Genomic DNA, 110331 nt, shown 5'->3' on the forward strand with positions numbered 1-110331 from the left:
CATTACCAATGATTTGATTCGTCGTGTCTATGAGCACAAAAATAAGCTAGTTGCTGGATTCACCAAAAAATACAACGTGGATCGATTGGTATACTATGAAGCGTGTGGGAGTATCATTGTAGCCATTGAACGAGAAAAACAAATCAAGGGTTGGTCACGAAAAAAGAAGCATGATTTGATTAATGCATTGAACCCAGAGTGGAATGATTTGTATCAATCGATTCTTTAAAAATTGTTCCACCTGACAGGAGATCCCTCACCCTCGCTGCGCTCGGGTTCGGGATGACGTGGGGAGTTACAAAATCTCATTTTGTATAAAGTATAAATTAAAAATAACTTTAAAAATGAAAGACATTGCGAGAAAAGAAGACTTTAGAACCTTTTTACTTGTTATTGGAAGCAACTATTCGATAGAATCAGAATACATTGATTACTGGTCATTTTTTTAATGATAGAATTTACTTTGATCCAAAAAATATGTATTTGGGCCATTCCCATTTTACTTGCCATTACCTTACATGAAGCAGCTCATGCGTACGTGGCGTATCGATGCGGCGATACTACAGCAAAAATGTTTGGTCGATTAAGCTTAAACCCTCTTCGACATATTGACCCCATAGGTACTGTTCTCATCCCCTTACTGGTTGGTATTTTAACTCAATTTAATTTTGTCATTGGATACGCAAAACCTGTACCTATTAACTGGAACCAGTTTCGTCATCCTCGACGCGATATGATTCTGGTAACCCTTGCCGGACCATTTGCGAATATTCTTATGGCATTTTTATGGGCTGCTTGTGATAAAATCGCGCTCATCTTAAATCCTAATACCTCGATGGCAGTGCTTTTTCTTTACGCTACTGCTCAAGCAGGCGTATTTATTAATTTGATTTTGGCTGCATTAAATTTACTCCCAATTCCACCTCTGGATGGAAGTCGAGTTGTCAGCAGCCTTTTACCTCCGAAACAAGCTATGGCTTACGAAAAAATAGAGCCTTATGGATTTTTTATTCTAATTCTTTTAGTGTTTACAGGTGTTTTGGGCATGATACTGACCCCGTTAATCAATCTAGGGCTTATCGCACTAAGCGCCATTTTCAAGATATAAATGGTGACGATTTGAGCGATCAATACAAAAATTTTAGACGAGACATTCTTTTGATTTGGGATAAGTACTCACTATGAATATTCTTGCTGATGCTTCACTTCCAGGGTTGAAGCAGGCTTTTCCCAAGCCTTTTCACTTAACCGAATATCATCATCCCGATGAAATAGCTCAGTTACTTCCTGGACAAGATATTCTACTTTGTCGTTCTACGCTAAAAGTAAATCAATCTTTATTAAAAAATCATTGTTTGCAGTATGTTGCTACTGCAAGCAGTGGTACCGATCATCTAGATCACCTCTGGTTAGGCTCTCAGAATATTCAGGTAATTGATGCAAAGGGCTCCAATGCTCAAGCAGTTGCTGATTATGTGGTTGCATGTCTTGCTTTTTTGGAACAACAGCACCTTATCCATGGGAATAAAGCAGGCATCATTGGTCTTGGAAAAGTGGGAACCAAGGTCGCTGCACGTTTGCAAGCAGCCGATTTTGAAATAGTCACTTATGATCCTCTCAAAGCAACACGTGAACCTGCAGCTTTTCAAAGTTGCAGCTTGGAGGAGTTGTATCAAGTTGATCTACTCTGTATCCATGCTGAATTACATAGTAATCATCCCTATCCAACTACCAATTTAATTAATCAGAATGTTCTCGATCGATTAAAACCCGGTTGCATTATTATCAATGCAGCACGAGGTGGAATTGTTAATGAAGTAGAGCTGCTCTATTCTTCAAAATCACTAATCTATTGCACCGATGTATATCTTGATGAACCAGATATTAACGCACGAGTCATCGATAAATCCACTATCTGTACACCTCATATTGCCGGTCATAGTCTTGAAGCGAAATATGCTGCTGTTGCTGTAGTGAGCTCCGCTTTGCACCAAATTGCAGGGCTTGCTCCGCCACAATTTGCAGCCCCTTTGGTACCTCAATTTTTAAGCTATGAAAACGATAAATTATGGTACGAAACTATTTTAAAAATTTATAACCCTCTTGAAGAAACATTATTATTAAAACAAGCTACAGACAAAAAAGCTGCGTTCTTAAGTTTGCGTAAAAATCATCAAACACGTCATGATTTTTCGCAGTACTTTGTGGACTCAACTTTGAACTATAAAACTAAATTATTACTGGGTTTATAAAAATAAGAACAATTAACGCTCAAATTGATACCTTGGTGCTCATTATTAAATCCAAACATGTCCATTGTAAATTTGGAAATCAAATGATACTCTTTTTCCGATTTTAAAAAAAACAAAGGAGTATGTGTTATGTCTTTAGGATTAAAATTATCAACTTTTGCAGCAGCATTGGTTCTTGCTGGTTCAGCTTTTGCAGAGGATGCTGTCTGCCCTAAATTGAGTGATATTCAATCTGTAGGAATCACAATGGCTTCACAACTGGGCTATCACTATTATATTGGTTATTCAGTAAATCACTACAATACTTCTTCTAGCTGGGGTTTTGCTATTGGGCCTGTAGAGGCAGAATCTGAAGAAGATACAATAGATATCACTAATGATATTTTAGCAGGTTTGACTGCTCCAGGAGTCCCTGAGTCTGGTCAAGACGATGAATTAGTTTGTATCTACGAAACAAATAATCCGGACCTTTTTGCAGTAGCAATTAAAGACTATGAAGAAATGTCACCTATGAAGTTCAAGCAATACATACATAAAGCTCATTAAGATAAAACCGTAGCTTGGGTCCGTAGTGAAACCCGTGGACTAGTCCTACTTACCGTAGGATTCACGACTTTCGCCACAGTTCACCCAGGCTACAAAAATTACAAGCCCTCTTTTTACAAATCATATCCCTTAATTATTTCTGGATTAATTTTTTTACTACATCTTGATCTGAAAAAGCATGTTTTACTGAGCCAATCTGTTGATAAGCCTCATGTCCTTTACCTGCAATTAAAATAATATCATTCTCATCTGCTTCATTTAATGCATAAGCAATTGCTTCTTCACGATCGACAAGTTGAATAACATTGGATGATTTTGGAATACCTTGTGCTATTTCATTGACAATGATTTGTGGATCTTCTGTACGTGGATTATCGCTGGTAATTATGATTTGATCAGCAAGCTTACTTGCAACACTTCCCATCACGGGTCTCTTGCTTTTATCTCTGTCTCCCCCACAACCAAACACCACCCACAAACGCCCTTTTTTTAATTGATTTAAAGTAAGTAGCGCATTTTCCAAAGCATCGGGAGTATGTGCATAATCAACTAGTACATAGGGAGCATTGGAAATAATTTCCATCCGCCCAGGAGCTGCTTTTAATTGAGTCATCACTTCCACAACTTGTGTAGGTGCATAATCAGATGCCAATAAACTACTAAATATAGCCAGACTATTATAAATATTAAATTGTCCTAGGGCATTTATTCTTAATTGATGCTGTCCCCATGGGGAGCGTACTTCAATTTCTGAACCCTTTATATCCATAGACCAATCTACGACTTTTACATCAGAGTTTTGGTGTATTCCATAAGTTAATTTCGTTACATGGGGCTTGACTGCGTCCGCCATTATTCTTTGATAAGGATCATCTTGATTAATAATCGCCCATTGTAATGATTCCCTCGCAAACAAGATTGCTTTTGCAGCTGCATAATTTTGCATATTGAGATGATAATCGAGATGATCAAGTGTTAGATTAGTAAATATTGCCTGCTTGAATTCAATCGTATCAACTCGATGTTGTGCAAGAGCATGAGAAGATACTTCCATACATACTTGTTTAATACCTTGATTTTTATATTGATGTAATAGCTTCTGTAAACAAAGAGCATCTGGGGTTGTATTATCCAATAATTGGAGTTTATCTACATTGCCTTGTCCAATTGTACCTATATATGCAGCTCCTTGTCCCATTAAATGATGGGCCTGAGCTAATTGAAATGCAATTGTTGTTTTACCGTTAGTTCCGGTTACTCCGGTGACGGTTAAAAAGCGACCAGGATCGTCATAAAACTGCTTTGCAATTGCCGCCAGCTGTGTTGCTAATTCAGGAACAGGGATACAAGGGATTGATTCAGGTAATATACAGTCCTTGGGAAAATCAGAGGGATCATAAGCAATCGCAACAGCACCCGCAGAAACAGCTTTATTTATAAATAAACGGCCATCAGCTACTGCACCTGCATAAGCGACAAACAAATCCCCTGGTTGAATGCGACGACTGTCATTTTCCAGACCTGTAACAATACAATCTGATTTTATGTGATGCATCCAAGGTTTTAATAATTGTGAAAGTTTCATCACTAGGTTCCTAATAGTTCTAAAAAATAGCCTGGGTGGAGCACGGCGGAACCTGGGGTTGGAAATACTGCATCCCGATTACGGTACGCTACCCAGGCTACATTTACTAAAGATCGTTTACGAGCCGAGATTTATCCTACCAACTCATCAGTAGGTATATTAAACAATCGCAAAGCTCCCGACATCACTTTAGCAAACAAGGGAGCTGCAACTGCTGCAGCATAATAACCTTTGCGTGAAGGTTCATGAATTATTACTACTACAACAAATTTGGGTTTTGAAACTGGTGCAATACCTATAAAACTTGCTGTATATTTTCTGTCTTTATAACCATCCTTTCCTGCTACACGTGCTGTCCCTGTTTTTCCTGCTACTCGATATCCAGGTACTCTTGCTGCTTTTCCAGTACCATCCTTCCCTAAAACAGCTTCCATCATAGATAATACCTGTTGAGCTGTCTCAGATTTCATTACCTGCACACCTGCTGTTGGGGGATCATTATGCAGTAAAGTCACCGGAATCAATTTACCTTTATTCGCAAAAACCATATTAGCCTTGGCTAATTGCAATGCTGTAACTGACAAGCCATAACCAAAGCTTAATGTAGCCAATACAAACGGTTTTGCATCTTTAACACTAACAATTCCTCCCTCACTTTCACCAGGATAAGTACTTTCAGTTCGTTGTCCAAAACCACAACGTTGCAGCAATCCAATTAATTGCTCTGGAGGGCTGGCTAAAACCATCTTTGTAACCCCTACGTTACTTGAGTGTTGCAATACACCCGTTACATCGAGGACACCATAGTTATGAATATCGCGAACTGTACGACCTTGAACACTCATCCAACTTGGATTCGTATCAATAATCGTCGAAGGGGTAAATAAACCGGTTTCCAAAGCACTGGCGATACTAAACGTTTTAATGACTGAACCGGGCTCAAATGTATCGGTAACAGCTCTGTTCCTGTACGAATCTTTATCGTAACGTCCCCGAGAATTAGGATTATAGGAAGGAACATTAGCCATAGCCAAAATCTCACCGTTTTCTGTATCAACTACAACAACAGAACCCGATTTAGCAGCAAATTCCTCAACCGTTTTATTTAATTCACTGTATGCTAAATATTGTAAACGTCTATCAATACTCAAAGCCATATCACGTCCTGGACGTGGTTCTTTTATCACGCCAAGTTCTTCAATAATTCGTCCTAAACGATCTTTAATTACTCTTTTTTTACCAACAACACCCTTGAGCCAATCTTGATAAGCTAGTTCAATTCCCTCCAGACCTTGATCATCTACATTGGTAAATCCAACTAATTGAGAAATGCTGTCCGAATCAGGATAATACCGTTTGAATTCCTTTTGAAAATTAACACCTGGAATTTTTAGCGTTTTTATTTTTTTAGCTAAAGGAGGAGGTAATTGTCTTTGTAAATAGAGAAATTCCAATTCTTTTTTTTCTGCATCTACTATCTTTCTACTTAACTGCTGGGGAGTTAAATTCAGATATTCGGCTAAGGACATAAATTGTTCTTTGTCAGGTGAAAACTCTTTAGGATTCACCCATACCGATTCTACAGGAGTACTAATTGCCAAAGGAGTACCATTCCTGTCCATGATCATCCCTCGATGAGCAGGAATATCTACAACACGCAAACTCCGGGCATTGCCTTGCCCTTGTAGAAATTGGCGATGCAGTACGGTGAGATCAACCATACGCCAAATCAAAATGAGTAAAATCAATGCAAAAAAAGTAGATACTACAATCAGTCTGTTTAAATGAGTTGAGTTTTTCATGGATATAATCCATCTGTAGCCAGGGTGAAGGCAACGCCATAACCTGGGTTTGATTGCACTAAAACTCCCAGGTTACCACCATACTCCACCCAGGCTACGTTACACTAAAACCAAATGGCAATGGTACTCGTTTAAAACAAAAACTTCTACTGCTGTGCTTGTAACCAATAAGTATTTGTGGATGTTGGTAAAACCATTTGTAATTTTTCAGCAGCTAACTCCTCTACTCGTGCGGGTGTAGCTAGACTTGCCTGTTCTAAGAGCAATTGCCCCCATTGCAGCTGTAAATAGTGGGTTAACTGCTCTTGTTGTTCTACTTTACTTAAAGTGACTCGGTATGAATTGGTACTATATACAACGGCCAAAGCACTCACTAACACAGCAACCAATAATATAATCAGCATGTATAATGATTTTGACATATGCATATCTGCCAGTTGACCATTAAATAAGGTACCTTGATTGATTACTTTCGCTGCAGCGTTCATGCTAATTTCTCCCCTATTCTTAGTACAGCACTTCGAGATCTAACATTCTCTTTTACTTCAATTTCTTGTGGCATAATCGCCTTACCTATTCTTTTAAAATTTGTTTTTAATGCCTCATGACGAATGGGCACTTCCGGGGGAGGCTTGTCCCCTTCTTCTTTATCACGCATAAATTGTTTGACTATGCGATCCTCCAGGGAGTGAAAACTAATCACAGCCAGCCTACCTTTGGGCGCTAGAACATTGAGACATTGTTCCAAACAGCTCTTTAAATCATTTAATTCCTGATTGATGTAAATTCGTATTGCTTGAAACACACGTGTTGCAGGATGTTTGTGTTTTTCCCATTTAGGATTTGCTTCTTTCACAATTTCGGCCAATTGTAATGTTGTGGAGATAGGAGCTATATTCCTGGCAGCAACAATTGCCTTTGCGATTCGGCCAGCGAAACGTTCCTCACCATACAATCTGAAAACAGAGGCCATTTCTTCTGCCTCGGCCTCATTAACAAATCGCGCAGCACTCATTGGTTGAGATAAATCCATACGCATATCCAATGGTCCTTGCTGCATAAAGCTAAAGCCTCTTTCTGGATTATCCAATTGTGGTGAAGACACACCTAAATCCAGCAAAATACCATCTACTTTTCCCAACACACCGGCTTGGGTCGCAAACTCTTCAATTCGTGCAAATGAACCTTGAAATATATGAAAACGATTATCTTGGCCAAAATGTTCGTTGGCATATGCGATTGCTTCTACATCTTTATCTATGGCATATAAACGACCTTGATCGTTTAAATGACGCAAAATTTCCGTACTATGGCCTCCACGGCCAAAAGTACCGTCAAAATAGACGCCTCCGCTTTTAATTGCCAGGCCCTCTATTGATTCATGAAGTAATACTGATTGATGCATCGCCATTTTTGTTTCCATTACAAAGAAAACGTTTTCATTTCATCGGGTAATCCGCTAGTTCCGGAACTTTCCTCAGCCAACCATTGTTCACGTCGGGTTTCCCAAAGATCCTTATTCCAAACTTCAAATTTATTTCCTTGGCCTATCATCACTACATCTTTTTCCAACTGTGCATAATTTCTTAAAACTGTGGGTAGTAACACCCGTCCATTTGCATCTAATTCGACATCAGTTGCATGTCCAATCAATAAACGCTGTATTCTTCGTGCGGCAGCATTAAAACTAGGCAATTTCTGCAAATTATCTTCGATTATTTGCCATTGAGCCGCGGTATAGAGCAATAAACATGTTTCCTCGGTATCAATAGTCACCACCAAAGGCGTTTTTTCTTCAGCACCTAACGCGGATCGATAACGCGTAGGGATTGCTAAGCGCCCTTTAGTATCAATGGTGATGGCATTTATTCCACGAAACATGGTTTATTTTATGTGGAAGTTTTTCTCCCTCCACAATTCTCCACTTTTTTATTATTTTACCCCACTTTTCTACACTATAGAAACACATTTCTCCATGCGTCAAGATAAAAAACCACTTTTTAGTTAATTTATATATGGATTATGAAATGAATGATTAAAATTTGATTTTTATGCGGAATTTGTAACCACGTATAGAATTAAATAAATGAGACTGGCTGTGTGGCCTTCTTCCAGTCATGCAGGAAATGAGAAAATGTATTATTTAAACAGGCCTCATCTAAAACATAAGATTTATGAAGTGATGTACAATGAATTTGGATGACAGACATACGACTTAAAATTTGGTTCGCATAAGATTTTATCTCTAACTAAGAACCATGCCTTAAGATTTTGCCGAGAAGAACCAAAACGTTTGGTATTTTTATTCACAGATGACTTATTGAATTCAATTCATCAACGCTGCGAGTCTTATCCCTTGCAGAACCAAATCAGGAACTAGATGATCATACAAGCCTTGTTTTTCAAATAAGGAAGCAAAACCGCCTGTTGCTAATACCAATGCTTTTTCAGCGCCAAACGCCTCCTGATTTAGGCGTTGAATCAATTCACGGCAAGCACCAATTGCACCATAATAAACGCCAGATTGAATGCTTTCTATTGTCGAGCGCCCCACTGAATTTTCGATTTTTATGATTTCAACAGCAGGTAATTTTGCTGTGTTTTTTGATAAAGCATCAACAGAGAGCCTAACCCCTGGCAATATTGCGCCTCCCATATATGCTTTTTGAGCACTAATGACACAAAAGGTAGTCGCGGTGCCAAAATCAATAACAATCACGTTTTGGTTTGGATGGCTATGCGTTGCTGCAATTGCATTGGCTATTCGGTCAGCACCCACTTCTATGGGGTTGCGATATTTGATATTAAGACCCGTTTTAACTCCTGCCTGCAACAAGAAAGGTTCTAAAGAAAAATATTTAACACACGCTGATCGCAATGAATAATCAATTTGAGGTACCACAGAGCAAATGCCAATCTGTTTAATAGCTTCGGGAGCGCAATTATTCTCTCTCAAAACACTTTTCAAAAAGATGCCCAATTCATCAGATGTACTCACTGCAGAAGTATGACGAAAACGAAGCTTTATCTCTTCTCCATCAAAAACACCACCATAGATATGAGAATTTCCAACATCAATACAAAGAATCATAATGTCATGCATCCAGATTTAAAAACCTCGATAGTAAATTGCGATTCTCTTATTAGCAAGTTATTAGTCAGCAAAAATAAATGAATTTATAATGGATTTCTTCGGAAACTCGCTATAGAGAGAAGTGTGCGAAGAGACACTAGGTGCTGAACTGGAGTGTGCACGCAAGTTCATGCGTATTCGAGCACGGTATCGACGAAGCAAGCCTGGGCTGAAATAAAGTTTTTGAGGAAGTCTCATGAAAAAGCCCTGCTTAATGCAGGGCATTAGTGGAGATTATCATGCTGATTTATCGTCAATATGACAGCAAAACATCGCTGATACCAAATTGATTAGTAGGGTTTAACAATCACTGTAGTACCAATATCAGCAAAATCTTCGTTTAACCATTTTGCTGCACTAGGTAAAACACGGATGCAACCATGGCTTGCATTGTAGTTAGGTACTTCGTACGCTGCATGGATGGAATACCCACCATGGAAATGCATACAGTATGGCATTCTTGCACCGCCATGTGTTTCTAATGGATAAATACTGGAGGTACAATCTTCACCTTTTTTAGAATAAACGCTGAATGTCCCAGTCACAGTTCGACATGGTTTACCAGCATCTTCACAAAAATCCTTACCCCCAGAAGCACTTCCGGTATTTACCCTATTACCGTCTTTATCGTAAGCCGCCCACGCTGTTGCTTTAGGGTCAAATACAATCACTTTTTTCCCTGTTGCCGGTCTTTTCATGGGAAAGTAGTTTGAGCCCTTATGGTCTGATTGCATGCTCATCGTATAATGAGTATAGCCAGCATCATCAGTAATAGGGACTGACCTATCCATGGAAGCACAGGATGTTGCTAAAGCACACACTGGTACCAACACTAGATATTTTTTCACTTTATTTCTCCCTCTTTTTTTCTTATTTATCGGGAGAATTAAAAATAGGTTTAGGTTTTTTTATAAATATTTTTTACATTGTGTTTTTTTTGTGAGCTTAAAGGGTATTAAATGGCTATTTTTTGGGGTGCTTTGGAAGCATAAATTGAATGGCGCGCATCAATTGTTTATCTGTACATTCAAAGCACCCCCCTCTTGCTGGCATTGCATTTAAACCCTCATCAGTATGTTTAAAGAGGACTTTCATCCCTTGTTTTAAACGCATTTTCCAATCATCTTCTTCACCAATTCTTGGTGCACCTAGAGGAATTAGTGGTTTGTTTGCATGACAATTTGCACAAAAATGATGATAAATTTGTTCGCCTTCATTTTTTGTACCACTGATAGATTGCAAAAATTCTTGAGGACGATGACTTTCTGCATGGACTGGTAATTGGCATATCAATAGAATCGCTGCATAAATACTGAAACGAATCGTCATGTAATACTCTCCTGAAAATTGGCATAATATTTGCTATTTACAACAAGTTACTCAAAGAGGGATTATTTGTGAACAAGTGCATACTAAGTGTTTTACTATTTTTTTCAAGTACAGGATTACACGCGGATGTAATTCAGTCACCTGAAATCTTAACAAACAAAATAGAACAACATATACGTAATGAACTTTCTTCATATAAAGAAGGAACAATTCAGGTTACAGCGGATAAAATTGATTCTCGTTTAAATCTCAAAGCATGTGCTGAAGATCAGCTTGTTGTTTTTAACCCCTACCAATCCCCTATCTTAAACACCAGTACAATGGGCATTAAATGTCAAGAAAATGATAATCACTGGTCCTTATATGTTCCCGTTAAAATAACAGTTTTAAAAACGATCTATGTCGCAAAACGTGCTCTAATAAAAGGCAGTCGACTTACTCAAGATGATATCTATCAAACAGAAATGGACGTACAACGATTAAATAAAGGCTATTTCACTGAAAAGGATTTATTAGTAGGACAAATTTGCAAACAAAATATTTCACCTAATAGCCCGCTAAATCCTCATAATATTGAAGCAGCAAAATTGATTAATAAAGGAGAACGTGTTTCTATTGTAGTCAATGATAATAATTTAACTATAAGTATGGATGGTGTCGCTATGGAAGAAGGTACATTGGGTGAAACCATTAAAGTGCGTAATCTTTCTTCCAAAAAAATTATTGAAGCTCAGATTACTGACGCAAAGAAAGTGAATGTTATTATCTAAAAAAATCAATAACTAACTAAAATTTACTAAAGATTTTTAAAAAGTGGCCGATACATTTAGAAGTCAAACGTGATTGAGGACAAATTATGTTTAATCAAATCAGCGATGCAGTTCCTGTAAAAACTCTAGATACAGACAATCGTTTAAAAGCAACACATCAAGAAAAAATTAAAAGTTTGATTGAAGATCCCTCTTCATTTGTCAGCATAAGTGACACCTCCAAACAATTAGAGGCAATTAAAAACTCCCTAAAGGAAGCATCTGAAGTCAATGAAGCTCGTGTTTTATATTTTAAAACTGAAATAGCGCTTGGAAATTATCAGATTGATAGTGACAAAATTGCCATGAAAATGTTAAATGTAGAACCAGCTTAATTTCTAAGGGCAATTATATGGATAATAATAAGAAAGCATTGAGTAACTGTTTGGCACAAGAAATTAATTGGATAGAAACGCTCAATTCTTTGTTGGTTGAAGAAAAAGAAATATTGATGTCTCGAGAATTTAATAGGCTTGAAGAGTTTGCGAATAAAAAGCAAGAATTATCTAATAAATTGGAAGAAAGCGCCAAACAACGGATGCAAATTATTAATCATAGCAATCCCAATCTAACGATGAATCAGGTTTTAACAGAATTTCTTAAGGATTGTAGTATTGAAGAGGTCGATCAGATCAATCAACTTAATTCCAAGCTTGCTGAACTTCTCTCACGCTGTCGCGAATTAAATGCAGTAAATGGACAAGTAATAGCCAATAATCTTTATGTCCGTCAAGAAATTGTCAATACACTGTCAGGAAATCAAACAAATGCGATCAGTGTTTATACGTCTCATGGAAACATAGAATCAACAAAAGAAAACTCACATCACCAAGAAGCTTAAAAATACAAAGCATTAGATTCTGGGTGAAAGCAGAGCTGAACCCAGAAAATACATCAAAAAATCCGCTTACCAATAAACAATGCCAAATATAAATAGAATTATTTTTACACAATAAAGTCAAAAAAATGTATAATCAGGATAAATTTTTTTTTTCTTCATATGAAATTCTTTACCAAAAAATATGACCAGACTGTTGTAGTTGAATTTTTCTCTGATAAGTCAACCACAGAGAGCGTAATAAAGGAGAACTCTAAAAACTTGCTAGGGTCTCTTTTTAAAGAAGAAAATCGATTGTTTTACTCATCTCTACTTGAAAGTTATCCTGATCTGAGTCAATTAACTTCCCAATCTCGTTTATGCTTGATTGGTCACAGTGCTCAAGGAAAACAAAAATTTTCCGGCTGTGACGTAGATATGCTGGTAGAGCGTTTGGTAGAAGATTGTTCCTTAAGCGCAGTAAAACGAATTACGTTCATTGCATGCTATCTTGGAGAGGCGAAAGCATTCATAGAGGAACTTCAATTAAAATTAGCGAATGAAGGTATATATACCGAGATAGCCGCTTATAAAGCCTATTTGGTTATTGATAGCTCAGGACATCGTTGGGTTGATTTAGGCGAAAAAGATGGATTGGTAGAAGCAGGAAAACAAAAGATCGTAATGGGCTGGGAAAACGGCCCTCAGGGCACGCCACCAAAACAGGTTGTTTTGGTTGATACTGATGAAATTAACCCTCATTACGTAGATGAGCTATCCGAAGAGGGTGAGGAGGATGCTGAAATAATCCCCAGTCAAGTAGATGATTTAGAACATATGTCTTTAAAAAGAAATTTAAGCCTGTTTAAGCAAGAGGTTATTGTAACTCCTTCCTTAAAAAAAACTTTTGTATCCTCATATAAAAAGGGCTTTTAAAATTTGAGTTAAATAAGAAAAAATTAGAATTTCTGGGTTTCACACTGATCCTCTCAGGCAACAATAGCGGAAAATACATACTCCCCAACGTGGTGGGGGATCTCCAGAAAATGGGTATGGTTAATCAGGAGATCTTAAATCGTAAACTCTTCAGGATGACGCAGTCGGGTATGCGACGTAGACACTAACGAACAACCTTAAAACTCAAGAGAGTTATCGCATACGAAGAGCCCCATCCAAACGAATCACCTCACCATTTATCATTCCATTTTCAATGATATGCGCTACTAATGAAGCAAATTCCTCGGGCTTCCCAAATCGCTTGGGAAAAGTCATGGTTGCTATCAAATTGTCTTGTACCTCTTGTGGCATATTCAACAGCATAGGTGTAGCGATTAGTCCGGGAGCTATGGTATTTACGCGAATGGCAAGCTGAGCAAACTCGCGTGCAGCAGGAAGCGTCATCGCAACGACCCCGCCCTTGGAAGCACTGTATGCCGCCTGGCCAATTTGCCCTTCAAATGCCGCAATCGAGGCCGTGTTTATGATAACTCCTCTCTCCTGGGAATTACTTTCCAACTCCAAACTGCTCATTGCATGTGCTGCAACCCTCATTACATTGAAAGTGCCAATTAAATTTACATCGATAACCTGTTTAAAGGCGGCTAAAGGCATAGCGCCCTCTTTTCCAACAATACGCTTTGCTGGAGCAATTCCTGCACAATTAACACAAACTCTTGGAACTCCCAATTGCTCTATAGTCTGTTGCATTGCCTTTTCGACCGATTCATCGCTGGTTACGTCACAGCTTATAAATAAATCAGCTTCGTTCTGGTCGTCGATTTGCTTATCCCATGCCACAACTCGCATTCCACGCTTTTTAAGGTAGTGAACACTTTCCTTTCCCATACCTGAAGCACCACCTGTTATCAATGCGATTTGATTCGTAAAATTCACTATTATTCTCCATAATTTTTAGCCTGGCGGAGCGTAGCAGAACCCGGGAATTCTATATTTTTAGACCGGGTTTCGCTACGCTGCAGCCCCAGGCGGAATGAACTGGGGTTTGTTACATTTCAAGAGCTTGAGCCAAAATGACCAAGGTAGTAGAGATGTAAACAGGTCCTAAAAAAACTCTTTGCTCAATTGTTTGAATTCAGGAGTCCCCGCTTTTCTTAACCACTCAAAAAATACCATTTCAGAAGTAACCAAATGAATCCCTTCACTTTTCATTCGCTTCAGTCCATATTTCATATTTTGCTCACCACGACAACTTACTGCATCGACAACAACAAAAACATCAAATCCTGCTTGTTTCATTTCCAAGGCTGTTTGCAAAACACAAACATGCGTTTCAATGCCGATAAGGATTAATTGTTTTTTATTAAGCCGCTCTAATCGCTCCAAATATTTAGGCTCACCCATACAGGAAAAACTTACTTTATCTATACATTGTTGTTGATCAAAATACGAGTGAAATTGTTTCAGAGTTGAACCAAGACCTTGCGGATATTGTTCGCTAACCAAAATTGGCACGCCGATTTTTCTGGCTAATTTTAAGAGCCATTCACAGCGCACAATAAATGCTTCACTATTTAATACAGCTGGTGTTAATTTTTCTTGTACATCGACCAACAATAAAAGTGAATCCTCTTTGTTAAGTAACATCCTTATTCTCCTTGGCGAATCAATTTAAAGACTTATAAAAGCATACAGCCTGGATCTAAAACTGCAATCCAGGCTGTATGTATTAGCAGAAAAAACCGAGTAAAAACCTAAATCCCTGCTATATCAATTGTTCTCATTTTCACATCCATCTGCTTATTACCGCGTTGAATGGATACAGTTATTTGCTCGCCTACTTTTATTTCGGTAAGCATGTTATATAAGACATCGTAGTTAGGAACAGCATGTCCATTAAGTGCAACAATAATATCACCTAACTCGATACGTCCCCAAGCATCTCTGTGCGTACCTCGTAAATGAGCTTTATCCGCAGGTGTATTGTGTAAAACATCCGCAATTAATATCCCTTTACGTATACCTAATTGGCGAGCAACATTTGGAGGCACACTTTGGATACCTATACCAGACAATACAACTCGACCATTTTTAATAATTTGCGACACGATACGATCAATATCATCAGCAGGGACAGCAAATCCAATTCCGGCAGACGATCCTGAATTAGAATAAATCATCGTGTTCATACCAATTAACTGTCCCGCACTATTCAATAACGGACCACCTGAGTTACCGGGATTAATTGGTGTATCTGTCTGAATCATATTGCGAATTGTAACTCCGCCAATTCCAGGAACCTTTCTACCCAAGGCAGAAATTACCCCCTTAGATAAGCTATGATCCAGGCCAAAAGGATTACCAATAGCAATGGCCTTTTGTCCTACCATGAGCTCATGCAGATGTACTACTTCAAACGGTTTAAACTCTTTAAGTAGAGCCAAAGCTTGTGGCGATTCAATCTTTAATACAGCGATGTCTTTACGTGGTTCTGCACCAACAACCTTAGCCGGTACTGTCAAATTACCTAAAGTAATAGCTAACTTATCAGCCCCTTTGATGACATGATAATTAGTGACTATATAGCCACTGTTATTCCAAACAATTCCAGAGCCTGCGCCATCTGATACTTGTTTTTTCTGTAACGACCTGTTTGTTATTGTTGCCAGCCTGTGAACATAAACTACTTTAGGTGCGGCATCATGAAATACTTGCACTGTATTTTGTTCATCAGGAAGAAGAGAGTTTACACTTGCACTATGTCCTGGCAGAGCCAGAATAGAACATAACATAAATGTCATAAACCACAAATAACGATGTTTTGCCATCAATATATCTCCATCAATTAGCTCAGAATCTTGCATTCCTGCAAAAAAATGCAAAATGAATTGTAATATAAACAACCATAAATGTCACTAAATGAATGATGAGAATAATTTTCAAGCAAATGTCATGGAATGATGTCTCTCCTCTTCTTTCTCTTTTTCTTCATTGCTATCGTGTACTTCATCCAGATGGGTTACAGATACCTTCGCATCTTTAATTTCCTGATTTTCTTGTTTCTTAGCTGGTGGATTATTTATTTCATTTTGTATTTTATCTACCTCACTACGCGCCACATGCTCAACTCGCGTTTGAATCAACGAAATTCCAGGACTTACTCCAAAATATTGCATCAAAAATTGTATTGGTATCATCAACATATCTTTAAAAGTCATTGATGAAGCTTCCATGGCCTTGACAGCTATAATTTCTGTATTATCAATATGACGCAAATATACTTTTTCCAATAGTGCTGAATGCTGTTTATATACATTATCCAAACTGTCATTCCGAGCTTTTTCTTGGTTCAAAAGAAATTTTTGAAAATCAGTATGCGCATCCCATAGAGTAGCTCTCCTTTCTTGTAATTGCTTGAGTTCAGTATCATAAAATGCAATCTCGCGATCAATTTCCTCTCTTAGGCGATCGCATGCAATTTTGCGCTCAGATGAGATCTCCCCACTAACTATAGAGTCTGATTCTTTTATAATGGCTTTGGCATAACGCTCAATCAATTCTTTTTTTTTGATTAAAATCTCCTCTATTTTAGTATCTATGTACTTAATTGCATCTTTATTAGCCCCAAGAACCTGGTAATGAGAATCAAACCGTTTCTCACTTTGCATTTGGGTACGCATTTTTTCTAATTCTTTAACTTCCTGAGATAAGGCCCTGCTTTGTGCCGTATCATTTAATTGCTTGTCTCTACTCAACAGAATTTGTCTAATGAATGCAGCCAAAACAACAACTGTTCCCAATACTGCAGCACAAATAAGCGCTATACTGACTGGCTCCATAATCAACTCCTAGAATGAGACAAATGAATCAATTGAGTGTGAATTTCAATAGCAAAATACTGACTAAAAGTTTGATATGAATCAATCGATGGCCATTGAGCAGGTATACTCGACATACGACTCATCGCTGCCGAGTAAATTGGAATATAGTTCTCTTTAATAAAAGGTTTTATATCCGTCAAATTAGAGAAGTTCCTCACCAAAGCAGTAGCATTTTCTTCCAAATGCGATAATTCTACTTTTTCAATAACATCAGACAAATCTTCTTGGCCCTCAAGTGATTCTTTGATCCAATCGAGTAGAGCAGCACGAGGCTTAATGAGCAATAATTGATGACTTGTTTCTATTGAAGGTTCCATCAACACAATATGGTTGTGCAATTCAAATTTAAAACAACAAAGAAAATCAAGAAAATTGGTTTCTATTTCGTTACGTGCTTTATCACCTAACCAACGACAAATTTCGTGGCGAAACATTTTTGAAAAATGTTTTTCTATTTCATCCAAGGTTGCATCATCTGAATTTTGTTTTTGCAATACATAAGCAGTATTATCAATTTGTAACAATCTAAGATCTGGTAGTTTTGTATCAGGTAGTTGTGAGGCAAGAAATGATAAAAAAACAGCTGTAGGTTTTAATATCACTATTTCATGTTGGCTATGGCGCATAATCCCTCCTTGATTTGTACCTAAATCTCTCACCAACAGATTTACAGCACACGCTTAATCCATTGAATCTGCGCATTCACTTAAGATCTTTTTTGTCTTGTAACATTCAACCCGCTTTACGAAAAAATCTTAAAAACTCACTGCTTCAATATAATAAGCCGTCGCTACAATCTTTAGCAAAATGATTCAGCTTGATTTGACCCATCCTGAGTACTACAGACACCCTAATTAAAACGATAGACCATATATCGGCACTTCGCGAGCCACCTTTAATTTTTTCTTAATATTGACCTTGATCCGTTCTTTTTTTACAGTACCTCACAATGAAACATTAAAGTACTACAAAAGTGGATAAACAAAATTTATATAAACAATTTAGTAAGCCATTACTGAACTGGTTTGCTCTTTATGGACGTAAAAACCTGCCGTGGCAATTGCCTCGTACACCCTACAGGGTATGGATTTCCGAGATTATGCTCCAACAAACACAAGTTCAAACTGTTATCCCTTATTTCGAACGTTTTATGCAACAATTTCCTAGCATAAGTGATTTAGCTCAATCACATGAAGATGAAGTACTTTCTTTATGGTCAGGACTTGGTTATTACAGCCGCGCTAGAAATCTTCATCAAACTGCAAAAAAAGTGATGCAAAACCATGGCGGTGTTTTACCCGATAATTATCAATTATTAAATGAATTACCAGGGATTGGCCCTTCTACTGCAGCAGCCATTGTGTCACAAGCCTTTAATCAACCTGTTGCTATTCTTGATGGGAATGTAAAACGAGTACTGACGCGCTTTTTCAGCATTAAGGGTTATCCCGAACAAGCACAAATAAAAAAAAGACTATGGGAACTAGCTAACTCATGTATGCCTCAAGAACACTGTGCTGATTACACTCAAGCGATTATGGATTTAGGTGCAATGTGTTGTACCCCTAAAAATCCAAATTGCCTTAATTGCCCTTTACAGAATAGCTGCCTGGCATTTAAACATGAGGAACAACATCTCTATCCAACCAAAAAAATAAAAAAACCATTACCTACCCAATACCAACAATTGCTCGTCTTATACAATGAACAAGGCCACATCTATTTAGAAAAAAGACCTCCTGTCGGACTATGGGGAGGGTTATGGTGTTTGCCCAATCTGAATGAAGGAGATTCTCCACTTGATTTTATTCGTTTGAACTATGACTTATCAGGAGAAACACCCCGAAAACTGATTGCTTTTAAACATCGTTTCAGCCATTTTCATTTGGAAATCAATGCATTAAGTATAAAAACTAAAGTCTTAGGTAAAATGTTGTATGAAAAACAAGGCAAGTGGTTTGCAAAAGAAGAAATAAACTCTTTGGGACTAGCTCAGCCTACCAGTAAAATATTGTCTTTTCATTACAATATGTTCGTTTAATGCGCTTTATGGTATAACGATGTCATTTTTTTGTTGCATGACTTTTTTTAATGAAAAAATTTATTCAATCCACTGCTACTTTAAATAATTTGGTCCAGTATATTCAAAATGTAGGAGTTTCATTAAAAACTTCTTCAAGCCTAAAGAAAACAGTTGGTAAACAGAGTGACGATCCACTTACGATAGAACAGCAAAAATTCCAACAAAATCGGGCAGCAAAAATAATTCAGCATGCATATCGCAGCCATAAAGTGAAACAAAAAATAGGGGAGAATCCTTATAATTTTTATTTATCAATGATGAATGAAGAGGAAAAACAACGCATCCCCGCCCATATCTTATTTGGAAGCCACATAGCCGAAGTCAGATCCGATTCAGTACATCGAATAAATAATCCTTATATTCACTCCGAAGCAAGATATCATCGAGACGATGATTTATCTGGAATCTTATTGGATAATTTAATTGACTCATTCAACATTAGTAAAACATCACGGACAGCAAATGACTATATACCAGTAACCTTGCTCGATAATGCTCCTGTTGACGAAATTGCCAGACGTTATTTCCCCAAAATAGAACCACAACCCCAAATTATTAAAGATGCAATGCATTCTATTGCATTGGTTGCCGTACCCAATAACAATCCTAGTTCCGATGAAATAAAGGGGATTCTCAGTGTTTGTGGCTTAGTTGCAAGCCCTTGGGAAATTGCAATCAATGTTAAAAATACACCCTATCCTCTTATAAAACCAGAGAAAATCAACTCAGCGCTCAATCTAGTTACTACGAAAGAAGCATTATTAAAAAGTAAATCATTTAATAAGCTTAGTTTAATTGCTAATAGCTCAGAACATTCAACCAACAAATTAGCTAAAGGACTAAAACAATTATTAATCGATCTTCCTGAATTAAATCAAAATGCGATTCAACGTATTGGGCTTATGCTCAATATAACCTGTCTTTTTTATGAAAATAATTATCCAAAATTTGCTTTCTTTCTTTATACAATCATCCATGAAATCAGTTTGGGTTTATTACAACAAAACGACATTAGACATTTAGAAAAAGATTATTCCAGATTCATGCACGAAACAGCAAAGGTATTACTGCATACATTAGGACTAGAAAAGGAACAATTAACAAAGACAACCTTTTTTGCTTCACTTGCAATGTCAGGAACCAATGCATATGTGATTGCCATGCATTTGGCCCAGAAAATGAAAACTAAAGACGATAAACAACCGACAATTAAAGTATACGGAACAGCATATTATGAGTTTGAACATATTACGAAAGAGGCCGAATCCTCCGATCCAGATGTGTTGGTAATCTCCGCTGGTCCAATTGTTAACGAACAAGGTATTATTCCAGGCATTGATATTAATCAGTTAGTAAAACACCAATTTATTGATAGCAAACGAGATAAAGCTCTCACCGTTATTGTTGATGCTACTACTGCCTTGTATAAAAATTTGCATTTAGACCCTGCGGTTCGAGCTCTTGTTATAGAGGGAAAACTATCGATAATCATCCATGAAAGCCACCAAAAATTTGGTCTCTTTCATACAGACCAGGCTCAATGTGGAAAAGTATATGGACTATGCGCAAAAGAAAGCTATGCAGAGGAACTAATTAAAGAATTACACAAAAATGCACAGAATGATTTTAATCATCACGTCGATCTGCGCATAGGTGCTTATATAAGTATGAATTGCAGCCAAATTTTAGAAGAAATAAAACACCAGCATTTTGCTAATGGTGCGCTTTTAAGAAATATGCTCGCACAGGCTCGATTAATAGATACCAAAGTAATCGAACATCCAGATATGCTCTCCAACGCTAACGAGCTATATTTTGTAAATTTTGATCCCCAAAAATCCAAATCATTTGAAGAATCAGTCCAGGAACACATTGAACCTAGAGATAGTTTCGGGCATTTTTGTACAACCCAATCCTTGATAAGTGATTTCATAAACTCTGAAGAAATGATGCAAACTCGGATTAGTGCTGATGCTTCAGATACCATTGATACATTAATCCAGATATCACAATTATACTTGTCAAATTATTACACAAAGGACGAGCTGTTAGAAATCCTAATCCAGAATGCTGTAAAATCCGATTCTTTATCATACGACGAGCAAATTATTTCACTCGCCCTGCTCAATAATATAATAGATCACATTCCTATTGATTCACACATCATGCATCAAAACTTAATTGCGCTTTTTGCTTCGATAAAGTGCATACGTGAACAATGCTTCTTGTTAAAAGACCGTCAATATATAACAAAGGTAGATAGTTATTTATTCAAGTTACAAGACAAGATTATTACCACCTTTAAACCGGTACACCCGCAAGATTTCATCCAATCCATTCAAAAAAAGTACCCGCAGGGGAACTCATCCGCCTCGATGGCTCCACAATTAAAGTTAGATGACGAAAACTCGAGAAATAAAAATGGATTACTATTTTTCGATTTCTCAATCTCAAATTATTTTTCTCAATCTTCTAAAAAGTCAAATGACGATATATTCGAACCCAAAACTACGCAGTTTTAAACCGCCTAGCATGGGTACAGCTCTGCGAAGCCCGGGCTAATATCTTTAACTTAACGAACCGCCCCTGGCGAGTATTCGAATTGCTTCTTTTGCATCAGGCTGCCCTAGATTGGCAGCAGCATTGATCCAAAACCAGGCTTTTTTTCGATCTTCAACTACTCCTTTACCATAGTAGTACATATAACCTACAGCATACTGAGCATCAGGCTGGCCTTTTTGAGCTAATGGTTTTAAGCGAATAAACGCCTTGCGGTACTCCTCGAGTCTGAAATTATCAATTCCTTCTCGCAAATTGATCCCATTACTCATAGTACACCCGGCAAGATTAGAAATAAAAATTACAACGAGTAATAGATTAAATAAACGTCTCATAAATTTTTATTCCCCTTCCAAAGGCTTTGCTACTGGTTCAAAGATTAATTCATTTTTGGGTAAACTTAAACTCTCTAAAGCACCATTGCGTTCAACCAAAATTCCAGACGCCATAATGCGTTTAATCACTGCGCCGCCAGGAATTGTATCACCCAATTTATAAGTATTTTCCTCTCCATCAGCAGAACGAATGATTACTTGAGAATCATTTATCTGATTAGCAAACAAAATGCCTACTAAAGTAACATTCAGCATTGATTTCTTAATAGTGGATAAATTATCAGAAACATAAACGCCAAATAAAGAAGAATGTAAAATAGCATCAAAAGAATTTTGGTTTGATATCACCGGCATCTCATTTGTTGTTTCAAGATCTGTCTCGATATGCACAGGGGAAAATAGCAATGTAGCGTATTCAGTAATAATCAATATGGAAAAAAGCGAAATTAAGGCGATAATAATCCATTGTGCGTATTTTGCTGAAAATAAAGCGTGAATATCAAATTTCATTGTCAAAACGCCCCTGAAGTATAAACTTGCCTAGACCTAGACTCCTTGCCTTGCTTTGGAGAAGTAGAACTTGCCTATATATAGAACCCCCACTAGAATATCCTACATAAACCGCTCTGAAAAGATCGCCCTTCCATAAAAAAGCCTCTTTCCAAAATCACTGAGGGGAATGAAATGCCAGGAGATGCAGAGCGAAAAACAGGGGTGTACACATCAGTACATGAGGATTCGAACACTGCATCGACGAAACCACTCTCCTCCTCAATCGAGTTTGAACAGAGGCCAAAGGATGAAGGTATCGATATAAAAAATTTATAGCTCTAAGGATAGTCCAATGAAAAAGAATCACTTTGAAACTCGAGCCATTCATGCGGGGCAGAAACCTTGCCCAAGTACTGGTGCAGTCATGACACCTATATATGCAACATCAACCTACAAACAAATTGCACCGGGCGAACATCTTGGTTATGAATATTCTCGTACGCATAACCCTACTCGGGGAGCCTATGAAGGATGTATTGCCAGTTTAGAGTCTGGAGAGCGGGGTTTTGCTTTTGCTTCTGGAATGGCTGCAATTAATACAGTTGTTGATTTATTGGATGCCGGAGATCATGTTGTTGCGATGGATGATCTTTATGGAGGCACTTTTCGTTTATTTGACAAGGTCAAAACGCGTACATCCGGGTTATCCTTTTCTTTTGTAGACATGACTGATACACGCAATATAGAAGCTGCGATTACCCCAAAAACACGAATGCTTTGGGTAGAAACACCTTCAAATCCCATGCTAAAACTAGCCAATTTACGTGAAATAGCAACGATAGCAAAACGCCATAATCTCATCGCAGTTGCAGACAACACTTTTGCAACTCCTTGGATTCAGAGACCTATTGAATTAGGATTTGACATTGTACTGCATTCGGCAACTAAATACCTCAATGGTCATTCAGACGTAGTCAGTGGCGTTGTGGTTGTTGGTGACGATCCAAATTTAGCGGAAAAAATTGCTTTTCTCCATAACTCCTGTGGCGGAATTGCAGGTCCATTTGACAGTTTTCTGGTTTTAAGAAGTTTAAAAACCCTATCATTGCGTATGGAGCGACATTGTGAAAACGCGCATCATTTAGCAAATTGGCTAAGTCATCAGTCCAGAGTAAAAAAGGTCATTTATCCTGGCCTTGCAAGCCATCCTCAACATGAGTTAGCTAAAGAACAAATGTATGGGTTTGGCGGCATGATTTCCATGGTAATTGATGGTGGTATTGACGCTGCCAAACGCTTTCTTGCTCGCTGTGAATTATTTACTCTGGCCGAAAGCCTGGGCGGTGTAGAAAGCTTAATCGAGCATCCAGCAATCATGACACATGCATCGATACCCCCAGAAAAACGTAAAGCCTTAGGAATAGAAGACGGATTTATCCGGCTCTCAGTGGGTATAGAACATGTGGAGGATTTACAAGCCGATCTGGAATATGCACTGGCATATTAAATTTTAATTGGGTAGCCTGGGCGCAGCGGATCCCGGGTTTAACTGAACCTAGTATTCCCCGGGTTCCGCTGCACTGCACACAGGCTACAATACACCCGGAATACAAAAGTAACATAGGAAAAATAGATGCAGACGTTACAAACTATAATAGAGCAAGGTTTTGAACAACGCCAAACATTATCAATTGATAGTGCTCCTCCGGAACTCATCACGGCCGTTAATGAAGTGCTTTCTTGTTTGGACAGCGGCCAATATCGAGTTGCTGAAAAAATAAATAATGAATGGGTCGTACATCAATGGATAAAAAAAGCGGTTCTTTTATCTTTCAGACTTTACCCCAATCAAGTAATTGACTCAGGTTTTTGTCAGTTTTATGACAAAGTACCGCTTAAATATAATAACTATACTGAAGAGCAATTTAAGCAAACAGGGGTACGTGTAGTACCGCATGCCATGGTCCGCAAAGGAGCATACATTGCAAAAAACTGTGTTTTAATGCCCTCTTATGTCAATGTAGGTGCATATATCGATGAAGGAGTAATGGTGGATACCTGGGCAACCGTGGGTTCTTGTGCTCAAATCGGTAAAAACGTTCATCTTTCAGGTGGAGTAGGCATAGGTGGGGTACTAGAACCCTTGCAAGCTAACCCCACAATTATCGAAGACAATTGCTTTATCGGCGCCCGCTCAGAGGTAGTTGAAGGAGTCATCGTGGAGCGAAACTCGGTCTTATCTATGGGTGTTTATTTAGGACAAAGTACCAAAATATACAATCGTCTTACTGGAGAAATTACGTATGGTCGTATTCCGGAAGGATCTGTGGTAGTGGCCGGTAGTTTGCCCAGTGAAGATAAAAGCTACAGTTTGTATTGTGCGGTCATTGTGAAACAGGTAGATGAAAAGACCCGAGCGAAAGTAAGCATAAATGAACTATTGAGAGCTAACTAGCATATGATTGAGCCGAAAAGAATGGTAACCGATTTAGAGGAAATCGTGGCAAAGCTTGTTAGCTTTCCATCGATTACCCCCGAGGATGCAGGGTGCCAAGAATTTATGATCCAATTTTTGGAGCAAGCAGGATTTACTTGTCAGCGTATGAATAAGGGGTCTGTATCCAACTTCTTCGCATCTTATGGAAAATCTGGACCTTTGCTAGTATTTGCGGGACATACGGATGTGGTTCCTGTTGGTGATATAGCAAAATGGTTTTCTGATCCGTTTGTGACCCAGAATAAAAACGGAATGCTCTACGGACGGGGTGTTGCCGACATGAAAGGAAGCCTGGCTTGCATGTTGCTGATGGCGCAACGATTTATTAAAACCTATCCGAAATTTCAAGGAAAATTAGGCTTTCTTATTACTAGTGGTGAGGAAGGTGATGATTATGATATGGGCACCCCTTATGTCATGCAGCTCTTGCAAAATCAGGGTATTCACATTGATTATTGCATTGTTGGTGAACCTTCTAGCAGTCAGAAAGTAGGCGATGTGATTAAAATTGGGCGACGAGGTTCATTAAGCGCCAAAATTAGGTTACATGGAAAACAAGGTCATGTTGCTTACCCACATTTGGCTGACAATCCAATCCATAAAATTAGCCCCGCATTAGCGAAACTGACCACTACACTTTGGGATCAAGGTAATAATCATTTCCCACCAACATCCATGCAAATTACTCACCTTCAATCAGGAGGGCATGCTGCAAATATAATTCCTGGGGATCTGATTTTACATCTTAATTTTAGATACTCAACAGAGCAAACACACGGCGCCTTAAAAGAAAAAGTAGTTGCTGCTTTTCATGAGCACGCTCTCAATCCTGTCATTGAATGGCGTCTCAGTGGCGAGCCTTTCTTGACAGCTCAAGGCGCTTTATTAGACAGTTGTAAGCAAGCAATCATCGAACTTACTGGAAATGCACCCGAGCTTTCTACCAGTGGCGGAACATCTGATGGTCGCTTTATCGCACCCTATGGCGTTGAAGTAGTAGAGCTTGGCCCTGTTAATGCCACGATCCATCAAGTGAATGAATGTGTCTCTTTAAATGATCTGCGCTTATTAGAACATTTATATTTTTCAATTTGTGAAAAATTGTTAATTAATTAGGATCTATTTTCATTGCGCGAGTTTGTACTCAAGTGGTCTATACTTTGAGAAAAGCAATTGAATTTATTGTAGTTTCGTTGTTTTCATAACCTGGGTGCAGCGTAGCAGAACCCAGGAGTTCATTAACGAAACCCGGGGATTGCTATGCTGCACCCAGGCTAGAATTTAAATGGCACTATAAGGAGAGACAAGCATGAACGGTTGCAAATTAAGCCCTGTAGCTCTAGGTCTTGCATTTGGGGTTCTCTGGGGTATATCTATTTTGGTAATGGGATTACTCGCCTATTATTATACCTATGGTCATGGTTTTGTAATTGCAATGGGTTCTTTATATCCTGGATATGCGCCTTCAATCCTGGGAAGTTTATTAGGCGGTGTTATAGGTTTTATTGACGCATTCATCACAGGCTTTATTATCGCCTGGTTATACAATGTATTTTGTTGCTGCAAATGCATGTGCTGCGACAAGAAAAAGAATGAAGAAGTTAAATAGCGCTAAATAGTCTAGCCTTGGCATAGTTGCGTACCGTAATCCCAGAGAAACGGTGCAAAAGAGTAAGGCAGAAAACCCGGGTTCCGCTGCGCTTCCCCCAGGCTAGATATACTTATTTTAGTTTACAACATGCCATGTGCCATCTGGCTGACGACATGCACTACCACGTAATGTTTGTGGCCTACCATCAATAATTGCCTTAGTTAGATACTCACGGCAAGGCAAATGCTCGCGATAATAAGTACGAGTGGGTTGCACTGTATAGCTATTTCCAGTGTCTGGATTTGACCAATGAACTGATCTGCCGGTGGGTGCCGTTTCTAAAGCACGTTGCATTTCCATTCTATCCACTTTATCCATATATTTGCCAATTTGACCACCTAAATATGCACCAGCAATAGCACCACCTGCTGTTGCTGCCAATTTAGCTGCTGGGCCACCTCCAAATTGACTTCCAATTAATCCGCCAATAACCCCACCTGAGATAGTACCGACATCTTGATGATTCATTGATGCACAACCAACTAATAATAAAGACAAAGATGCAACAGCAATTTTTTTCATAACATATCACCCAATTTAAAGGTTATAGAAATCGGTTGTAATTCTATCATCACGTTCAGTTATTATCCATAGCTAAATTGGCCCTGGACGAACCGAGGTCAAACCTGGGTTAAGGCCCTTAGGACCGGTACTCAGCCTACATTATTATTCTTAGTCGTGGCGCACTCGCTCAGAGATTTGACACAATAACTCATATCCGGAAGTACCTGCAGCTTTGGCGACTCGCTCAACCAAAATATGTGTCCCCCAAAGCTCAACAGGTGCCCCAGGTTGTACTTCTGAATGATCGGTCAAATCCACAGCAAGCATATCCATTGATACTCGTCCTACAATAGGCACTTCTTTGCCTTGGACCCAAACGGGTGTATTTGCCGCTATATGGCGTGGATAACCATCACCATAACCAGCAGCAACAATACCAATAATCGAAGGTTTTTCGCTTTTCCAAATCCCACCATACCCAACTTGGGCAAACGGAGGATTATGATAAACAGCACTAATTGCTGAAACAAAACGCATTACAGGAAGTAAACCCAAATCAATCGCAGTCTGATTAGTGAAAGGAGATACACCATAAAGCATGATACCAGGTCTGACAACATCGGCGTGAGTCTGTGGAAACGAAATAATAGCAGCCGAATTGGCTATACTGCGTTGACTAAATCCAGCGACCGAAATACTTTCAAATAAAGCAATTTGTTGGTAATTCTCAATACGTTCTGGCTCATCTGCACAAGCTAAATGAGTCATCAAGCCAATTTCTTTATCCACCCAAGGACATGACTGTAAGGCATCCATGACTTCTTGCAGCTCATGCGTTTTAAAACCCAGGCGATGCATGCCCGTATTCACTTTAACCCAAAGTTTAATGGGTCTATCTAAAGGGGTATTTAATAACCATTGTACTTGGTGCGGTTGATGAATTACACAACCAAATTGATGCTGAGCCACTACCTTAAACTCGTCAGGACTAAATACACCTTGAAAAAGAATGCAATGAGTTCGAATTCCTATTTTACGAAGAACCAGGGCTTCTTCAATACACGCTACACCAAAAGCATCAACATGTCCTTCCAATATTGGCGCGACAACATGTACACCACAGCCATAGGCATTGGCTTTAACCATAGCAATTATTTTCTTGCCTGGAGCAAAGCGTCTTATCCGCGCTAAATTATGGTGTAATGCATTGGGATCTATCACCAACCTGGTAGGTCTGGACATCTTAATCTACCCCTTGATAACCATTGTAAGCTAAATCTTCAAAACGAGTGTATTTACCAATAAAGGCAACACGTACCTTACCAATAGGTCCATTTCTTTGTTTCGCTACAATTATTTCTGCTGTTCCTTTATCAGGACTGTCTTCATTATAGACTTCATCTCGATAAATAAAACAAATTAAATCGGCATCTTGCTCAATTGCTCCAGATTCACGTAAATCTGACATGACGGGACGTTTATCTGCGCGTTGCTCCAAACTTCGGTTCAACTGGGATAAAGCAATCACTGGTACCTGTAACTCTTTAGCCAGCGATTTAAGGCTGCGTGAAATTTCAGAAATTTCAGCCGTTCTGTTATCAGCACCAAAACCTGGTACTTTCATTAATTGTAAATAATCCACCACAATTAGACCAAGATTTCCATGATCCTTGGCCAACCGCCGGGCTCGTGCACGCATTTCACCAGGACTTAACGCGGGAGTATCATCGATAAATAAAGGAGCTTCCGAAAGCATATGCACCGCAGAGGTGACACGCGGCCAATCATCATCATCCAGTTTACCTGTTCTAATTTTATGCTGATCAATGCGTCCTAAAGAAGACATCATCCTCATTGCCAAAGAATCTGAGGGCATTTCCATAGAAAAAACGAGTACGGGTTTTCCAGATTTAATTGCAGCATGTTCTGCCATATTCATAACTAAAGTTGTTTTACCCATAGAGGGTCGACCTGCAACAATAACTAAATCAGAAGGCTGCAATCCTGAGGTCATTTCATCTAAATCAGACAAGCCCGTAGCAAGTCCAGTAATGGCATCGCCGTTATGATAAAGTGCATCAATTTTTTCCACTGCACGAACCAAAACTGATTTTATATTTTCAGGTCCGCCATCGCCAGCTGTTTGTTCGCCGATAGCAAAAACTCTGGTTTCGGCCATATCAAGTAGCTCAGGGACTTGCCTGCCCCCAGGATTATATGCCGAATCAGCAATCTCAGTGGCCACAGCAATAAGCTGTCTTTGCACTGACTTTTCTCGAACTATATCAGCATAAGCAGATACGTTTGCAACGCTGGGGGTATTATTAGCCAGTTCAAATAAATAGGCTTCACCTCCTGCGTCATCCAATTCGTTGTGAGACTTTAATGCATCAAGAAGAGTCACTACATCAAAAGGTTGATCTCTTTTTACCAAAGAAGAAATTGCTCGAAATAAAATTCGATGCTCAGTGCGATAAAAATCTGCTTCACATAATTTATTGCTGACTTTATCCCAAACTTCATTGTCCAACATTAATCCACCAATGATGGATTGTTCTGCTTCCACTGAATGAGGTGGGCGCTTTAAAGGATCAACTGTCTTTTTGGAGTTTTGCAGATCATACATGGTAGTGACGTAATGAGAATTTGGAACGATGCTTATTGTAATGATCTTTTAAATGGATGTCACCCCGAACAACCGGGCAAAAATCATACTTTCATTGAATTACATCTTTTTTTGTCATTCCCACCTACGCGGGAATGACAAAAAATAAATTTTGTTTGCCAATTATTGCTTTTGCCAAACTTGAGTACGACCTAATAAAGAAATACCTACATATCCTCGAACCAAGAGTTTATTGCCTTGGACAGTGAGCTTGGCACGATAGACTTTACCTGACTTGGGATCTAATATTGACCCGCCGCCCCATTCATTATCGCCTTCGTTTTTCAATCCCCACATAAACTGCAATCCTTGGATTTTCTTACCTTTAAATCCACCAGGACATTTCTCACAAATACCAGTATCACCTGGTTGAGGAAATACCTTGTTAATAACTGCGTTTAATGTGCCTCCAGACTCACTAATGGTAACAACCGCTCTTTTCTTACCTGTTTTATCATCAATTGTTACCCAGGTACCTACCGGTGCTTGAGATGCGGCAAGTGCTGCAGGCAAATAAATTACGGCAACAAAAAAACCACAAGCTAGCTTCCATAAGTTCATATTTTTCTCCATGTTTACAATCATTTATAGCTTATGCCATGATCGAAAACTATGCCAGTTCTAAATAGAATATATTTCTATATTGAGTGTTTATGTTGGATAAAATAAAGCACCTTAGCCAAGGAGCAGTGCTGCAGAACCCAGTTTTTGGACATGAGCGATCATCTCAATCCTAAGTCATCTGCACTGCCCCAGGCATAAGAGGAATAACATCGACTCATATTTAGGTTAGCGGCATAAAAAATTGCTCTACATCCTCTTCACTTAAAGTCATTGCTTTAGCAGGATCAGCAGATAAAATACCTTCTACTAATAATCTCTTCTTCTCTTGCATCCCTAAAATGGCTTCCTCTACGGTGCCCGAAGTAATTAACTTATAGACAAATACTGGATTTTCCTGGCCTATGCGATGTGTTCGATCGGTCGCTTGATCTTCTACTGCTGGATTCCACCAGGGATCATAATGAATTACTGTGTCAGCACGCGTTAAGTTAAGTCCAGTACCTCCTGCTTTCAAGCTGATAAGGAAAACAGGCGTTTTTCCTTCTTGAAATTTTTCCACCATTGCTTGCCGATGTACCGTCTGGCCTGTTAACTTTAAGTAATCATAATTTCGTGTACGCAATTCTTCTTCAATTAATTGCAACATCGAAGTAAATTGTGAAAAAACCAAAACGCGTCTTCCCTCGCCCACCAAATTCTCTAATAAATCCATTAGAGCCTCGAGCTTTGCAGAAGTTCCATAGGCTATTTCTGCCTCTGGTAATGATAATAACCTGGGATCACAACAAACTTGGCGTAATTTCAGCAGTGCATCCAGAAGAAGAATATGGCTTTTACCTAATCCTTGTTTGGCAATGGCATCACGAACTTTTTTCTCCATACTCATACGAATCGCTTCATAAAGATCCCGCTGGGGGCCAAGAATCTCTATAGTACGGGTCATTTCTGTTTTTGGAGGCAATTCACGAGCCACCTGATTTTTGGTTCTTCTCAATATGAAAGGTTGTACTCTTTTAGTTAATACTTCTCGCCTACCCAAATCTGCATATTTCTCAATAGGAGTTCTGAACCAAAGCCTAAATTGTTTTGCATCGCCAAGTAAACCAGGCATTAGGAAATGAAATAAAGACCATAACTCACCCAAATGATTTTCCAAAGGTGTACCGGTCAAACATAAACGATGGTTAGCATGTAGCTGCTGGATAATTTGCGTCGTTTTAGTGCGCGCGTTTTTTATAAATTGTGCTTCATCCAATATAAGGTAATAAAAAGAATAAGCTATAAACTTATCTTTATCACGTTGTATTAATCCATAAGTAGAAACAACAATATCATAGTCATCAAAATTATCCTGATGACGTTCCGAACCATGATAAATTAAAACCTTTAATTGGGGAGTAAAACGTTTTGCTTCAGCCTGCCAATTTCCAACAAGACTGGTTGGAGCAACAATTAAAGTGGCTGTTTTTATACGACCTTGTTCCTTTTCATATTGTAAATGAGCCAAGGTTTGTACTGTTTTACCCAAGCCCATATCATCGGCGAGAATTCCACTAAAATGACTTGTTCGCAAAAATTGCAACCAATTCAATCCATCGCGTTGATAATCCCGCAAATGAGCATCTAATCCGGCGGGAGGTTGAACTTCAGGAATCTGAGTTAATTGAGAAAGTTGTCTTATTTGCTCTCTTAAGGTTTCCGCTCCTTGCCAACGTGTTTTAGTTGCGGCAATAGCTAATTCTGCCTCTCGCATGAGAATAAGTTGATATTTATTAATTTGTACCTGTTGGTTTTCATCTATATGACGCAAGCCAAATTGCAGCAGCAAACGAACTAAAGGCTTAATTCGTCCCATTTCTAACTGCAAGGCCCTGCCATCATGCAAGGGTAGTTTAACTAATTGGGTATCCGGCAGATTATCTAAATCGTTACCACTGTAACGATGAATCAAATCGGCTACCAAAGGTACAATACTGACTGGTTTACCCTCAACCAAAATTCCCAATTGGTATGAGAAAAAATCGGTTGTATTTTCATATAGATCTGAGTACCACTCTACATCATCAGCATGAACCACTTCTTGATACAAAGAACTAATGCACTCGACTTGCCAGTCACGACTTTTTAACTCTGGCACTAATTGGCTGTAAAGAAATTCCAAATCTGCCAAGACGTTAATATTCTGCAAAACAAAATCAAATTGTTTTACTTTTTCCCCTTGTTCATATTCCCAAGCTCTTGGCACTCTTAACCCAAGTATGTTTTGTACTTCTTCCCATTTTGATTTCTCAAAATCCCTATCACGTTTATATTCAATTAAAACTCCTTCCTGCTGGCAAACGACTGTATCACACTCTTCAGAAGCAGGGATCTTTAAACCTGCATAATCAAAAACAATCTGCGCGGTAAATAAGGCATGCAATTCTTCCTTGGTATCATAAAACCAGGAGGATTCTTTACCATGCTCACTTATGGCATCCAGGATGATAACTGGTACTGGGGTAACTTTTCGAACCTCGCGTTCTTTAAAAACTTGCGGCATGGGGAATTCAGGACATGTTTGAGCCATTTTATTAGCTAATAATTCGGTCTGATCGATTGGGATTGGTGGTGCTTCCAATAAATAGCCTAATTGCTTTATTGGATATGGGGTAATTAAACGCCCGATTTTGCTTTCAAAACAATTAAAATACCAACTTTCATCCAACAATAAAGGCTCTAGTACTTTTCCTTCATGCATTAATAACAAATTTTGACTGCCATTATGTGATAACACCCATTCACAGCTACCTTGAATAGGCTCGCTTAAGTGAATTGGTTCATCCTGATTTTGTATAAAAAAAGCTCTTCCAGTGGCAACAACCCTCTCTAATAATTCGCTGTTACGAATAATTAATGTATCAAACCAACCTGAAACACCGCATTTAAAGAGCAGCAGCGCTACCAGCTCATTATCATCATCAATAAAATGTTGCTTTTTGGAATCAGAAAGACTATTAAATGGAATCATTTTTCCATAGCCGCCACGTTTTAATAACTTGGCTAAAGCTAATTTAATAGCGACTCGATGCTCATAGCCATCAAGTCTTAGCTCTATGAGATAAACTAAATGATGCGTCACTTCAGGTGCTGTCACTACAGCCGCTTCTTGGGCTCGCAAATTTTTCAACCAGCTGTCGAGTCTTCTGTTTAATTTTGCACCAGATCCGGATTGGGAATTTCCTATTTCTCTATCACGCAAAGCAAAGAGACAAGCAGCAGCATGTTTACAATTATATTGATACGCACAAGTACAATGCGCTAATTTCTTTGGCCAAGCCTTCAAATCCATATGTACATCATAGATCTGACTTGAACTGCCTTTGACTCGTCCTTTTAACAATCCATCACTAAAACGAATATTGAGCACATGTCCATTTTCAAAATACTCTTGACCACGCAACAATATTTTGGCTTCAAAGACTTCTGGCATTTTTGAGAGTGCTTCATTTAACATAAATGTGTTTTTTACTGGACAAAGGATCTATTTTAGTCAATTTTTAAATTAATTAACAATTTTATCTTTAAATTAAAGATTCTTTGCATAAGGCTCTGTTGACAATTTGCCAGATTAAGACAAAATGATGAGAATTTAGAGCACCCGAAATACACAAAATATGTGAGAATCGAAGCGTGTGAAATCTCATCATTTTAACCAAGATGGTAGCGTTGTCAACAGACCCTGCTTTATCGAACATTGGGTCTTTTTAGAGTATATATAATGCAGAATAAGCTTGCTGTACTTATGGCACAAATCAATCCTACAGTAGGTGCCTTAACGTCCAACAGAGATAAAATTATAGAGATTATAAAAAGCAACCAAGAAGAGCACAATGTAATTCTCTTTCCTGAACTGGCTTTAACAGGTTATCCCCCAGAAGATTTACTTTTTCGCACGGAATTTCAAGAGGCAGTTAACGAGCATTTAAAACTAATACAAGCTGCAACAAAAGATAGCTATGTTCTGGTAGGGCATCCTGGTCGTAACCAAAAACAACTTTACAATAGTGTGAGTATTTTTCATATGGGGCAAAAAGTTGCTGAATATCACAAGCAAAATTTACCCAACTATGAAATTTTTGACGAGGCACGTTATTTTACTCCTGGCAAAAAAAATCCATGTATTCTGGATATAAATCACTACAAAGTGGGAGTATTGATTTGTGAAGATTTATGGCATCCAGGCCCCACCGAAGATTTGATAGAGAATGGAATTTCTGTTCTGCTCATTTTGAATGCATCTCCATTTGATTGCGGCAAATACCACAAAAGAGAATCGCTTTTAAAATTTTATGCAAAACGAGGTGTATCCATAATCTATGTGAACCAAATTGGTGGCCAGGATGAACTATTATTTGATGGCCAGTCATTAGCGATTGACTCACAAGGTACCGTTTGCGCTCGCGCCCCTGCATTTAAGGAAGATTTACGCACTGTTGAGATTCAAGGAAACTTAATTAAGGGTACTGTGTCTCCCCTTCTTAAGTTTGAACCATTAATCTATGACGCATTAGTTTGCGGTACTCGAGATTATGTAAATAAAAATCATTTTCCTGGGGTTCTGGTTGGACTTTCAGGTGGAATCGATTCGGCATTAACTTTAACTGTAGCAGTAGATGCTTTGGGAGCAGATCGAGTTCATGCCGTGCTTATGCCTTCGCGTTATACTGCGCCAATCAGTAATGAAGATGCATTAGCTCAAATAGAAAAATTGAATATATCGCACTCCATCCTATCGATTGAACCCGCTTTTAAAGCATTGATGACCACCTTAGAACCAGTATTTGCAGGACTATCTCCTGATACCACTGAAGAAAATATTCAAGCACGCATTCGTGGTTTATTAATTATGGCGTTGTCTAACAAGACAGGAAAAATGGTACTCACAACTTCGAATAAAAGTGAATCCGCTGTGGGCTACGCTACATTATATGGAGACATGGCCGGAGGATTTGCAGTATTAAAAGATGTACTTAAAACCCAGGTTTATGCGCTTGCACATTACCGCAATAGTCTCTCAGATATCATTCCTGAACGCGTTCTAACCCGTCCCCCATCAGCGGAATTAAGAGCAGATCAGACAGATCAGGATAGCTTGCCTGACTATGAGATATTAGATGCAATCATTGTTGCGTATATGGAACAGTACTGTACACCCGAAGAAATCATTAAACAGGGTTTTTCTGCAGAAACAGTAACGAAAGTGATTCAATTGATCAAGCGCAATGAATATAAACGCCGTCAATCGGCACCGGGAATTAAAATTAGCCCAACTGCTTTTGGAAAAGACTGGCGCTATCCAATCACCAATGGTTTTTAAAATGTGCAAATTGCGAAATTAAAATCATTATTCATTTGGCCCCGCGGTTTGCTCACACACCCGGGGCATAAATATTAACCATTAGTAAAAGATTTAGTTTCAACTATTGCTGATTGTTCCGCAGCAATTTTACGTTGTTGCCAAAAATTGGGTAATTGCGAAAGCGCTTCATATCTACTCTTGTCTAACTTGTTAGAAGTGTTTTCTGTAGTAGTATCTTTAACAACTTCTTCCTTAGATAAAGTAGGCTTTTGGGTAGTTATATTTTCTATTCGAGTTTTCATATGTTGCTCGATAAGCGCAAATTGCTTCAAGTTTATCCGGCCTTGACCCGGAGCTGTTTTTTTCATCTCATCAGCTGCTTCTGGCTTATGCTTTTTATTTTGCAATATCTGAGAAAACATACTATTCATTTTATCCAGTTTCGATGAAGCAATTGATTGAGCCGTGTTCAATTGCAATAAATATGCTTTTAATTGCAAGACATCTGCATCTTTAAATGCTCCTTTCTGAGTAGCCAACCAGGAATCCAGCTTGGGATAATCAGTTAATGAAATTTTATTTGCACTACCCATACTGTTAATCCACCAAAGGCTTGTCCCTTCTTTTTCTGTATGTCGTAAAACAAAAGTTGAAGTAACACCTTTTACAGCAAGATCTTCGTTAGTTAATGCAAGGTTTGTTTTGGGATTCTCTGGATTGATGAGTAATTGAACTTTAGCAAGGTATTCTTCTCTTGCTTTGAGGCATTCTCGTTTAATTTGTTTTAAATGCACAGAATTTAATTTTTCTATGTCTCGTTTTTCAAATGTGGCCAGCTTCTGTGACAACTCTTCACTCGGAGTCAGAGGATAGGCTTCTCCAGTTGCATCAACCCAAGAAAGATGCCATTGAGAATTTTTATAACTTAAAGTAAAAGCAACTTTATCTTGTTGTGTGGATTGCTCTTTTGCAGTGGCAAGATTATTAAAAACCACCACGTTTTCGACTGCTTGAAGTGCTTTTTGAAGTGCTGCTTGACGTTCAATTTCTCGATTTTTCTTGTCTTCCAATGTCGCCTTATATTGAGCCATAAAGCTATTAATCTCTATTAATACTTCTTCTTTAAGCTCCATAATAAATTTAGGGAGCTGATCGTCATCAACGACTTGATAGTCGGGGACCGCATCGATTAATTCAACAAAGAGGAAATAATTATAGGAGCTGTTTACATTCCATTCACCATCGCTAATCATGAGCTTTAACTCTTGCAATCGAGTATAAGCATCGGGGAAGTCTTTCATCACATTAATTGATTGTTCAATTTTTTCACCACGAGTTCTGGTGTACTGATATACCCAACCTGTTAGCCATGATTTCACGGGACGCTCATAATTCTTTTCTGCTCTTTGAGCAATAGCTACTATTTTTTTGCGTCCTTCTTCTGACTCATTTGCAATTATAGCTACTACTTGCTCAACAAATTCTTTGGGTATTTTCAATGATTTTTTTTTTGGCATTTTGAAACTCCTTTTCATGATGCAAAATTCATCATTACATTAATGTTTATTTTATACAAGTAGAAAATTATTATGCTAAATTGATCGCATGCGTATAGTCATGTTAATTTTTCTACATCGCGCTAAGTTATAACAATTGTCTATCCCTAAACATCATTCCATTAGCCGATAGCCTAGACTTGCATCTTCCGAAAGATAAAAAATGGACTCACTTTGGCTTTAAAAACTTTTGCTCTAATGAATGTATCGAGCATTCGCTTTTAATCCTTGTTGGTGTTGGCATCTCCTCTTGCAAAGTCTTCTTAAATAAGAAATGCCAATTGGAAGTATAGACTTTGTTCCAAATTTTGCCATCAGGACATTTCATCTTTTAAATTCATAGCAGTTTAATTGTTTCTGTCTATGAGGAAATTCCAGAATATCGCTGGCAAATTGAACGGAAATTACAACTTCTTTTTATAATTAAAAAGCATATCCATCACTCTCTTTTCCAAAAAATATGCGTCTCTAATACTTGCAAATTTAAAGTAACACGTTAACATGATTCGACAAAAAAAATAATAACAAAGGGATGTTATGAAATTTGCTTTTTTTTCAGCTACTTTATTATCAAGTGGTATTGCAGTAGCTGCAGTACCAGTCAATGGATGGTATTCCAGCGTATTTGGTGGATATACTCACATATCTGGAAACGTATCAAAATACCATTTGGGATTTCTGTTTGATGACGTCGCTTATGAGAATGGCTTTAACGCAGGGTTACGTTTAGGCTATCAAAGTAATCCTATCCGTTATGAATTAGAGTACACCTACTTACGAGCTAATACCAAAGACTTTGATGTTGATCTAATTGATCAAACTGGGGTATCAGGTAACACTAATGCCAACGTAGGTATGGCGAATATTTATTATGATTTTGCTGATGTCATCATGCCAACAATTTCTCCTTTCCTGGGAGTAGGGATTGGATATGCTTATATTAAGACTTCTTTGAACAGTACAGGTCCATTTGGAGCAGCCTCCTTTGGCGTCACAGAAGGTGCCTTTGCCTATCAGGGAACTGCTGGACTGACTTATAATTTTGCAGAAAATTGGGCATTGAATGCTTCCTATCGTTATTTAGCAACAGCCAGTAACGACGATTTTGGAAAGACGCTTCAAGTTCAGATGGGTAATGTCGGTATCGTTTATCGCTTTGATCAATGTAATTATAAGTAATTGAGACTTAAATCCAGAGCTTTTTAGGTTGGGTAAATTTTATCAAAATTACTCTTAAAGCCAAGGGCAAGCGTTCTTTCAATTGTGTCAACCTAAGGAAAATATTCCGACATCTAAAGTGTAGCAACTGTCGTGAAATAAAATTCAAGACAGTTGATTTTCCTGCTGTAATTTTTAACAATGGCATTCATAACAAAAAGTAATTTCCACATAAATGCAATTAAAGCAGCAATCATAAGTCCGTTGTTTTGGGATTATTAAAAATAAATAGCTCGACCAAAAACGCCTATGTAGACGCTTTCGTTATCTACTTTTTTTAACTTTTTATTTCTTGCCAGAAAGCGATATTAGCACCAGTTGGATCAGCAACAACGGCAAATAGGCCATAATCGCTAACTTTAGTAACCAGCACTTTAACCGTTGCACCATGTCTGATTGCTTTGGCCAATGTCTCTTCTATGTTTTCTACCAAAATATAACCCATCCAATGAGGTGGAATTTCATTTTGTTGATCTTTGGGTATTTCCCAAATCCCTCCCAACAACTGATCACCTGTACTCGTTCGAAATAAAGTGTAGATCATATCGCCTACTGCTTCTTCAGTATATTGCCAACCTAATACATGCCGATAAAACTCTTTTGCAGCTATAATGTTAGAGGTAGCTAATTCATTCCAACAAAATGCACCAAACTGTAATTTATTCATGATTGCTCTCCTTATTTATTTGCTGGATTCAGCAATAAAGGTACTCCTATTTGCTTGCCTTGATGGAGTAATCGTAAGAAGAAATGTAGAATTCCACAGCTTCCAACCATCAAATCCGCCGTAGCTATGTGAGGGTCTTCCGTTAACCAATAATATGCCCCTGTTTCGGTTTTTTGTCTCATTGCAAATAGAAATTTTGCTATAGATACAGCTCGTTCCAACCATTCTTCATCACCTAATACACGAAATGCTTCCAAATAAATATCTCCTAATCCACTTAAACCATGACACTGACTCAGATTAGGATAGCGCAAATTGGCAGGATGAATTTTTAATGTTTTACGAACTAAATCTGCATACTCTGTTTCACCTGTTAATTCATATAACCGTAAAAAAGTTAACGCAATTCCTGGACCACCATGACACCACCAGCGCCATCTAGCAGGATTTTTTATGCTGTAAGTCCATATTAATATAGAATCTCCATCTATTTTCTGATGGATTGCCTGTTGCTGTAGCCAATTTATCGCGCGTATAGTACTTGTCCATGCGGCATTGTCATTTTTTCGTCTAGAAAACTCAGCTAAAAAATAAGCCATACCTGAAACACCATGAGCAAAACCAGATAAAATTTCCCCAGACATTCCTGGTACACCTTCTGGCATAATCCAAGAACCATCAACACGCTGACTTGTAATTAAATAATCAGCACACTGTTCTACATTTTCTTGAAAGGATGGTATGCCCAAGCGATCGAAACAATACATTGCTGCTATTCCCTGACCTGCAGCACCGTGAGTGATATCAGGCCAGTCCACAGTTTTATTCAAACAATTATGAATTACTTCAATCAATAATTCATCAGAAGTTTGAACGCCCGTTGATATCGCCTCTGTCAAAGCTACACCAACACCAGCTGTACCAAAGTGTAATCCAGGTAACTCACTATCGACGGTATATTGATTTGAAATCAACCATTTTATAGCCTGCTGAGCTCGTAACTTGCCTTCTTGAGGCAAAAATCCAAATTGAGCCAAACGACTTAAAGCATAAACAACACCAGCCACACCGCGGTTTGCACTTCGCCGATGTTCATATTGCTGGGTATAGCGGTGTTTTGTCTGATGTTGAGCTCCATTTTCTATTGATATCGATAACCAAAGACCTGTTTCAGATTGAATGGATCCAGATTGCAATAAACCTCGAGTGCCTTGTACTAATATGTCTTGTATTTCCTCTTGTGTTAACAGTGTTTCTTTCTGATTTGTTTTTGTTGTGGCAGGTTTTGGCTTTAAATCCAAAATTGACTGTGTAAGCATAGACGAAATAACATCAAGTGAAGGACGTCTTGATGGGTCAGTACTAATACAATCTATTATAGTTTTCAGTAGCGGCAATGGTGCACCTTGAGTTATTTCTTGCAAACTAGTAAACAAATTGTCATCATTATTATGAACAATACGACGAGGATCGATCCCCGTTAAGACTAGCAACAAGAGACATCCAATAGCATATAAATCATCAGCTATCGTTGGAGCCTCTCGATTTGCTTGTTGTGGTGACATAAAACCAGCCGTACCGAGACCAAAAGCAGGAAATGGGTCATCTAAAGCATGGCATAACTCTAAATCAAGCAAATAAAGTGCACCATTCTCAGCCAGCCAAATATTAGATGCAGTTAAGTCACGATGTACATAGCCTTTCTTATGCAGTTGGCTTACTACTTGTGTAAGTTTTTGACACCAATTGAGTAATAACGTTTTCTTATCGAGTGAGAGAGTGCCAAAGGTAGACCCATCTAATGTTTGTACTGCGAATGTTTCAATGCTCTTTCCTTCAATCCAGTCTAGTGGTAAATAACCATCTCCTTCGACTTCAAAGTAAGCATCAGCAGAAGGAATAGGGAGATCTTGACTAAGATTAGCGTGCAGTTCAGCCTGCCGTTGTAAGCGGGTGCGCATATCTCGATTGTAATGGTCAGTCATACAGAATTGTTTGCCTTGCTTAAGAATTTTTAATCCGACAGAATTTTGGCAACGTAAATCCAATGCTTTATAGACTCCTCCCTTAGGTTGATCGCGTAGGATGTCCAAAATTAAATAACCAGGACCAAATAATTTGGTTGGTTTTCCATCGACAATGTGCACAGATTCAGCTAGATCAACATTCTGTGTTAATTTAAGACGCCAATCTTTAAATGGGTTTTCTACACCGTCAGGACATTTGAATGGAACCTGGTATTCATCAATTCGTAATGATTGATCTGGTGCATAAATCATTAGCCGCATTAAGCCTAAGCGATCTCGCTTAATAATAGGATTAAAGCCACCATATCGGGTATAAACGATATCACCTAAACGCATATCTGAGATAATGCGAGGACCAAGCATCCCTTGAGTTAGACGAACAAGTTCTTGGGCTAATTGTACGGAATGCTTGTCATCCTGAGGGTAAATCGTCATAAATTTACCTATTTGCGTCCTACCTAACTCCCCTTCATTGAGGTAGCCTAAAGTCATGGTATCTTTTGCAATTTTAAAAGAAATTAATTTATGCCTTAAAAGGCACGGGATAATGCAATTCAATAATTGAATTGCCTCTCCGGGTATTGTGGAGATGTGTAATTTCCATCCCTGTATTCGATCAGTTTTGCCAACAGATGCCCAAGGACCACGTAATTGGGGTTCCAGTGCAAAAGAGCGTAGATAATCTGCATAATCAACATCTTTTGCACTGTTATTTAAAGAATTATTATGATCTTTAACATGTTCAATGTATGCCATAATTGCTCCCTAACGGATTCGCAAATTTTATTTACCGCATTTGGAGATGCGAGGTATAACCACAGCTGTCTCCGCAGGTAGAACCGCAACTATCACCAGAACAAGTCACATCACAAGTACTGCCGCCACAAGTGCTGCCACAAGTTCCAGAGGTACAACAACACGTCACATTTTCGTCACATATTAAATAGCCGCCGCTAAATCTCGCTGATTCCATCACAGCAACTCGCATTTTTTCTTTAGTATTTGTCGAGAAAGCACAAGTAGGGCCACAAGTGATTTCTGTGCAGGTTTCCCCGCAAGTTTGTGAACAATCAAAATAAGGAGCTTTATTACTATCTTCTCTTGTTAACGGAATATTACCTACTAAACCTTGCACAATAGTTTGAAGATTTGCACTCAGCATTCTCATATTACTTGATCGATTTTTTTTCTTTAACTCTTTAAATATCTGTTCTGGTTCAAATGCCAGTTTATGAAAAAACTCGGGATCTTTTTTAGCTCGGTCAATCAATTTAGTAATTTGTTTTCTATCCATGATATCTTCCTTGATTACATTGCTAAATTAGGAAGGGATTTTGGCAAGCCAAGTACCTCGACTTGCCATAGAGGTTTAATATCGTTCAATTTTAACGAACGCCTCCACCTCCGCTAAATTTCTCTTGGAAGTTTGTTGTGTAGCCACAACTTTGACCACAGGTATTATCACAACTACTACTGCACGTATTACCACAACCTTCTAACGCAGCGCCAGCTTCCCACACACCAGCTGCCCGTATCATTTTCTCCCTTTCAAACGTGAGGTTGGTGGTGAATCCGCAGCTTTCACCGCAGGTATTATCACAACTACTGGAACACGTATTTCCACACCCCTCCAGTGCATCCTTCTGATGAGAAAAGTAAACGCTGCCTTTTAGTTTTTCAACTGAAGCAATGTTTGTTGTAAATCCACAACTCTGGCCACAGGTATTATCACAACTACTAGAACACGTATTACCACAACCATCAAGGCCTAGTATATTTGCGAAAAGCGCCTCTACATTTGAAGATACGATGCTTCCTCGACTTTGCCGATCCAAATTATCCAGTGAACCTAATACCTTTTCGGGTTCAAAGACAAGAGAATGGAAAAATTTGGGGTCTTTCTTGGCGCGTTCAATTAACGCATTAATTGCTTTATGATCCATGATAATCTCCTTATATTTAAATAATAAAAATCCTTTATAGCTACTTGTTTTTGAAGCTTTTTTTTTATTAAATAAATAAATCGCAGAAAATACAGACTTTAAATTGATTAAAAATTGAACAGATGCTGCTTAACTAATAATAATAGAAGGAAATATGCTTTTCGTCAAGGAAGTAGCGTTTTCCAAAATAATAAAGAATGGCAGGCCGATTTATATGTCTAAGCTGCCACAAAATTTCTCCCTACGTACACACAAGGATTTTTATCACAAAATATCTATTAGTTGGGTATCCTTTCAGTTAAGCAGCCAATTGTGTCACTAGGTTAAAAAAATCAGGGAACGTATTGGTTTGCATGTTTTGCGATGCATGCATCTGACGTACTACTACAATATTTTTTTCAGGGATAATAACAAGATATTGACCTAGATATCCTTCAGCAAAATACATCGTTGGTTGTGTCTTTACCCACCACAGCAAACCACACATATAATTGATTCCATTTGCTAAGCGGTTAGATAGTGGTTCGGGATTCATTGATAATCGAATCCATTCTGCGCTAATAATACGTTTGCCGTTCCAAATGCCGTGATGAAGAACCAATTCGCCAATTTTAAGCAAATCCTCTGCTTTAATTTGCAGTCCTGCCATTCCATGAGGATTGCCAGCAGAATCTTTCATCCAGGTGAAATCAGTAATTCCTAGGGGCTTGAATAATGTTATTTCGATAAAGTGATCCATTGGCAAGCCTGATAACTTTTTAAATAGACCAGCTAATAAATTGATCGCTTTGTTGTTATAGAAAAATATCTCTCCAGGATGGTTGCTAAGTTCTGCGGCCAATGCGAGCTTTACAAAATCTGGAGCAGCATAAATCTCTTTAGTTGTTGGGTCAGCCTGAATGCCGGAGGTATGTGTCAGTAAATGCTGAACCGTAATTAACTTCTTTTCTCCCTGCCTCCATTCTGGGTAAAACCGAAAAATAGGATCATCCAATGAAATTAGTTTTGCATCATATAATATCCCAATGCCCAAGCTAACTATTGACTTGGTAACAGACATAGCCTCAATAGAGCCTACGTGAGGTCGTGAGAAATACGCTCCTATAATTTTACCATTTTGTGCAATTATTGCAGCATCAGATTGCGATGATTTAGCTCCACGGATTATATCGATTATATTTTTTTTAGTGTTATCATCAAGTTGATTAAGGGAATAGAATTCATTAGAGCTATCATCAAAGGACATATTGAAAGACATACAACACACATCAAATTTACAACATTTTTTATATAATAGATTATTTTTTGAACATTTTCATAATTTGATGGATTTTTTGTCTCATTTTTATTGATTTTTTTCAAAATGAGCATCCAAATAACTTATCAGAGGAATTTTAACTTTTTTAAATATCAATCATAGCAACTGTCTTGAAATAAAATTCAAGACAGTTGCTATGATTGATTCGGATTTCCTCAAATTGAATCATTGGCTGTTTATTTTCCTTAAGCCATAGCGCATCTTATTCTTTATCGTGAAGTGCTTTTGCAGAAGCCAGAATTTGTGGTTCTTGCCATAAAGTCATAAATAAAACCATAACCAAAGGACCTACAAATAAACCAAGTAAACCTAAAGTTTCTACCCCACCCAGAATTCCAAATAACACTGCTAAAAAAGGTAATTCAATTGCACCACCAATCAAAGCAGGTTTAACAAAGTGATCTGCAACAAACATCACAAGGGTTCCCCAAACCAAGACTATAATTGCACCAATCATACTGCCCAATGAAAACAGAACCATTGCTACCGTTATAAAAACTATAGGAACAACAAATGGGATCATTGCTGCAAGTGCAGTGATAAAACCGACTAAGGTAGGTGCAGGGAAACCAACCAAACCATAACAAACTCCCATTAGGATACCTACTCCAAGCCCTACTACTATAGTTCCATTAACTGTGGCCCTCAATGCTCGGGGTAATCTATCCGCATAACGAAACCATCTTTTCCCCAAGCAATATTCCCCTACTTGGTAAATCTGCGATAATAATTGATCGCCATCACGATAAAAGAAAAACAAACTTAATAGTGTGAAGCCTAATTGAACGCTTCGATGAGCTAAACTTGCCCCTATTTGTTTCACATAATAGCTCGTTGGTGTCAGCGACAAGTGGACATTAGACAATAGACTCTTAATCATTCCTGGCTTACCAATATGCTCATCCCAATAAGTAACTAAATCATTTCCCAAAAATGGAAAGTCTCTTAAAAATCCTGGGGCAGCACCACCTTGTTGATTAATCTCTTGTAGGAAATTAATAAATATCTGTAATTCCTTAATCAACAGTCCCAATAACCAGCTTAAAGGAAGTAAAAACAACAAACCAATTAAAGTCGTAAAAAGTAAAGCGGATAAATTATTTTTATTCCCAAAAAAAATACGCCATTTTTCATATAAGGGATAAGTTGCAATAACAATTATCGAAGCCCATATTAATGACGGGATAAAACGATGAATAATAAATAGACTAAGAATTACAATTCCAACGGTTAAGCCCATACTAATGAGCTCTTTATGGTTCTCATTCATTAGGCAAAACTCCATGCTAAAACTTGCATTAATATCCAGGAAGGCACTGCAGCTAATACATCATCAAGCATAATTCCAAAACCACCACGCACTTTTTGATCGACGTAATCAATAGGTTGTGGTTTCCAAATATCAAAAATTCGAAACAAAATAAAACCACAGATCATCCATTTTACTCCCTGAGGTGCCATAAACATGGTTAGCAAATAGCCTACAACCTCATCCCAAACGATCCCTTTATAATCATGCACACCCAAATCCTGAGATACTTTGTCACATACCCACACACCCAATAGAAAAGCAATAAGCGTCAAAAATAGATAAACCACCCAATTGGTACCCATAAGCAGTAAATACACAGGTATTGCAGCTAATGTACCCCATGTTCCTGGCGCTGTCGGCATTAAACCACTACCAAACCCAAAGGCAATGAAATAAATAGGATCCTGAAAAACTTTTTTTGCTAAATTTATTTGTTTCATTTCTTATTCTCTTACTTAGCTAATCTTAAAGGTTGGATCAAAATGTATTAACTTACAATAGTCACTAACTTCTGAGTTTTTGTCCCTAAGGCTAAAAATGCGAGTATCCTTTCGGTGTTAACTCATAGTAGTGATTGTTCGCATCTTTCATTCTTAGACCCGCTCTCTCCTCAACTACTCCGATGGGATAACAACGTAAATCAGCACTATTTAAATCATTAATTAATGAGGACAAGCGATATTCAGGTACAGTAAAACATAACTCATAGTCATCTCCCCCAGTCAAAGCCAAATCAACTGCGTTATCAGTCCAATATTTATCAAGCAAGGGATGTATTGGAATTGTCTCTTTATTGAGACAGGCACCAACACCACTCGCAACACAAATATGGTTTAAATCGGCACTAAGTCCATCGGAAATATCTATAGCTGCAGTTGCATGGCCTCTTAAAAACTCAATTAAATCAACACGAGGCTTTGGGTGTAATAATTTATCCATTAACTCGACTTTATCTTGCTCAGAAATGTTCTGATTTTCAAGCAATTTAACTGCTAAAGCAGCAGCACCCAATTCGCCTGAAACTAAAATAATGTCGCCAGGTTTAGCGCCCCCACGTGATATCGTTGTACCTATGGGCGCAGTCCCAAAAATAGTGAGCGTAATCGATAAAGGACCATGTGTTGTATCGCCACCTATTAAAGTCATGTCAAATTGGTTTAGCGAATCTTTTAATCCTTGCACAAATAAAGTAAGCCATTGCCGATTGAGTTCGGGCAAGGTTAGAGCAAGAGTAACCCAAGAAGGATTTGCTGCCATAGCAGCCATATCACTCACATTAACCATGACTGATCTGCATGCAATATCATAGGCATTCCAATGCGGGAGAAAATGCACTCCTGAAACCAGTGTATCCATACTCACCAGTAAATTCATTTTATGGGGAACACGTACACAAGCAGCATCATCACCAATACCTAACAGTACATCATCACGTTCATAATCTAGTGGTTTAAAAAAATGCTCAATAAGTGAGAACTCATCCATAGTTATGACTGATTTCGACGGAACGTACTTGTTGTGCCAAACTATTTAATACTCCATTGACATAACGATGCCCATCCTGGGAACCAAATTCTTTAGTCAACGATATTGATTCATCAAGCACGACTTTATAAGGAATTTCTGGGCAATATAATAATTCAAAAGAACCAATACGTAATACAGTCAGTTCAATTGGATTTAAGCCGGTAATTTCTCTATCAAGAAAAGGAGTAATGCTTGCCTCCAATGTTTCAATATGAGCGGGGACGCCATGTAAAATACGGCAAAAATAATCTACATCCACTTTATCCATATTGTTAACGATTCGAAATTGTGCCTCGATTTCATGTAATTCACTTCCAGACATTAACCATTGATAAAGAGCCTGAAGTACTAATTTTCTGGCTTTTCTTTTACCGCTTATTGACTGCTTTTCCACCTTAACCTCATGAATTCTTTATAAACAACTCCCCTCTCATTGAGAAGGGGCATAAAAATAGCGAATACCAGGGTATTAACAATTCACCTTATTGAAGTTTATGTGCCACGAACAAATTGCATTACGTCAATAAGTAAATTTTTATACCTACCCTAGTCTTTATTCATCTGGTCTATAGTTTGTCTGAAGTCACTTACGTCTTTAAAGCGTTTATAGACAGACGCAAAACGCACGTAAGCTACATGATCCAAGCTATATAATTCCTTCATGACCAATTCACCAATGATCTGGGAGTCAATCTCTCGTTCTCCTCGACGGCGAATTTCCTGCGTAATCGCAATAATCGATGCCTCTAATGCATCAACACTAACGGGCCGTTTTTCCAGAGCGCGTAACATGCCTGAGCGTAAATTATCAATATTAAATGGCTCACGCCTGCCATCACGTTTTACAATTAACGGCATAATTAATTCAGCTGTTTCAAAAGTAGTAAAACGTTCATGACACACAAGACATTCTCGTCTTCTTCGCACCTGGGCACCTTCAGCCACCAGGCGTGAGTCCACTACTTTAGTTTCTTCTGCATGGCAAAACGGGCAAAACATAATTATCCATAAACCGGAAACTCACGACACAAAAGCAGTACTTGTTCTTTAACTTTTGCTATGGTCGCCTCATTGTTAATATCATCAAGAATATCTGCTATCCAATTGGATAAAAGCGTTATTTCTCTTTCTTTAAATCCTCTTGTTGTAACCGCAGGAGTTCCCAAACGTAAGCCACTGGTTACAAAAGGAGAGCGAGGATCATTAGGGACTGTGTTTTTGTTCACGGTGATATTAGCTTTATCTAAAGCTGAGTCGGCATCTTTACCCGTGATATTCTTATCAATTAAATCAACCAATAATAAATGATTGTCTGTGCCTCCTGAAACAATTTTATAGCCACGACTCATAAGCACTGAGGCCATAGTCTTGGCATTCACCAATACTTGCTGTTGATAAGTTTTAAATTCAGGCAGTAAGGCCTCAGCAAAAGAAACTGCTTTGGCAGCGATCACATGCATTAGTGGTCCGCCTTGGTTACCAGGGAAAACAGAAGAATTCAATTTTTTCTCTATTTCCTCGTTGGCACGACATAAAATCATTCCACCTCTTGGGCCTCTGAGTGTTTTATGGGTAGTTGTGGTAACAACATCAGCATAAGGTACTGGAGAAGGATAAAGACCTACAGCAATCAATCCGGCAACATGAGCAATGTCAGCCATTAAGTAAGCACCGACCTTATCTGCTATTGCTCTAAACCGTGGCCAATCAAGGACACGTGAGTAGGCAGAAAATCCGGCGATGATTAATTTAGGTTTATGCTCTTGGGCTAAACGTTCTAATAAATCATAATCAATTAAACCGGTATTTGCATCGACGCCATAAGGAATAGCATTATAGAGCTTTCCAGAAAAATTTACTTTGGAACCATGGGTTAAATGACCGCCATGAGGTAATGACATTCCTAAAACAACATCCCCAGGAGCTAAAAGAGCCATCATTACCGCCGCATTAGCTTGCGACCCAGAATGAGGTTGAACATTTACATAATCTGCTGAAAAAAGTTTTTTAGCACGCGCAATTGCCAACTCTTCAGCGACATCAACATACTCACATCCGCCATAATAACGTTTGCCCGGATATCCTTCAGCATATTTGTTAGTTAATACAGAACCTTGAGCCTGCAAAACACGTGGACTCACATAATTTTCCGATGCAATAAGTTCTACATGTTCTTCTTGTCGGCGCTGCTCATCAACGATCGCTTGAAATAATTCATCATCAAAATTTTCTATAGTATAGCTTCGGTCAAACATGAGTAATCCTTGGGAAAATGGTTAAGGTCTAACGATGATGTCATTACGTACCTTCCTAACACCATCCACGCTTGCAGCAATAATCCCTGCTCTTTGCTTCAATCTTGGGGTAGCAACAAAACCACTGAGTTGCACTTCATCTTTAAAAGTTTTAACTTGTACCGCGAAACCTGTACGCCCTAATTGATTCACTAATGTTGCTTTTACTTTAGTTGTGGTCGTCGAACTATCCAAAAACTCTCCCGTGCTTTCACTACCTGGAGAAGCAACACATGCTATGATAAGTATAGATAAAAGTCCCACAAACAGCATTTTAAGTGAGTTACGCATCCAAAAACCCCCTAAAGAAAAAACGTCATAAGACTACCACAAAATTTACCTGGTTACGAATTGTGAATATAAATCGGAAATAATACTGTAGTTTTGATTTAAAAAAGCGCATGTCCTGGGTATGACCATTCATAACCCAGGAATATCAAACATAAACTCTATTCAAGTGTCTTTTTTCATTATTCAGTGACCACAACCTTAGAGCCAGACTCTGAAGGATGATGCTTCACCACCTGATTTTTTTTCTTTTCATGTCCATGGACATTACTCTGATTTGTATTTTTCACTACCACTTGTTTTTGATTAGAAGTATGTTCGTGAGTCTGTTTATGGCCATGTATTTTAGGCTGGACAGCTGCCCCATGAGTTTTTGTATGGCTTTTATGATAAGGAGAAGGATGACGGTAGTCATGTGGACGCTCATCGAAACCATAGATTTCAGCTCGCGGAGGAACAGTGTGATAATAACCTGCATCATAATATTCCGGCTCGGTCATCTCACATGAAGTCAAAAAGGGTAACAACACAAGACAAGGGATTAAACGCTTCATCGACATCTCCTGAAACACAAATAAAAAAGGGAAGGTGCACTTGCATGCAACTTCCCTATCGTCAAATAAGCTATTGCTTATTTTTAGAAATTACTTATTTTTTTGCAGTAATCTCAACTTTATCGCCTTTAATACCTTTGTTGAGGTAATTAACGATACGTACAGTGCTATTTACATTAGTCCAGCCTGAGTAAATAGTGCCATATGGAGATTGGATTAATAAGTTCATACCAGAGTGGCAGTAACCATAGTAGTACAAGCTGATGTAGTGAGGTGCATCATAGTAAAATATGGTGAATGGATCTAAAGGAGCACCATCATCAAAAGAACCGTATACACGAACATTATCAACACTGTTATTGATGATTTCAATTTCACAATAACCTGGATACATCATTGATTTGCCAGCAGGTTTATGATTTTTGTCAGCCTCTGTAGCTTTTGGATGCAAGTGTGCATTTGCAGCAAAAGCTTGACCAATCAAGCTAAAACAAAGAGCAAATAATAAGGACTTCAACTTCATGGTTTCTCCTTCGTTTAATGAAAGCAGCATAGTAGCAAAGTGTTGTATTTAGTCAATAGGTTATTTTTATAACCATGAAATAAATAAAATTGAAACTTATAAACACAATAAGGGTAATAATATTCATCTTTCATGTTATATTTGGCGGGTTTCAAAATTATCGTTTTTTTTAAGCATTTAGGGGAGTATTAATGAAAAAGCGAATGATCATCATGGGAGTAGCCTTACTGATCGTTTTCGGTGGGATCATTGCTTTTAACCTGATCAAAGCATTTATGATTAAGCGTTTTTTTGCAAGCTACCAACCACCTGCTGTTTCTGTCGCCTCATCTGTTGCCAAAGCAGTAGACTGGCAGCCAACCATTCATGCAGTCGGAAATTTCGTTGCGTTTAATGGAGTTGATGTAAGCGCACAAGCGTCAGGAAACGTGGTAAAAATTGATTTTGAATCAGGACAGTATGTCGATAAAAATGCACCATTAATTACTATTGATGACAGCGTGGATCAAGCCATATTGAAATTCAATCAAGCAGAATTAACTCTGAAAACGCTTAGCTATAAACGCCAAGATGACTTGTTTAAACGAGGTGCGGCTCCTGTTTCCAGTGTTGATGAAGCTAAAGCAAATCTTGATCAGGCGCAGGCAAAATTAGATCAAACTCAAGCACAGATTAATCAAAAGCACATTACAGCACCATTTGCTGGCAAATTAGGTATACGACAAGTGAACCTGGGCCAGTTTATCAGCCCGGGACAAACAACGATCGTTTCCTTACAATCACTTGACCCATTGTATTTAGAGTTTTATCTCCCAGAGCAAATGTATAAACGTATTCGGCCCAATCAAACCATTACGTTTTCTGTAGAAGGGTTTCCCAATGCGCTTTTTGAGGCCAAAGTAACTGCCATTAACTCTAAAGTAGATCTCAACACACACAATATGTTGGTTCAGGCTACCCTTGCTAATTGCCCTACCGCAGCAATTAAAACTCCTGAAAATTCTCCCTTAGTGCAAACCCGAAAAGAACCAATGGGTAATAAACGAATTGTTAGTTGCAACTCTGATTTAAACAGCAAAAATAAAATTCATAGTTTTACCTTCGTACCCGGTATGTTTGCTTCAATTGAAATAAGCCAACCTCCTGAGCCCAATACCGTGATTGTTCCGTCAACTGCTATATCTTATAGCTTATACGGTAACGCTGTTTACATAATAGAAAAAAATGCAGAGGGTAAGAAAAACCCAGATGGTTCTGATCTGCTCACCGTCAAGCGTGTTTTTGTTACCACTGGAGAGCAACGTGGAAATTATACCGTAATCAAAAAAGGAATTAAGGCAGGACAATTGGTTGTAAGCGCCGGAGAAATAAAATTACAAAATGGCACGCCCGTTGTAATCAATAATGATGTCAAACTGAATGAAATCAGTAATCCGGATGTATTAGAACAATAAGCTAAATTGAATCTTAGTAACCTGGGTGAAGCAAAGCGAAACCCGGGTTAATTTTAATATAGGCACATCACACCTATAACAAGAATTTTTTAATCAGGAACACGTTATGAAGTTTACCGATCTTTTTATCAAGCGGCCCGTACTTGCCATGGTAATTAGTTTGCTCATTCTGCTTTTTGGTATTAACTCCATCTATAAGATGCAAATTCGCCAATATCCGCGTATGGACAATACAGTAATTACCATTATGACTGGATATCCTGGTGCGGATGCCGATCTTATTGCGGGATTCATTACTTCGCCTTTAGAAAAAGCTGTTGCCAGTGCAGAAGGGATTGATTATATGACCTCTTCCAGTACTCAAGGCTTAAGCACTATAACTCTAAATATTAAATTAAACTTTGATCCTCAAGTGGCTTTTACTGATGTAATGAGTAAAGTGCAACAAACACTAAACCAGTTACCCAAAGAGTCTCAACAACCAGTTATTTTGAAAACATCCGATAGCTCAACAGCACTGATGTACATCAGTTTAGACAGTACGGAAATGACCCCCCAGCAAATCACTGACTACGCCACCCGTGTTGTCCAGCCACAACTGCAAACGGTGGACGGTGTTGCTAAAGCAGAGATTTTGGGGGGTGCCACCTACTCCATGCGAATCTTTCTTGATCCTGTTAAAATGGCCGCACTGGGAGTTTCCCCCTCAGATGTATCCATGGTACTTGCCAAAAATAATTTTCTCACTGCAGCAGGAAATACTAAAGGTGAATACGTTGCAATCAGTATCACTGCAAAAACGGATCTTAATGACACGACACAATTTAGCAACCTGATTGTTAAAAGTGATAAAGGCTCTATTGTTCGGTTACGCGATATTGGTAAAATTGAATTAGGTTCACAAGACTATGACACCTCGGTTACTTTTAATGGTAAAAAAGCGGTATTTATATCCATTACTCCTACGCCAACAGCAAACCCTCTGACCGTAATTAGTGATGTACGAAAAATACTTCCCTCCGTTATTAGAGAGTTCCCTCCATCCTTAACAGGAACGATAGTTTATGATGCGACAGCCTTTATTAGAGCATCTCTTGATGAAGTAACACATACTATTATTGAAGCAGGCTTAATTGTTATCGTAGTGATTTTCTTATTCTTGGGCTCTATTCGTTCGGTACTCATTCCTGTTGTAACCATTCCTCTTTCATTAGTTGGTGTATGTACCTTGATGCTTATTCTCGGATATAGTATTAACTTACTTACTTTGCTCGCTTTTGTTCTAGCCATTGGTTTGGTAGTCGATGATGCCATTGTGGTTGTAGAAAACGTCCATCGACATATAGAGGAAGGAAAAACTCCTTTTGACGCTGCATTGATTGGCGCGCGAGAAATAGCCACGCCAGTAATTGCAATGACGATTACCCTCGCGGCTGTATACGCACCAATTGGATTCATGGGGGGGTTAACTGGTGCTTTGTTCAAAGAGTTTGCATTTACTTTAGCCAGTGCAGTAATCATTTCCGGAGTTATCGCCTTAACTCTTTCTCCTATGATGTGTTCAAGGGTATTATCTAAAAATATAAGTAGCGGCAAATTTGTGCATTTTCTCGATAATTTTTTCAATAAACTTAAATTGAAATATCAAAATGCATTGCATAGTTTGCTCAATACTCGCGAGATTATGTTGTTCTTTGCAGCAGTAGTTATCCTGATGTTGCCTTATCTGTACACTCATACTGCAGCAGAAACAGCACCTGATGAAGACCAGGGCTTCTTTTTCGTCATGGCGATGATACCTCAATTTGCCACACTTAATTACATTGAGTCTTTTACTAAGCCATTTGATGAAATTTATAAAAGTTTTCCTGAAACAGAAAATTATTTTACCGTAAACAACAGTAGCCAAACCATCTCGGGAATGGTATTAAAGCCATGGAATCAACGCAGTAAAAGCCAGTTTGCTTTAAAACAACCACTGCAAGATAAATTATCACAAGTCGCAGGCTTAAATGCTTTTGCAATTGTTCCGCCCCCTCTCCCAGGTGGTGGAGGCGGAACACCAGTTCAATTTGTAATTAAAACAACTAACGACTTTCAAAGCTTGTTGGATGTTTCACAAAAACTCACTGAAAAAGCTCAAAAAAGCGGTTTATTTATATATGTCGATAATTCGCTTAAATTCAACAAGCCCCAAATTGTCCTGGATATCAATCGCTCCAAAGCTTCTGAAATGGGATTAGATATGCAAGCAGTTGGGAGCAGCTTAACCAGTGCTTTATCTGGCAATTACGTCAACTATTTTAATTTGGAAGGACGTAGTTATCAGGTTATTCCGCAATTAAGCCGCCCTTTCCGCATGACCCCTGAGCAATTAGGGCAAATATATGTGAAAACCATGAACGGAACTATGGTTCCTCTTTCAACTGTAGTTACCGCTGTGGAAAAAACTGCGCCTAATGCCGCCACGCATTTCCAACAAATGAACTCAGCAACCATTCAAGCAGTCATGATGCCTGGCAAAACACTTGGCGAAGGCCTTGAGTTCTTACAAAATGCAGCCAACGATACATTACCTAAAGGGTTCTCTTATGACTATGGTGGTGAGTCAAGACAATTTATACAAGAAGGAAGCGCCCTCATATTTGCATTTGTGTTTGCAATAATAATTATCTTTTTGGTACTTTCCGCTCAATATGAAAGTTTCCGCGATCCTCTAATCGTCTTAATCAGTGTCCCCATGTCTATCTGCGGCGCCTTAATTCCCTTGAATTTGGGTCTAGCAAGTATCAATATTTACACTCAGGTTGGCTTGATTACTCTAATCGGATTGATCTCCAAACATGGGATTTTGATCGTAGATTTTGCCAACCATCTACAGCGAGAAAAAAATTTGGATAGACGAGCTGCCGTTGAGGAAGCTGCAGGCATCAGATTAAGACCCATTCTCATGACTACTGCTGCCATGGTATTCGGTGTATTGCCGCTTTTGATTGCTAGTGGCGCAGGAGCAGTAAGTCGCTTTGATATAGGTCTGGTTATTGCAACGGGCTTGTTAATCGGAACAGGATTTACTTTATTTGTAGTTCCTACCCTGTATACATACATTGCAGAAGACCATCGCTTGAAAAAAGCTGAGCCTCAGTTTGATGAAGCAAAAATTCCTGATGTTCAAGTACCTACTCAAAAACATCAACATCCCTAATATAAAATGCCCGGGTGCAGCACAGCTGAACCCGGGTTTATAAATCATAGTTTCCCCGAGTTCTGCTGCCGCGAACCCAGACTACAAAGCTAAAACTGTAATTTTCCAACCCCATATTATTGTTACGCTTATTGGCTCAACTTATGGTTGAATTTGTGATAACATTTCGTCTTTTATCAGTACAGGTTTAATCATGGATAAAATCTATTCCCCTGAAGCAATTGAAAAAGCATGCTATAAAAATTGGGAAAATCATCACTATTTCCAGCCTCATGGTGACGGCAACAAATATTGCATTATGCTTCCTCCTCCCAATGTCACAGGTAGCCTGCATATGGGACATGGTTTTCAGCATACGATTATGGATGCTTTGACCCGTTATCATCGGATGTTAGGCCATAAAACTCTATGGCAACCTGGTACTGACCATGCTGGCATTTCAACGCAACTCGTTGTTGAGCGTCAACTTGAAGCCTCAGGAACCTCTAGAAAAGATCTTACCCGCGAACAATTTTTAGAGCGTGTCTGGCAATGGAAAAATGAATCGGGTAATACTATAACGCAACAAATGCGACGATTGGGTGCTTCAGTAGACTGGAGCCGCGAACGGTTTACTATGGATGAAGGGTTATCAGCCGCAGTACAAAAAGTGTTCGTGCAACTCTATGATGAAGGTTTGATTTATCGTGGAACTCGTTTAGTGAACTGGGATCCTAAATTAGGAACTGCAGTATCGGATCTTGAAGTGCTTTCTGAAGAAGAGGATGGTTTCCTCTGGCATATTCGCTACCCAGTCGTGAATTCAACCGAGTCTCTTATTGTTGCTACCACCCGACCTGAAACGATGTTGGGAGACACTGCAGTTGCCGTACATCCCGAAGATCTACGTTTTAAACATCTTATTGGACAAGAAGTTCATCTTCCACTTTGTGATCGAACAATCCCGATTATTGCAGATGAATATGTCGATAAAGAATTTGGTAGCGGTTGCGTTAAGATTACACCCGCCCATGATTTTAATGATCATGAAGTGGGTAAGCGCCATCAGCTCCCTGTCATCAGCATCTTAACTAAAAAAGCATCTATTAATAAAAATGCTCCTTTAAAATATCAAGGAATGGATCGATTTGTAGCCCGGGAGCAAATCATTAAAGATCTGGAGACAGAGGGTCTATTAGTTAAAACAGAACCGCATAAATTAAAAGTACCTCGTGGTGAAAAATCGAATGTCATCATAGAACCCCTGTTAACCGATCAATGGTATGTCAAAACGCAACCACTCGCTGAGCCCGCAATCGCTGCAGTGAAAAATGGTGAAATTCGCTTCATTCCAGAAACCTGGAGCAAAACCTATTTTCAATGGATGGACAACATTGAAGATTGGTGTATTAGTCGCCAATTATGGTGGGGACACCGTATACCTGCGTGGTATGACAGTAATGGTAATGTCTATGTAGGATATAGCGAAAATGATGTTCGTTTTAAATATAAAATTAAAGATTCAACGGTGTTAAAGCAAGATGAAGACGTTTTGGATACATGGTTTTCTTCGGCACTTTGGCCTTTTTCAACTTTGGGTTGGCCGGAACGTACTTCAGAATTAGAACAGTTCTACCCAACTTCGGTTCTGGTTACAGGTTTTGATATTATCTTTTTCTGGGTAGCTCGGATGATCATGATGGGGCTAAAATTTACCGGAAAAATTCCTTTTAAAGAAGTTTTTATTACCGGCTTAATTCGAGACAGTGAAGGGCATAAAATGTCCAAATCCAAAGGGAATGTGCTTGATCCACTGGACATTGTTGATGGAATTGATCTCGAGTCGCTCATTACAAAACGAACTTCTAATTTAATGTTGCAATCTGTTCGGGACAACATCATAAAAAATACCCGTAAAGAATTCCCTGAAGGTATTAGCGCCTATGGAACAGATGCCCTTCGTTTTACCTATTGCTCTCTTGCATCTACCGGCCGAAATGTACGCTTTGATATAGGACGAGTTGAAGGTTATCGTAATTTTTGTAACAAATTGTGGAATGCAGCACGTTATGTATTACTCAATACAGATGAAGAGCAAATCGATTTCGATGATGGAGCATTTCAATATACCCCAGCAGATCAGTGGATTTTATCTCGCTTGCAACACACCATAAGTAAAGTACATCATTATTTCGAAACCTATCGATTTGACTTGTTATCAAACACGATTTACGAATTTGTCTGGCATGAGTACTGCGACTGGTATCTCGAATTATCTAAGCCCATCTTGCAAGATGAGCATGCACTGAGCGCTTTGAAACGCGGCACTCGTAAGACTTTAATTCACGTGCTCGATCAGATTCTTAAAATGTTGCATCCTTTAATGCCATTTATTACAGAAGAAATTTGGCAACGTACTACCAAGTTAACCAGTGATAACGGTTCAAGCATTATGGTAAGTACTTATCCTCAAGTGAACCATGAGTTCATTAATGATGCGATTGAAGAAGAATTAGAATGGTTAAAAGCAGCGATTCAAGCAGTACGTACCATCCGTAGTGAAATGTCTATTTCACCTGCTAAACTTATTCCGCTTTATATTCGAAATATTACGCCAATGCTTAAAGACAGAGTGGAGAAATATCAGCACACATTAAAAGCATTGAGTAAATTAAGCCAGATCCATTATCTGGAAGCAGATGAAAAGATACCAGTCTCTGCAACTGCGGTACTTGGTGAAATTGAATTACTCATTCCAATGGCTGATTTAATTGATAAAGAAGCGGAACTGACTCGCTTAACAAGAGAGCTAGCCAAGCTAGATAAAGACATTAGTCTTGCTGAAGGTAAATTAAATAATCCTAAATTTACTGATAAAGCCCCTGCGGAAATTATTGCTAAAGAACGTGAAAAATTAGCGCAAGCACAACAGACTAAAGATAAGCTCTTGCAACATAAAATTAGAGTTGAGTCATTGTAAGAAATATACTCCAGCGAGTTTATGGTAGCCTGGGTAATGGTCCAAAAGACCGGAACCCGGGTTTCGCTTTCGCTACACTGCCATTAAGTTAAGAGTTTTTGTCATTCCCGCGTAGGCGGTAATCTATTTCTTAAAGTGGCACTGTGCCTCGCTAGAAATGGGTTCCCGCCTACGCGGGAACGACAGTTTTTTCCTTAGCTTAATGGCAGTGCCGCTTCGCCCCACCCTGGCTACAAATTACGAAATTGAGCCGTTCCCATTTCCAACAACTCTATGATTGATCCACCAAGCAAGAAACAAGGTGGATATAACTCCCAAATAAACACCTATATTATCCCAACTTGCTCCTACCAGTTGCAAAGCATCAGGACTTTGAAAAATTGAAAATGGAATTGCAAGCAGAACATCCATAATAGCTGAACCAGCAACCAAACCACAGGCAATGAGCGTTCCTTTTTGTTTACGAATCACTGCCTCTTCTTTAACAGGTATTCTGCGTTTTAAACGCTTTTTAACAAACAAGGCAATCATTCCACCAATAAACAATGGAAATGAAGAAGAAATTGGTAAATACATCCCTATAGCAACGCCTAGAATGGATAAATTCAAATAGCGTCGTAATTGAAAAAAATGATTGAGAAATATAATAATCATAATAATTACCGAACCAATCAACATCATGGTCCATGGTAATGAGTTTCTGAAAACAGCTTCTGTAATAGCTGCCATTAAAGCGGCTGTAGGTGCAGGTAAAGATTGATTTATATCCATCCCTGCATGAGGCATTACACCAGCAATCCCATACACATTAAATAATAATTGCATTACTGGCGGAATAACCAAGGAAGAGATTACTACTCCCAGCAACAACATTAACTGTTGTTTCCATGGAGTTGCACCAACCAGCTGCCCCACTTTGAGATCTTGGGTATTATCATTGGCAATCGCCGCAATACCAGTTACTACAGCACCAATCATAATCGTAATTGCCTCAGCGGCCTGAATTTGTTCGGGCTTTAGAGGCAGTGGCAATAGATGATCAACCGCGACTAATAGCAACCAGGCGGCAAAAAGCATCCCCGAAATAACGACAGAACTTCCGGGACTTGCTGTGACACCAACCATCCCTGAAAAATAGGCAGTAATTACTGAAAAAATAAAACCTATAATCAAGACATACAGAACGGCAATGAAAATTAGGGTTGGAGAATATTCATTATCCAATCCTACTGAATGTAAAGGAAGAACAAGCTGAAAAAAGAGAAACAGGATTGCAGCTAATGCACCTGTACCTATCAAGATAAAAGGCAAAGGAATGTCCTTATCAGTCCGTGGCACTTGGGCATTTATACCTTTAGATGTATATGCTTTCAGGGAAGTCCGGATACTTCTGGAAAGTGGTTTAACTAATTTTAAAAAAGTCCACACTCCAGCAAATAACATAGCACCTATTCCCAGATATCGCATTTCGCTATTCCATAAAAGAGATGCTGCTTGTTCTGCAGAGTGCTGATTTAGAAATTCAGGATAAAATTGACTGACAATAGGTAAAGCAATTAACCAGGATATCACCGCTCCTAAAAAGATACTGATTGCCATATCATGGCCAACAAGATAACCAGCACCAATCATCGTAGCAGAAAAGCCTGCACCTAGACCAAATAAAGAGCGTTTTACCACAAACCAATAATTCCAACTGTTAGCAATTACTTTAAATCCAGTTTGGAGTAATTCAATAAACGCGCCTATTCCTCCCCCAATTAATATGTCTTTGATACCTGTTTTTTCAGCGGATGATTTTAATATTTCGGCAATTGCCCGCCCCTCAGGAAATTTTAACGTTGGATCATGGACCAAAATCCGTCGTAGGGGAATGGAAAATAATACACCCAGAACTCCACCACACACGGCAATAAAAAAATTAGTCAAATAATCAAAATGATTCCAAAAACCAATAATTATCAATGCTGGAATAGTGTAAACAATCCCACCAGCAACGGCTTCACCAGCTGAAGCCGCAGTTTGCACTGCATTATTTTCAAGAATGGTAGAGTTTTTAAAGAAACGTAAGATGCCCATGGAAATAATCGCAGCGGGTATGGACGCTGAGGTTAAAATCCCTAGTTTCAAAGCAAGATACGCATTGGACATTGCCAACAATACGGTTAGTATTATGGCAAGAATCACCACTCGAAAAGTAAGTTCAGCTACTTTTTTATCGGCAGCTATAAAAGGAGTATCAGCCATTAACGACCCCAAACACTATGCTTTACTTCAGGATTAAGTAAAGAAGAAATCTGTGACAAAGGGATTTTTACTGTTTGCGGACCATAAACATATGCTGCTACCTGATACGTATCAAAGATAATATCTATTCCATTTGCTGAAAAAGACCAGATTTTATAATTTTTTTCTATAGGCTTAGTGCCTTCTTCGATCCATTTTTTATCTGAAAGATTTTTCTCGGTAATTTTTTTACTGCAAAAACTGGCTATAGGTTTTAAATAATTTGTTTCCGGTCGGAATAAATCAGCTAACTGAACCTGGCTTCCATGGATGAAATTTAATACAGCTACCGTATTTGAGGGATGTGCCGCACCTCGGTGGTAAATAGAAATATTAAAAGAAACGCTCAAGGCATTTTTAGTTTTGTATGGCAAAGAGTACGTGACATTTAAACCGGATTTTCCTGGTGCATCTGCAGGAACATCCGCATCATCAGCGATTTCTTTAAAAAAACTTCTCTTGGTTTTTTCCATGAAGTCTTGTACCACTGCATTAATACGTGGGTCACTGAATCCTTGTGGATATTTAATATCAATAATATATACAGGTGTTTCTTTTTTTATCGATATCGGATTTACAGCCCAAGTAGCAAATGAGCTTACGATAATACTTAAAGATAGAATTGTTTTAAGTGGCTTTAACATAAATTTTTTTCCTAGTAAGTATCTAGTGTAGAAACCCATTCCCCAGCAACCATCATACGATGTGGTAAGGGATAGGCGAAGTAATAACAAAGAGCAGCACTGTCATTAACAGACCACCATATCAAATCAGCGTTCATACCCTCAGCAATTGTTCCCAGCTCGTTTTGCAAACCTAATGCTCTTGCTGCTTGACTGGTAACTGCAGCTAAAGCTTCAGGAACCGTTAATGAAAAGAATTGGCAGGCCATACTCATCATCAAACGTAGTGAGGTGGTTGGTGATGAACCAGGGTTACAATCGGTAGCAACAGCCATACCTACTCCAGCTCGCCGCAGGAGATCTACTGGAGGTTTTTGTTTTTCACGCAAAAAATAATATGCACCAGGAAGCAAAACAGCAACAGTATTAACCTTTGCCATAGCAGATGCCCCTTTTTCATCTAAAAACTCCAAATGATCACAAGACAAAGCACCAAACTCAGCTGCAAGCTCGCTTGCCCCGAGATTGGATAATTGCTCCGCGTGGCATTTTACAGGGAGTTTTAATGCCCGTGCGGCTGCGAAAACTTGCTCAGTTTGTTTCAGCGAAAAAGCAATAGACTCACAAAATACATCCACCGCATCTACCAAATTCTCTTCACATAATGCAGGCAGCATTTCTTGACAAAGTACATCAATATACGCTTGGCTGTTTCCTTGAAATTCAGGGCCTGTTGCATGCGCTCCAAGGAAGGTTTTTCTAACCCTTAAGCCGGCTAATTCGCCTAAACGCTTAGCTACTCTGAGCATTTTCAATTCATTAGCTAAATCCAGGCCATAACCTGACTTAATTTCCAGTGTAGTTACACCATCAGCGCGTAAAGCAAGAATCCTTGGCAGAGATTGTTTGATCAACTCCTCTTCAGAAGCGGCTCGAGTGTGGCGTACAGTAGATAAAATTCCACCACCCGCTTTAGCAATTTCAGCATAACTGACGCCAGCCAGTTTCATTTGAAATTCAGTCGACCGATTACCCCCGTAGACCAAATGAGTATGACAATCGATAAGACCTGGAGTAATTAATTGTCCCTGACATTCTTCTTTATGCCGGGCTTCATAAAATTGCTTTGGCAATTGTGCTTGCGACCCACACCAGACAATAAGACCATCTTTAATCGCAACAGCTTGTTGCGTTAATTGATTGCCTTGAGCATCGATAGTCGTAGCGTTTAATAATAATTTGTCGCAGACAGGCATTAAAAATCCCAATGTTGAACTTGATGAGGTGGCTTAAGCCAGGCTTTATGGTGCTTGGTATCATATATATCCCATTCTTTAGACATATAAGTCTTCTTGTCTATATCCAGCAAAAGCCAAGTCAAAAATTCAGCGACTGTCTCGGGTGAAACCAATCGATTTTCATCTTTCAACCGCTTATAAAAGCTAACCCGCTCATAATCAGGATTTTCTTTACTGCGCGCGATTGCTTGCATATTTGTGTCAATTATCCCCGGCATAACACTAGCAAAAGCAATTGAATCAGATTCCAGCTGCCAACACTTGGTTAACATCGATAAAGCGGCTTTAGATACGCAATATGCAGCCCAGCCTCTAATCGCAAAATATGCAGCTCCAGAACCGATATTTAAAACACGGCCATCAGTCAATTTATCATATATCAATTGTGGAAGAAAAAGGGCTGCATTCAAATTGGTATTTAATGTTTGATTCCAGTCTTTAGGGTCAATTTCCTTCATGGGAACCAATGGATTTAAAGTTCCCGCATTATTTACAAGAGCACTAATTTTATTGACATCATGCAAATTATTTTTGATTGACTCCAAACCCTCAGGTGTTGATACATCAGCGCAAATGTATTGGATGTTTTTAGAAAAGGCGGCTGTTTCTTGCAAAGCCTTCTCTGTTCTCCCTACAACTAAAATTGATTGCTCTCGTTTTGCCAAAGAAAAAGCTAATGATCTTCCTATCCCACTACCTCCACCGGTAATAACAATCACAATACCCTCTTACCCTTTTTTATTTAACATGCGATAAATAATACCAGACATTGAATAAAGTTGGCATAATTTTATGCGCGCGCATTGCTGGATAAGTAAATTCTGTTAAAGATTGGACAGGAGTTAAATCTTTTGACACGGTGCCATCATGTTATAATGAATTGAATAAATAAAATACTTGAAGGTCAATTAAAATGAGAGTTCCTGTTTGCATCAGCTTCTTTCTGGGATTTATCGTGTTAAATCATTCATCGTCTGCAGCAACAATACAGTGCCCTCAGGTCATTCAAACGAATCAATCGTTACCGCACGAAATCCCCAAATGGGATGAATTCATAAATGGTTTGAATACTGCCAATCATTTTGAACGTATCACATTTTACTCAGGACATCCTAAAGAAACTGCAAGTCTTGCACCTGATACTGAACATTCTAAAAGCCAAAGATTAACATGGACATTTGGTGGACAAGAAACCTGGATTGCTTGTGAGTATACGAACACTAATATTCAATTGATTCAAAAGATTCCAGCAGGAACAAAAAGTTGTACTGTGACTTATAATGCAAATTTTTCCAAAGTAATTGCCATCAATTGCATTTAAGTTCAGAGTTAAGATAGCTAAAGAATAAATTTATAACGTACTTATTGTTGATTATAAAACCAGAGTGAAGTTTTATTAGCAGAATTTAAAGATAAGAATACATGCAGATTTTCATAATGTGCATCACGGATAAATTGTAACATCATAATACGAGTATAGGGAGAATCTAATGTTTGAACATCTTTCCAATTACCAACGTGCTAACCCTGCACTCTGGCAAGGTAGAAAAGATACGATTAATGCTGAGCGGTTCTTTCAAAAAATTATTTTTCCTGTAAAACAAACCGATCTAATCACGAAAGAGAAAAAAACAGTTTTACTTGGTTTTGCGAGTGACGCAGGTGTTCGTCGTAATATGGGAAGACCGGGAGCAAAATTAGGCCCAGATCAAATTAAAACACAATTAGCAAAGCTCCCATGCTCTATCGATAAGCCACTTTTTGATTTAGGTACTATTTTTTGTGAAGAGGATGAGCTGGAAACTGCACAAACTCAATTTGCCAATTTAATCAGTTTTTGTCATCAACAAGGTCATCAAACGGTTGCCTTAGGTGGAGGACATGAAATTGCCTGGGCACATTATCAAGGATTGGCACCTCATTATACTAAATTAGGTATTATTAATTTTGATGCTCATTTTGATTTAAGACCACACCAAAAAAATCAGCCAGGTACATCGGGAACTCCCTTTTCACAAATCGCAGCGTACTGTAAAGAAAATAACCAACCCTTTAATTATTGCTGTATTGGAATTCAAAATATGGGAAATACCCCGTCCCTTTTTGAGCGCGCTGATGAGCTTAATGTTAATTATTTGACTGCTGAAGAGTTATATTTGAACAGCTTGGCGTGGCATTTGGCATTTCTCGATGATTTCATGCTCAATCTGGATCATATTTATCTGACTCTCTGTTTGGATGTTTTTGCTGAGTCATTCGCTCCAGGCGTGAGTGCACCACAACCCTTGGGACTCACTCCCTGGCAAATTTTACCACTCTTGAAATACATTATTCAAAGTGGCAAAGTAGTTAGTTTTGATGTTGCAGAACTATCACCACCTTTGGATCAAGAACAAAAAACTGCTAGACTGGCAGCACTTATTATCGCAGAATTGCTACATACTATTTAAGGAGCCAATTTCATGAAGAACACATTACTAGGGAGCACTCTGTTCGCTCTGCTTGGTACTCAAGTACATGCTGATGTTACTCAGCCAGTAACACCACCCCCTCAAAATCCAGGCACTGTACAGCAGACCCCTTCTGCACCAACGCCTCAAACTCCAGGTTCCGTACAACAGGCTCCTTCGACACCAACACCTGCAGGCCAAAATATACCCTCAATAAATCCAGCACAGGCACCCGCAGCACCTATCAATTGTGAGTATAAAATCCCTGCGGAAACCAAAACTATTGATCAATCATTAGTTCTGAAATGGGCTGCAAAAGCAGTTACCCAATCTTTTGACTTTGATCCAAATAATTTAGACGCCCAACTGCAAAAATTGCAACCTTGTTTTACTGAGCAGGGATGGACTGGGTTTAATACTGCTTTGCAAAAATCAGGTAATCTGGAAGCCATTAAATCTCAAAAACTGACTGTGAGCAGTCAAGTGGATGGACAAGTTATCTTAACAGAAGCGAAAGACAATCAATGGAAAATTAATTTGCCACTACAAGTTGTGTATCAGAATGACAAAGAAAAAGTAACGCAATTACTCAGTGTTGATGTGACTATAGGCCGTAAGATGACTGGGGACTTGGGAATTACTCAGATGATTGCTGCACCACGAGGAACAGTAACTCAAAAACTACCACCTGATTTTAACCCTAATCCTGCCACTGTCATGAATCCAAACACTGAAAATACCACTACTCCAACAACCTCACCAGCCCCAACCAGTGCACCAAATCCAGCTACACCGTCAACTCCAACGACAACAACACAACCAACTACTGCAAATCCCTCGGCGACTCCGACTCAAGCTACTCCTGGACAACCTACTTTGCCTGAAAATCGCTCGACACAGCCATCATTACCACCCAATACTCCTTAATTTGGAGTATTGCCTTTTCCTACCTGAGAATAATTTGTAGCCTGGGTGAAGCGAAAGCGAAACCCAGGAGTTATTGTTCACTCAATGGCATCAATTTAAACTCGCAGTCTGGAGATAGCGAAGCGGAATCCGGATTTCTAGGTAAAGATTTCCCGGGTTACGGCTGGCGCCTTCACCCAGGCTACGCGGACTAATTTCCTTCAGTTGGCGTCGTTATGCGGATACAGGAGGTTTATTGACACCCACTTCATTAGGATATTCCAATACAATAACTTTTGTACCTATTTTGAAAAAGTTTTCACTTAACCACTTTGCAGCACTTGGGAAGATACGTACACAGCCATGGCTAGATGGATGTTCTGGAACATCGTAGGCTGCGTGAACGGTATATCCTTGATAAAAGTAGGTACAATAAGGCATTTTAGCGCCACCATTTTTATCAACAGGATATTCTCCAGACTTACAATCGACTCCGCGACGGTTATAAACTTTAAATGTTCCGGTAACCGTTCTGCACGATTGATTTGGATTTTCTTCGCATACATCAATACCTGCGGATCCACCTCCAGTCAATAATCGATTACCATCCTCATCATAAGCAGCCCATGCAGAAACTTTTGGATCAAAAATAAAGCGTTTCTCACCTGTCGCCCGAATCTTTTGCGGAAAGTAATCACGACCTCGTTTATCTTTTGTATAATGAACAGTTCGATGCACATAACCTGCGTCATCTGTAATTAAAGTAGATGGATCATTCTCAACACAGGATGTTAACCCCCCAATACACAGTAACAAACCTGCCCAAAACAACTTATTCATTTAAATTTTATCTCCACTTAATTAAAACTTTCTTGAAATATTCATTCTTTTCCCTAAACCCCATTTCCCTGCGAATAGTTACAAATTACCGCTGAATCTAAAAATTGGTCAACATATGCTCTCTAGACCAGCAGTTAGGGATAAATAGTTACGTTCACTACTTATCTTCATTTGATATTTCTATATTGATATGTTCAATTAAAACTTACGATTCCAATTTTCTATATTTAATGCGAGACGGCTTATCGGCTTCATCACCCAAACGGCGTCTTCTATCCGCTTCATAATCACTGTAATTCCCTTCAATAAAGGTAATTTGTGAATCCCCTTCAAAAGCCATCAAGTGAGTACAAATTCTATCTAGGAACCATCGATCATGTGAGATCACAATAACACAACCAGGGAAATTAAGAATCGCGTCTTCCAAAGCACGTAGAGTTTCAACGTCCAAATCATTACTGGGTTCGTCAAGTAGTAAAACATTCCCACCACTTTTCAATAATTTTGCTAAATGAACGCGGTTACGCTCACCACCGGAAAGTTGGGACATTTTCTTTTGTTGATCGCTCCCTTTAAAGTTAAATCGGCCTACATAAGCACGTGAAGGCATTTGAAAACTACCTACTTGCATAATGTCATGACCATCAGAAATTTCTTCCCATACTGTTTTATTAGGATTTAATTCATCCCGCAATTGGTCTACGTAAGCCAGTTGTACCGTTTCCCCAATGCGAATAACCCCATCATCGGGTTCTTCCTGACCAGTAATCATTTTCAAAAATGTAGACTTACCTGCCCCGTTGGGACCAATAATCCCTAAAATCCCCCCCTTAGGGAGTTTAAAATCTAAATTGTCAATTAAGATTCGATCTCCAAATGATTTGGTGATTTTTTCGCCTTCAAGAACCAGATCACCCAAACGCTCACCAGGTGGAATGTATATTTCATTCGTTTCATTACGTTTTTGAAATTCCTTCGAATTCATTTCTTCAAATCGAGCAATGCGAGCTTTATTTTTAGCATGACGTCCTTTAGGTGAAGTGCGAACCCACTCTAACTCTGCTTTCATTGCACGCATATGCGCATCTTCTTGTTTCTGTTCCATCTCTAGACGCGCTTCTTTCTGCTCAAGCCATGAAGAATAGTTACCTTTATAAGGTATCCCTTCACCACGATCCAACTCTAATATCCACTCTGCAGCATTATCCAGAAAATATCGATCGTGCGTAATTGCAACTACAGTACCAGGAAAACTTTCAAGGTAATGTTCTAACCAAGCTACAGATTCTGCGTCCAAATGGTTGGTTGGTTCATCAAGCAACAACATATCTGGGTTAGAAAGCAATAAACGACATAATGCGACTCGGCGACGCTCCCCTCCTGATAATTTACCCACAACAGCATTCCACTCAGGTAATCGCAGTGCATCAGCCGCAACATCCAACTTTCTATCTAAATCCCAACCGCCGCCTGCCTCAATAGCATTTTGCAACTCACCTTGCTCAGCAAGCAACGTATTCATTTCATCGTCACTCATTGGTTCGGCAAAGCGCATACTGATTTCGTCAAAGCGCGCGAGCTTCTCTTTCATTTCCTTCACGCCCTCTTCAACAACTTCGCGTACAGTTTTATCCGGATCCAATTTAGGTTCTTGTTCTAGATAACCGATTTTAATTCCTGGTTGTGGTCTTGCCTCTCCTTCAAATTGAGTATCAACACCTGCCATGATGCGTAATAAAGTTGATTTACCAGAACCATTCAATCCTAAAACACCGATTTTAGCGCCAGGAAAAAAACTCAGTGAAATATCTTTTAAAATAAATCGCTGATTTTCAACAATTTTGCTCACACGATTCATGGTAAAAATATATTGTGACATAACTACTCCGTCTTCTTTAAACTGTCTTTGTAGCCTGGGTGAGGCACCGCCATAACCCGGGGAAATAATACTCGATATTTCCGGGTATTGCGGCCAAGCCCCCACCCGGTATCAACAATATCTTTATATTGCTTTTAAAAAAATTTATCGTCTCTTACCACTCAAGAATTACTTTACCTGATTGACCTGATGCCATAATTTGAAATGCATGTTGGTAATCATCCACTGGGAAACGATGTGTTATGACTGGAGAAATATCAAGTCCACTTTGTAACATAGCAATCATTTTGTACCAGGTTTCAAACATTTCACGCCCGTAAATACCTTTAATTACCAATCCTTTAAAAATAACTTGATTCCAATCAACTGCTGTTTCTTGAGGAGGAATACCTAACATGGCTACATGTCCACCATGGTTCATTGCTTTCATCATATCATTAAGCGCCACAGGATTACCTGACATCTCCAAGCCTACGTCAAAACCCTCAAGCATTCCCAACTCTGCGGTAACATCAGACAGCTTTTCATATTTAACATTTACTGCACGAGTTACACCCATTTTACGGGCTAAATCCAAACGGTAATCATTCACATCCGTAATGACTACATGACGAGCACCTATATGTCTTACTATTGCTGCTGCCATAATCCCAATAGGTCCAGCACCAGTAATCAATACATCTTCTCCAACTACATCAAAAGCCAAAGCACAATGAGTTGCATTGCCAAATGGATCAAGAATTGAGGCCTGTTCGTCGGTAATATTATCTGGAAGAACAATAACATTGGTGGCAGGAATAGATAGATACTCTGCGAAGCATCCTGGTCTATTGACGCCCACACCTAAGGTATTACGGCAAAGATGGCGTTTACCTGCACGACAATTTCGGCAGAAACCACATGTTAAATGTCCTTCACCAGAAACTCGCTGCCCTACATGCAATCCTTGCACTTCCTGCCCTATGGCAACAATTTCACCAGAAAACTCATGGCCTACAGTCATCGGTACGGGGATAGTCGCTTGAGCCCATTCATCCCAGGAATAAATATGAATATCCGTACCACAAATCGCTGTTTTTTTAATCTTGATTAATACATCGTTGACGCCGTATTCAGGCATTGCAACTTCTTCCATCCAAATTCCAGGTTCCTTTTTCGCCTTGACTAATGATTTCATAAAAGTACCTCAAAATAAGCTCTTCTCTATGGAATTAAGAGAAGAGGGTTTTGCTTTAAATAATAGAAAATTCTTTACCGACGGTTTCAAAGGCTTCGATCGCTTTATCTAAATGATACAGCTCATGTGCTGCAGACATTTGGGTACGAATTCGAGCCAAACCTTTAGGTACTACAGGATAAGAAAAACCAACCACATAAATACCTAACTCCAACAAACGATTTGCCATGCGCCCAGCCAGGCTCGCATCACCCAACATAACGGGAATAATTGGATGTTCTCCGGGGATTAGATTAAATCCCAATTTCGTCATCCCTTCACGAAAATAACGACTGTTTCGTTTTAACTTTTCAGCCCAGTGGTTATTTTCCATTAAATTATCTAAAACCACACAAGAAGTATGCGCAATGACTGGGGCCAAAGTATTTGAGAATAAGTAGGGTCTAGAGCGCTGACGTAACCATTCAACGACCGTTTTGTTTGATGCAGTATAACCGCCAGAAGCGCCACCTAAGGCCTTACCCAAAGTACCTGTAATGATATCAATACGATCACTAACGCCAAAATGTTCCGGAGTTCCTCGACCAGTTTCTCCCATAAAACCCACAGCATGTGAATCATCTACCATAACCATGGCATCATATTTATCTGCCAATTCACAAATTGCTGGAAGATTTGCTAAAATTCCATCCATCGAAAAAACACCATCGGTGGCGATCAAACGAAATCGTGCATTTTTAGCAGCAATCAATTGCTCTTCCAATGCGCTCATGTCGTTATTAGCATATCGATAACGCGCGGCCTTACACAGACGAATTCCATCAATGATACTGGCGTGATTTAATGCGTCACTAATAATCGCATCTTCCTCACCTAATAACGTTTCAAAAAGACCTGTATTCGCATCAAAGCATGATGAATATAATATGGTATCCTCTTTGCTTAAAAATTGACTGATTTTCTGTTCAAGCTGTTTGTGTGGAGTTTGAGTACCACAAATAAAACGCACAGAAGCCATGCCATAACCATACTGAGCCAGTGCTTTTTGCCCTTCGGCAATAAGTTGAGGGTCATTGGCCAAACCTAGATAATTATTAGCGCAAAGATTGATTACTTCTTCATGATTTACTGTGACAGCAGCTTGTTGCTGGCTGGAAATAACGCGCTCTCCTTTGTATAAGCCTTCGCTCTTAAGTGTCGCTATTTCAGTTTGCAAATAATCAGTAAATTGCTCAAGCACTGCATTCTCCCAGACGTTAGATTATATTTATTTCCCTGTCACTCACCTCGTGAATGATATATGGGCAATTATAAATCGGTTAAGAAAACTATTAAAAATTGCAGATCATAACAAACTTTAAACAGAGTCACCACGAAATTTGGGATCCAAACATTATTTCTTAGCACATGCGCTATTTTTTTGCTAAGATTGTGCCAAAGTTTTGAAAGTGTATTGACAATTCACTTCTGCCATCTTGTTTCACAGCTATTTGCGGAATTCTAACATCATCAAAAGTAGAGCACCGCGAATACAGAAACCTTGGTAAATGAATAGTCAATCTTAACCTAAAACAATCAACACGGTAGAACAAATGAGTTATCAAAGCGCACGCATTAACATGGTCAAACAACAACTTCGAACTGGCGATGTTTTAAACGAATCCATACTTAATTTGTATGATGTTGTACTCAGACACGAATTCGTTCCCGAACAATTTATCAATTTTGCTTATTCAGATATGCAAATACCCCTTAATCACGAACAACGCATGCTTACTCCTTTGGAAGAAGGAAAAATACTTCAGGCTCTTGATTTACAAGGCCATGAAACTGTTTTGGAAGTTGGGACTGGCAGTGGATTTTTTACTGCTTTACTCAGCAAGCTTTGTAAAAAAGTAATCAGCATAGACTATTATGCCGATTTCACGACCAACGCAGCACATTTATTAAAAAAACACCACTGTGACAACGTAGAATTAATTACTGGTGATGCCAGTCAAGGTTGGTTAGAAAATGCTCCTTATGATGTCGTTGTATTCACTGGTGCCAAAGAACAAATAAATGAGACTCAAAAATTACAGATACTTCCTGGTGGAAAATTATTTGTTATTGAAGGAACATCTCCTGTAATGCAAGGCCGATTGTATGAATTAGATCATAGTGAAAATTGGCATGAAGCACTGCTTTTTGAAACGAACATTCCATTATTGATCGATAAATCAATGCATAAAGAATTTGTATTTTAGGATTTAGTTTAAATGAAAAAATTGTTGATTTGCTATCTCATGGCTTTTGGTCTGTTGTCGCAAACATTTGCCGCAACAGACTTAATGGATATCTATCATCAAGCTCTTGAAAATGATCCTATATTCAAAAATGCCTATGAAACGTATATGGCTAATAAAGAAGCTGTTCCTCAAGCTTGGGCGGCATTGCTACCTCAAGCAGGTCTTACAGCACAAACAAGCCGAAACTTTCTGCATGTGAATGATGGTTTTTACAGCGTTCTCGACGACTATTACAAATCCAAAATGTGGCAAGTTTCTGCGTCCCAGGCTATTTTCAATTATCAAGCCTGGGCCAAAGTAAAACAGGCAAAGGCTTCTGTTAAAGCAGCCCAAGCCACTTTTAACGATGCCGCTCAGGATTTGATTCTTAGAACAGCGAAAGCCTACTTTGATATATTGTTTGCTCAAGATACCTTAAATTTCGCCGAGGCAAAAAAACGCGCAAACATGCGCCAATATGAGCAAGCCAAACAACGCTTTGAGGTAGGTCTTGATCCAATTACTTCTGTTTATGAGGCAAAAGCAGCTTATGATCAATCAGTAGCTACGGTTATTGCCTCGCGTAACAACCAAATCAATCAAAGTGAAAATTTAAGAAAATTAACCAATCATGTCTATGAACTCATAGCACCTCTGCGCGATGGAAAAATTCCGCTGATTAAGCCAGAACCTAATGATGTAGATGAGTGGATAGATACTGGTCTTAAACAGAACTATAAATTGTTGTCTGCCAAATGCAATCTTGAAGTAGCACGTCAAAATATGAAAGCGCTGTCTGCTGGGAACTGGCCTACTGTTGCAATCCAAGGCAGCTCAATGGAGACAACAAATGAAGTCAACACAACGAGTCCATTCTTACCGGAAAATCAAAAACAATCTAGCGTTAGTTTAGCGTTGAACTTTCCTGCTTTTCAAGGAGGCCTGGTACTTTCCCAAACACGACAGGCAAAGCATAATTTTCAGGCTACTAGCGAGCGAGTCGAACAAACTTATCGTGATGTAGTAGTAAACAGCCGGATTGCTTTTAACACAATTACCGATGGAATTAGCAAAGTTAAGGCAGACAGACAAACTGTGATTTCCCAACAGAATTCATTGGAAAGTACAGAGGCTCAATTTGAAGTAGGTACCCGCACCATGGTGGATGTAGTGAATGCCCAACAGCGTCTTTTTGAAGCACAGAACCAACTTGCTAATGACCAATACAGTTTGATTAATGCCGTTTTAACTCTAAAATATCTTGCCGGAACATTGAATGTAAATGATCTTGAGCTGATTAATTCATGGTTAGAAACAACTCGTGTTAACGGATTAGTTTCTGCTGGAAGCAAGACCACTACCACTAAATAACAATTTTTTATTCAGGTTTTTATAATGTCCAATCCCTCCCAAGTTGAAAAAAAATTACTTCATTATACAGGTAAAGCAATTGCAGATTTTAATATGATCCAGCGCGGTGATCGTGTTATGGTCTGTTTGTCTGGCGGCAAAGATTCTTTTACGCTTTTAACTATTTTGGATCAATTACGCAGGCGTTCTGGTAATAAATTTGAACTCTTTTCTTTTACCCTGGATCAAGCCCAACCTGGTTGGGATGATACTGCAGTGCGGCAATGGCTCGCCGACCGTTCAATTCCTCATGAAATCCTAACTCGAGATACTTACAGTATCGTAAAAGAAAAAATTCCCGAAGGTAAAACCTACTGTTCTTTATGCTCACGCTTACGTCGCGGGATTATCTATCGTTATGCCGAAGAACATGGCTTCAATAAAATCGCTCTTGGTCATCATCGAGACGATCTGGTTCGTACCTTAATGATGTCCATCCTATATAACGGTGACATTCGCTCAATGCCCCCCAAATTGCTTAGTGATAATAAAAAACACATCGTCATTCGTCCATTATGCTATGTCCAAGAAAAAGACATTATCACGTTCGCCAACGAGCAATCCTACCCTATCATTCCCTGTACACTTTGTGGTTCTCAAGAAAATTTAATGCGTAAAAAAGTAACACATTTAATTAATCAACTTGCAGAGGAAAATCCTAAAGTTCCAAGTAACATCCTGCACGCGCTGCAAAGCATTAAACCCAGCCAACTTATGGATCAAAATATGTGGAATTTTAGAAATCTTGAAAATGAATTAATCACAAATCAAACAATCAATACCAGCGAACTCTTTAGCACAACAGAATTCGACTCAGTTGAAGTATAAAATTGTTACAAAACAGGGTGAAAGACCTGTTCTTTAATCACAAGTTGAAAATCTTGGGAGAAAGCCAGATTTGAATACAGGTTGCTTTCACTCAAGATGTACAGATATGGCTTTTCGTGAGATATCCACAAGAGCAAGGCGAGACGCAGCTCAAACCCGGGTTTTAATTAACAAAACACTCTTTCTTTGTTTTACTCTACGATCTTCCTTTTAGTTCCCTTCGAATTATTTTCTTTATCCGAATCCTTTAAACCATATGCAAGAAGAACAATATTAGATCAATTGGTCTTAATCAAAAACAACCTCTTAACTAAAACGTAACATTTTAATAACATTTTTGTTACAATAATGTTTTATTAGATAGCACTTTAGTCTAAAATTAGAGTAATTTCGCTTAACCCTTTTACTTTATTTTGTTAATAGAGGATCTAACCCCATGTTTACAAATACATCGGTTGACTCACGTATATTTCGAATTTATGCAAAGCGTTACTTTAAATTTGATTTTGTAGCAGCCATAGTCGTATTTCTCGTCGCCATACCATTATGTCTAGGTATAGCCTTGGCTTCTGGTGCTCCACTTTTCTCTGGAATTTTAAGTGGGGTTATTGGTGGAGTGGTCGTAGGTTGCTTAAGCGGCTCCCACGTTAGTGTAAGTGGACCTGCAGCCGGTATGGCGGCGGTGGTAGTTGCGGCCCTTACTCAACTAGGAGATTTCAATTCATTTTTAGTTGCTTTAGTACTTGCTGGTGTACTTCAAGTGATTATAGGAAGTTTGCGAGCTGGATTTGTCGCAGACTACGTGCCTTCCAATGTCGTACAAGGGCTACTCTGTGCCATCGGAATTCTATTAATAATCAAGCAGATGCCACTTGCTTTTACACTTTCTGCGGATTTCAACGAACTCAAAATGCATTTGTTAGAAACCGCTGAAGAAATCACATTAAGTCCCATTCTTGCGTTGTATCAACATATCAATACTGGGGCGATGCTGATCACGATTCTTTCACTCAGCACATTAATTTATTTTGATGTGACGAAAAATAAAATACTAAAAGAAATACCTGCACCAATCCTTGTCGTTATTTTGGGAGTGTTGCTTAATGAGTTTTTTTTATGGACTAATTCCAGCATGGTTCAAAATTCGCCGCAGTTAGTTAATATTCCTCAAACAGATAATTATCGTGAGTTATTTAGCCAATTGGAGTACCCCAATTGGTCTGCTTTAGCTAATCCCAAAGTCTATCTTTATGCTTTTATCATTGGAATTGTGGCTTCTCTTGAAACCTTATTGAACCTTAAAGCAGGAGAAAAACTGGATAAAAAACGTCGCCACCCCTCCTCAAACCGGGAATTAGTTGCTCAGGGAGTGGGAAACATGACCGCTGGTTTAATTGGTGGGATACCCATTACCTCTGTAATCGTGAGAACCTCCATTAATATCCAAGCGGGTTCGACTAGCAAAATATCAGCAATTTTACATGGTGTTTTTATTTTCTTTGCGGTGATGTTAATTCCAGGAACATTAAATAAAATTCCCTTATCTTCTTTGGCAGCCATTTTAATCTATACCGGCTATAAGCTAAATAAGCCTTCCATTTATCCCTCTATTTATGCTCAAGGTTGCGACCGCTTTATTCCATTTATCGCTACAGTAATCAGTATTATTGTGTTTAACCTCCTGACCGGTATTTTAATCGGATTGGCAGTAAGTTTGTTCTATATATTAAAATCAAACAGTCAGGCACGAATTAATATTCTTAAAGAAATTCATCCAACTGGAGAAATTAATCGTTTAATACTCCCCCAACAAATGACGTTCCTTAATAAAGCCGCTTTGGTTGCTGAGCTTGACTCCATACCCAAGGAGTCACAATTAATTATTGATGCGCGTTATACTCAGTACATTGATAAGGAAATTTCTGAGCTCTTAAAAGAATTTAAAGAAGAACAAGCGCCCAATAAAAAAATTGCATTGAATCTGATTGGCTTCAAAGAACATTATAAAATTCATAATTTCATTGATTTTATCAATGTAACTACATACGACGTGCAATCGCACCTGTCTCCGGCAAAGGTATTAAATATTTTACATGAAGGAAATCAACGCTTCCTCAATGACACCCCGATCCACCGTTCAAACCAATTGGACATTAAACTCACGGCAAAAGGGCAACATCCTATTGCCATTGTTCTTGGTTGTATTGATTCGCGAGTTCCTGTCGAAACGATTTTTGATATGAGCTTTGGTGATGTTTTTTGTGTACGGGTTGCTGGAAACGTGGTAAACAATGACGTTCTGGCCAGTATTGAATATGCTTGTCATGTTGTTGGCGTTAAACTGATTGTCGTTCTGGGCCATACTCGTTGTGGCGCCATTCAATCTGCTTGTGACGGAGTTGAATCAGGCCACATTACAGAATTGCTGGATAAAATAAAGCCAGCGATCAATGCAGAGAGCGAAACCGAAACAAATCGTCACAGTAAAAATAAAACCTACGTGGACAATGTTACTGAGTTAAACGTAGCCCATACCATGCAAGAAATTTATGATCGCAGCTCTATTTTGCATAACATGATCGAGCAAAATGATATTGCTATAGTTGGTGCGGTTTACAATGTTCAAACGGGTAAAGTTCATTATAAGAATTATGAGTATGAACTAAGTCAACTTAAAGGAAAAAATTACGAACACCTGGCTTCTAAACTGAATACATTATTAGAAGAAGCCAAGATTAAGGTATAACCTCTCCATATAGCTACCGCGAAGCTGAGCCCATGATAAATATGATTTAATAACAAGGGGCTCCCCCTCGCGGGCTACATGTCTCGCGTCAATTCATCTGTTATTGAACAGAAACTTCTGTATAATGCTTTGCACTCAAGAACAATACTATTTTCAGGAGCAGAAATGCGTGCGTCTCAATGGTTTTTAGCAACTCTCAAAGAAACTCCAAACGATGCAGAGATTGTTTCCCATCAATTAATGTTGAGAACTGGAATGATTCGTAAGCTGGGTTCAGGCCTTTATACCTGGATGCCTTTGGGTTTAAAAGTTTTACGCAAAATAGAACAGATAGTCCGTGAGGAAATGAATCGCATCAACGCCATGGAGTTACTCATGCCCGCAGTACAACCTGCTGAACTGTGGCAGGAAACTGGACGTTGGGATACCTTTGGTGGGCAGCTTCTCACCATGAAAGATTCTAATGGCAGAGAATATTGCTATGGCCCTACTCATGAAGAAGTAATTACGGATATTATGCGGAATGAATTACAATCCTATAAACAATTACCTGCAAGCTTCTATCAGATTCAAACTAAATTCCGCGACGAAATCAGACCTCGTTTTGGTGTGATGCGTGCACGTGAATTTATTATGAAAGATGCATATTCATTCCATTTAAATTTAGAAAGCCTACAAATAACCTACAAAGATATGTATCAGGCTTATTGTCGTATCTTTGATCGCATGGGACTCAAATATCGCGCAGTTGAAGCCGATACGGGAGCTATTGGAGGTTCTGCATCACATGAATTTCAAGTACTGGCTGACTCTGGTGAAGATTTAATTTTCTATAGTGATAAAGGAGATTATGCTGCAAATATTGAACAAGCAACCAGTTTAAAACCCGAAAAGGCAACTCCTATCACTCAAAAAATGATTCTGATTGATACTCCAAACCAAAAAACTATAGCTGAGGTATCAAAATTCTTAGGTGTGGCAAGCAATCAAACCATCAAAACGTTGATTGTAAAAGGGAAAGAACACCCTATGGTGGCTTTAGTTTTAAGAGGTGATGATGAGCTCAATGAAGTCAAAGCAATAAAACATCCGTTGGTACATTCTCCCTTACAATTTATAGATGAAGAAACCATCTTAAAAACCTTGAAGACGCCCATTGGCTCTCTTGGACCAGTCAATTTGCCAATTCCTGTAATCGCCGATCATCATGCGCTTGCTATGGATTCCTTTATCTGTGGCGCCAATCAAGCAGACAAACATTATCAACATGCTGCTTGGGATAAAGACGTGAGCGAATACCTTGTTTATGACTTACGTAATGTAAAAGAAGGCGATATCAGCCCAGATGGGAAAGGAATACTGCACTCTTGCCGCGGCATTGAAGTTGGGCATGTCTTTCAGCTTGGAGATAAGTATGCTAAAGCCATGAACGCTGCAGTAATTAATGAACAGGGCCAATTGGAGACTATGCTAATGGGATGTTATGGCTTAGGTATCACTCGTGTCGTTGCAGCCGCAATCGAGCAACATCATGATGAAAAAGGAATTATCTGGCCTCAAAACATTGCACCATTCCAAGTAGTCATAATTCCTTTAAATGGGCATCGTTCGCAAGTAGTTCAAAAACAAGCAGATGCACTATATGAGCGTTTAAAAGAGTTAGGTGTCGATGTATTAATTGACGATCGCAATGAAAGAGCTGGCGTATTGTTTGCGGATCACGATTTGATTGGTATTCCTCATCGTATCATCGTAAGTGAACGAAATATGGAACAAAACTGTGTGGAATATAAAAACCGAGCTAATGGAGAAGCGCTACAATTAAGCTTAGATAAAGCAATTGATACAATAGTTCAACTGGTCTCAAATAAGTAAGTTGAACTCGTTAAACCCCGTAGCCTGCGAATCTCAAAGGCTGAAACACGAGCTCCACTGTGTTTCAGCCAGAGGTTACAAGATCTCTATGATATAAACCCGTAACCTCGGTACTAACACGTTTCATCCAGTCTACAAATTTAGAAGATATTACGTTTGTGTCCAGGGTTGCCTTCAATATTCAAATAAGACAACACCTCATTGCTTTTTAACGCTTTTATTCCGATTGCGGTAATGTGATTAAAGCTTACATCTAAAGTATATAGCGTTACAGTTTCGGCTAAAGCTAATGCGCCATCATCTCCAATATAATTATGACTCAAACTTAAATTTTGTAGTTGTACCGCTTTGGCTAAGATTTTTGCTCCATCATCCCCAATAAGATTATTATCCGCATATAAGTTACTCAGAGACCTCATTTTTGCAAGAACGGCAATCCCCTCATCACCAATTAAATTATTGTCGATATTAAGCAAAGTTAGACGACTCAACTCAGATAAAGATTGAGCCCCTTCGCTACCTATGCTACAACCAACAAGTGAAAGCCACTCAAGAGTACTGGCCTGAGCTAAAAAAAATACCCCCTCATTTTGTATAGGATTGTTATCAAGAGTGAGATAACGTAAATTGGGTTTTCTTGCTATAACTTCGACCCCATCTTTACCAATATTATTGTTTTCCAAATCAATAAAGTTGAGGGATTGATTCCTGTCCAGAGATGCAACCCCCTCATTCCCTAAGCGGTTATTGCCTATATATAAACTTTTCAATGTTTGATTCGCAAACAATGCTTTGGCACCTTCCGCTCCGATTTGACTTCTTTTTAGGGAAAGATGAATTAGTGATGTATTTTTTGCTAATGATTTCGCTCCCGAAGAGCCTATAGGGTTACCATCAAGAGAAAGAAAAATTAAAGTATTATTATTTGCTAAGGCTTCCGCTCCATAGGGGCCGATATGATTATCTCCCAAAAGAAGGTAAACCAAAGAGGTATTATTTGCTAATGCCTCAGCTCCAAGTGAACCTATACGGTTTCCAGTCAGGAAAAGATATCGAATATGAGTATTAGTAGAAAGTAATTCGGCACCTTGATAACCAATCTGATTATCCGAAATGCTTAAACGGGTGATTTCAGGGTGTTCATTAAGAAAGAATAAAATTTGCGGAATATCACGATCTTGTATATGACACTGATCGAGATACAAACCACCATCGCTGGCACGTAATTCTATATTTTCAACACATTCATTAGATTGGGAATCAGAATTTTTTATTTTATCTTTCGCAAAGAGTGGTGAAATCATTACGCTCAATACAAGCGAAAGACTTAAAGCTGCTTTTCTCATCATGAAACCTAACCTTTTTGTTAAAATTTGAGATCCTAATAAAAATTATTAATTTTTATCAAGAAGATAAATAAAAACCAACACATCAAATATATGAGAGCCCTAGAGAAATAGATACAAAAGAACGATTCTTATAGATCATGGCGCATCGATTGCATATGTATGGAATTCTTCACTGGTGATCCGAAAATTATCAAAATCTCGAATGAAATTTGCTATATGATATGCTAATGAAAAATTAGTATGTTCTCCAAAAATATCATGATAAACCTCTTTAGGTGTTTCATCTAATTCAGCGCAACAGGTTTTTAGCAGAAAATCTGCGTATTTTTTATTTATTTCCCCCCATTTGTCCAATATGGTTTTAGCATTAGCAAGATGGATTTCATCTGTAAAAATACTTAATTTATTGAAATAATATAAATTACCCATAAGATAAAGGGCAAAAACCCGCGATTCCATATAGTGCATAGGAATGGCATTCAATACTGAGGGAATAAGAAGTTTAAGCATCAGGAATTTGCTATCGTCTAAATTCCTAATTACGAACAGTAAATTCCAGCTGTTATACAAATGCATCCATTCTTTATACACATAAAATTGACTAACTCTTTTGGGAAGTCGATTAACGATTAAGTCCGGTAATAAGCTGTATTTTCCCTCCTCTGTTATTGAGCTTTTCTCAGGTAAAACTAAATTTTTAAAAGAATAACCGTGAGAGGGTCGAAGGTATTCTAACAGACGAATAAGCGTAGCTCCTGCAAAAGCATTGTCAGCTGGATTTCCATCCTCCTTGTAGTTTTCTTCCCACGTTGCTTCCAAAATATTTAAACTCACATTTTTAACTGAATCATCATGCATTTCACCTAATGGAGGAGGACAAATCTTGGCATTCCAAAGCGCAAGTCCATGTTGCCTTATAAACTCTTTTGATTTTTTAACAATTTCTTCCTGACTAAGTTCCGCATCTCCCAATGCACGGATAAATGCTCCTTCCGTGATTACTGGATCAACAGAAACTAACTTTAAGCTTTTAAAAAGAGAAAAGTCTTTTCTATTTGAACAAAAGAAGAAATTATTGATAGGGTTTCCAGGATAATAAGTATTCCTTTGCTTTTTTGTAAAACTATATATATCTTCATTCAATGTGAAACTGTTTACCATAGTCACTGCAAATGCTTCGAATAAACATAGTAAATTCAACTGGATTTGCAGCTGTTCTGATATTTCGTTTAACTCTAAATCTGTAATTAATTTTTCGCGCTCTATAAAAGCAAGTAACTCACATATTGGCGGATTGTTTAGCAAACCTTTTTTCACAGAATCTATGAGTCGCTCCAGATCAATTGGTTCCTCTGCGAGTTTATCCAAGAAGTTTTTGAGCCCTTGATCACGAATTTCAAGTAAATTTAGCCGAAGATCATAGAGAATTTTTTGGATAATCGATGGATTGGATTGTTTATAAAGACATCTCGATACACGTTCTAAAAATTGTTTTGCTAACTTCCTTGTCATAAAGAAATCCATTTATTTACAAAAATAAAGTATATGTCTTTAGGAAAGTTTTTTAAATATAAGGGGGCTCTACCTGATTTCTTCTCCATTTGGAGGAACCACAATAGCAAAAGGTTCGCTAGGACTGCCCTCGATGACTTTATTTAATAGCTTAACCCTTATTAAAACATTCATTGTTTTACTGTCTTCGGAACATTTTATTGCATTCGGCTCACGCTTGCAGTTTGCGACTTGATGCACTGTATCTATAGGGCTGTTATCGATATCGATCACTTTTTGGTTTTTCAAATCGATAATCGCTAATTCTAAATGACTCAGCTTCCATTCGTTTCCTTCTGCAGTATATCCCACACGCCGTTCATGAACCAGGGTAACTTTTTGCCCTCTTTTTAGAGTAGTTTGATATTCCCACACGGGTTGTTCTACGGTCAACTCACTTTCCACAATATTATTTCTTTGTTGAAATGCCTTTTCCATATTGATGTAACCCCAACCATATGTTCGATTCCAGGCTGAGCCCATGATTTTAGTATGCCCCGAATCCATTGAACCTGAATCAGTCCAAGTATCCGCACTATTAATGAGCAACGCTTTAATAGCCATAGGATTTTGAATCCCTGCATCTTGCAATAATAATGCTGACGCACCGACATGGGGAGCTGCAGCGCTAGTCCCACCCATAAGACGATAACCGTCTTTATAGTTCATCGCATTCGAATAGACAAAACCATAAATTTTAGGATCAGGGGCGCACGTCATCGTATCATGGCCAGGAGCAGTTAAATCAGGTTTGCGTCTACCAAAAGGTGTAGGGCCTCGACTGCTGGTATTCTTAATATGATGTTTGGTTCTATCTGCGGTTTTGACAGTTGTTTCATTTTCAGTGACAAGTGTATTCATATTGGCAACAGTAAGCGCATTATAATTATCGCCAGGGACTGTTAATGTAGAGGCAAAGGTAAATTGATGCGATGGTTCGATATATCCAGCATTCCCTGCTGATTTTACCCAAAGGATTTTTTGAGTATTTACTACATAATCTATGACTTTTGCAAGCCCACTCCATTCAGGACATGCAGGACAATTTAAATCGAGCCGACCATTTCCCATACTGTAATTAATAATAGTGGGTTTCAATTCAGCACGATTCAACATCCAATCCAAAGTTTCCATCGAACGCATAATACTTGATGGATCAGCGTTTTCCTCGCCTGCTAATCCAGAAACAATGGCTGAAGCACCATAAGCGATACCTTTATATTTTTCATGATTACTGGCATAAATACAGGCTACGCCGGTTGCATGAGGTTCTTTGACACCATTAATCAGATTAGAATATCCTGATCCTACATCCTGGCGTACTACTAATCGTTTACTGGATAAAGCGGGATGTAGAGGATCCACTCCTGTATCGATTATACCAATAATTCCTTTTTGACCAGTATAACCATGATCCCACCAATTACTTACATTAGGGTAAAAGGATGATGGTGTCAGTTTTAAAACTTGGGCTGTAACATCCAACTCTGGCATGGCTGCTGGATTTGAAGAAATTTGTGCTGCTGCATTTAAACCAGCAATACGATAGAGCAAGTTACGATCTCTTGGAATTTGTATTCCTACTGCTGGCATAAATCCTAAATCTTTTATGCTTACATTAGGGATTCTTTTTATTTCCTCAATAAATGATTCTTTTTCTGCAAAATTATGTAAAAAAACCAGCAGTGATAAAGGAGCATGTGAAGAGGATCTGGAATGTTTTAAAGTTTGGAGGACGTCAGCATCAATAATAGCCCTTGCCGAAAGAACAGGACTTACAGTGAGTAAAATTATCGCAAGATAAGATCTTTTGAGTATACGCCACATACAGCACCCTCATTTTTGAGTTTCAATATAATGAACAAAGTTTACCTTCTCAGTTGGCAAATCATTGTTCTCATCTCAGTAATGAATAAAATGATTTTAAAACAAGGAATCGAAAGAAGATAGCGGTCTTTAAAAAAAATATAGTATATCAATAGCATACTGCTCCTTGGTCATAGAGGAGCTATTGTAACTTTGTTAGGACGAGATTTTTTTATTATTCTTCCAAAAGGTAAGTTACAGCAGAAAATTTTAATGATACATTTTGTCTCTCAACAAATTAGAGATAAATAATGACAAGGACGCTTTTTTCTTCAGCACTCATACTGTTTTGCTCTATTGCTTCTGCACAAGATCAGATGATTGAGGATTTTTTTAAAGATGTGAATCCATCTGCAATTTCCACCAAGAAGGAAAATAATATACAGGCGAGTCATTTTCGTATTGTCGAAATTGACCTCAGCCAACTCTATGCAGAACTGGAGAACGTACCCCATCGAGATGAATTAAAATCAGGAGCTGCATCACAAATTGCCCTACCTCTGCCCGATGGAACCACTAAGCTATATCAGGTTGTCGAAAACAGTACATTACACCCGGAGCTCAGTGCAAAATTTCCCACAATTAAAACCTATGATGCTTATGGAGTTACTGATCCAGGTGAGTTCGTCAAGCTCGATCTTACCCCTCAGGGATTCCATGCAATGATTCTCAGACCTGGACAGAGTCCAGTTTTTATTGATCCCTTAAGAAAAGGAAGCACACAATATTATATTATTTATAATAAAAAAGACTTTATAACATCCAAGCGCTTGAAATGCGGCGTCCAAAGTCAAAATCAATTTGCAACATCGCCTGTTAGTTCAAAACATTTTGCTCGTTTTAATTCTTGCCAACTCAAAAAATACCGCTTGGCCATGGCAGCAACAGCAGAATACACTCAATTTCAAGGCGGGACAGTAAACGATGCATTGGGTGCAGAAGCAACCACGATAAATAGAGTGAACGGTGTTTATGAAATTGATATGGCCATTACAATGCAAATTATTGCTAACAATAATCTCATTATCTATACAGATCCTAATAATCAGCCCTATACACACGGTGTTCCCGAACAGATGATCAATGAGAATCAACAGAATGTGAATCAAGTTATTGGTGCAGCTAATTATGATATAGGCCATGTTGTGGATTCAGCAGGAAGTGGTCTTGCAGGACTTTCCTGTGTTTGTAATGATGGACGTAAAGCAAGAGGAGTCACAGGTCAAGCCAAGCCAGTAGGAGACCCTTTCGACATTGACTATGTAGCACACGAAATGGGACATCAATTTGGCGCTAATCACGTCCAAAATAACAGTTGTCAAAGGAATGGGCCCACAGCTGTAGAGCCTGGAAGTGGTAGCACCATTATGGGTTACGCTGGAATTTGCGCCCCTAATGTTCAAAAGAATTCAGATGCTTATTTTAATGGCATTAGTCTTCAAGAAATGGGAAATTTTGTCTCCAATCCTTCGCATACCTGCCCCGTTACAACAGACATTCCTGATGCTCCTGTGATTTCTAGCACTAATGGAGGGGCTATTATTCCTGCTCAAACCCCTTTTGCTTTGACTGCATCAGCAACTAAAAATGGCGGCACCGAAGTGTTAACCTATACCTGGGAACAAATGAACAACGAAGTATCTCCCCAGCCTCCAGTCAGCTCAGCAACTGTCGGACCCAGTTTTAGAAGTTTTTCACCGCAACCGACAGGAACCCGTTTCTTCCCTAATCTCAACGCACTCAGCAATGGAGGTCCTTTTACCTGGGAAGTTATACCTTCAGTTTCTCGGATTATGAAATTCAGAGTTTCAGTACGTCGGAATACCCCGGGAGGATCTTGCAATGCATATACTGATACAACTATAACTACAACGAGTAATGCGGGTCCGTTTATCGTGACATCACCTACTAGTAAAGGCATCAGCTGGACTGGTTTATCACCACAAACCATTACCTGGGATGTTGCAAATACTAATTTTTCTCCAGTTAATGCCAAGAATGTAAACATCCTTTTATCTATTGATGGCGGAAAAACATTTCCCTATACCCTATTATCAAACATAACAAACAATGGACAAGAACAAATCTGTGCTCCTAACTTAAACACAACTACGGCTCGGATTATGGTGCAAGCGAGCAATGGAACTTTCTTTAATATTTCAAAAAACAATTTCTCAATCATTGCAGTACCAACTAAAGCACCGGTATTGACGGCAGCCGAGCGTGATCCAATGAGTACCCATAAAGCATTTGTCTTATATGCTGATTGTATTCCCGTATCCAATAATGTTTATACAGTGAATGGCTTACCTGGGGCAACCGTGAAATTGGATATCAAGAATCACCGCTTTGTCATAGAAAACATCCTGACGCCGAAAAGAGTCCCTAATGTCACTATTACGGCGACGAATGAAAGTCACATAAGTCAAACCTCAAACCCAATTACTATTCCCAGTATTTTATAAAAGGCTTACTATGAATAAACAATCCATATCAACAGTCATCGCTTGTATCCTCTCATGCAATGCATATACAGGCGTTTATTCCGGTCTTAATTTAGGTGTTAATACAGTTACTGTACACAAAAATTTGAGCTATCCTCTTGAAGAAAGTACACCCACTTCTTCCAGCTTTAACAACGCATATACCAATTTTCACGGACAAATCATAGCAGGATATGAATTGCCCTGGAGCGCAAAATTTTCTACTGCTTTAGAATTGGATGCAGATCTATTCACCGGGAAGTCACGATATAAAATCGATGAATGGTTCTTTAATGAAGATGTTGATGCAGAAGAACAATTAGAATATGGATTCTCCTTCTTTTTACTACCCACCTACCAATATAATGAGTCAGCTCGTTTTTTTGTAGGGCCAGGAATTTCAGGAAGCCGTTTTGCAGTTAACATGAACAATACTGCAGGGAATGTTGGAGTCAGTGTGAATTTCAAAAAATGGTTAATCGGTGGGGGCTTAAAGGCAGGAGCAATCACCAAACTAACTAATAACCTCGACCTACTCTTGACGTATCAGTTCACTCAGTACAACAGTACGGAACGAACTCAAATTGAACCGTTATCTGATGAAACATTACAAGGACGTTATAGACCGAATGTAAATACTGTCTTAATCGGACTTAGAGTCCATATGCCAGAACTAGCAGCTAAAACTAAATGATGTGTCTTAATCGTGCAGGTTGGAAAAGTTGGGATATTAATAGAAAATTTATTAACCCGCGATGTTATAAGATAGTCTTTAAGAATAATGCTTCGCCAACCAAACAGACTCGAATTAAATCGAGCCTGTTTGGCAATTAATAAATTGAATTACTTTTATGGTTTGTTAACTGAAAAAGAAGGTTGATCCTGTTCTTCTTTAGGTTCTGTGAGTTTCCCTGTGTGTGTATTGAATCGAAATATATAACGATGCTGGGGGCCTTTAGATTTTTTGCTTTGAAGTTGCTTCATTACATTACCTGTTTTAGAATCCAGGAAAAACATATTCTGAGCTGCAGAAACAGGCTTATCTTCTTTATTTTTTTTATCAAAATCTTCTTGATGAGTCTCAATATCCAGATCCAACTTAAACATATATTTTTTCATCTGCCTATATTGTTCAGATCTTGGGGAATTTTTCCTCTTTTTCAAGGAAAACTGAGTATCATCTTCTGATTGTTCTAGAGAATCCTTTTTCCGCTTTTTTAAATGATTCTCTGGTTCGGTTTCTGGCGGCTGTTTACCATAGAACGCATCTTCCAACTTTCTAAAATCTTCATTATTTAACTCTAATTTAAGCAATGAATCGTCGGTTTCTTGTGGCATTTTGCCATAGAACGCATCTTTCAGTTGCTTTAGGTCTGTATCATCTAAGTCTAATTTAAGAAAATGGTTGTAGGGATTAGGCATGAAAACTCCTATTTAAGAATAAAAGCCGCATATACTATCAATTGGACTTCTTTGGCGTCAACGTGATAAAAAGTTACTATCAAGGCAGGTATATCAAGCGTGAAGTTTCTGCAAGACTGCGTAACATCACATAATCTTGCTCCCCTATCAGATAATAAATTTGCTGGACAAGCTAATAACTTTTGTCCAGCAATGGCATTTATAAAATAATTGTAATGAAGTTTATATACTTTTTATGGATTGTGGTTTTTCGCTTTGCTCAAGATCTTGCATCAGTTGATTTAGTTTTTTATCTGTCTCGCAGCGAAAGGTTTCTAACCCAACAATGAGTCGGGTATCGAATGAATCTCTAACGATATAATTGTCAATGCGACTCATGAAACCACTAATAAAATGGGTGAACCCCAAACCTTGCGGTAGATATTGATCTTCATCGAAGTCTGGGTCATCTGTATCTAAACTTAATTCTTCTATTAGCTGTTCTAAATCCAGCATATCAGGTTTGTCTGGAGATTCGTGGTAAAAGGTTATGGATTTCTTATCCTTCGCTGTTTCAGCAAATTGAGCTGGATAGAGTGCTTTAGCTAACTCAAGATGCAGTAGGCTTTGCAAATAGCCAATTACTTTGATAGAGAAGAATCTAACTTGATCACTACGTATACTATCATTCCACATATCTTGAGGGTCTTTAATATTAATAATGTCAGATTTGCCCAGAGCAATCCGATATGCTTCTTCCAAAAGAAGAGCAGGATCCATTGCATTTTCTAAGGAAACTGGATTTTTAGATCGTATTATATTTTTTAGTTTGATAAGCTCTTCCAAAACATTTGCATCTGTGTATTGCATGAGATTAGATTTATGATTACAGTACTTGCATGTTTTTAGCGCATTAACTAACGGTTTAAACAACCCTTCGTGAATCATTCTTATAGTGAAAGCTTGTTGTTTTTCTAACGCAATCTCAGCTTCTCTTAATTGCTTTGATGCTTCTTCTTGGCCATTAGCATTGCTTGTTGGGATGTTGTCAAAATAAGGAAGCAAGAACTCAACCATCTGATGCTGACGTCTCATACGTGCTATTTTGAGAGGAGCCTCTGCATACAACACTTGCCATGTTTTTTGGCTTTCTACAGCTTTGGATGTCACATTCTCTTTCACATGTTGAGGCAACAGCAAAGTAGGATTAGCATCTAAGATTCGTTTGGCAGTCTCTAGGTCATTGTCGATTACAGCTTGAACAAGATTTAGATAACCGGTTTCATTAGACTCTGCTCGAAAAAGCCCAAATGACGTGCAGGTAAGTGCTAGGCTAGCTAAGCTTTTGGGGTCGTGAAGGTGACCACGTATGTATAATTTCATTTCATCGGGTAGTTGACTGAACTTATCTTCTGATGTTGATGGCTTTCTTGTTTTCATGTTATTTTGCTAATGTGATTAAATTTGATGATGCATTTTATATCAACTACTCTAGCAATTGCTACACTTTTCGGACAAATATTGGTCATCATTCTGATTTTCGAGTCTTTTCTGTAAGGTCAGCATAATACCTTACACTCTCAACTCAATCCCCGCCATCTTAGAGCAATTCTTTAATGAAACTTGCTTAACTGGGGTGTAACATTTTGGTTGACCACGCCAGTATTTACTTTAAAGATACTTCCACAAGGTCGGTGAAGCTCAATAGCACAAACATCACTTTGCTCGCTCTCGTCCAGCATAGGAACCACAAGCAACCATTCTTTTACCTCAACAAATTACATGGCAACATCATCTTCTAGGATTAATTTAAGTCTGATTTCAACAGTGCTGATGCTCAGTGCGCTACAGATTTTTCCAAGAGTGTAATCATTCAAGAGCTCGTTAATTGCTCACAGATAATCGGCGATTTTACTTTGCTTTGTTCGGATTGTTGCGAATGAGTAAATGTCTCTTTGACCAACGTGAGTTTATCTGTCTCTTTATTGATGGAGTTGCCTCTTGAAATGACAGAGGCTATAGGCTAACGATTCATGCTGTCACTAGTCACGCAGGCTTGCCGGAAGGTCAGAATCAAGCTAAAAATAGCGCACTACAAAAATTAAATTGACACACTGCAGGCCAATTTGATATGTTAATCCAATAATAGATAAAATTTAACCAAACTGCTATCCATATGAATCACCGCGATACGAACAAGAGCAATAATTACCCTGCAGTGTTTACTGTAAAGGTATCGCCATGCCACGATTCATTAACAACAACAATCTCTTCAGTAGCCATTATTATTATTTTGCCCTCTTTACCCTAGAGCGGTTAGCTGTTTCTTATTCCCGAACCTCTCTAGGGAGGAAGCATCGGGTAATTAGAATCATTGCTTTATTAATACTGGAGGGTATCGTGACTCAAACCAACTTTTTAAATTTAAAAAACAATTGCTGGCCCTTTGTCATGTGGTTTTTTCCACTTTCATTTTTTGCACTTCAATTTATTTTGCGTCTTTGGCCTGGATTGATGATGCAAGAAATAATGAGCCAATTTTCAATAGATGCTGCCAGTTTTGGTCTCTTAGCCGCTTTTTATTATTATGGATATGCCGGAATGCAAATTCCTATGGCGATATTGCTCGAAAAATTTGGCGCCCAAAAAGTAGTTTTTACCTTTACCTTACTTTGTGGATTAGGCGCCTTACTCTTTGCCTCAACCAATAATTTTTATCTGGCATTATTTAGTAGATTTCTAATTGGGGCGAGTTCTGCTGCTGGTTTTTTAGGGGTATCCAAAGTTATTTCTGAGTGGTTCAGTAGCAACCAATACTCTCAAATGGTTGGATTTTCTTTTAGTGTTGGGTTATTAGGAGCAGTCTATGGAGGCAAACCAGTATCACAACTGATTGCAACCTATGGTGGTCAGCATGTAGGACAGGTACTTGCACTTTGTTCTATCAGCATTGGACTATTGGCTTATTTAGTCTTGCGTACTCCAAAGAATATCAAAACCACAAAATCGAATGAAATAAATCTATCTTATTTATCTGTTTTATTCACTTCCAGGATATTATGGACTCTGGCCCTGGCAAATTTACTCATGGTTGGCGCACTGGAAGGTTTTGCCGATGTTTGGGGAGTATCTTATTTAACTACTGCCTATGGTTTTACTAAATCTGATGCCGCGTTTCTCGTATCATTTATCTTTGTTGGTATGTTATTTGGTGGACCATTACTTGCATTTTTGAGCAAAAAATTGGGAAATTATAAAGTTATAGGGTTCTGCGGAATTGGGTTGGCCTTAGCTTTTCTAGTGCTTCTCTCGGATCGTGTGAGTAATTGGTGGATACTTAGTATTCTATTCTTCGTTATTGGACTCATGTGCTGCTATCAAGTAATTGTGTTTGCAGCAGGATCTACACTTGTTTCCTCAAAACATTTAGGAATAACCATAGCCTTTTTAAATTGTATCAATATGTTTGGCGGCTCTTTTTTTCATACTTTAATAGGCAAAATAATGGATTATTACTGGGAGGGAAGTTTCACGGCAAATGGCTTGAGACAATACAGTATTCAATCCTATCATCATGCATTAGTTGTCATACCTTTGGGGGCTCTTTTGGGAACAGCATTGGTTTATTTGATTCACAAAAATGCCAAGAATCAAGTGCGTTTAGCCTCTGTTGAACAGACTACGGCTTCTTAAGCTTCATCGGATTAATGAAAATCAATTAATTGACTTAAGCTGCATTATAAACTCTTCGTCGATTTTATAATGCAGGCAATTATTTTGTATTTTTTCAATATACCCTAATTCCTCCAGTTTATTTAAAGCCGGGAGAATCTCTGGAGACAATTCATATCGAAATCGGGGTACCGAAGAATTCAATATTGCGTCCTTATCGACTACGAAAAACTCTTTTATATCCTTACAACCAGGGTTAGTTACATCATTTTTCATGACACTCATGAAATGAGGGTAATCATTAAAAAGCCTATCTAAATCCAATATTCTTTTCTTCTTTATATGTTCGGAATTTTTCCTATCATTCACGAATTTTTGTACTTGCCATCCACCCAGGGCAGTAGTAAAGCACCCGCTTAAAAAGCCTAATAAAAATGAAGTATCCATGTTGTTTTAAATTAAGATGTTGATGATGCGTAGCATGATCATTGCACAATTGAAAGTTGGTTAATTATATATCAAAGTATGAATAAAAGTAACGATAGTTGCTTCTAATATCTTGGGTTCTTTTAGGTAAGATACCTGCTTGCTTTTTCAACTAGGCATTACTAAACTACGTTTGGCTTGTTCTGTTTGAAACTTGTCTGCATGTTATATGACCACAATGCCAGAACTGTTTGCTTCACCTAACTCATCAAAAGAGGATAATATGCTTAAAAAATTCTTTATTTTTTTTATTTTGGTTCTAGCTGGCATGTTGACTGCCTGTGGTCCTATCTATAATACTGAGTACAGTTTTGTTCCGCCCAAATCAGATATAGCGAAAATGTGCACTGCCCAATGTATTCAAGGTAAAAATGATTGCGAGCAGAGTTGCCGGGTAGACAATGAAAATTGCCGCATGAGAGCCCAACAAAATGCGATGTTTGAATACAAACAATATAAAGAAGACCAAAGAAGAATGGGCCTACCGATTAGCAAGACTATAACTGATTTTGATCGAAGCAGAAGCTGTAGCAACTCGTGTCACTGTGAGTCGACCTATAGGGCATGTTATTCAGAGTGCGGCGGCGAGGTCAGAGAACATAAAGTATGCGTCGCTTTTTGTGACAAACAACATTGAAAAGATAAAAAATCTTTTATCTTTGTGACAGAAAACCAAAGCAAACCAGCAATTTATTGAATCAAATTGCTGGTTTTCATTTTTTACTTTTGCACCTCACAAACAGTCAAGTTATTTTACAATTTGAAAAACCTTTGCCACACTTTAGTTGATCCACTGCAAAGAGTGAAATAATAATGAAAAAAATAATCCTTTATTTTTTGGCCTTCATTGGCACTCTGACTATATTATTTTTTATCTCCCAATGGTTTGGCAGAGCTGGAACGACAATGTATGGGGGAAGTCCCGTGCCAATGCAAGCGGCAGTTGGAAAACCCGATTACACCGTTGGCTCTGTAGCAATGCGTGTTACAAACCAGTCTTCTGGAAATCAACCTGCAGAAAATGTGATGCGGGGTATGATTATTCGTAATGCGAATATTTCCCTGCAAGTGAATAACATTAATTCAGCAATGGAAAAAATCGCTCAACTAGCAGAAGACTCAGGAGGGTATGTTGTAAGCTCCAATTTAACCCAAGATAATAATGCAGCAAATAATACTACTGCAGATATCAGTATAAGAGTACCTGCTCAGGGATTAAATAATGTATTAACTGCCTTGAAGTCACTCGCAACCCAAGTCGTACAAGAATCAGTAACTGGTGAAGACATTACCCAACAATTTGTCGATTTACAAAGCCAGTTGAGTAATTTACAAAAAGCTAAAGAACAGCTATCAAAAATTATGGCTGGCGCTAAAAAGACATCCGATGTTCTTAGTGTATTCAAGCAATTAAGCGACACCCAGGGACAAATCGATGTAATCCAAGGACAAATTAAATATTTCAAAGAGTCAGTAGCTTATTCATTGATACATATTAACTTAAGCATGAACCCAATAATTCAAACGGAACAACAAAAACAGTGGAAAATCACTGAAACATTTATTGATTCGTATCATGCACTGGTCGATCAATTACGTAATTTTACCTATGGTTTGATCGCATTTTTTGTGTACTTTTTACCATTACTATTATTATGGCTATGTATCTTTTTGATTATTTTTTGGATAGGGAAAAAAATCTGGAATAATGTCAAAAAGTGATAATCTCGCGAATAGGAAACTGTATTTTTAAGAAATACCAGCCTGCATTGATAGGGGCTATTATTATTAAATACATGAAATAAAACTGACGGGAGTGCTTTGTGTTACGTCATTTTAAATCAAAACAGTTCATTGCCTTCATAGTGGCAGGAACAATTGCAGTTATGGTAAATTTCTGCAGCAGAATTTTGTATAGCTATGAGTTCAGTTTTTCAATATCAATTATCTTAGCCTATATTACAGGGATGATTGCATCTTTTATACTCGGTAAGTTATTTGTATTCAAGAACAGTCAGCAAACCTTCTTACGCTCGATTATGTTTTTTATCCTCATTAACTTAATTGGTATGCTACAAACCTGGTTTGTTAGTTTATTTCTTGCCTATCATATTTTGCCTGCTTTGGGTATTAAATCATTTACTTTAGAAATAGCACACGCAATTGGGCTTGTTTTTCCCACTTTTACAACGTATCTGGGACATAAATTTTTTACTTTTCGAGAACACATTTAATGTACTCAGCGAGCCTTTGCAAATGAGTTTAAAAATTCAGTCAGTCTTTCAACATCTTTTAAACTAATGGCATTGTAAATGCTGGCCCTGGCACCACCAACACTTCGATGCCCTTCCAAATACAATAACCCTGCTTTTTTTGCTGACAAGAAAAATTCTTCCTCCAAACGCTGGTTTGGGAGTAGGAAAGGAACATTCATTCGTGAACGATAGAGAGCTGATATAGAATTATGATAGAAATTACTTTGATCAATACATGTATAAAGCAATTTGGCTTTGACCAGACTTCGTTTTTCCATCTCTGCGACACCACCTTCCTGCTCTACCCAATCACAAATAAGTGATGCTACATACCAGGCAAAGGTTGTGGGTGTCGCTAAAAGTGAATGATTTTTATCCTGCATCGCATAATTAAATACAGCTGGTGTTTCAGGTAAAGCACGATCGAGCAAATCACGACGGACAATCACCAAACTCATACCTGCAATACCAAAATTCTTCTGGGCACATGCATAAATACACCCCAAACGGTTAAAATCAATCGGCTTTGAAAAAATATTGGAACTCATATCACTGACCAATACCATATCACCGACTTGAGGTACTTCTGGAAACTCAACTCCACCAATTGTTTCGTTGTCAGTGAAATGCAAAAATGCAGCATCTTGTCGTAATTCCCATGTTTCTTCAGGAGGAATAATCGTAAATTGCTGATCTTTACTACTTGCTGCCAAACGCACTTGTGTGTATTTTTGCGCTTCTTTTATAGCCATAGCAGACCAATAACCTGTTTCGATATAATTAGCAGACTGAAAACCTCGCGTTAAATTCATCGGGATCATTGCAAATTGAATTTGTGCACCACCCGGTAAAAAAAGGACAGCAAAATCATCAGGAACATGAAGCAAGCGTCGTACTGAAGCTTCCAACCGCTCTCCTAATTCAGCAAATTGGGAGGTACGATGACCAATAGTTAAGATTGACACACCTGTATTGTTCCAATTGAATAAATCTTTATGAATGATATCCAATACCTGGACAGGGAGTGTTGCAGGGCCTGCATTGAAATTAATGGGGCTGTACATATTATTTGTCCTTTATGCTAAGCAGAGCATCAACTGCAGCGTTTTATTTGAATCTTTTAATTATAGGAAAAAATAGATTTTTAGAGTGACTGCAATAAAAATGGATTGCTGGAAGGACAGTTTCTATTGGCTTTAATAATCAGATAATCTTGATTATTTAATGAAGTAAGCAGATTGTTATAAGGTTGCTGATTACTGGTGCATACGTTGACATTACTCACCCCCCCCAACAAAACACGACCACTCCAACTTGACGCCATAATGCAGTTAAAAGCCGCTGAGGATCCAACGTAAAAACAGGTTGCAACTTGAGAGTTCGATGAATCAACGGATATAGTGACATTAGACAGATCAACCGTTCTGGGTGGTGCGTTACCTCCTGTACCCAGAGCGATCGTTCCTGATAGGGTTACAGCATGCTCATTATTGATTAATGTGACATTATTATTTGAATCATAGGTGAGCACAATATTAGTATTAGGAACTGTAACAGTATAGGTGGTTCCAGATGGAACAGAAGGAGGATTGGGATTTGGATTTGCATTAGGAACTCCTGAGCCTATAGCTGGTAAGCTAGTACTGGTGAACGTAGAATTAAACAATTGGCCACTGAGTGCCGGATCATTTTGGCTAATATAACTTGCAGATACCAACGATAAGTTTTCATTATTGGAATTGGTCCAGGTCACTATATGATCTACTTTTTTATATTTAGAATTATTGGTAATCGTCCAGGTGCGGTAAAAGGTTGAATCAAACTCGGTAGTAATATCAGAGCCCGTTGTAATCGCATTATACCCGGCGATTGTGGAATAATTACGTAACTGTTCCATTTTTTGATTAAACAATTGCGTAGAGAGATAATCTTGATTGGTATTTGCCTTGGCTTTGATAAGGTGCACTTCAGTCTTGCTGCCAGCCACCATCCCAAAAATTAATAACGAGGTAACAACCATGGCTTCAACCAATCCCAAGCCTGTCTGTTTGCCAGGAGGGGAGTTGAATTGATGAGCGCTCATCGTCTCTCTCCTCAACTATGAAATCCTTAAAAATCTCGCCAGGTTCCTGGAACCTTGACAAAAGACCCAACTTTGTTCAATTGATTCAGGACCGTTGTACTATAAGTAATATTGGGTGAACCAGTAGATGTTATAGAACCTTCTACTACGGCTCCACCGATTATATCCAATGTTCCTCCCCCGCTATTATTCCAATCCCCTATTATATAAACCATACCATAGATCCTAGTGCTACCATTAGCTTGCAATGAACCATTAACTACCAAGACAACTGGATTAGTAGGAGAACCTATCGTGGCATTACCCGAGAAGCCGGCAGAACTTCCTCCTGTTTGGTTAATCCAAATGGATTTACCAACAACTCCATTTAAAAGACCACTGTAATTTGTAGTACTACTATTAGTATAGGTAATATCTGCAGATTGTTGGGCTAAAGTTTTTGTTGTACCAAAGAAGTCACTAAAAAATTGATCCGAGCTTAAACTGCTTAAACTTGAATCGTTGTGTACCACATCAGTCTGAAGACCAGCACTATTGGAGCCAGAACTTGTATTTGAGGCGGTGCTAGCCGAACCGCTTAAAATCGTATCCCCTCCATTCCAAATAGTTGTCCCTGTTGTCGTATTGGTAATGGTCAGGGAACCACTCAAGTTCACATTATTTTTTACAAGAAGAGGCACTGGTGTAGGTGCGGGAACAAAGGGATAAATCTGCATAATCTGAACTACAGTGGTTGAAGAAGTGTTATTATCAGCCGTTCCCTTGGAGGATACTGTAATGCGGTTGAAACTATTGTATACCGGGTTGCTATAAGTGATGGTATAGCTAGTATTATTACTAAAAGGTACATTGGTTATTTGCGCATTGGTATAGGTATCTATAAAACCATCATTGTTCGCATCAACAAGAATAGCTGTTTTATTAGCCTCCAGATAAGCTAATCCATACTCCAAACCGGCTTCAGCCGCCATGAATGATTGTGAGGTTCGATAAAAGTTATTTTCTATTTTTTGATCAAAATCGACTGTTTTGGTGGTTAATAGTGCAGTTATTGCAATTCCCAGTAGAATCATCACTGATGTAGCAAGCAAAACATAGCCGCGTTGATGTTTCATAGCACTAACCCTCCTCCTTTAATTCAGGGCTGAAATTTATCGTTACGTACCCGTATTACTTGAGTAAAGGTGCGGCTCACTGAATTATCAGAAATCAAACTACCCGTTAAATTAATAGTAACATTTCGTATCGTAAGCGTGCTAACTCCATTACTTAATGTGATAACCGTAGGTATCAGATTAAAAGATAAATTAGTCACCTGGATCTGATTGGGATCCGTTAAATTGATCCAGTTGCCGTTGTTACAATCAAAAAATGAGTCTGTTGCTGCTCTTGCTTGTAAGGCATTATTTGAGAGCCTAAATCCAAAGCGTTTATCATAACCGGCTGAATTTAACGAAGGCATAGTGCCATTTGAATCTGTGTCATAGGTGAATAATATACAGCTGCTAACAGGGACAGTAATATCATTAGCCGATGCAATAAAGGGATTGGTAATAGTCCCTGTACCTATATCATTAGCAGCATTTGCAGAATAGCCCGCTCGTCGTATTTCAATGGCCATCATATTCATTGCTGAACGTAATTGCTGATCAAGTCGATTAACTGCCATAACACTGTAAAAAGAACGCATTAAGGAAATGTAAATCGCGATACTGCCTCCTAACAAGAATAAGCCAATACCAATTCCTATTAGTATTTCGAGCAGAGTATAACCCTTGTGTTTTTTAATCGTTATTAAGGACATGTCTGGTATCCTGAAACAGTATTGGAACAAACAGTAACTAGCCCCATGCTGTTGGCATTAATCGTGGCTGATTTATCTGACAAAGTAACAGTTATAGAACCGCCAGAGGTAATTGTGCCATGAAATCCATCAAAAATAATGCTAGGGGCAGAAGCTGAGCCTGAAAATCCGATTATCGAAAGAGTAACAGGATTACCAGAGTAATCACTACTTTGCACTATGGTTTGAATGCCATTAACCAAACAACTGTTTACTACGGTGCAATCACATGGCGCAGTATCACTTAGTCCATAACACCAGGTTGCTGGCCTGAAACTAAGATAAAGGGTATTTTTTGTAGTAAGGGCTTCTGATTGCGCGATTTTAATATAATTATACAATTCCTCCGTTCCTGTCCTTACGCGCTTTTGATTCATAAAATTTGTGTAGGAAGGAAAAGCAATCCCCATAACGATTACGAGTATTGCGATGGTAATCATTATCTCGAAAAGGCTAAAACCTCTCAGTTTATTGGCGCTAATCCTTTGAACGGCCATAAAGAATTCCATTTTCTTAAGCAATCTCAAAATGAGTGATACATATTCTTAGTTTAGTCTAAGATTAAAGAGAGTAATTCAGGAGAGTTTTTAAAATGGATAATTTCAAGAAAAAAGAGGGATTTTCATTGATTGAATTGGTAATCGCTCTGGCTATCATTGCTATTCTTGTTTTGATTAGCATGCCAAGTTACTTTAATTATGTGATGCGTTCCAGACGAACAGAAGGGATTAACGCCCTAAACAGCATCCAACTTGAAGAAGAAAAATACCGTGGTCAAAACACGACTTATGGTACCTTGGCAGATGTTTGGGGCGGAGTAACTAGCACAGAAAATGGATACTACAGTTTATCAGCCACTAATAATACTGCAACGGGTTATACCCTTACTGCAACCGCCCAAGGTTCTCAAGCAAATGACACACAGAATGGCGTTTCCTGCAGCACTTTAACCTTGACGGTTAATGGACTCAATACTACCAGGACACCTCAGGCTTGTTGGTCACAATAAAACGATAAGGAGTGAATAGAAATCATTCGTTTCTAAAGAATAAATACGTTTTATTTTCATTATGCTAGCGTGACTTGCAATGGAAACTTGAAGATTATCGGAGCATCTTTACCCTTTACCTCCAATTCATTTCATGTCCTATACTTATTGAATAACAGTACTCAACCTGTGTGAGATTTAAAAATGGAAAGCGCATGGAAAGATAAGTTACATCAACAGCTAATAAAACAATTAGGGATGAAAAAAGGGAAAAATTTTGCTGAAAAATATCTTCCAGCATTATCAATAAGTTATTGTGAGCAACACACCATTGAAGAGGCAATAGAAGATCTCTCGCAAATTGCTAATCTATCGCTACAAAACCCATTAGCGATTGTTTTCTTTGAATCACCACGTGGCGAACATCCATTACACATTAAACTGTATCGATATGGCAGTTCTATTCCTTTATCGGATATCTTACCCATGATTGAGAACATGGGATTACGAACTTATACTGAAAGACCCTATAAAATCGCGATAGAACCCAACCAATTCATTTGGATTGGTGATTTTAATGTATCTTATTCCTATCCCAATTTACTCACCCTAGATCAAGTAAAAAACAATTTTAACGAAGCCTTGATAAAAATAAATGTTGGACTTTGTGAGAATGATGGGTTCAACAGATTGGTTTTAGGTGCGGGATTATCCTGGCGTGAAATAGTGGTCATTCGTGCTTACGCTAAATATATGCAACAAATTGGATTTCGCTTTAGCCAACAGTATATTGAGAAAACGATTTCCAACCATGCTCCCATTGCCAAAAAATTAATTGAACTATTTTGTTTGAAATTTAGTCTGAAACAGAATACTAAAATTAAAAACAAACGAGATGAATTGGAGCAAGAAATTCGAGCCGATATTGATGCCATTACCAGCCTGGATGAAGATCATATCATCCGTTTTTTCTGGTCTTTAATCAAAGCAACTCTTCGTACAAATTATTTTCAATTGGGTTCTGATGGCAATCCAAAAGACTACTTATCATTTAAACTCAACTCAGCCAAAGTACCTGATTTACCCCCCGGACAACCCATGTATGAAATTTTTGTCTATTCTACACGATTTGAGGGCATACATTTACGCAGTGCAAAAGTGGCTCGTGGCGGTATTCGCTGGTCCGATCGACCCGAGGACTTTCGTACAGAAGTTCTTGGTCTTATGAAAGCTCAAAAAGTAAAAAACTCTGTAATTGTACCTTCTGGAGCCAAAGGAGGTTTTATCTTAAAAAAAGCAACTAATATACTTGATCGAGAACAGATAAAGCATGAAGTAGTTGCTTGTTATCAATCATTTATCAGAGGATTGCTTGATCTTACAGACAATTTTGAAAATGACCAGGTTGTTTCACCGCTGAATACCATTTGCTATGATGATGCCGACCCCTACCTTGTTGTCGCTGCAGATAAAGGAACAGCTACCTTTTCAGATATTGCTAATGAGATTGCCAAAGAATACAAATTCTGGCTTGGAGACGCCTTTGCTTCTGGAGGATCTGCGGGCTACGATCATAAAAAAATGGGGATTACCGCGCGTGGTGCATGGGAGTCCGTTAAACGGCATTTTCGTGAAATAGATATTAACATTGAGAAACAAGATTTTACGGTTGTTGGTATTGGAGACATGAGTGGGGACGTATTTGGGAATGGTCTAACCTATACCAGTCATTCTCTTTTGATTGCAGCCTTTGATCATCGCCATATATTTCTTGATCCCAATCCTGACGGGCGTAAATCTTTTGAAGAGCGTCAACGCTTATTTAATTTACCCACTTCATCATGGGAAGATTTCAATCCCCGATTGATTTCCAAAGGTGGTGGTATTCACAAACGTTCAAGCAAATCCATTACCATTACCCCCGAAGTAAAAAAAGCACTTGATATAAATGCAGACTCTTTAACGCCCAATGAACTGATTCGGGAAATCTTAAAAGCACCCGTAGATCTGCTTTTCAATGGCGGTATTGGTACTTATGTAAAAGCATCAACGGAATCGAATGCAGATGTAGGTGACAAAACAAATGAATTTTGCCGTGTTAATGGTAATGCGTTGCGCTGCAAAATTGCAGGCGAAGGCGGTAATCTTGGTTTTACTCAACTTGGGAGAGTTGAATTTGCACTTACAGGTGGTTTAATCAATACCGATTCAATCGATAATTCAGCTGGAGTAAATTGCTCAGACCATGAGGTGAATATTAAAATTCTTCTCAATAAGGAAATAAATGAAGGAAAACTTACTGAAAAAAAACGCAACCAATTGCTTACCAAAATGACCGAGCAAGTGGCCCAACTCGTTTTACAAGATAATTACAATCAAGCATTAGTTTTAAGTTTTTCTGCAATTAATGCACTCGCTTATAGCGGTTTATATCAAGCATACATTAAGGAATTGGAAGGATTGGTGCATTTGGATAGAAATGTTGAATTTCTTCCTGATGATAAACATCTTTTGGAACGTAAAGCTGCGGGCCAAGGCCTAACGCGCCCTGAGTTGTCAATCGTTATGGCTTATACAAAAATCTATATTACGGGTGAGTTATTAAAATCTGATTTACCCGATGATCCCTATTTTTCAACCATACTGGAAACTGGCTTCCCTTCAATGTTGATGAAATCTTATGCCAAATCAATGCAAACGCATCGTTTGCGACGTGAAATTATTGCAACGCAACTCAGTAATCAGATTGTTAATAGCATGGGTATTACCTTTATGTACCGCTTACAAATGGAAACTGGACAATCAGTAGCAGACATTGCCCGTGCTTATATTATTGCATCAAAGGCTTATGGGATAGATGAATTACACCAATTAATTGATTCGCTTAATTATAAAGTAACAGTACAGACTCAATATGAATTACTTCATCATGTCAGACAACTAATGAATCTGGCAACTCGATGGTTCTTGCACCATAAACGTCTTGCAGGTGGAATTAGCAATAATATTTCCCATTACCGTCAATCTATAGCCAAACTTGAACAATCAATTCCCAACTTAATGGGAGGGGTTACGAAAGAATATCTTGATAAAATCGTTATTCAGTTTGTAGACATCGGTTTGCCTGAAGAGGCTGCCAAGAAAATTGCTGCAACTCGTGCTATGTATACCGTGTTAAACATAGTCGAAGTTGCGACACAAAACAAATTTGACTTGGGAAAAACTGCTGAAGTTTATTTTAAAGTAGGTAGCAAGTTCAGTCTGGTCTGGTTCCGCGACCAAATTGGTAATGATTCTCGTGAAGGCCATTGGAATAGCCTGGCACGCTTATCTTTGCGTGATGAATTGGACAACTTACAACGTCGTCTTACGATTGTCATTTTGCTAAACAATCAAAAAGGACTTAATTCGGAGGAACTGATTACCTATTGGTTCTCAAAAAACCCGTTTATTCAACAGCGATGGGAAAAATTGCTGGAAATGTTACTCGGTAGTTCAAGTATTGATTACACGATTTTCTTTGTTGCACTACGCGAATTATCAACCCTAATTGCAGTAGAGTAATAAAAAATCGCTACAAATCTCATCACTTGGATACGCAAAACATCACTGCCATTAATTTAAAAAAAACTGTCGTTCCCGCGAAAGTGGGAACCCACTTCCAGAGAGACATGATGTCACTGTAAAAATTAGATTTCTGCCTTCGCAGGAATGCCCCAAAATCTTAACTTAATGGCAGTAGTGTGAAGCACAATTCAGGAGTTTTTTTGCAAAAAATCCCAAACCACGTCCATCTCCCCTTTGTCCGAATGGAGCGTGATTCCCATTGTATTTTTGTATCCGTTGATGATACTTTGTTTGTGAATTAATTTAATGTTAATGCCTTCAGGAGATCTTTATGGATGAAGAATATAGGAAACAAGCTAAGTTAAAAATTACAAATGCCAAATATCTGGATCGTGAAGTTATCGCAAAAAAACCTGTAATTGATAAATACCTACAAGGGATTAATTTATTTTTACACATTGTTAATAAAACATTAAACGATTTTCATGAACTTTCCGATGCTTATCATGATCTGGCTATCATTTATTTTAATAGCTCCGAATATGAAAAATCAGCTCAATGCTATCTGGATGCTATTAAACAACTTCTGCAAACTCCTCTCAATGATAAAAGTTATAGAAAATTAACTGAGTTGTATATTGATTTAGCCGATGCGTGTTATGAATCATTAAATCAACCCGCAGGGGATGAGGCAATGGCAAATGCTATAAAAGCATTCGGCTGTATTAAAGAAAAAACTTTTGAGGAACAAAACATTGGTGACCCAGTTGTTAATTTCAAGCAATTTCATAGTCATTATGAAAAGAAACTCTCAACTGCTTCATATATTGCCTCATCTAAATTTGCTAATCATGAGCATTTACTGGGTGAGGGACAATTTGCAAAACAAGAACAAGCTCTTTTTGAACAATTTGAAGCAATATCAATTCATGAAATTCAACAAATTGATCACAGTATAGAAAGCATGTTAAGCCAACTTTCTTTATCAGCTGATAAACATCCATTTAGCCCCGTTTTAATCAATGAAACACCTAGCGATGGCGCTTATCGTAATATGGCAATGCAGCTTTTAGCACTTGCTCAATCCCAGGTTCAAAATCAACGGGTAACAAATACCATTGCAACATATAAACAAGTCATTAAAACATTACAAATGCTCAAAGACCCCCAACAAAGCGATCATCAAATCATTCAACATTTGGAAGAACAAATACACTATTTATCCAGGAAACCCATTAGCACAAAAACACAATTCCCTGCTACTTCACCTTCTATACCTCAAGAGAATCAAAGTTCATTTTTGGTAAGCCAGTCTGGAGCAAGTTTTTTTTATCAATCGTTACCTCAAGAAACAAAAGAAGAATGTTTTGAGAGTTATGATCAAGATATTGAAATGGATGACAATGGAATGAACATGTAAAGAGAATGTTCCACTAACGATTTGTTTTCCTGCATGCTTATGCCTCATCAGTTGAAGGAGGTCAAAGTGTTCGCAACTTTTGCGAATTCTTGGCCTCCTATAGAACGCCCCAAAATGTGTAACGGGCATTCCTAATTTAAAATGACTTTTTATACATTGTTATCAAGCATAGAAATCATTTAAATTTAGGATAAATCTAAAAAATCCTTTTCAACTCAGTCTATAATTTTAAGAAAACAAAATACTATAAAAACAATTTAGTGCGAAACTAAAGATACCTTAACAAATCAGGCATAGGAGCTATTCAATTATGAATCAGTATCAGCCTATTCCAATTCATTGGTTTTTTGATCCATCGATCTATCAACTTGAAAAAGAATATATTTTTAAGCAAAGCCTACAATATGTAGGACATCAGCTTATGGTTCCTAACTTAAATGATTATTATGTTTTGAAACGAAGTAATAATACTGAGATGCTGATTCATCACCAAGATGGTATTAGTCTGCTTTCTAACATTTGTCGGCATCGACAAGCGCTTCTATTATCCGACGCAGGAAATGTAAAAAGAATTCGCTGTCCAATTCATAGTTGGTCATATAATACACAAGGTGAATTAATTCATACGCCACAATTTGAACAAACACCCTGTCTTAATTTAAAAAAAGACTACATTAGCGAATGGAATGGACTGCTGTTTAGAGGAAACAATAAAATAGAAGGAGATACAATCGACACTAAGGCATCTACCGTATTCGATTTTTCTGACTATGTATTCGCTCAATCGAGACATCAATACCATTCATTTAACTGGAAAATATTCATGGAAGTATTTTTGGATGATTACCATATACCATTTTTCCATGATGGATTGAGAAAATTAGTCGATGTACGGCAACTTGAATGGACGATTAATGACACCTACTCCATCCAGTATGTAGGCATCCAATCTGATTTAACCAAATCAGGTTCTGCCAATTTTAAAGCTTATCAAAACGAATTATTGGTGCAAGCAAAAAACGATCTACCTAAGTATGGAGCCGTTTGGATGGCCTATTACCCAAACATCATGATTGAATATTATCCCTATATGTTAGTCATAAGTACTGTTTCTCCAATAAATGTTGATCAATGCATTAATATTGTAGAGTTTTTTCATCCGAAAGATATTTGGTTATCTAATCCAAGTTTATGCGCAGCAGCACAAGCGGCTTATTTAGAAACTGCGCAAGAAGATGAAGAAATATGCCTCAGAATTCATCAGGGTCGCAAAGGACTTCATGAGCAGGGAGATGACCAATCAGGCCCCTACCAACCCCTACTGGAAGCAGCACTGCCCACATTTTACAATTTCCTCTTAGAAAGACTAAAAAAGAAAGATAACTAGGGTCTATTAACATTTCACCAGCCCCTAATATGTTCGTCAGTTCAATACCTCTGCTTCATGAACCAAAGTACTAATTAACTCTTTTACACTAGTGCTTCTACACAATGGAGCTGATTGTCCTGCCCACATTGACATAAAATCGATATTGTCTAGTTCCTTTGCTTTTTTTCGCATCAGCCCCGTTAGGGCATTTTGAATGGGATAATCAAGAATATTTGCCGTTCTTACATGCATGCGATCAATAAATTGATTGCGTATTCCTCGGGCTAATTTACCGGAGAAAGCACGTGTAAGTACGGTGTTATCTTGCTGTTGTGAGAGTAATGCGCGTTTATACACTTCGGGAATACCGGATTCAAAACAACTGAGAAATGCTGTTCCCATTTGGATTCCTTCAGAACCTAACTTAAGTGCCGCAGCAATTCCTCTGCCATCCATAATTCCACCTGCAGCAATAATAGGAAGGTCGATTTGATCGACCAATTGGGGTATTAGACTAAACAGTCCAATTAATCCATCCTCCGCTTTACTTATAAAAGTTCCCCTATGACCACCTGCTTCACTCCCTTGAGCAACAATCGCATCGATGTCACATTCTTCAAGTTCTCGTGCTTCAGCTAAAGTGGTTGCTGTGCCAATTAAAACCGTGCGATTTCTTTTAAATTTTGTTATCCATTTCGAATCCAGCAAACCAAATGCATAACTAAAAACAGGAATTTTTTCTTGGATTAAGACGTTTATTTGTTCTTCAAAAGACTGTGCATACGGCTCCAGAACAGGTTCAATCTCTATATTTAATTCAAGACAAGATTGTTTGATATCAGTACAAGATTTTCGAATTTGTTCAGCTGAAGCATGATATCTCTCGGGAATAAAAAGATTCACGGCAAAGGGTTTATTTGTTAATTTTCGTATTGTTTTTAGCGCATCTTTTAGTTCATCAGGAGGCATATATCCCGCGCCTAATGAACCTAAGCCTCCTGCATTGCAAACAGCAGCGACTAATTCCGGGGTAGTGGCACCTCCAGCCATAGGAGCCTGAATAATTGGATATTTTAAGCCAATTTTTTCAGTTAATCGTGTCTGCCACATAACGTTCCATCCTCTTTTAATTTCATTAATCATAAACTCAATATTCAATGAACACTATAGTGCAGTTAGGCTCAACTATGCCAATTTATTTTGCACCTGATATTTCAATCGCTCAATTGCAAGGTTAATACCCGAAAAAACCTATCAAACGGCTAACTGCTGCTGGAAAATGTTCTACGATTTTCTTAGAATGTTATTTTGGATTAATGAAGATGGATTTTTGTTCTCTTCAATTTTTAATAAAACGTCTGGTGCATCAAGTTAGGAGGACGCTATGAAAGCACAAGCTATATCATCTTTTGGTGCCCCCTCAGTCTTTGAAACGATTGAGCTCCCCAATCCCCAAATCAAACCCGGCTATGTGCTCATTCGAGTTGTGGCGACTAGCGTAAATCCTGTCGACTGTAAAGTTCGCTCTGGAAAATACAGCCATATTTCCCCTCCCTTTCCTGCGATTCTACATAGTGATGTAGCAGGTATCGTTGAACAAGTTGGTGACGACGTTACTGAGTTTGCTGTCGGTGATGAAGTTTATGGATGTGCCGGTGGTTTCCTCAATGAATGTGGTGCGTTAGCTGAGTTTATGCTTGCTGATGCTCAGTTAATTGCGAAAAAACCTAAGACATTGAGTATGGTTGAAGCCGCTGCATTGCCTCTAGTATCAATCACCGCATGGGAAGCATTATTTGAAAAAGTTAAAATTCAATCTGGACAAAAAATATTAATTCATGCCGGTACTGGAGGAGTGGGCCATATTGCAATTCAGCTCGCCAAGTGGGCTGGCGCTGAAGTATATACAACTGTATCTTCCTCAGATAAAGCAGATATAGCAAAATCACTTGGAGCCAAAGAGACGATTAATTATCGGTTTGAGTCAGTTCAAGACTATGTCAATCGTCTAACCAATGGTAAGGGGTTTGACATCGTATTTGATACCATCGGTGGGGAAAATCTCGACAAATCATTAGCTGCTGTTGCCATGTATGGAAACGTAATCAGTATTCAAGCAACTTCCAACCATGACCTTTCACCCTTACATAGTAAATCGGCCAGTTTACATGCAGTATTTATGTTATTGCCGTTATTACGTGACATACAACGTGAACGTCATGGCAAAATTCTAAAAGAGATTGCGGTATTAGCAGATGAAGGTTATTTAAAGCCGCTCATTGACCCACATCTTTTTTATTTCGAGAACATTGATAAAGCTCATACGTTACTCGAATCAGGAAAAGCGGTAGGAAAAATTGTAGTTCAGGCTTATTAATTCTGTCTTATTAAACTTCACAACCCGGGAATCCAACTCATTAACCCCGGGTTTCGCTGTGCTAAGCCCAGGCTAGGATTTTTGAGGTTGAAGCAAATTTTTACAGGACTTACGCCCCCAGGGTCGAGGCAAAAAATGTTTTTAATGAGAGAGTTTAGATAAACTAAATGACCGAATTAAAATCATTTTTTAACGAAGAGCTGGGGATTTTTCGTAAGTTCTGTTTTATTGAGTTCACAGTAGAGAATGGTGCTCGCTATCACCGCTGCAGGCATGGTCAATATATTTAAGAAAGGTACAAAATTAGCTAAATTTATAGAAAAACCCAATCCAAGTGAACGCATTTTATTACGAGCAATTTTTCTACGCATTTCTTTGAAGCTAACCAGGTTATTGTCCATAGCAAAATCTTGGTATTGGATACTTAGTATCCAAGCATTAAAAATAAACCACAAAATAGGATAAACAGGCTGTAGAAATGGTACAAAAAATAAAATACCTATAATTAAAAAGCGCGGCAAAAAATAACCGAGAAACTCACATTGACGTTTAACACTTCGTAATACGACTTCATAAAATGATAAAGACGGAATGATGCTTCCAAAAAGCAGATTTTGTGTTTTTTCTGCTAACAGGCCGTTTAGAGGCGCTGCAATTAAATTGAAAAAAACCGTAAAAAGAGATAGAAACATTAAGAAAAAACTGAGGATGAATAGAACAAAAAAAATACTGCTAAAAAAACTTAACCAGGAAGGCAACTTATCAAGATAATAGTAAGCATAGGGCAGCAAATAGTGGTAAATAAGATAAAACAGACCGGCAAACATAGTAAGGTTAATTACTAAAGGCAATAGAATAAAACGTCTTAATCCATGAGTAGAAAGATGACGAATACCTCGTAGCATATACCCCATACCGTGAAAAAAATCTCTCATTTAACCCTCAATCCAAATCATGCTCGTTGTAATACTACCAAATCCAATTGTGCCTATTAATCGTCTTAGGTTCATTGATTTTGTTAAAAAAATCATGTATTTCAATATTTTTTGTACAAAAAAATGATAAACTAACCTATTAATATATAATTATATTTTCGAAAATAAGGTTTAATAATGCCAAGAACATCTCAACCAGAACAAATTCCCAAACTAGCCACTCTAGCAGCAAAGAAAATTGAGAAAACAAATCCTCATCTTTTTTTTACTTTATACAATAATAAAATATTACCCCTCGAACTAGAAAATCAACATATTAATCCCTTAGTACAGGATCTCGTGATCAAACATGAGAAAATTTATTTGGCCAACATAAAAGAGCGAAAAAAGCTGATTGATGAACGCTCCTCCGCCATTGAGGGAGATTGCTGTTATAGAAAAGCCATCACCCTCGCGATGATAGCTTTAGGCAGTGGAGTACATCTTGGTGTTTATTTCATTCTACGTGCAAGTGCAGTACCTCATTCAACAACACTGACGTTTCTTGCAACAATACCAGCAACTGTTATAGCCCTGGGATGTTTTAGTCCTTGCGCCTCTGTTTGCCTATCAAAAATCATAGCACGTGGTACCGTACCTGATGTTCCGAGTGAGGTAGTTGATTTAACTGAAGTAGTAGATGATATTGAATCACAAAAAAACAAAAGCCACCTAACCGTCTAAAAGCTTTATAGCCAAAGTAGCCTGCGTACAGCGCCGCGGAACCTCGGAAGTATGCATACGAGACTAAACCCGGGCTCCGTTCTGCACCAGGCTACTTTATTTATGCTCCTTTTGTAACAACTTTGTTACAATTACAGAACATCTTGTTATATCCCTGTTACATTCATTATTTAGACTAGGTTCAGATAACAATTAAAGAGGGGAATATAAGAAATGAGGATCAAAAAATTATTGCTGTGCGGGATGTTAGGCGCGGCTACTTTATTTTCCACTACATCCTTCGCTTTTTATCATACACATGATTATTATCCACGATTTAAGAATTTCCGCCATCACCATCATCATTCAAGATGGAGAAATACTCATCGCTGGACACCACCAAGAGATTATATTGTAGTGGAAAACGGTGCGCCCTACCCACGCTACCATCAACATTATTGATTATAAAAAATCATTTTCGTAACTCCCCACGTCATCCCGAACCCGAGCGCAGCGAGGGTGAGGGATCTCCTGCGGTGTATCTCGGATACAGTCATGTAAAAAAACATTTGAAAAATTATGTGGTTGTGATCAAATAGCTGCATGAAATACTACGAACAAATCATCAGCACACTATTGGCTAGGATTGCGGAACTAGAAAAGAGAGTGACGCAACAGGCGGCCAGGATAGCAGAGCTGGAAAAACCTTTAAACAAGAACAGCAGCAACAGCTCAAAACCACCATCCAGTGA

The 110331-nt window shown here is 38.4% G+C and carries 98 protein-coding genes; 42 read left to right on the forward strand and 56 right to left on the reverse strand.

Annotated elements, in window-relative coordinates:
- The 4 genes from BW930_RS09730 to BW930_RS09745 form a co-directional block, all read left to right on the forward strand.
- Window positions 1-229 (forward strand): GIY-YIG nuclease family protein (locus BW930_RS09730; protein ID WP_076547515.1); only part of this gene is annotated, 229 nt, incomplete at its 5' end.
- A gap of 219 nt (window positions 230-448) precedes the next feature.
- Window positions 449-1108: a site-2 protease family protein gene (locus tag BW930_RS09735; RefSeq protein WP_058468362.1), complete on the forward strand. Its 660-nt coding sequence runs from the start codon at window positions 449-451 to the stop codon at window positions 1106-1108.
- Between the two features lie 73 nt (window positions 1109-1181).
- Window positions 1182-2252: an NAD(P)-dependent oxidoreductase gene (locus BW930_RS09740; protein ID WP_058468363.1), complete on the forward strand. Its 1071-nt coding sequence runs from the start codon at window positions 1182-1184 to the stop codon at window positions 2250-2252.
- A 129-nt stretch (window positions 2253-2381) separates the two neighbouring features.
- Window positions 2382-2798 carry a DUF4949 domain-containing protein gene (locus tag BW930_RS09745; RefSeq protein ID WP_058468364.1) on the forward strand — a complete coding sequence of 139 codons (417 nt, stop codon included), beginning with the start codon at window positions 2382-2384 and terminating at the stop codon, window positions 2796-2798.
- A gap of 133 nt (window positions 2799-2931) precedes the next feature.
- Here the strand turns inward: BW930_RS09745 and BW930_RS09750 are convergent, their stop codons facing one another.
- The 8 genes from BW930_RS09750 to BW930_RS09785 form a co-directional block, all read right to left on the reverse strand.
- The gene (locus BW930_RS09750) at window positions 2932-4383 is read right to left on the reverse strand and encodes a UDP-N-acetylmuramoyl-L-alanyl-D-glutamate--2,6-diaminopimelate ligase (protein ID WP_058468365.1); all 1452 of its coding nucleotides are present in this window, start codon (window positions 4381-4383) and stop codon (window positions 2932-2934) included.
- A gap of 131 nt (window positions 4384-4514) precedes the next feature.
- On the reverse strand, window positions 4515-6185 hold the full coding sequence (locus tag BW930_RS09755) for a peptidoglycan D,D-transpeptidase FtsI family protein (RefSeq protein WP_058468366.1): 1671 nt from the start codon (window positions 6183-6185) through the stop codon (window positions 4515-4517).
- A gap of 146 nt (window positions 6186-6331) precedes the next feature.
- Window positions 6332-6673: a cell division protein FtsL gene (gene ftsL, locus BW930_RS09760; RefSeq protein WP_058468367.1), complete on the reverse strand. Its 342-nt coding sequence runs from the start codon at window positions 6671-6673 to the stop codon at window positions 6332-6334.
- Window positions 6670-7596: a 16S rRNA (cytosine(1402)-N(4))-methyltransferase RsmH gene (gene rsmH, locus BW930_RS09765; RefSeq protein ID WP_058468539.1), complete on the reverse strand. Its 927-nt coding sequence runs from the start codon at window positions 7594-7596 to the stop codon at window positions 6670-6672. Before rsmH ends, ftsL begins: the two co-directional genes overlap by 4 nt.
- Window positions 7597-7607: 11 nt before the next feature.
- Entirely contained in the window at window positions 7608-8066 is a 459-nt protein-coding gene (gene mraZ / locus BW930_RS09770) for a division/cell wall cluster transcriptional repressor MraZ (protein ID WP_058468368.1), read from the reverse strand.
- A gap of 445 nt (window positions 8067-8511) precedes the next feature.
- Complete coding sequence (locus BW930_RS09775; RefSeq protein ID WP_058468369.1) at window positions 8512-9276, reverse strand: type III pantothenate kinase; 765 nt, start codon at window positions 9274-9276, stop codon at window positions 8512-8514.
- A 332-nt stretch (window positions 9277-9608) separates the two neighbouring features.
- The gene (locus tag BW930_RS09780; protein WP_058468370.1) at window positions 9609-10166 is read right to left on the reverse strand and encodes a L,D-transpeptidase; all 558 of its coding nucleotides are present in this window, start codon (window positions 10164-10166) and stop codon (window positions 9609-9611) included.
- Between the two features lie 115 nt (window positions 10167-10281).
- Complete coding sequence (locus BW930_RS09785) at window positions 10282-10647, reverse strand: c-type cytochrome (protein ID WP_058468371.1); 366 nt, start codon at window positions 10645-10647, stop codon at window positions 10282-10284.
- 68 nt (window positions 10648-10715) lie between these two features.
- Between BW930_RS09785 and flgA the strand changes: the two genes are divergently transcribed.
- From flgA to BW930_RS09805, 4 genes are all read left to right on the forward strand, one after another.
- The gene (flgA, locus tag BW930_RS09790; RefSeq protein ID WP_058468372.1) at window positions 10716-11417 is read left to right on the forward strand and encodes a flagellar basal body P-ring formation chaperone FlgA; all 702 of its coding nucleotides are present in this window, start codon (window positions 10716-10718) and stop codon (window positions 11415-11417) included.
- An 86-nt stretch (window positions 11418-11503) separates the two neighbouring features.
- Window positions 11504-11791, forward strand: coding sequence for a flagellar biosynthesis anti-sigma factor FlgM (gene flgM, locus BW930_RS09795; RefSeq protein WP_058468373.1), 288 nt, complete (start codon window positions 11504-11506; stop codon window positions 11789-11791).
- Window positions 11792-11808: 17 nt separating this feature from the next.
- The gene (locus tag BW930_RS09800; protein WP_058468374.1) at window positions 11809-12297 is read left to right on the forward strand and encodes a flagella synthesis protein FlgN; all 489 of its coding nucleotides are present in this window, start codon (window positions 11809-11811) and stop codon (window positions 12295-12297) included.
- 159 nt (window positions 12298-12456) lie between these two features.
- Window positions 12457-13209, forward strand: coding sequence for a C80 family cysteine peptidase (locus tag BW930_RS09805; protein WP_058468375.1), 753 nt, complete (start codon window positions 12457-12459; stop codon window positions 13207-13209).
- Window positions 13210-13422: 213 nt separating this feature from the next.
- Here BW930_RS09805 and BW930_RS09810 read toward each other — a convergent pair whose 3' ends face one another.
- The 5 genes from BW930_RS09810 to BW930_RS09830 form a co-directional block, all read right to left on the reverse strand.
- Window positions 13423-14166: an SDR family NAD(P)-dependent oxidoreductase gene (locus BW930_RS09810; protein ID WP_058468376.1), complete on the reverse strand. Its 744-nt coding sequence runs from the start codon at window positions 14164-14166 to the stop codon at window positions 13423-13425.
- A gap of 168 nt (window positions 14167-14334) precedes the next feature.
- Entirely contained in the window at window positions 14335-14877 is a 543-nt protein-coding gene (locus BW930_RS09815; protein WP_058468377.1) for an isochorismatase family protein, read from the reverse strand.
- A 107-nt stretch (window positions 14878-14984) separates the two neighbouring features.
- A complete protein-coding gene (locus BW930_RS09820) occupies window positions 14985-16058 on the reverse strand; it encodes a S1C family serine protease (protein WP_058468378.1) in 1074 nt (357 codons plus the stop codon).
- A gap of 111 nt (window positions 16059-16169) precedes the next feature.
- On the reverse strand, window positions 16170-17069 hold the full coding sequence (locus BW930_RS09825) for a hypothetical protein (protein WP_058468379.1): 900 nt from the start codon (window positions 17067-17069) through the stop codon (window positions 16170-16172).
- A 2-nt stretch (window positions 17070-17071) separates the two neighbouring features.
- The gene (locus BW930_RS09830; RefSeq protein WP_058468380.1) at window positions 17072-17737 is read right to left on the reverse strand and encodes a hypothetical protein; all 666 of its coding nucleotides are present in this window, start codon (window positions 17735-17737) and stop codon (window positions 17072-17074) included.
- A 347-nt stretch (window positions 17738-18084) separates the two neighbouring features.
- Here BW930_RS09830 and mutY point away from each other — a divergent pair, with 347 nt between their 5' ends.
- On the forward strand, window positions 18085-19152 hold the full coding sequence (gene mutY / locus BW930_RS09835; RefSeq protein ID WP_058468381.1) for an A/G-specific adenine glycosylase: 1068 nt from the start codon (window positions 18085-18087) through the stop codon (window positions 19150-19152).
- Between the two features lie 50 nt (window positions 19153-19202).
- A complete protein-coding gene (locus BW930_RS09840) occupies window positions 19203-21716 on the forward strand; it encodes a hypothetical protein (RefSeq protein WP_058468382.1) in 2514 nt (837 codons plus the stop codon).
- 45 nt (window positions 21717-21761) lie between these two features.
- Here BW930_RS09840 and BW930_RS09845 read toward each other — a convergent pair whose 3' ends face one another.
- Window positions 21762-22088: a tetratricopeptide repeat protein gene (locus tag BW930_RS09845; protein ID WP_058468383.1), complete on the reverse strand. Its 327-nt coding sequence runs from the start codon at window positions 22086-22088 to the stop codon at window positions 21762-21764.
- Between the two features lie 6 nt (window positions 22089-22094).
- The gene (locus BW930_RS09850; RefSeq protein WP_058468384.1) at window positions 22095-22598 is read right to left on the reverse strand and encodes a type II secretion system protein N; all 504 of its coding nucleotides are present in this window, start codon (window positions 22596-22598) and stop codon (window positions 22095-22097) included.
- A gap of 174 nt (window positions 22599-22772) precedes the next feature.
- Here BW930_RS09850 and BW930_RS16945 point away from each other — a divergent pair, with 174 nt between their 5' ends.
- The 5 genes from BW930_RS16945 to BW930_RS09875 all read left to right on the forward strand — a co-directional run bounded on the left by BW930_RS16945 (window position 22773) and on the right by BW930_RS09875 (window position 26686).
- The gene (locus tag BW930_RS16945; protein ID WP_115266165.1) at window positions 22773-22916 is read left to right on the forward strand and encodes a hypothetical protein; all 144 of its coding nucleotides are present in this window, start codon (window positions 22773-22775) and stop codon (window positions 22914-22916) included.
- Between the two features lie 16 nt (window positions 22917-22932).
- Window positions 22933-24087, forward strand: coding sequence for a trans-sulfuration enzyme family protein (locus tag BW930_RS09860; protein ID WP_058468385.1), 1155 nt, complete (start codon window positions 22933-22935; stop codon window positions 24085-24087).
- Window positions 24088-24213: 126 nt separating this feature from the next.
- Window positions 24214-25035, forward strand: a complete 822-nt coding sequence (gene dapD / locus BW930_RS09865) for a 2,3,4,5-tetrahydropyridine-2,6-dicarboxylate N-succinyltransferase (protein WP_058468386.1) — start codon at window positions 24214-24216, stop codon at window positions 25033-25035.
- Between the two features lie 21 nt (window positions 25036-25056).
- On the forward strand, window positions 25057-26193 hold the full coding sequence (dapE, locus tag BW930_RS09870) for a succinyl-diaminopimelate desuccinylase (protein WP_115266164.1): 1137 nt from the start codon (window positions 25057-25059) through the stop codon (window positions 26191-26193).
- A 193-nt stretch (window positions 26194-26386) separates the two neighbouring features.
- Window positions 26387-26686, forward strand: a complete 300-nt coding sequence (locus BW930_RS09875; RefSeq protein WP_058468388.1) for a bacteriophage holin — start codon at window positions 26387-26389, stop codon at window positions 26684-26686.
- 117 nt (window positions 26687-26803) lie between these two features.
- On the opposite strand, the gene BW930_RS09880 is transcribed toward BW930_RS09875, so the two are convergent.
- The 5 genes from BW930_RS09880 to BW930_RS09900 all read right to left on the reverse strand — a co-directional run bounded on the left by BW930_RS09880 (window position 26804) and on the right by BW930_RS09900 (window position 33957).
- Window positions 26804-27250, reverse strand: a complete 447-nt coding sequence (locus BW930_RS09880) for an RT0821/Lpp0805 family surface protein (protein ID WP_058468389.1) — start codon at window positions 27248-27250, stop codon at window positions 26804-26806.
- Window positions 27251-27400: 150 nt separating this feature from the next.
- Window positions 27401-28474 carry an alanine racemase gene (alr, locus tag BW930_RS09885; RefSeq protein WP_058468390.1) on the reverse strand — a complete coding sequence of 358 codons (1074 nt, stop codon included), beginning with the start codon at window positions 28472-28474 and terminating at the stop codon, window positions 27401-27403.
- Window position 28475: 1 nt separating this feature from the next.
- The gene (gene dnaB / locus BW930_RS09890; protein WP_058468391.1) at window positions 28476-29858 is read right to left on the reverse strand and encodes a replicative DNA helicase; all 1383 of its coding nucleotides are present in this window, start codon (window positions 29856-29858) and stop codon (window positions 28476-28478) included.
- A gap of 162 nt (window positions 29859-30020) precedes the next feature.
- The gene (locus BW930_RS09895; RefSeq protein ID WP_058468392.1) at window positions 30021-30458 is read right to left on the reverse strand and encodes a DUF2147 domain-containing protein; all 438 of its coding nucleotides are present in this window, start codon (window positions 30456-30458) and stop codon (window positions 30021-30023) included.
- Between the two features lie 223 nt (window positions 30459-30681).
- Window positions 30682-33957 (reverse strand): DEAD/DEAH box helicase, encoded by a 3276-nt coding sequence (locus BW930_RS09900; protein ID WP_058468393.1) that lies wholly within the window; start codon window positions 33955-33957, stop codon window positions 30682-30684.
- A gap of 264 nt (window positions 33958-34221) precedes the next feature.
- On the opposite strand from BW930_RS09900, the gene BW930_RS09905 reads away from it, so the two are divergent.
- Window positions 34222-35820, forward strand: a complete 1599-nt coding sequence (locus BW930_RS09905; RefSeq protein WP_058468394.1) for an NAD+ synthase — start codon at window positions 34222-34224, stop codon at window positions 35818-35820.
- Window positions 35821-35894: 74 nt separating this feature from the next.
- Here the strand turns inward: BW930_RS09905 and BW930_RS09910 are convergent, their stop codons facing one another.
- A complete protein-coding gene (locus BW930_RS09910; protein WP_058468395.1) occupies window positions 35895-37319 on the reverse strand; it encodes a hypothetical protein in 1425 nt (474 codons plus the stop codon).
- 576 nt (window positions 37320-37895) lie between these two features.
- Between BW930_RS09910 and BW930_RS09915 the strand changes: the two genes are divergently transcribed.
- Window positions 37896-38537 carry an outer membrane protein gene (locus tag BW930_RS09915; protein ID WP_058468396.1) on the forward strand — a complete coding sequence of 214 codons (642 nt, stop codon included), beginning with the start codon at window positions 37896-37898 and terminating at the stop codon, window positions 38535-38537.
- A gap of 316 nt (window positions 38538-38853) precedes the next feature.
- On the opposite strand, the gene BW930_RS09920 is transcribed toward BW930_RS09915, so the two are convergent.
- The 14 genes from BW930_RS09920 to BW930_RS09985 all read right to left on the reverse strand — a co-directional run bounded on the left by BW930_RS09920 (window position 38854) and on the right by BW930_RS09985 (window position 51029).
- Window positions 38854-39243 (reverse strand): VOC family protein, encoded by a 390-nt coding sequence (locus tag BW930_RS09920; protein WP_058468397.1) that lies wholly within the window; start codon window positions 39241-39243, stop codon window positions 38854-38856.
- A gap of 11 nt (window positions 39244-39254) precedes the next feature.
- Complete coding sequence (locus BW930_RS09925; RefSeq protein ID WP_064276585.1) at window positions 39255-42026, reverse strand: class III lanthionine synthetase LanKC N-terminal domain-containing protein; 2772 nt, start codon at window positions 42024-42026, stop codon at window positions 39255-39257.
- 31 nt (window positions 42027-42057) lie between these two features.
- Window positions 42058-42564, reverse strand: coding sequence for a hypothetical protein (locus tag BW930_RS09930; protein ID WP_058468399.1), 507 nt, complete (start codon window positions 42562-42564; stop codon window positions 42058-42060).
- A gap of 91 nt (window positions 42565-42655) precedes the next feature.
- Entirely contained in the window at window positions 42656-43213 is a 558-nt protein-coding gene (locus BW930_RS09935; protein ID WP_058468400.1) for a hypothetical protein, read from the reverse strand.
- A 298-nt stretch (window positions 43214-43511) separates the two neighbouring features.
- Window positions 43512-44471: a serine hydrolase domain-containing protein gene (locus tag BW930_RS09940; RefSeq protein ID WP_058468401.1), complete on the reverse strand. Its 960-nt coding sequence runs from the start codon at window positions 44469-44471 to the stop codon at window positions 43512-43514.
- Window positions 44472-44733: 262 nt separating this feature from the next.
- Entirely contained in the window at window positions 44734-45801 is a 1068-nt protein-coding gene (locus BW930_RS09945; protein WP_058468402.1) for an AI-2E family transporter, read from the reverse strand.
- Complete coding sequence (locus BW930_RS09950; RefSeq protein ID WP_058468403.1) at window positions 45801-46283, reverse strand: phosphatidylglycerophosphatase A family protein; 483 nt, start codon at window positions 46281-46283, stop codon at window positions 45801-45803. Before BW930_RS09950 ends, BW930_RS09945 begins: the two co-directional genes overlap by 1 nt.
- Window positions 46284-46374: 91 nt before the next feature.
- Window positions 46375-47328 (reverse strand): thiamine-phosphate kinase, encoded by a 954-nt coding sequence (thiL, locus tag BW930_RS09955; RefSeq protein WP_058468404.1) that lies wholly within the window; start codon window positions 47326-47328, stop codon window positions 46375-46377.
- Window positions 47321-47764 carry a transcription antitermination factor NusB gene (nusB, locus tag BW930_RS09960; RefSeq protein WP_058468405.1) on the reverse strand — a complete coding sequence of 148 codons (444 nt, stop codon included), beginning with the start codon at window positions 47762-47764 and terminating at the stop codon, window positions 47321-47323. The genes thiL and nusB overlap by 8 nt, the downstream gene beginning before the upstream one ends.
- Window positions 47765-47916: 152 nt before the next feature.
- A complete protein-coding gene (gene nrdR / locus BW930_RS09965) occupies window positions 47917-48369 on the reverse strand; it encodes a transcriptional regulator NrdR (RefSeq protein WP_058468406.1) in 453 nt (150 codons plus the stop codon).
- A 2-nt stretch (window positions 48370-48371) separates the two neighbouring features.
- A complete protein-coding gene (gene glyA, locus BW930_RS09970; RefSeq protein ID WP_058468407.1) occupies window positions 48372-49625 on the reverse strand; it encodes a serine hydroxymethyltransferase in 1254 nt (417 codons plus the stop codon).
- A gap of 21 nt (window positions 49626-49646) precedes the next feature.
- Window positions 49647-49955 (reverse strand): BON domain-containing protein, encoded by a 309-nt coding sequence (locus BW930_RS09975; RefSeq protein WP_058468408.1) that lies wholly within the window; start codon window positions 49953-49955, stop codon window positions 49647-49649.
- 179 nt (window positions 49956-50134) lie between these two features.
- Window positions 50135-50506, reverse strand: a complete 372-nt coding sequence (locus BW930_RS09980) for a hypothetical protein (RefSeq protein WP_064276583.1) — start codon at window positions 50504-50506, stop codon at window positions 50135-50137.
- A gap of 94 nt (window positions 50507-50600) precedes the next feature.
- Window positions 50601-51029, reverse strand: coding sequence for a hypothetical protein (locus tag BW930_RS09985; protein ID WP_058468409.1), 429 nt, complete (start codon window positions 51027-51029; stop codon window positions 50601-50603).
- A 191-nt stretch (window positions 51030-51220) separates the two neighbouring features.
- On the opposite strand from BW930_RS09985, the gene BW930_RS09990 reads away from it, so the two are divergent.
- The 3 genes from BW930_RS09990 to BW930_RS10000 all read left to right on the forward strand — a co-directional run bounded on the left by BW930_RS09990 (window position 51221) and on the right by BW930_RS10000 (window position 58647).
- A complete protein-coding gene (locus tag BW930_RS09990) occupies window positions 51221-52483 on the forward strand; it encodes an efflux RND transporter periplasmic adaptor subunit (RefSeq protein WP_058468410.1) in 1263 nt (420 codons plus the stop codon).
- 106 nt (window positions 52484-52589) lie between these two features.
- Window positions 52590-55688 (forward strand): efflux RND transporter permease subunit, encoded by a 3099-nt coding sequence (locus BW930_RS09995; protein ID WP_058468411.1) that lies wholly within the window; start codon window positions 52590-52592, stop codon window positions 55686-55688.
- A 193-nt stretch (window positions 55689-55881) separates the two neighbouring features.
- Window positions 55882-58647, forward strand: coding sequence for a valine--tRNA ligase (locus tag BW930_RS10000; RefSeq protein WP_058468412.1), 2766 nt, complete (start codon window positions 55882-55884; stop codon window positions 58645-58647).
- A 237-nt stretch (window positions 58648-58884) separates the two neighbouring features.
- On the opposite strand, the gene BW930_RS10005 is transcribed toward BW930_RS10000, so the two are convergent.
- Genes BW930_RS10005 through BW930_RS10020 form a run of 4 tightly spaced genes read right to left on the reverse strand, consistent with a single transcriptional unit; the run spans window position 58885 to window position 63573 of the window.
- Entirely contained in the window at window positions 58885-60894 is a 2010-nt protein-coding gene (locus BW930_RS10005) for an OPT family oligopeptide transporter (RefSeq protein ID WP_058468413.1), read from the reverse strand.
- Window positions 60894-61577, reverse strand: a complete 684-nt coding sequence (locus BW930_RS10010) for a DUF3298 and DUF4163 domain-containing protein (protein ID WP_058468414.1) — start codon at window positions 61575-61577, stop codon at window positions 60894-60896. Before BW930_RS10010 ends, BW930_RS10005 begins: the two co-directional genes overlap by 1 nt.
- An 11-nt stretch (window positions 61578-61588) precedes the next feature.
- Window positions 61589-62812, reverse strand: coding sequence for an imidazolonepropionase (gene hutI / locus BW930_RS10015; protein ID WP_058468415.1), 1224 nt, complete (start codon window positions 62810-62812; stop codon window positions 61589-61591).
- A complete protein-coding gene (locus tag BW930_RS10020) occupies window positions 62812-63573 on the reverse strand; it encodes an SDR family NAD(P)-dependent oxidoreductase (RefSeq protein WP_058468416.1) in 762 nt (253 codons plus the stop codon). The genes hutI and BW930_RS10020 overlap by 1 nt, the downstream gene beginning before the upstream one ends.
- A 194-nt stretch (window positions 63574-63767) precedes the next feature.
- Between BW930_RS10020 and BW930_RS10025 the strand changes: the two genes are divergently transcribed.
- The 3 genes from BW930_RS10025 to BW930_RS10035 all read left to right on the forward strand — a co-directional run bounded on the left by BW930_RS10025 (window position 63768) and on the right by BW930_RS10035 (window position 66231).
- Window positions 63768-64175 carry an STY0301 family protein gene (locus tag BW930_RS10025; RefSeq protein WP_058468417.1) on the forward strand — a complete coding sequence of 136 codons (408 nt, stop codon included), beginning with the start codon at window positions 63768-63770 and terminating at the stop codon, window positions 64173-64175.
- Between the two features lie 169 nt (window positions 64176-64344).
- Window positions 64345-65304, forward strand: a complete 960-nt coding sequence (gene hutG / locus BW930_RS10030; protein WP_058468418.1) for a formimidoylglutamase — start codon at window positions 64345-64347, stop codon at window positions 65302-65304.
- Window positions 65305-65316: 12 nt separating this feature from the next.
- Complete coding sequence (locus BW930_RS10035; RefSeq protein ID WP_058468419.1) at window positions 65317-66231, forward strand: DotI/IcmL family type IV secretion protein; 915 nt, start codon at window positions 65317-65319, stop codon at window positions 66229-66231.
- 213 nt (window positions 66232-66444) lie between these two features.
- Here the strand turns inward: BW930_RS10035 and BW930_RS10040 are convergent, their stop codons facing one another.
- The 4 genes from BW930_RS10040 to BW930_RS10055 all read right to left on the reverse strand — a co-directional run bounded on the left by BW930_RS10040 (window position 66445) and on the right by BW930_RS10055 (window position 71346).
- Window positions 66445-67050 carry a L,D-transpeptidase gene (locus tag BW930_RS10040; protein WP_058468420.1) on the reverse strand — a complete coding sequence of 202 codons (606 nt, stop codon included), beginning with the start codon at window positions 67048-67050 and terminating at the stop codon, window positions 66445-66447.
- Window positions 67051-67255: 205 nt separating this feature from the next.
- Window positions 67256-68929, reverse strand: coding sequence for an energy-dependent translational throttle protein EttA (gene ettA / locus BW930_RS10045; RefSeq protein ID WP_058468421.1), 1674 nt, complete (start codon window positions 68927-68929; stop codon window positions 67256-67258).
- Between the two features lie 154 nt (window positions 68930-69083).
- Window positions 69084-70106, reverse strand: coding sequence for an L-threonine 3-dehydrogenase (gene tdh / locus BW930_RS10050; RefSeq protein ID WP_058468422.1), 1023 nt, complete (start codon window positions 70104-70106; stop codon window positions 69084-69086).
- Between the two features lie 55 nt (window positions 70107-70161).
- A complete protein-coding gene (locus BW930_RS10055) occupies window positions 70162-71346 on the reverse strand; it encodes a glycine C-acetyltransferase (RefSeq protein WP_058468423.1) in 1185 nt (394 codons plus the stop codon).
- A 352-nt stretch (window positions 71347-71698) separates the two neighbouring features.
- Between BW930_RS10055 and BW930_RS10060 the strand changes: the two genes are divergently transcribed.
- The 5 genes from BW930_RS10060 (at window position 71699) to BW930_RS10080 (ending at window position 79232) form a co-directional block, all read left to right on the forward strand.
- Window positions 71699-72352, forward strand: coding sequence for a protein-L-isoaspartate O-methyltransferase family protein (locus BW930_RS10060; protein WP_058468424.1), 654 nt, complete (start codon window positions 71699-71701; stop codon window positions 72350-72352).
- A gap of 12 nt (window positions 72353-72364) precedes the next feature.
- The gene (locus BW930_RS10065; protein WP_058468425.1) at window positions 72365-73744 is read left to right on the forward strand and encodes a TolC family outer membrane protein; all 1380 of its coding nucleotides are present in this window, start codon (window positions 72365-72367) and stop codon (window positions 73742-73744) included.
- A gap of 24 nt (window positions 73745-73768) precedes the next feature.
- Window positions 73769-74611: a tRNA 2-thiocytidine(32) synthetase TtcA gene (ttcA, locus tag BW930_RS10070; protein ID WP_058468426.1), complete on the forward strand. Its 843-nt coding sequence runs from the start codon at window positions 73769-73771 to the stop codon at window positions 74609-74611.
- Between the two features lie 436 nt (window positions 74612-75047).
- Window positions 75048-77357 (forward strand): bifunctional SulP family inorganic anion transporter/carbonic anhydrase, encoded by a 2310-nt coding sequence (locus BW930_RS10075; RefSeq protein ID WP_064276580.1) that lies wholly within the window; start codon window positions 75048-75050, stop codon window positions 77355-77357.
- 165 nt (window positions 77358-77522) lie between these two features.
- Entirely contained in the window at window positions 77523-79232 is a 1710-nt protein-coding gene (locus tag BW930_RS10080; RefSeq protein ID WP_058468428.1) for a proline--tRNA ligase, read from the forward strand.
- Window positions 79233-79372: 140 nt separating this feature from the next.
- On the opposite strand, the gene BW930_RS10085 is transcribed toward BW930_RS10080, so the two are convergent.
- The 3 genes from BW930_RS10085 to BW930_RS10095 all read right to left on the reverse strand — a co-directional run bounded on the left by BW930_RS10085 (window position 79373) and on the right by BW930_RS10095 (window position 83959).
- Entirely contained in the window at window positions 79373-80581 is a 1209-nt protein-coding gene (locus BW930_RS10085) for a leucine-rich repeat domain-containing protein (RefSeq protein ID WP_058468429.1), read from the reverse strand.
- A 135-nt stretch (window positions 80582-80716) separates the two neighbouring features.
- A complete protein-coding gene (locus BW930_RS10090; RefSeq protein ID WP_058468430.1) occupies window positions 80717-82093 on the reverse strand; it encodes a hypothetical protein in 1377 nt (458 codons plus the stop codon).
- 69 nt (window positions 82094-82162) lie between these two features.
- The gene (locus BW930_RS10095) at window positions 82163-83959 is read right to left on the reverse strand and encodes a S8 family serine peptidase (protein ID WP_058468431.1); all 1797 of its coding nucleotides are present in this window, start codon (window positions 83957-83959) and stop codon (window positions 82163-82165) included.
- 290 nt (window positions 83960-84249) lie between these two features.
- Here BW930_RS10095 and BW930_RS10100 point away from each other — a divergent pair, with 290 nt between their 5' ends.
- Window positions 84250-86463: a reprolysin-like metallopeptidase gene (locus BW930_RS10100; RefSeq protein WP_058468432.1), complete on the forward strand. Its 2214-nt coding sequence runs from the start codon at window positions 84250-84252 to the stop codon at window positions 86461-86463.
- Between the two features lie 10 nt (window positions 86464-86473).
- Window positions 86474-87175 (forward strand): outer membrane beta-barrel protein, encoded by a 702-nt coding sequence (locus BW930_RS10105; protein ID WP_058468433.1) that lies wholly within the window; start codon window positions 86474-86476, stop codon window positions 87173-87175.
- Between the two features lie 155 nt (window positions 87176-87330).
- Here the strand turns inward: BW930_RS10105 and BW930_RS10110 are convergent, their stop codons facing one another.
- Together BW930_RS10110 and BW930_RS10115 are read right to left on the reverse strand one after the other, a co-directional pair.
- Window positions 87331-87903, reverse strand: coding sequence for a hypothetical protein (locus BW930_RS10110; protein WP_058468434.1), 573 nt, complete (start codon window positions 87901-87903; stop codon window positions 87331-87333).
- Window positions 87904-88125: 222 nt separating this feature from the next.
- On the reverse strand, window positions 88126-89322 hold the full coding sequence (locus BW930_RS10115) for an F-box protein (RefSeq protein ID WP_058468435.1): 1197 nt from the start codon (window positions 89320-89322) through the stop codon (window positions 88126-88128).
- A gap of 1011 nt (window positions 89323-90333) precedes the next feature.
- Between BW930_RS10115 and BW930_RS10120 the strand changes: the two genes are divergently transcribed.
- A complete protein-coding gene (locus BW930_RS10120) occupies window positions 90334-91575 on the forward strand; it encodes an MFS transporter (protein ID WP_115266262.1) in 1242 nt (413 codons plus the stop codon).
- Window positions 91576-91596: 21 nt separating this feature from the next.
- Here BW930_RS10120 and BW930_RS10125 read toward each other — a convergent pair whose 3' ends face one another.
- On the reverse strand, window positions 91597-92001 hold the full coding sequence (locus BW930_RS10125) for a hypothetical protein (RefSeq protein ID WP_058468437.1): 405 nt from the start codon (window positions 91999-92001) through the stop codon (window positions 91597-91599).
- Between the two features lie 262 nt (window positions 92002-92263).
- Between BW930_RS10125 and BW930_RS10130 the strand changes: the two genes are divergently transcribed.
- The 3 genes from BW930_RS10130 to BW930_RS10140 all read left to right on the forward strand — a co-directional run bounded on the left by BW930_RS10130 (window position 92264) and on the right by BW930_RS10140 (window position 94274).
- On the forward strand, window positions 92264-92677 hold the full coding sequence (locus BW930_RS10130) for a hypothetical protein (RefSeq protein ID WP_058468438.1): 414 nt from the start codon (window positions 92264-92266) through the stop codon (window positions 92675-92677).
- A gap of 176 nt (window positions 92678-92853) precedes the next feature.
- Entirely contained in the window at window positions 92854-93762 is a 909-nt protein-coding gene (locus BW930_RS10135) for a DUF4349 domain-containing protein (RefSeq protein ID WP_058468439.1), read from the forward strand.
- A 101-nt stretch (window positions 93763-93863) separates the two neighbouring features.
- Window positions 93864-94274 carry a GtrA family protein gene (locus BW930_RS10140; protein WP_058468440.1) on the forward strand — a complete coding sequence of 137 codons (411 nt, stop codon included), beginning with the start codon at window positions 93864-93866 and terminating at the stop codon, window positions 94272-94274.
- 5 nt (window positions 94275-94279) lie between these two features.
- On the opposite strand, the gene serC is transcribed toward BW930_RS10140, so the two are convergent.
- The 5 genes from serC to BW930_RS10165 form a co-directional block, all read right to left on the reverse strand.
- Window positions 94280-95359 (reverse strand): 3-phosphoserine/phosphohydroxythreonine transaminase, encoded by a 1080-nt coding sequence (gene serC / locus BW930_RS10145; RefSeq protein ID WP_058468441.1) that lies wholly within the window; start codon window positions 95357-95359, stop codon window positions 94280-94282.
- Between the two features lie 80 nt (window positions 95360-95439).
- Window positions 95440-96378: a hypothetical protein gene (locus BW930_RS10150; RefSeq protein ID WP_058468442.1), complete on the reverse strand. Its 939-nt coding sequence runs from the start codon at window positions 96376-96378 to the stop codon at window positions 95440-95442.
- A 26-nt stretch (window positions 96379-96404) separates the two neighbouring features.
- Window positions 96405-97493 carry a pilus assembly PilX family protein gene (locus BW930_RS10155; protein ID WP_058468443.1) on the reverse strand — a complete coding sequence of 363 codons (1089 nt, stop codon included), beginning with the start codon at window positions 97491-97493 and terminating at the stop codon, window positions 96405-96407.
- Window positions 97494-97516: 23 nt separating this feature from the next.
- On the reverse strand, window positions 97517-98182 hold the full coding sequence (locus BW930_RS10160) for a prepilin-type N-terminal cleavage/methylation domain-containing protein (protein ID WP_058468444.1): 666 nt from the start codon (window positions 98180-98182) through the stop codon (window positions 97517-97519).
- Entirely contained in the window at window positions 98173-98718 is a 546-nt protein-coding gene (locus tag BW930_RS10165; RefSeq protein ID WP_058468445.1) for a GspH/FimT family pseudopilin, read from the reverse strand. The genes BW930_RS10160 and BW930_RS10165 overlap by 10 nt, the downstream gene beginning before the upstream one ends.
- A 95-nt stretch (window positions 98719-98813) precedes the next feature.
- Between BW930_RS10165 and BW930_RS10170 the strand changes: the two genes are divergently transcribed.
- The 4 genes from BW930_RS10170 (at window position 98814) to BW930_RS10185 (ending at window position 105583) form a co-directional block, all read left to right on the forward strand.
- Window positions 98814-99230, forward strand: coding sequence for a type IV pilin protein (locus BW930_RS10170; RefSeq protein ID WP_058468446.1), 417 nt, complete (start codon window positions 98814-98816; stop codon window positions 99228-99230).
- Between the two features lie 183 nt (window positions 99231-99413).
- A complete protein-coding gene (locus tag BW930_RS10175; protein WP_058468447.1) occupies window positions 99414-102773 on the forward strand; it encodes an NAD-glutamate dehydrogenase in 3360 nt (1119 codons plus the stop codon).
- 334 nt (window positions 102774-103107) lie between these two features.
- A complete protein-coding gene (locus tag BW930_RS10180) occupies window positions 103108-104196 on the forward strand; it encodes a hypothetical protein (protein WP_058468448.1) in 1089 nt (362 codons plus the stop codon).
- Between the two features lie 310 nt (window positions 104197-104506).
- Window positions 104507-105583 (forward strand): aromatic ring-hydroxylating oxygenase subunit alpha, encoded by a 1077-nt coding sequence (locus BW930_RS10185; protein WP_238587875.1) that lies wholly within the window; start codon window positions 104507-104509, stop codon window positions 105581-105583.
- A gap of 36 nt (window positions 105584-105619) precedes the next feature.
- Here BW930_RS10185 and BW930_RS10190 read toward each other — a convergent pair whose 3' ends face one another.
- Entirely contained in the window at window positions 105620-106675 is a 1056-nt protein-coding gene (locus BW930_RS10190; protein ID WP_058468450.1) for an NAD(P)H-dependent flavin oxidoreductase, read from the reverse strand.
- A 274-nt stretch (window positions 106676-106949) separates the two neighbouring features.
- Here BW930_RS10190 and BW930_RS10195 point away from each other — a divergent pair, with 274 nt between their 5' ends.
- Complete coding sequence (locus BW930_RS10195) at window positions 106950-107942, forward strand: zinc-dependent alcohol dehydrogenase family protein (RefSeq protein WP_058468451.1); 993 nt, start codon at window positions 106950-106952, stop codon at window positions 107940-107942.
- A 182-nt stretch (window positions 107943-108124) separates the two neighbouring features.
- On the opposite strand, the gene cysZ is transcribed toward BW930_RS10195, so the two are convergent.
- A complete protein-coding gene (gene cysZ / locus BW930_RS10200; protein WP_058468452.1) occupies window positions 108125-108877 on the reverse strand; it encodes a sulfate transporter CysZ in 753 nt (250 codons plus the stop codon).
- Between the two features lie 177 nt (window positions 108878-109054).
- Between cysZ and BW930_RS10205 the strand changes: the two genes are divergently transcribed.
- The 3 genes from BW930_RS10205 to BW930_RS17525 all read left to right on the forward strand — a co-directional run.
- Window positions 109055-109600 (forward strand): hypothetical protein, encoded by a 546-nt coding sequence (locus tag BW930_RS10205; RefSeq protein ID WP_058468453.1) that lies wholly within the window; start codon window positions 109055-109057, stop codon window positions 109598-109600.
- Between the two features lie 213 nt (window positions 109601-109813).
- Window positions 109814-110041 carry a hypothetical protein gene (locus BW930_RS10210; RefSeq protein WP_076547516.1) on the forward strand — a complete coding sequence of 76 codons (228 nt, stop codon included), beginning with the start codon at window positions 109814-109816 and terminating at the stop codon, window positions 110039-110041.
- A gap of 141 nt (window positions 110042-110182) precedes the next feature.
- A partial coding sequence (locus BW930_RS17525; RefSeq protein WP_432419115.1) for a DUF6444 domain-containing protein occupies window positions 110183-110331 on the forward strand: 149 nt, incomplete at its 3' end.

The sequence above is a fragment of the Fluoribacter gormanii genome, assembly GCF_900156395.1.
Lineage (GTDB): Bacteria > Pseudomonadota > Gammaproteobacteria > Legionellales > Legionellaceae > Legionella > Legionella gormanii.

Coding starts and splice junctions, on each gene's coding strand:
- BW930_RS09735 (WP_058468362.1), top strand. CDS start 449: ATGATAGAATTTACTTTGATCCAAAAAATATGTATTTGGGCCATTCCC.
- BW930_RS09740 (WP_058468363.1), top strand. CDS start 1,182: ATGAATATTCTTGCTGATGCTTCACTTCCAGGGTTGAAGCAGGCTTTT.
- BW930_RS09745 (WP_058468364.1), top strand. CDS start 2,382: ATGTCTTTAGGATTAAAATTATCAACTTTTGCAGCAGCATTGGTTCTT.
- BW930_RS09750 (WP_058468365.1), bottom strand. CDS start 4,383: ATGAAACTTTCACAATTATTAAAACCTTGGATGCATCACATAAAATCA.
- BW930_RS09755 (WP_058468366.1), bottom strand. CDS start 6,185: ATGAAAAACTCAACTCATTTAAACAGACTGATTGTAGTATCTACTTTT.
- ftsL (WP_058468367.1), bottom strand. CDS start 6,673: ATGAACGCTGCAGCGAAAGTAATCAATCAAGGTACCTTATTTAATGGT.
- rsmH (WP_058468539.1), bottom strand. CDS start 7,596: ATGGCGATGCATCAATCAGTATTACTTCATGAATCAATAGAGGGCCTG.
- mraZ (WP_058468368.1), bottom strand. CDS start 8,066: ATGTTTCGTGGAATAAATGCCATCACCATTGATACTAAAGGGCGCTTA.
- BW930_RS09775 (WP_058468369.1), bottom strand. CDS start 9,276: ATGATTCTTTGTATTGATGTTGGAAATTCTCATATCTATGGTGGTGTT.
- BW930_RS09785 (WP_058468371.1), bottom strand. CDS start 10,647: ATGACGATTCGTTTCAGTATTTATGCAGCGATTCTATTGATATGCCAA.
- flgM (WP_058468373.1), top strand. CDS start 11,504: ATGTTTAATCAAATCAGCGATGCAGTTCCTGTAAAAACTCTAGATACA.
- BW930_RS09800 (WP_058468374.1), top strand. CDS start 11,809: ATGGATAATAATAAGAAAGCATTGAGTAACTGTTTGGCACAAGAAATT.
- BW930_RS09805 (WP_058468375.1), top strand. CDS start 12,457: ATGAAATTCTTTACCAAAAAATATGACCAGACTGTTGTAGTTGAATTT.
- BW930_RS09815 (WP_058468377.1), bottom strand. CDS start 14,877: ATGTTACTTAACAAAGAGGATTCACTTTTATTGTTGGTCGATGTACAA.
- BW930_RS09820 (WP_058468378.1), bottom strand. CDS start 16,058: ATGGCAAAACATCGTTATTTGTGGTTTATGACATTTATGTTATGTTCT.
- BW930_RS09825 (WP_058468379.1), bottom strand. CDS start 17,069: ATGGAGCCAGTCAGTATAGCGCTTATTTGTGCTGCAGTATTGGGAACA.
- BW930_RS09830 (WP_058468380.1), bottom strand. CDS start 17,737: ATGCGCCATAGCCAACATGAAATAGTGATATTAAAACCTACAGCTGTT.
- BW930_RS09840 (WP_058468382.1), top strand. CDS start 19,203: ATGAAAAAATTTATTCAATCCACTGCTACTTTAAATAATTTGGTCCAG.
- BW930_RS09845 (WP_058468383.1), bottom strand. CDS start 22,088: ATGAGACGTTTATTTAATCTATTACTCGTTGTAATTTTTATTTCTAAT.
- BW930_RS09850 (WP_058468384.1), bottom strand. CDS start 22,598: ATGAAATTTGATATTCACGCTTTATTTTCAGCAAAATACGCACAATGG.
- BW930_RS16945 (WP_115266165.1), top strand. CDS start 22,773: ATGCCAGGAGATGCAGAGCGAAAAACAGGGGTGTACACATCAGTACAT.
- BW930_RS09860 (WP_058468385.1), top strand. CDS start 22,933: ATGAAAAAGAATCACTTTGAAACTCGAGCCATTCATGCGGGGCAGAAA.
- dapD (WP_058468386.1), top strand. CDS start 24,214: ATGCAGACGTTACAAACTATAATAGAGCAAGGTTTTGAACAACGCCAA.
- dapE (WP_115266164.1), top strand. CDS start 25,057: ATGGTAACCGATTTAGAGGAAATCGTGGCAAAGCTTGTTAGCTTTCCA.
- BW930_RS09875 (WP_058468388.1), top strand. CDS start 26,387: ATGAACGGTTGCAAATTAAGCCCTGTAGCTCTAGGTCTTGCATTTGGG.
- BW930_RS09880 (WP_058468389.1), bottom strand. CDS start 27,250: ATGAAAAAAATTGCTGTTGCATCTTTGTCTTTATTATTAGTTGGTTGT.
- alr (WP_058468390.1), bottom strand. CDS start 28,474: ATGTCCAGACCTACCAGGTTGGTGATAGATCCCAATGCATTACACCAT.
- dnaB (WP_058468391.1), bottom strand. CDS start 29,858: ATGTATGATCTGCAAAACTCCAAAAAGACAGTTGATCCTTTAAAGCGC.
- BW930_RS09895 (WP_058468392.1), bottom strand. CDS start 30,458: ATGAACTTATGGAAGCTAGCTTGTGGTTTTTTTGTTGCCGTAATTTAT.
- BW930_RS09900 (WP_058468393.1), bottom strand. CDS start 33,957: ATGTTAAATGAAGCACTCTCAAAAATGCCAGAAGTCTTTGAAGCCAAA.
- BW930_RS09905 (WP_058468394.1), top strand. CDS start 34,222: ATGCAGAATAAGCTTGCTGTACTTATGGCACAAATCAATCCTACAGTA.
- BW930_RS09910 (WP_058468395.1), bottom strand. CDS start 37,319: ATGCCAAAAAAAAAATCATTGAAAATACCCAAAGAATTTGTTGAGCAA.
- BW930_RS09915 (WP_058468396.1), top strand. CDS start 37,896: ATGAAATTTGCTTTTTTTTCAGCTACTTTATTATCAAGTGGTATTGCA.
- BW930_RS09920 (WP_058468397.1), bottom strand. CDS start 39,243: ATGAATAAATTACAGTTTGGTGCATTTTGTTGGAATGAATTAGCTACC.
- BW930_RS09925 (WP_064276585.1), bottom strand. CDS start 42,026: ATGGCATACATTGAACATGTTAAAGATCATAATAATTCTTTAAATAAC.
- BW930_RS09930 (WP_058468399.1), bottom strand. CDS start 42,564: ATGGATAGAAAACAAATTACTAAATTGATTGACCGAGCTAAAAAAGAT.
- BW930_RS09935 (WP_058468400.1), bottom strand. CDS start 43,213: ATGGATCATAAAGCAATTAATGCGTTAATTGAACGCGCCAAGAAAGAC.
- BW930_RS09940 (WP_058468401.1), bottom strand. CDS start 44,471: ATGTCTTTCAATATGTCCTTTGATGATAGCTCTAATGAATTCTATTCC.
- BW930_RS09945 (WP_058468402.1), bottom strand. CDS start 45,801: ATGAATGAGAACCATAAAGAGCTCATTAGTATGGGCTTAACCGTTGGA.
- BW930_RS09950 (WP_058468403.1), bottom strand. CDS start 46,283: ATGAAACAAATAAATTTAGCAAAAAAAGTTTTTCAGGATCCTATTTAT.
- thiL (WP_058468404.1), bottom strand. CDS start 47,328: ATGGATGAGTTCTCACTTATTGAGCATTTTTTTAAACCACTAGATTAT.
- nrdR (WP_058468406.1), bottom strand. CDS start 48,369: ATGTTTTGCCCGTTTTGCCATGCAGAAGAAACTAAAGTAGTGGACTCA.
- glyA (WP_058468407.1), bottom strand. CDS start 49,625: ATGTTTGACCGAAGCTATACTATAGAAAATTTTGATGATGAATTATTT.
- BW930_RS09975 (WP_058468408.1), bottom strand. CDS start 49,955: ATGCGTAACTCACTTAAAATGCTGTTTGTGGGACTTTTATCTATACTT.
- BW930_RS09980 (WP_064276583.1), bottom strand. CDS start 50,506: ATGAAGCGTTTAATCCCTTGTCTTGTGTTGTTACCCTTTTTGACTTCA.
- BW930_RS09985 (WP_058468409.1), bottom strand. CDS start 51,029: ATGAAGTTGAAGTCCTTATTATTTGCTCTTTGTTTTAGCTTGATTGGT.
- BW930_RS09990 (WP_058468410.1), top strand. CDS start 51,221: ATGAAAAAGCGAATGATCATCATGGGAGTAGCCTTACTGATCGTTTTC.
- BW930_RS09995 (WP_058468411.1), top strand. CDS start 52,590: ATGAAGTTTACCGATCTTTTTATCAAGCGGCCCGTACTTGCCATGGTA.
- BW930_RS10000 (WP_058468412.1), top strand. CDS start 55,882: ATGGATAAAATCTATTCCCCTGAAGCAATTGAAAAAGCATGCTATAAA.
- BW930_RS10005 (WP_058468413.1), bottom strand. CDS start 60,894: ATGGCTGATACTCCTTTTATAGCTGCCGATAAAAAAGTAGCTGAACTT.
- BW930_RS10010 (WP_058468414.1), bottom strand. CDS start 61,577: ATGTTAAAGCCACTTAAAACAATTCTATCTTTAAGTATTATCGTAAGC.
- hutI (WP_058468415.1), bottom strand. CDS start 62,812: ATGCCTGTCTGCGACAAATTATTATTAAACGCTACGACTATCGATGCT.
- BW930_RS10025 (WP_058468417.1), top strand. CDS start 63,768: ATGAGAGTTCCTGTTTGCATCAGCTTCTTTCTGGGATTTATCGTGTTA.
- hutG (WP_058468418.1), top strand. CDS start 64,345: ATGTTTGAACATCTTTCCAATTACCAACGTGCTAACCCTGCACTCTGG.
- BW930_RS10035 (WP_058468419.1), top strand. CDS start 65,317: ATGAAGAACACATTACTAGGGAGCACTCTGTTCGCTCTGCTTGGTACT.
- BW930_RS10040 (WP_058468420.1), bottom strand. CDS start 67,050: ATGAATAAGTTGTTTTGGGCAGGTTTGTTACTGTGTATTGGGGGGTTA.
- ettA (WP_058468421.1), bottom strand. CDS start 68,929: ATGTCACAATATATTTTTACCATGAATCGTGTGAGCAAAATTGTTGAA.
- tdh (WP_058468422.1), bottom strand. CDS start 70,106: ATGAAATCATTAGTCAAGGCGAAAAAGGAACCTGGAATTTGGATGGAA.
- BW930_RS10060 (WP_058468424.1), top strand. CDS start 71,699: ATGAGTTATCAAAGCGCACGCATTAACATGGTCAAACAACAACTTCGA.
- BW930_RS10065 (WP_058468425.1), top strand. CDS start 72,365: ATGAAAAAATTGTTGATTTGCTATCTCATGGCTTTTGGTCTGTTGTCG.
- ttcA (WP_058468426.1), top strand. CDS start 73,769: ATGTCCAATCCCTCCCAAGTTGAAAAAAAATTACTTCATTATACAGGT.
- BW930_RS10075 (WP_064276580.1), top strand. CDS start 75,048: ATGTTTACAAATACATCGGTTGACTCACGTATATTTCGAATTTATGCA.
- BW930_RS10080 (WP_058468428.1), top strand. CDS start 77,523: ATGCGTGCGTCTCAATGGTTTTTAGCAACTCTCAAAGAAACTCCAAAC.
- BW930_RS10085 (WP_058468429.1), bottom strand. CDS start 80,581: ATGATGAGAAAAGCAGCTTTAAGTCTTTCGCTTGTATTGAGCGTAATG.
- BW930_RS10090 (WP_058468430.1), bottom strand. CDS start 82,093: ATGACAAGGAAGTTAGCAAAACAATTTTTAGAACGTGTATCGAGATGT.
- BW930_RS10095 (WP_058468431.1), bottom strand. CDS start 83,959: ATGTGGCGTATACTCAAAAGATCTTATCTTGCGATAATTTTACTCACT.
- BW930_RS10100 (WP_058468432.1), top strand. CDS start 84,250: ATGACAAGGACGCTTTTTTCTTCAGCACTCATACTGTTTTGCTCTATT.
- BW930_RS10105 (WP_058468433.1), top strand. CDS start 86,474: ATGAATAAACAATCCATATCAACAGTCATCGCTTGTATCCTCTCATGC.
- BW930_RS10110 (WP_058468434.1), bottom strand. CDS start 87,903: ATGCCTAATCCCTACAACCATTTTCTTAAATTAGACTTAGATGATACA.
- BW930_RS10115 (WP_058468435.1), bottom strand. CDS start 89,322: ATGAAAACAAGAAAGCCATCAACATCAGAAGATAAGTTCAGTCAACTA.
- BW930_RS10120 (WP_115266262.1), top strand. CDS start 90,334: ATGTGGTTTTTTCCACTTTCATTTTTTGCACTTCAATTTATTTTGCGT.
- BW930_RS10125 (WP_058468437.1), bottom strand. CDS start 92,001: ATGGATACTTCATTTTTATTAGGCTTTTTAAGCGGGTGCTTTACTACT.
- BW930_RS10130 (WP_058468438.1), top strand. CDS start 92,264: ATGCTTAAAAAATTCTTTATTTTTTTTATTTTGGTTCTAGCTGGCATG.
- BW930_RS10135 (WP_058468439.1), top strand. CDS start 92,854: ATGAAAAAAATAATCCTTTATTTTTTGGCCTTCATTGGCACTCTGACT.
- serC (WP_058468441.1), bottom strand. CDS start 95,359: ATGTACAGCCCCATTAATTTCAATGCAGGCCCTGCAACACTCCCTGTC.
- BW930_RS10150 (WP_058468442.1), bottom strand. CDS start 96,378: ATGAGCGCTCATCAATTCAACTCCCCTCCTGGCAAACAGACAGGCTTG.
- BW930_RS10155 (WP_058468443.1), bottom strand. CDS start 97,493: ATGAAACATCAACGCGGCTATGTTTTGCTTGCTACATCAGTGATGATT.
- BW930_RS10160 (WP_058468444.1), bottom strand. CDS start 98,182: ATGTCCTTAATAACGATTAAAAAACACAAGGGTTATACTCTGCTCGAA.
- BW930_RS10165 (WP_058468445.1), bottom strand. CDS start 98,718: ATGGCCGTTCAAAGGATTAGCGCCAATAAACTGAGAGGTTTTAGCCTT.
- BW930_RS10170 (WP_058468446.1), top strand. CDS start 98,814: ATGGATAATTTCAAGAAAAAAGAGGGATTTTCATTGATTGAATTGGTA.
- BW930_RS10175 (WP_058468447.1), top strand. CDS start 99,414: ATGGAAAGCGCATGGAAAGATAAGTTACATCAACAGCTAATAAAACAA.
- BW930_RS10180 (WP_058468448.1), top strand. CDS start 103,108: ATGGATGAAGAATATAGGAAACAAGCTAAGTTAAAAATTACAAATGCC.
- BW930_RS10185 (WP_238587875.1), top strand. CDS start 104,507: ATGAATCAGTATCAGCCTATTCCAATTCATTGGTTTTTTGATCCATCG.
- BW930_RS10190 (WP_058468450.1), bottom strand. CDS start 106,675: ATGTGGCAGACACGATTAACTGAAAAAATTGGCTTAAAATATCCAATT.
- BW930_RS10195 (WP_058468451.1), top strand. CDS start 106,950: ATGAAAGCACAAGCTATATCATCTTTTGGTGCCCCCTCAGTCTTTGAA.
- cysZ (WP_058468452.1), bottom strand. CDS start 108,877: ATGAGAGATTTTTTTCACGGTATGGGGTATATGCTACGAGGTATTCGT.
- BW930_RS10205 (WP_058468453.1), top strand. CDS start 109,055: ATGCCAAGAACATCTCAACCAGAACAAATTCCCAAACTAGCCACTCTA.
- BW930_RS10210 (WP_076547516.1), top strand. CDS start 109,814: ATGAGGATCAAAAAATTATTGCTGTGCGGGATGTTAGGCGCGGCTACT.